Origin of the sequence: Arthrobacter sp. UNC362MFTsu5.1 (genome assembly GCF_000685965.1) — a bacterium.
In the GTDB taxonomy this organism is placed as follows: Bacteria; Actinomycetota; Actinomycetes; order Actinomycetales; family Micrococcaceae; genus Arthrobacter.
Genome location: NZ_JMLE01000011.1, coordinates 57,672 through 162,643, shown reverse-complemented (window position 1 = coordinate 162,643; position 104,972 = coordinate 57,672). Strand labels below are relative to the sequence as shown.

Genomic DNA, 104,972 nt, shown 5'->3' with positions numbered 1-104,972 from the left:
GGCCGTTGTAGCCGATGGCGGTGAGGGCGCGGAAGGACGATTCCCAGGGCACGTCGCCGCGTCCGGCGGAGACGAAGTCCCAGCCGCGGCGCGGGTCGCCCCAGGGCAGGTGGGAGCCCATGACGGTGTTCCGGCCGGTGGGGCGGAGCTTGGTGTCCTTGCAGTCCACGTGGTAGATCCGGTCCTTGAAGTCCCAGATGAAGGAAACGGGGTCGATGCCCTGCCACATGAAGTGGGACGGGTCCCAGTTCAGCCCGAACGCCGGACGGTGGCCGATCGCTTCGAGGGTGCGGACGGTGGTCCAGTAGTCGTAGGCGATTTCGGACGGGTGGACTTCGTGGGCGAAGCGGACCCCGCATTCGTCGAAGACGTCCAGGATGGGGTTCCAGCGGTCCGCGAAGTCCTGGTAGCCGGCCTCGATGACTTTCTCCGGCACCGGCGGGAACATGGCGACGTACTGCCAGATGGAGGAGCCGGTGAACCCGACGACCGTGTCCACGCCGAGTGCTTTGGCGAGGCGGGCGGTGTGTTTCATTTCCTCGGCGGCGCGCTGGCGGACGCCCTCGGGGTCCCCGTCGCCCCAGACCTTGGACCCGACGATGGCTTCGTGGCGGAAGTCGATCGGGTCATCGCAGACGGCCTGGCCCTTGAGGTGGTTGGAGATGGCCCAGACCTTCAGGTTGTACTTCTCCAGGACTGCGAGTTTGGCTTCGACGTAGCCGGGTTCGTCCCAGCGCCAGGCGTCCAGGTGGTCCCCGGAGACGGCGATTTCGAGGCCGTCGTAGCCCCAGCCTGAGGCAAGGCGCGCGACTTCCTCGAAGGGGAGGTCGGCCCACTGGCCGGTGAACAGGGTGTACGGGCGGGGCATGTCAGGCTCCTTCAATGGCGGGGACGGGGGAAGCAGTGAGCTGGATGATGGAGGACTTGGCGTTTGCGGATTCTTCGATGGCGGCCAGCACCCGCTGCACGGCCAGGCCCTCATCGAACGACGGCGAGGGCGCCGTGCCGCCGTCGATTGCGGCAAGGAAGTCGCGGATTTCGTGCGTGAAGGTGTGCTCCCAGCCGATCACGTGCCCCTGCGGCCACCAGGCGGCCATGTACGGGTGCTCGGGTTCGTTGACCAGGATGCGGCGGAACCCCTGTTCGCGGACCGGGAGGGTGGCGTCCAGGAAACCGAGTTCGTTGATGGTTTCCAGGTCGAACAGGAGGGAGCCCTTGTCCCCGTAGATTTCCAGCTTCAGGGAGTTCTTCTGGCCCGTCGCCATGCGGGAGACCTCCACTGAGGCGATGGTCCCGGAGTCCAGGGTCAGCGTGGCCCAGGCGGCGTCGTCGACCGTTACCTCTTCGGGGCCGTCCGCCCCCGGGCGGCTGTTCACGAAGGTGTGCAGCCGGCCCGAAACCTCCGTGACGGTGCCGCCGAGCAGGAACATGACCTGGTCGATGGCGTGCGAGGCGATGTCGCCCAGCGCGCCGGACCCGGCGGTTTCCTTGTTCAGCCGCCACGTCATCGGGGAGTCCGGGTCCACCAGCCAGTCCTGCAGGTACGCGGCGCGGACGTGCCGGACGGTACCGAGCCGGCCTTCGGCGATGAGCTCTTTCGCGAGGGCCAGGGCCGGGACACGGCGGTAGTTGAAGCCGATCATGGACTGCACACCGCGTTCCCGGGCGGACCGGGCGGCATCCGCCATGGCTTCAGCCTCGGCCAGGGTGTTGGCCAGGGGCTTCTCGACCAGGACGTGCTTGCCGGCCTCCAGCGCCGCAACGGCGATCTCGGCGTGCATCCAGCCCGGGGCGCAGATGTCCACGATGTGAATGTCGTCCCGCTCCAGGACCGAGCGCCAGTCGGTCGCTGTTTCCGCCCAGCCGTATTTCTCGGCCGCGGCCGCGACCTGCCCGGCGTCCCGGCCCACGAGCACTTTCTGCTCGAAGGCCGGGACGTCGAAGTAGGACGCGACGTTCCGCCAGGCGTTCGAGTGGGCCTTGCCCATAAACGCGTAGCCGATCATCGCCACACCCAGCGGTGGGTTGTCGGGATTGGTGCCGTCCGTGCTTTCGGGGGAGTTCATTGCCTGGTTCCTAGAGGGTGGAAGCGGTGGGGTCCCAGTCCTCGGGGAGGGCAGGGGACGCGGGCGCGGAGCTTTCGACGTTGACAAAGGCGCCGGACTCAACGGATTCGGAAATCGAGACCATGGTGTCCAGCACGTGGTAGGCCAGGTTGCCCGTGGCGCGGTGCGGAACCCCGGCCCGGATGGAGCGGGCCATGTCCAGCACGCCCATGCCGCGGCCGTTGGACGGTCCCGTTGCGGGGACGACGGTCCACTCCTCGTCGCCCGCGCGCCAGAGCCGCACGTCGCCGTCGAAATAGTTCGGGTCCGGGAGGGAGATGGTGGCTTCCGTGCCGGTGATCTCCACGAAGCCCATCCGCTGGCGGGGTGACTCGAACGAAAAAACGCTGTGCGAGGACTGGCCGCCCTCGAACTGGGCCATCGCGGACACGTGGGTGGGGACCTCCACGGTGAACTCCTCGCCCAGCTTGGGTCCGGACCCGATGACGCGGACTTCCTTGGCTTTGGAACCGATGGCCGCCACGCGGCGCACGGACCCGAAGGTCTGGACCAGCGCGGTGAGGTAGTAGGGGCCCATGTCGAACAGGGGGCCGGCGCCGTACTGGAAGAGGAACGCCGGATTCGGGTGCCAGGATTCCGGTCCCGGGGTCTGGAACGTGGTCATCGCGGTCAGCGGGGTGCCGATGTCGCCGCGTTCAATCAGCCGCCGGGCGGTCTGCAGCCCCGCGCCGAGGAACGTGTCCGGGGCGCAGCCGAGCCGCAGCCCCGCAGCGTCGGCTGCTTTGAGCAGCCCCAGCCCCGATTCGCGGTCCAGCGAGAACGGCTTTTCGGTCCACACGTGCTTGCCTGCGTTGACGGCGGCCGTTGCCACCTCCACGTGCGCCGCCGGGATGGTCAGGTTGACGATGATTTCGACGTCGGGATGGTTCAGTGCCGCGTCCACCCCGCCGGATTCGGCGATCCCGTATTCCTTTGCCCGGGCGGCCGCGGCATCCTCGAACAGGTCGGCGATGACGTGGACCTTGAGGTCCGGGAAGGTGGTCAGGTTGTCCAGGTACTGCTTGCTGATGTTGCCGGCGCCGATGACGGCGACGCCCACCGGACCTCGCTTCGTGGAGGGGGTGCTCATGCCCGTGCTCCTTCACTTGCTTCGGTGTTTGCTTCGGTGTTCAGGAACGCCAGGGACTGGGCGATGCCGTCGAAGATGTCGCCGGAGTAGTCGTCGAACTCCACGACGCCCACTTCGAGGGACTTGGCGGCCCCGATGACGTCCCACACGGCGATCTTGCCCTGGCCGGCGGGCTGCTGGGCCTTGGTGTCGGTGGTGGCCGGGCCGTCCTTGATGTGGATGAACTTCACCCGGTCGCCGAGTTTGGCGAGGATGTCCACGGGATCCTGGCCGCCGACGGCAACCCAGTACGTGTCCACTTCCAGGACCAGTTCGGGGTCCAGGAGGTCAGCGAAGTATTCCAGTGCCGTACGGCCGTCGATGATGGACTCCAGCTCCCAGGCGTGGTTGTGGTATCCGACGCGGATGCCGTATTCGGCGCCTTTCTTGGCTGCAGCGTTGAGCTTTGCGGCGGTGGCCTGGATGTCCTCGGCCTTCTGCCAGTGCTCGGCCGGCAGGTACGGATCGATGACGGTGCTGATGCCCAGTTCCCTGGCAGCTGCAAAGATTTCGTCCTGGTCCTGGCTGAGCAGGGGTGCGTGGCCGGACGGTGCGGTGAGGCCGTTCTCCTTGAGCGCGGCACCGAGTTCGGCTGACGTGGCCACGAAGTTGTACGGCTCAACCTGGGTGAAGCCGATCTCAGCTACCTTCCTGATGGTGCCGGGCAGGTCTTCCTGGATGGCATTGCGCAGGGTGTACAGCTGAAGCGAGTAAGACATGATGGTTCCTTTGCGGGAGTTTTCTTTTCGGAAGTGCGGTTCTGGGGGAGGGCCTGGACCTAGCGGCCGGCGAGGGATCCGCCGATGCCGCCGACGCTGAAGTACTTGTTCAGGGTGGCGAAGACGATGATGGGCGGAAGCATCATGACCACGGCGAGTGCCATGACTGAGGTCCAGTCGGTGGCGTTCTGCTGGAAGAAGGACTGCACGCCCATGGGGAGGGTGAAGATCTCGTTGGAGCGCAGGAACACGATGGCTACGAGGTAGTCGTTCCAGGCCAGCAGGAAGGCGAAGATCGCGGTGGAGAGGATGCCGGGAAGCGAGTTGCGGAGTACCACCTTGGTGAACGATCCGAAGACGGAGCAGCCATCGATCCAGGAGGCTTCCTCCAGGCTGATGGGAATGGAGTCGAAGTAGGCAGCCATCATCCACGTCGCGACGGTCATGGTGGAGCCGACATAAATGATGGTGATGCCCAGCAGGTTGTCCACCAGTCCCATGGCTGCGAAGAGGATGAACAGCGGCACCACTGAGGTGATGATCGGCAGGGACTGCATGACGAACAGGAGCAGGGAGTAGCCGGAGACTGCTTTGGACCGGCCACGGGAAAGGACATAGCCGGCGGGTGCGGCCACGGCTACTGATACCAACACTGTGGACAGGGTGGTGATCAGGCTGTTCTGCAGCCAGGTGGCGGCAAGGGTCTTCGAGAAGACGTTGCTGAGGTTCTCGAAGGTCAGGCCGGTGGCGGTGCTGGTGGGCCCGGGGGTGAAGGCGAGCACCACCGTGACCATGATCGGCACGAGGACTATCGCAGTGATGATCAGGATGGCGGTGAACCGCCACCAGCGGCCGCGATCGCCCGCTTCGGAGAGGACGCGCTTGTTCTTGGCCGGTCCGGCGACGCCGAGGACGGGCCCGGACTGGGGATGGGCGTGGACTACTGCGCTCATTATTCGACGCTCGACTTTCGGATCTGGCGGTACAGAAGAACGGAGATGACAACCAGGGTCATGGTCATGAGGAAGGCGATGGCCACGCCGGGTCCGGTGGCGAAGTCCTGGAAGACCGTACGGTAGGCCAGGACCACCAACGAGGTGGTGGCGTTGACCGGGCCGCCGCCTGTCAGCAGGTAGATGGTGGGGAAGTCATTGACGCAGAAGATGGTCATCAAGATCCAGGAGATATACGTGGACCGGGCGATCAAGGGAAGCGTGATCTGGCTGAACTGCTGCCAGCGCGTGGCGCCGTCCATGCTGGCCGCTTCGTAGACGGTGCTGTCCACAGAGGCGAGGGCTGCCGAGATCATCATCATCATGAACGGGAAGCTGACCCAGACCTTGAACACCATGACGGTGATGGCCGCGAGGTTGGGATCGGCGAGGAACAGCGGAGTGCCAAGCCCCAGATTGCGGAACAGGGACGGAATCAGGCTGTCCGGGGTTGCCACCAGCCAGTTCCATGCGGTGGACGACACCACGATCGGCACCACCCAGGGCAGCAGGAGGAGGACCTTGAAGGTGCCGCCGGCGGGGATCTTCGTCCGCAGGAGGAGAGCGAGTCCAAGGCCGACCAGCCACGATCCGAAGACACCCACGATGGTGAACATCAGGGTGAATTGCGCCGCTTTCCAGAATGCCGGGGAGGACAGGACCTTGGCGAAGTTATCGCCTGCGACGAAGTCTCCAGTTTGCAGGAGGTCTCCGTCATGCGTGGCCTGGACTGCCGCGTAGATAAGGGGATAACCGTGGATCAGGACCAGCAGGACCACGGACGGGAGCAGGAGCCAGAAGAAGGTCCTGGTGGTTTGAGCGGACAGCTTGCTCTTGCGGTTGCCGCTCCCGGTCCCGCCGGGAGCGATTCCCTTGCGGGCCCGGCTAAGTCCGGACTGCGCTGTGGTGGTTGTCATGGACGGGCCGCTCTACTTTTTCAGGACCGATTCGAGGGCGGACTGGAAAGTTTGCAGCGCGGTCTTGGCATCAGACTTGCCAGTAATGATTGTCTGTGTGAACTGGTTCAGCGCCTGGCCGCCGTCGAGGGCTGCGAGGTTCGCGTTCAGCGTGTTGCCCTGGGAAGCGAAGGTCTTGGCGATGGGCTGCCAATCCTTGACGATCTTGACGTTGTTGGGGTCCGAGGCAAACTCGGGCAGCTCGGTGATGGACTTGAAGACCGGAAGGGCGGACATGAGCTTCTGGCGCCACAGTTCCTTGAGCTGGCCCAGGTAGTAGACCAGGAACGCCTCGGAGGCCTCCTGCGACGGGGTGTTCGTGTACATCATGATGTTGTTCGGGAAAACGATGGTTGCCTTGTCCCCGTGCGGGCCTGTGATGGGGTCCGCGACGAGCAGATCACCGGAGGTGTCGCCGACGCGCTGCGGGACATTGGCCTGGAACAGGCCGTATCCGGCCTTGCCGTCCTTCCACTGGGCGGACATGTTGTCGGTGGTGTAGCTGACGGCAGCGGGATCGACGATTCCGTTGGACACCAGTTCCAGGACGAATTCCATGGCTTCGACGTTGCGGTCGTTCATCAGGTCAAGTTCGCCGTCCTTGGTGAAGACACCGCCGCCGTTGTTGACCATCATCATGATCATGGAGTGGTTGGCGTAGTTGTTTCCTGACCCGGCACCGGTGGTGAAGCCGAACGCGCCGACCTTCTTGAGTGCCTTGCCGGCTTCGAGGAGGGACGGCCAGTCGGTCGGAAGGGCCACGTTGGCCTTCTCGAACAGCGACTTGCGGTACCAGAACACCCGCATGTCCAGCTGCCACGGAACGGCTACGTACCCCTTGTCTGACTTGAACGGGTCCAGCACACCCGGCAGGAAGTCGTCGAACTGGCCGTTCTTCTTCAGCGTCTCGATGACCTTGTCCGCGTAGGCAATCTGGCCCTGCTTCTCGAACTGGAAGGCCTGGAAGCCGCCGCCGGTGGACACCGCGGGGCCGGTCTTGGACGCGATCGCCGAGGAGAACGTCTGGTAGAAGTTGTTCCACTGGATGATCTGGTAGCTGGCCTTGCTGTTGGCTCCGGAGAAGCCCTCGGCGATCTTCTTGGCGGCGTCGTTGTAGGCGGGGGTGGCCCACGGCATGTCCCAGAACTTGATGGTTCCGCCGGCTCCGCCGCCTCCGCCCTGCGAAGCTGAACCGCCGCCACAGGCGGCGAGGAGGGGAACGGAGGCCGCGGCGGCAGCGAAGCCCAGGAACCCCCTCCGGGAGAAGGCGGAAGATGCGATGGAGGGTTTGGTAGACACGATTTTTTCCTTTCAGGGCCCGGAGTGACTGAATGCCCGGGCCCTTCTCGACAATGAGTGGATGCTGACTGGAAGAGCGGGAACTGCTGGTGGTTCGGTAAGGCTGTCTAGCTGGTGAGTTGGCTGACGAGGGACAAGACAGTGGAGAACTGGACCAGGTCGGTGGCCGGGATCCCGGACGAAAGATGCGAGTGGACCCTCGACCAGCTGGTCCGGTGGGACGATTCGTACAGGGTGGGAAGCGCCGTTGCTCCTTCTTTGGTGACTGCCCGGACCACGGCCGGCCACGCCGCTGCGGGGTCCGGCAGCACGACGTCGGCACGGCCGGTTGAGGTGAGGATCGAGACACTGGCGGTGGCCGGCAGCGCGGAGGTGAGGATGCCCTGCAAAGCGACCGGTGCGCCGCTGGCCAGGACTCCGGCAACCGTGTAGCCGTTTGCGTTGCGCTGTACCATCCGCACGTTCTGCACCGCTATCCCGCATTGGACCAGCACGGAGAACTGTTCCGTCAGCAGGTCCCGGGGGTCCGTTCCGGGTACCCCGATGGCAACCGAGTCGAGCAGGACGGCATCCTCGAGGGCAGCGGCGATGACGCCGTGCACGTTCTCGCGGGAGCCGGCCAGCGCCAGGTTGCCGGCCCACGGCTGGTCGAGCACCACCACGGAGCCGGCGGCTTCGGCGACACCGATCAGTGCGGCGGGATCTTCAGCCACCGGCCCGGACACCACAATGCCCTTGGCTCCCTTGCGGACCGCGGCGGCCGCCCGTTCGGTCCAGCCCGCATGGCCCGAGACCGCGGTGATGTCCGGCGCGGAAGCTGCCGGCACTGAAGCTGCCGGGGCGGCGGGGCCGGCGGGGGCAAAGGACAAGGGCAGGGAAGCGACGACGGCGGACACCGCACCTGCTGCTTCAGCCTGCGGATCCGCATACACGGACAGCTGCGTGGTCATGCGTTGACCTCCTGGTCTTCTGTTGTCCCGCTGGCGGCGCTGCCAGCATCAACCCGGCCTGTATCAACCCGGCCTGTATCTACCTGGCCTGCGGCCGCTTCGGCGATTGCCAGTGCAAACTCAAGGTCATGGATCAGGGTCTCGGCGGACGGGGGCTGGCCGGTGCCGCCGGCCAGTTCGGCCAGTTTTCGCCACTCGCCCTCGTAGCCGTTGTGGCCGAAGGGGCCAAGGACCGTGGTGCGCCCGGCCGTCCGGATCCGGGCGGTTGCCGAGCCGGCCTGGACGTAGGACGGGGTGAAGTCGATTTTCAGGGCCGCGTCGTCGCCGATGGCCTCAAACTCCCAGGCGGGCTCCCACGTGGCGTTCATGGCTGCACGGAGCTCGATGGTTACGTTTCCGGCCCGCAGGGAGATGACGTAGCCGAAAGGCCGGACGATTTCAGCATGCAGGACCTCCACGTCAGCGAAGTCCGGGGTGAAGCGGCGGACCAGCGGAAGGTCGTGGATGGCCAGGCCCATCACCCCGCCTGTGAGCATGGCCTTGATGACTTCCGGGTCGGTCGGGTCACTGGACGGCAGGGACACGCGGCCCACGATCTCCGTGGCAAAGTCTTCGAAGCGAGGGTTCGGCGGAAGGACGATGGAGGACCGGACGGTGTGCACCTGTTCCGGCAGGTCGCCCCAGGCACCTTCCGCCGCGAGCCAGCCGGGATCGAAGGTGTGCATGGCTCCGACGATGATGGGGACGCCGGTCTCGGCTGATACAGCGGAGATTGCGGCGGCCTCTTCGCCGTTCATGGCAAACGGCTTTTCGCACAGGACGGCCTTCTTGCCCGCCCGGCAGGCCGCGATGACCTGGGCTGCGTGGAACTGGTGCGGGCTGCAGATGGCCACGATGTCCACGGCGGTGTCTGCGAGGAGTTCCTCCATGCTGGTGCTGAAGCGTGCTCCTACCCTGCCTGCCACCGATGCTGCCACTGCGGGGTCGACGTCCATGATGTGGCGGACTTCCAGGATGTTCCCCAACCGTGCAAGCGACGGCAGGTGGATGGCCTGGGTAACTGGTCCGGCGCCCAGAATGCCGACGCCCAGGAGGGCCGGTGATGCCTGTGCTTGGCTCGACAAGTTGCTTACCTCTTTGTAGTAGCTGGAGCGTGGTGGCCGGCGTCCGCTTTCAGTGACACCGCTCACAGATCAAGCTAGAACTACTTTTGTCGATCGTCAAGCAAAAGTTGAAAAGTTCCCGACAATCTTTCGGCGGCGTGACATGCATAAGAGCTTCGTGCTATCACTGACTCATGAATCCCACGCCTGGAAAAGAGTCCGGCACCGAAGCAGGACCGGACGCCGCCCCCGATGGTGCGGGCAGTCTTTCCCGGGCCGGCGACCTCTTCCAGCTGCTCCGCGACGGCAAAGCCCGCACCCGGGCCGAACTGGCCCTGACCACCGGGCTGGCGCGGTCCACCGTGGCCGCCCGCATCGACGCCCTGATCTCCTCCGGGCTGGTGGGCCCCGCCGGTGAGGCGAGCTCCAGCGGCGGCAGGCCGCCGTCGCGCTTTGCCTTCAATCCCGCCGCCCGCGCCGTCCTGGCGGTCGACGTCGGGGCCACGCACGTGATCGTTGCCGTCACCGACCTTGGCGGCAATGTGCTGTCCGAACGCCGCCTGGCCCAGGACGTCGCCGACGGCCCGGAAGCAGTCCTGGGCCGGGTGGTCGAGGAGGGCAAGGCACTCCTCGGTGAAGCCGGCAGGACCACCGCGGACCTCGCCGGCATCGGGATCGGGCTGCCGGGCCCAGTGGAGCATGCCACCGGGATGCCGGTGAAGCCGCCCATCATGCCCGGCTGGGACGGGTTCGACGTGGTCCGCTACGTCCAGCGCTCGCTGCCGGTTCCGGTGCTGGTGGACAACGACGTCAACATCATGGCCCTTGGCGAACGCACCGCCTATTGGCCAGATCACGACAACTTCCTCTTCATCAAAGTGGCCACGGGCATCGGCGCGGGCATCATCAGCAGCGGGGAACTCCAGCGCGGCGCCAACGGAACAGCAGGAGACCTGGGGCACGTGCGCGTTCCGCGCGGCGACGATGTCCTGTGCCGCTGCGGCAACTACGGCTGCCTCGAAGCGCTGGCATCCGGCCCCGCCGTCGCCCGGGAACTGGCACGCCAGGGCCTTCCGGCTGAAAAGGGCGGCGATGTCCTGCGGCTCGTCGGCGAGGGCAACCTCCAGGCGATCCAGGCGCTCCGCCAGGCCGGCAGGGACGTGGGGGATGTGCTGGCCATGGTGGTCAACCTGCTGAATCCGTCGGTGATCGTGATCGGCGGCAGCCTCGGCCAGGCCGGCGACCACCTGATGGCCGGAGTCCGCGAGGTGGTTTACCGGCGGTCCCTGCCGCTGGCCACGTCACACCTGCGGATAGCGCTCGCGATGGCCGGCGACCAGGCGGCGATCCTCGGTGCCAGCCAAATGGTCACCCAACATGTGTTGTCTCCTGCCGTGATCGAGGCCACCCTGCAGGCAACGGGATAACGCCCGTCATCTTGCCGCGGGCATGATAGCAATGAATGGATGAAACCGATTTCCAGCTTCCGCACCCAGCCGCAGCCCGCCTTATGACGGCGAATTTCCTGGCCAGGGTTCCGCGCGGCTGGATCCTGCTGGCGAGCATCGGACTCATCGCACTGAACATGCGGGGCCCGTTCGTGGCGGTTGCCCCCGTGGTGGGCCCGATGCAGCAGGACCTTGGGTTCTCGCCGGTGGAACTGGGGCTGCTGACCGGCATTCCGGTGCTGTGCTTTTCCCTCGCGGCGCCCCTCGCGTCTTTCGCGGGCAGGAAATTCGGGGCTGAGTTCGCCATCATGCTCACCCTCCTGGGTGTGCTGGCCGGCGTCATCGTCCGCTCCGCCGGCAACGGCGTCCTGGTGCTGTTCGGCACCGCGATCATCGGCCTGGCCATCACCATCGGCAACATCGCCGTGCCCCTGATCATCCGGCGCGACTTCTCGCCGCGGCGCCAGGGGACTGCCATGGGCATCTACACCGCGGCACTGAACATCGGATCGTTCCTGACCTCGGTGGTCACCGCGCCGCTGGCCGAGCTGGCCGGGTGGCGGCTCTCGCTGGCGGCCAGCGGGCTGTTCGCCGTCGCCGCCATCGTTTTCTGGGTGCTGGCCGCCGGCCGGCAGGCTTTCGTGCCTGCCGCCGTCGAGGACTCCGACCCCCGTCCGGCCGGCGGCAGGCCGGCGTCGCGCTGGATCACTGTGGGGCTCACGGCCGGTTTTGCCGGGCAGGCGTTCTCCTACTACGGCGTCACGGCCTGGCTGCCCACCTTCCTGATCGACGAACTGGGCATGGCGCCCTCCGCCGCCGGTGCAGGGTCCTCGCTCTTCCAGATCCTCGCCATTGTGGGCGGCCTCGGCGTGCCGATGGTGGCCAGGTTTGCCAGTACGACGGCGGTGGCGGTCACCTTGGGCGTTATGTGGCTGACCGTTCCCCTTGGCCTCCTGCTGGCGCCGGAACTGTGGTGGCTCTGGTCCTCCCTGGGCGGCGCGGCGCAGGGCGGCGGCATCACCGTCATTTTCATTGCCATCATCAGACTGGCCCGCGACCAGGCGTCCGCGGGCCGGATGTCCGCGGTGGTCCAGGGCGTGGGCTACTCCGTTGGCGCCACTGCGCCGACGCTCCTCGGCTACGTCCACGGGCTGTCCGGATCATGGACCAACCCGCTGCTGCTGATCCTCGGCTCGGTGGCGGCGTTCTTCCTGGGCACCACCCTCTCCGTGCGGAAGGTGCCGAAGACCCGCTAACGGGTCGCGCCGTCGTCGTACTCCCTGTTATGCGTCCCCACGCGCGAACGTACACTTAAGCCCCACGCAAAAGCGCGAACGGACAGTTGTGGCCCCTTGAACAAGGGCCGCAACTGTCCGTTCGCGCTTAATGGTGCTTCCGTTGCCGGGCCGCCGCCCCGGATTTCGGGGGTGCCTGTTGCGAAGGGCGTGGTTGCCCGGCGAACGGAAATCTCGGCTGGACTACCGCGGGGTTAGGCGGCCACCAGCGCCGCGTCCTCGACGGGGTCCTCTGACCGGTCCCGAGCCTCGTGCAGGAAGCGGGCGTAGGCAGGCAGGGTCAGGAACGTGGGGAACGCGTCGGCCAGGGTGACTTCCTCGAAGATGTCACGCGCGTCGGCGAAGCGGTCGCCTTCGAAGCGTTCCAGCCGGGTGAACTCCTCGTCCAGCAGGTCCTCCACCCACTCGCGGGTGATGATTTCGCCGTGGTCGGTGATGGCGTGGGAGTAGATCCACTGCCACAGCTGCGAGCGGGAGATCTCCGCCGTGGCGGCGTCCTCCATGAGGTTGTGGATGGCCACAGCCCCGTTGCCGCGCAGCCAGGACTCGATGTAGCGGATGCCCACCTCGATGTTGTTCCGGATGCCCTGCTCGGTGATGGTGCCCGTGGTGGAGGCAATGTCCAGCAGCGCGCGGTCGTCAGGGGTGACGTCCTCGCGGAGGCGGTCCAGCTGGTTCGGGCGGTCGCCGAGGACGCCGTCGAACACTTCGCGGCACACCGGAACCAGGTCCGGGTGGGCCACCCAGGAGCCGTCAAAGCCGTCGCCTGCCTCGCGGGTCTTGTCCGCGCGGACCTTCTCAAAGGCGATCGCGTTGGCTTCCTCGTCCTTGCGGTTGGGGACAGCTGCGGCCATGCCGCCGATTGCCATGGCGCCGCGCTTGTGGCAGGCCCGGACCAGCTGCTCGGTGTAGGCGCGCATGAAGGGGGCCGTCATGGTCACCTGGACGCGGTCCGGCAGGACGAAGCGGGGGCCGCGGGTGCGGAAGTTCTTGATCATCGAGAAGATGTAGTCCCAGCGTCCGGCATTCAGGCCGGCCGCGTGGTCGCGGAGCTCGTAGAGGATCTCTTCCATCTCGAAGGAGGCCGTGATGGTCTCGATCAGCACGGTGGCGCGGATGGTGCCCTGCGGGATGCCCAGCAGGTCCTGCGCCAGGATGAAGATGTCGTTCCAGAGGCGTGCCTCGAGGTGGTTTTCGATCTTCGGCAGGTAGAAGTACGGGCCCTTGCCCTGGGCCAGCAGGCGGCGGGCATTGTGGAAGAAGTACAGGCCGAAGTCCACGATGCCGCCGGCGATCGGGGTCCCGTCGATCAGCATGTGCTTTTCCGGCAGGTGCCAGCCGCGGGGGCGGACCACGATGGTGGGCAGTTCGTCCGCCGGACGCAGCTTGTAGTCCTTGCCCTCCGGGGAGGTGAAATCGATCCGGCGTTCCAGGGCATCGGTGAGGTTCAGCTGGCCCTGGATGACGTTGCGCCACGACGGGGTGGAGGAGTCCTCCATGTCGGCCAGCCACACCTTGGCGCCCGAGTTCAGCGCGTTGATGGTCATCTTCTTGTCCACCGGGCCGGTGATCTCCACGCGGCGGTCCTCGAGGCCCGGGGCCGGGGGAGCGACGCGCCAGTTCGGATCGTTCCGGACGGACTCGGTCTCGCGGAGGAACCGCGGGTCCAGTCCCTTGGCGATGTCCGCACGGCGGGACCGCCGGGCCTGCAGCAGCTCCTGGCGCCGCGCCGCCGTCGCACGGTGCAGCTTGGCCACAAAAGCCAGGGCGTCCGGAGTAAGAACCTCGCCCTGCCGGCAAATAGGCTGCGCGGTCAGCGTGATCCCGTTGATAGTGAAGTTGTCAGTGAAGCTGTTCATGAGAGTTCTCCTGGTGCAAGGCCCAACTGAGTCGCAGTAGGTGTCGTTTTGAGCCTCCAAAACGACACCTACTGCTATCTAGTTGGGGAAGAATTAGTGGAACTGGCCCTCTTCGGTCGATCCGACCAGGGCGAGGGTGGATGCGTTCGGGTTGAGCGCAGTGGCGATGTCGTCGAAGTAGCCGGTGCCGACTTCGCGCTGGTGCTTGGTCGCGGTGTAGCCGCGGGACTCGGAGGCGAATTCCTTCTCCTGGAGCTCGACGTAGGCGCTCATGCCTTCACGGGCGTAGCCGTGGGCGAGGTCGAACATCGAGTAGTTCAGGGCGTGGAAGCCGGCCAGGGTGATGAACTGGAACGTGAAGCCCATGGCGCCGAGTTCACGCTGGAACTTGGCGATGGTGGCGTCGTCCAGGTGCTTGCGCCAGTTGAACGACGGCGAGCAGTTGTAGGAGAGCATCTGGTCCGGGAACTCGGCCTTGACGGCCTCGGCGAACTTCTTGGCAAGCTCGAGGTCCGGGGTGCCCGTTTCCATCCAGATGAGGTCGGAGTACGGGGCGTAGGCCTTGGCGCGGGCGATGCAGGGTTCGATGCCGTTGCGGACCTTGTAGAAGCCTTCGGCCGTACGCTCGCCGGTGATGAATTCCTGGTCGCGCTCGTCGACGTCGGAGGTGATCAGGGTTGCGGCTTCGGCGTCAGTGCGGGCGATGACCACTGACGGGGTGCCGGCGACGTCGGCGGCCAGGCGGGCCGCGTTCAGGGTGCGGACGTGCTGCTGGGTGGGGATGAGCACCTTGCCGCCGAGGTGGCCGCACTTCTTCTCCGATGCGAGCTGGTCCTCCCAGTGAACGCCTGAGGCGCCGGCCTGGATCATGGACTTCATCAGCTCGTAGGCGTTCAGCGGACCGCCGAAGCCGGCCTCGGCGTCGGCGACGATCGGCACCATCCAGTCCTCGACGGTCTGGATGCCTTCGGAGAACTCGATCTGGTCGGCGCGGAGGAGGGCGTTGTTGATGCGGCGGACCACGGTGGGAACGGAGTTGGCCGGGTAGAGCGACTGGTCCGGGTAGGTGTGGCCGGAGTTGTTGGCATCGGCGGCCACCTGCCAGCCGGAGAGGTAGATGGCGCGGAGGCCGGCCTTGACCTGCTGCACGGCCTGGTTGCCGGTGAGGGCGCCGAGGGCGTTGGTGTAGCCGCCGGTCTTGTGCTCTTCGGTGAGCTGCTTCCAGAGCTTCTCGGAACCGCGGCGGGCCAGCGTGTGCTCTTCGGAGACGCGGCCGCGGAGGCGGACGACGTCCGTTGCCTTGTAGTCACGGGTCACACCTTCCCAGCGCGGGTTGGCGGCCCACTCGAGCTCCAGTGCGGCGGCCTGCTCTTCGGGCGTCTGCTGGGTGGGCTCAAATGCTGCAGTCATCTTTGTCTCCTTGTTTGTGCTCCGGATGTCCTGGCCGGTCCCCTTCCCTGCGCCGTTGCAGTTGGGGGACCGGTTGGACCGGTGCGGTGTTTCTTTCCGTGAGATCTACTTTTCTGCACTTTCAAGAGGGTTGCTAGAGAAAAAGTCTGGAAAGAAATGCACTTCTTCGCGTATTCTCAATAAATGTCGCCTACGAGCTGGAATCGCACCGCCGCCACCCCGCCGTCGTCCCCTTCGGTCCCCGAACTTGACGTCATCAGCCTGGGCCGCCGCGTCCGCCACCTGCGTAAAGCGGCGGCCATGACCCTCGATGACCTGAGTGCCGCCGTCGGGACCGCGCCGAGCCAGCTGAGCCTGATCGAGAACGGGAAGCGGGAGCCCAAACTGGGGCTGCTCCAGCAGCTGGCGGCCGCCCTCAATGTCAGCATCGACCAGTTGCTCGGGGCGGAGCCGCCGAACCGTCGTGCGGCGCTGGAGATCGAGCTGGAACGTTACCAGCGGAGCCCCCTCTACGAGTCCCTGAACCTGCCGAAAATCCGCATCAGCTCGCGGCTTCCGATGGATGTGCTGGAGTCCATGGTGGGCCTGCAGCACGAGCTGGAGCGCCGGCTCAATGAGCAGGCGGCGACGCCGGAAGAGGCCCGCCGTGCCAACGGCGCGCTGCGTGCCATGATGCGCGAGCGGAACAACTATTTCCCGGAGTACGAGGCGGAGGCGCAGAAGGTCCTGGCGTCGGTGGGTCACACCAGCGGTCCGCTGTCCCACCACGTCATCGCGGACATCGCCGGGCACCTCGGTTTCAGCCTCCACCACGTGGGCGACCTGCCGCATTCCACCCGTTCGGTGACGGATCTTAAGAACCGCAGAATTTACCTCACGCAGAACCAGCGCACCGATCACGACCCCCGTTCGGTGCTGCTGCAGGCGCTGGGACACTACGTCCTGGGCCACCAGACGCCGTCCAACTACGGGGACTTCCTGATGCAGCGGGTGGCCACGAACTACTTCGCTGCGGCGCTGATGCTGCCGGAGCAGGCCACCGTGGAGTTCCTGCAGAAGGCCAAGCAGGCCAAGGAAATCGCCGTCGAGGACATCCGGGACGCCTTCGCCGTGTCCTACGAGACCGCCGCACACCGGTTCACGAACCTGGCCACGCAGCACCTGGACATCCGCACGCACTTCCAGAAGACGCACAAGAGCGGCATCATCTACAAGGCCTACGAGAACGACGGCGTGACGTTCCCGCAGGATCATACCGGCGCCATTGAGGGCCAGCCGTCGTGCAAGAACTGGACGTCGCGGGTGGTTTTCGACGTGCCGGACAAGTTCAGTGCCTACAGCCAGTACACGGACACGCCCTCGGGGACCTACTGGTGCACCGCGCGGACGGAGCGCTCCGCCACCGGCGAGTTTTCCCTCTCCGTTGGCGTCCCGTACGCCCAGGTGAAGTGGTTCCGCGGACGGGAAACCACGGAGCGGTCCAAGTCCACCTGCCCCGATGAGAACTGCTGCCGCCGGCCGCCGGCTTCGCTGACCTCCGAGTGGGCGGGCAATGCCTGGCCGTCGGCGCGGGCGCACTCGCACCTGCTGGCCGCCATGCCGCCGGGCGCTTTCCCCGGCGTGGACGAGACCGAGGTGTACAGCTTCCTGCAGGCGCACTCGGGGAGCTAACCTTACCGGGACGCTCTCTCACCTAATGCGGGTTTCTCCAGGACGCTCTCTCACTCTCTTGAGGAAAGTGAGAGAGGGTTGCCGCGTTTGTTGCATTAAGTGAGAGAGCGTTGCCTAGCCGTGCAGTTTCCGGTAAGCGGCGGCGGCGGCCGGGTGCAACGGCAGTCCGGCGGTGTTGATCAGCGATTCGGGGCTCAGGAACTGGACTCCCAGGCTGGAGCGAGGTATCAGTTCCTCGGCATGGCCCACCAGCAGTTCGACCGTCCTCTTCACGGTGCGCTCATCCAGGTCACTGCGGCACAGGAGCAGGTTGGCCACACCCACCGCCCAGACAGCCGGGATGCCCTCATAGGCGCCTTCCGGGATCAGCACCCTGTCGTAGAACGCGCCGTACTTGGTGCGGAGCTTCGGGAGCAGCGGGGAGAGGTCCAGGAATCCGAGCCCGACCTGGTTGTTGGTGGCGGCAATGGCGGCTGTGGGCACACCGCCGGACCAGAACAACGCATCCACTGACCCGTTCTGCAGGGCCGCAAGCCCCGCGTTGAGTCCGAGGTTCATCACGGTGACCGTTTTTTCGACGCCGGCGGCGGGGGAGGCGCCCACAGCCACAGACGCCAGCCCGGCAGCCTCAATCAGGCGCGGAGTGGTCAGCGAGGTCCCGGAACCAGGCTCACCGACAGCCACGGTCCTGCCGGCCAGTTCCGTGAGATCGCGGATGCCGCTGGCCTTCCGGACCACGCAGTGGACGTAGTTTTCGTACACTCGTCCGAGGGCCGTGATGCCACCCTTTGATGAGCTGTTCCCTTCACTGGTTTGAGCCGCGGCATCCGCCAGTGCGACAGCCAGCGTGGCCTGCCCGGTCAGAAGCTGCGCCAGGTTGTCCAGGCTGCCGCCGGTTGTCAGCGCTGTAGCGTGGCCGGCTACGCCGTGGCGCTGGAGGGACTCCGCCAGCAGCGTTGCGAATTCAAGATAGAAGCCGCCCGGTTCGCCTCCGGCAACCGTCACGGTGCCGGGCCTGTCCTCAGTGGTGCAGGCGTTGAGGGCCGGGATGAGCAGCCCGGCCAGCCCGGCGGCCAGCCCGGCTTTGAGGGCGGCCCTCCTCGGCGGAAGGGCTGCTGTCAGGTCAGCCCTGCCGGTCATGAAAGGGCCTCCGGCCCGTCGTCGTGATCCAGCCCGTCGTCATGATCCGGCCCGTGGCCATGGAAAACACGCGGAAACTCGAGGCCCGCCATCAGGCCGTGCGGCGAGGCTTCCGTCAGCAGCAGGCGGCCCCCGTTGGCTCCCGCCAGTTTGTCGACGATGGTCATGCCCAGGCCGTTGCCGCGGATCTCCCGGGCCTGCGGGGAGCGCCAGAACCGGCTGGTGGCAGCTGCCCGTTCCTCGGCTGAAAGCCCGGGGCCGTCGTCGGAGATTTCCACGGTGACCGTGTCCGGACGTTCGCGGACTGCCACGGAGATCCGGGCGCGGGGTGCGTATTTGATGGCGTTGTTGATCAGTTCCCCCACCATCTGGGCGAGTTCGGCGGCATTGCAGGCAATGTGCACCGCCGGGTCCGGCGGGTCCGCCAGCAGGATCGTCGAGCCGCTGCGCCTCGCGGCGGGTCCCGCCCGTTCGGTTTCCTCCTGCAGGACCGGGTATGGATCGATGACGCCGGGGCGCCCGCGGGAAGGGGTCCCCAGCGGCCCTCCGGCGGAGTCTTCGAAGGCCCGGTGCTCGGCGGTCGCGAGCCTCAAGACGCCGTCCAGGATTTCTTCCACCCGTTCCAGCTCCGCGAGAACGCCCGCCGCCGCTTTGTGTTCCCGGGCGGTCTGCAATTCAAGCTGCAGCAGGTCGATCCTCAGCCGCAGTGCGCCCACGGGATTCCGCAACTGATGCGACGTGTCGGCAATGAGCTGGCGCTGGGAGTCGATGCTGGCGCTGACTGTCCGGGCCATCCGGGTGAAGGAACGGCTCAGTTCCCTCAGTTCCGGCGGGCCGTCCTCCGGTAGCTGGCCGGTCCGGCCCGTCGCCTCAAGCTCCGTCACGGCGGCATTCAGGCGGTGGACGGGACGCAGCACCCAGCCTGTCACTCGGGCGGCACCGAGTAGGAGTACCGCAGTCAGCACGGCCGCAGCCAGTCCGACGAGGAGCCACCGTTCCCGCAGTTTCTGCCGGGCCGCGTCCAGGTTGACCTCCAGGACCGCTTCGCCAAGGACCTGGCTTGCACTGCCGAAGGAACGTGAAATCACCTCGGAACCGGTGCCGAACGGCTGGAGCGGGCTGAGGGTGGTGTCATTCAGGTTCAGCTTTGCCCGGGCAACTGCATCGCGGACGTCCGCCCTGTCCTCGCTCAGGCCGCCCGAGCGCAGGGTGCCCTGCTGGAGGCCGATCAGTACCCCCTCACCGTAGAGTTCCGAGTATCTGTCCATCTCCGCCTGCAGCTGCGTGGATTCCCCGTCGGTCGCGGCGTCGAACGCCACCTGCGCCAGCCTGTTGAGGGCGGCCGCCCTGTTGATCTGGAGTTCCTGGGTGAGCTCCCGGCTGGCGGAGGTCAGGATGGCGGTGGAAGCGAAGATGACGATGAGGACGGACAGCACACTCAGGATTCCGAGGACACGCAGCTTCACGCCGGATCCGCCTCGACCCGGTAGCCCACGCCGCGCACGTTGATGATGAAACCGGGAAGTTGGAGCTTGGCCCGGAGGCCGGTCAGATGCACGTCAAGGGACCGCGACGAGGCCACGAAGGCGTCTCCCCAGAGCGCGTCCAGGATCTGTTCCCGGGTGACCACCGACCCCGCGTGCTTGGCCAGAAGGGCGAGGAGGTCGAACTCGGTGGCCGTCAGGGGCAGGACCTTGGGGCCGACGGCGGCCACTCGCCGTTCGAGGTCCACCTCGAGTTCCCCCAGCACTATGCTCTGCTGACGGCTGTCCTTTGCACGGCCCGAACGCCGCGTCACAGCCTCGATGCGGGCCAGCAGCTCAACCAGTTTCACCGGTTTGACGAGGTAGTCATCGGCTCCGGACCGCAGGCCAAGGACCACGCTTCGCTCGTCGTCGCGGGCGGTGAGGATCAGGATCGGGACCGGGGTAACCTGGCGGAGCTTCCGCAGCACGTCGAGGCCGTCCATGTCCGGAAGCCCCAGGTCCAGCAGGATGACCTCGAACCGGCGGTGCTCCAGGAGCGCGTCAGCCCCGCGGGCAACCCGGGACGCCGTGTGTCCGGCGGAAACCACTGCTGCGTCGAGGGCGGACGCCATGGCGTCGTCGTCCTCGACGATGAGCACATCCATTGCCTGGTCCTGTTCGTTGACGGGGCATCTTCGATCTGCCCGCTGTGGAGATTATCCCTTGTCCCGGCGAAACCTAAGGAAGTGTTAGGAATTCCCCTTTCACGTAGGTAGTGGGGTGGATCACCCATAGCGTGGATGGGTCCTCGGCTTTCGGAGGACCGTCAATGTCGAGGAGGAACCATGAGCAATGTTGCCATGGACAGCACAGGAATATGCCCGGAACGGTTCCCGGGAGCACAGTCAAGCGAGGTTCAGCGATGAGCACCCAGCAAGCCGAAATCCAGAGTGAGTCAGCCCAGACCCGCCGCGCCGTGAGCAACATCCTCAAAGGCTCTGCCGGCAACCTGGTGGAGTGGTACGACCTCTACGTCTACACAGTTTTTGCCGCCTACTTCCAGTCCCACTTCTTCAACTCCAAGGACGAGCTGCAGGCCGGCCTGGAAGCGATGGCCGTCTTCTCGACGTCGTTCCTGATGCGCCCCATCGGCGCCTGGTTCTTCGGCCGCTACGCGGACCGCAAGGGCCGCAAGGCCGCGCTGACGCTCAGCGTCACTCTGATGTCCGCGGGCTCCTTCGCCATTGCGCTCCTGCCCACAACGCAGCAGGTCGGCGTCTGGGCCCTGGTGCTGCTGATCCTCATCCGCCTGATCCAGGGGTTCTCCGTGGGCGGCGAATACGGCACCAGCGCCACCTACATGTCCGAGGCCGCCACGTCCAAGCGCCGCGGCTTCTTCTCGAGCTTCCAGTACGTCACCCTGATCGGCGGCCAGATGCTGGCCCTGCTGGTCCTGGTCATCCTGCAGAACGTCATGCCCAAGGGCGACCTGACCGAGTGGGGCTGGCGCATTCCGTTCGCGATCGGCGGCGTGGCTGCGCTCGTGGTCCTGTGGCTGCGGCGCTCGATGGAAGAAACCGTATCGGCCGAGCAGGTCCAGGCTGCCAAGGCACCGGTCACGGCCGGCGAAGCACAGCCTGGCACCATGAAGCTGCTGTTCACGCAGTACTGGAAGCCGCTGCTGATCTGCATCGGCGTCACACTCGGCGGCACCGTGGCGTTCTACACGTACACCAACTTCATCCTGAAGTTCATGAACGATACGTCCGGCATCGCCAAGACCGACACCTCGGTGATCAACTTCTGGGCCCTCTTCATCTTCATGCTGCTCCAGCCCGTCTACGGCCTGATCTCGGACAAGGTGGGCCGCAAGCCGCTGCTGCTGTGGTTCGGCATCACCGGTGTCCTCTTCACCTGGCCGCTGCTGTCCACGCTCTCCAACACCAAGGACCCGTTCACGGCGTTCCTGCTCATGATGGGCGGCCTGCTCATCGTTGGCGGGTACACCTCCATCAACGCCCTGGTGAAGGCCGAGCTGTTCCCCGCGTCCATCCGGGCACTCGGCGTCGGGCTGGGCTACGCGATCGCCAACTCGCTTTTCGGCGGCACGGTCCCGCTGATCGGCGCCGCGTTCCAGAAGGCCGAGCGGGTGGACCTGTTCTTCACCTACGTCACGGTGGCCATTGCCATCTCGCTGGTGGTCTACATCTTCGCGCTGAAGAATAAGAAATCCACGCATCTTGATCACGAACAGGGCCACGCCTGGTCGCAGACCCGCAAGGACGACGACAAGGACAAGGACCTCCTGAACGTCTGATCCCGGTTCAGTCCGGTAAGAGTACGACGGCGGCTGGCCGGCCCGGCGGTGACCTTCCGGTCCCCGGGGCGGCGGCCGCCGTCGTCGTTCCCGTCCAAAACCTGGGAACGGCGCCAAGGTGGGCGGACTATATTGGCCCTGTCAGCTCATCGGACCCGATCGCGGGAGTGTGCACTCATGGCCAAGGAACTCGCCACCCAGCTCGTTGAACAACTCCAGGCTGCCGGAGTGCAGCGCATCTACGGGATCGTGGGCGACAGCCTCAACCCGATAGTCGATGCGGTCCGAAAAACCGGCGGCTCACAGCAGGGCGGCATCGACTGGATCCACGTCCGCCACGAAGAGGCAGCTGCCTTCGCCGCCGCCGCCGAAGCCCAGCTGACCGGAAAGCTGGCCGTCTGCGCGGGATCCTGCGGCCCCGGCAACCTGCACCTGATCAACGGCCTGTACGACGCGAACCGCTCAGGGGCACCCGTCCTGGCGATCGCCTCGCACATTCCGAGCAAGCAGATCGGCAGCGGATTCTTCCAGGAAACCCATCCGGACCGGCTCTTCAACGAGTGCTCGGTGTACTCGGAGCTGATCAGCACGGCAGAACAGGCGCCCCGGGTCATGCACAGCGCCATCCAGCACGCCGTCGGGCTCGGGGGAGTCGCCGTCGTTACGCTTCCCGGCGACATCGCCGGACTGGAAGCCACCGGCGAAACGCCGCTGCCGGCAACGTTCCGGCGCGCCACGCTGACTCCGGACGCTGCGAGCGTCCGGGAGCTGGCTGACGCGATCAACGCTGCCAACAAGGTCGCCATTTTCGCCGGTGCGGGAACGCAGGGTGCCCACGACGAGGTGGTGGCGCTCGCCGAAGTGATCGGCGCCCCGATCGGCCACTCGCTGCGGGGCAAGGACTTCATGCAGTACGACAACCCGTACGACATCGGCATGACCGGGCTGCTCGGCTACGGCGCCGCGGCCGAGGGCATCGAGGACGCCGACCTGCTGATCCTGCTCGGCACGGATTTCCCGTACGATCAGTTCCTTCCCGGCACGCGCACAGCCCAGGTGGACCGCGCCGCGCACAAGCTGGGGAGGCGGACCGACGTCGACATCGCCGTCCATGGCGACGTGCTGCCCACGCTCGCCGCGTTGAAGCCGCTGGTCGCAGCGAAGAAGAGCCGCCGGTTCCTTGACCAGATGCTCAAGAAGCATGACCGGCTTATGAACAAGGCAGTGGGCGCCTACACCCGCAAGGTGGAAAAGAAGCAGCCGATCCACCCGGAGTACGCCGCATCGGTGCTGGACCAGGTAGCCGCGGAGGATGCCGTTTTCACCGCGGATACGGGCATGTGCAACGTCTGGACTGCCCGGTACATCAATCCGCTGGGCACGCGCAGGCTGATCGGGTCGTACCTGCACGGCTCCATGGCCAACGCCCTGCCGCACGCGATCGGCGCCCAGCTGGCCTTTCCCGGCCGCCAGGTCATTTCGGTGTCCGGAGACGGCGGGCTGTCCATGCTTCTTGGCGAACTGATCACCGTTGCCGCGCACCGGCTCCCGGTGAACGTGGTGGTCTTCAATAACTCAACACTGGGCATGGTCAAACTGGAGATGCTGGTGGACGGGCTGCCTGATTTTGGCGTGGACGTGCCCGACGCCGATTACGCGGCCGTCGCCCGCGCGCTCGGCTTCCACTCGGTCCGGGTCACGGATCCTGCCCGGATCGAGGGCGCTTACCGGGAGGCTTTCGCCCACCCGGGGCCGTCGCTGGTGGAGCTCATCACGGATCCGAAGGCACTGTCGATCCCGCCGAAAATCACGGGTTCGCAGGTCCTCGGCTTCGCGACCGCCATGTCGAAGGTGGTCCTGAACCGGGGCGCCGGCGAGGCCGTGAGCATGGCCAGGAGCAACCTGCGCAACATCCCGCGGCGGTAGTTTTCTGACGACAACGACGACAACGACGACGACGACGGCGGCGGGCGGCCGCCGTCGTCCGCTCGCTATGTGGGTGGGGAACCGCGGCGCTCAGCCGCAAGCAGCGCCGCGGTTTTTTCGATGAGTTCGTAAGGAACCGGCTTGCCCAGCGGGAATTTCAACGTTCCCTTGGCCGAGCGGTACGGGTCGATGTCAGCCTGGAAAGCGGGATCGCCTGACGGCACCGGATACACGGAAATGTGGTGCGCCCAGCCGGCAAAATACACCACGTACTTTCCGTTCAGTGTGACCGTGGGAATGCCGTAGCTCATCATCTCGCCGGAGTCCGGCACGGCGGCCCTGCACCGGCGCCGGACCTCCCGGAGGATGACCTGCACCTCGGCGGGGAAGGACGTGATGTACTCCTCGACGCTTGTAAACCTCTGTACCATCCGTGCTCCTTCGACGTGTCTTGAGGATACGCCGCGGCCGTCCGTGCGTGAGCGTTTCCCGAAACGTTGCAGCAATAGAGAGAGGGTTCCCCAGGCGAGACCAAAACGACGGCAAACCGTGACCCTACGGGCATCGTGCTGCAGCGGGCAGGCTGGTTGACTGAAGGGGAAAGGCGGATTCCCGCCGAGTGCCAGCATGGCATTTCCAAGGGGGAAACATGAAAACGTTCCGCGTGGCCCGGCTCGCGACGGCAGGTGCGCTGGTGGCGCTCACCGCGTGCTCGGCGTCGTCGTCTCCGGAGATCCTGAAGGCCGACGGTGTGCAGCGGGTTTCGGTGGACGGTGCGGCGTACGCCGCTGAACTGCGCTCCTTCCGCACCTCCGCTTTCGGGCTCGGCGAAGCCCTGCTGGCCGACGGCGGCGACGGCGCCCAAGGGAACGTGGTGTCCTCGCCCGGGAGCCTGCTGATAGCCCTGGCCATGCTTCGAGCCGGTGCTACCGGCGCTACGGCCGCGGAGATGGATGCTGTCCTGAAACTCCCCACCGAGAACCGCGACGAGGCGATGAACGCGCTGCTCGCATCACTGGAGAAGTTCGACGGCGATCCGGGCGCGGTGGACGAGGAGAACCCGCCGCGAAAGCCCGTGATGCACGCCGCCAACGGCCTGTTTGTGGACAAGGGCGTCCCCACTGGTAAGCCGTTCCTGGACACACTGGCCCGGCACTACGGAACCGGGGTGTACCCCGTGGACTTCAAGGACGAGGGCGCAACGAAGCCCGCCATCGATGCCTGGGTCAACAGGAACACCGGCGGCCGGATTAAGCAAGCCCCGGCAAAATACGACCGGGACAACACGTTCAGCCTGCTCAACTCCCTGTACTTCGCGTCCGCCTGGAGCGCGCCGTTCGACCCGAATGACACGTCGGATCTGCCCTTCACCACGGCCGCCGGCGAGGAAATCGAGGCACCGGCAATGCACAACGAGCTGAAAATGAAGTATGCGGAAGGGACCGCGTGGCAGGGCGTGGACCTTCCGTATGCCGACGGCTTTGTCATGCGTCTGGTTCTGCCGGAGGCCGGCGCGGACGCCGCATTGGGTGCTGCAGCACTCACGGACATCGCGGACGCGCTGGACAGCGCCCCGCTGGAGACCGTGCAGATCCAGCTGCCGCGCTGGGACCACAAGTGCAGCTTCGACCTGCGCAAGGTGTTTGAATCGCTCGGCCTCCGGAAAACCCTCGCCACCACCGAGGACTTCAACAACATCCAGCCCAGGATGATGATCACCCAGGCCGCGCAGGCAGCCAACATCACTGTTGCCGAAAAGGGCACCGTCGCCGCGGCGGTGACGCAGATCAACGGAGCTGTCACCAGTGCGCCGCCGGAGCCTGAACGGACCATCACCTTCGACCGGCCGTTCCACTACCAGATCGTGCACGTGGAAACCGGGCTGCCGCTCTTCATGGGACGGGTGGCCGACCCCCGCTCCTAACACCACGGCTTGGCGGGGGTTAGCGCGGCCCGCCCTGCCAGAGGGCGTCGAACGGTGCGCCGGAGGCCACGCGGTTGCGGATTCCGGCGGTGACGAAGGCCTTGGCCGTGCGCGCAGCCTCGAGCGGGGTCGCGCCCTTGGCCAGTTCGGCCGTCACTGCGGCAGCGAGGGAACACCCGGCACCGGACACGGCCACTTCGCCCACCTTGGGGGCGGAGAGGATTTCCAGGGTGTCGCCGTCGTAGTAGACGTCGACGGCGTCGGGCCCGGCCAGGCGCACGCCGCCCTTGGCCAGCACCGCCGCGCCGCTCAGCTCATGGATACGGACGGCCGCGGCCTTGAGGGACTCGACGTCGGTGATCTCCAGCCCGGACAGCGACTCCGCCTCGAAATGGTTGGGCGTGACGAAAGTGGCCAGCGGCAGGATTTGGGCCTTGAGTGCCTGGTCCGTGTCCAGTGCGTGGCCCGGCTCCTGCCCCTTGCAGATCAGCACGGGATCAAGCACCACGTTGGTGAACCCGCCGTCGGCCAGGGCGGAGGCCACGGTCGAAATGGTGGCAGGGCTGCCCAGCATGCCGATCTTCACGGTGTCCAGCACGGACGGTGCGCCGGAAGCGGCACCGTAGGCCGCCGTCGTCGCTTCCAACTGATCCGCGATGACCTGCTGGTCTACCGGGACGAAACGGTGGTTCCAGTTGTCGTTCGGGTTGAAGGAGACGATGCAGGTCAGGTTGGCGATGCCGAAGACGCCAAGTTCCTGGAAGGTCTTCAGATCGGCCTGTGCGCCTGCGCCGCCCGTCGCCTCGGAACCGGCAATGGTCAGGGCAACGGCGGGGAACGTGTCAACAGCTGCAGAAGTCATCCACCCATACTGCCACCGCCGCCGAACGGGCCGCATTGTGCGGATGACCAATGTGAACGCATGCTTCGGGCAGGGCCCGCCTGCCCGAAGCATGCGTTCCGCCAGCGGGGTTGTATTGGTGCGAGAATGGGAGACGGTTCCGGCGGAAGCACTTCGCGGGGGCCGTCTCCCAGTGCTAATACAGCCGGCCGCCGCCGCGGTTCATCACCGCGACTGACCGTGCAGCCGAGCGAACCACTCCGAATGGATCACCCATGACCTCCGCCAAGACTTTCCCGGCCTCCGCGGCGCCGAAATTCGCTTCGATCGGTTCCCCCTATTTCGGCATCATGCTGGCCTGCATGGCCGTGGTGCTGATCCTGTCCAATATTGGGGCATCCAAAGGCGTGGCGATCGGTCCGATCATCACCGACGGCGGATTCTTCCTCTTCCCGCTGGCCTACATCCTGGGCGACGTCATCAGCGAGGTCTACGGGTTCAAGGTGGCACGCAAGGCCATCATCACCACGTTTGCCCTGTCCGTGTTCGCCTCCCTCTGCTACTGGGTGATCATCGCGCTGCCCGGGTTCGACGACGAGTTCGGTGCCTCCAAGCAGGCCGCCCTCGAAGGGGCGCTGGGGCCGGTTCCGCAGATTGTGCTGGCCTCGCTGCTCGCATTCTTCGCCGGGCAGACCATCAACTCCTGGATCCTGGTCCGGATGAAGGCGCGCACCGGCGAGAAGTCGCTGTGGGCGCGCATCATGGGCTCGTCGGTGGCCGGTGAGTTCGTGGACACGCTCATCTTCTGCAGCATCGCGGCGTCCGTCATCGGCATCACGGACTTTGGCACGTTCGTGAACTACGTGCTGGTGGGCTTCCTCTACAAGACCCTGGTGGAGTTCCTCTTTGTGCCCGTGACCGCCCTGGCCATCGGCTGGATCAAGAAGCGCGAACCGAGCTACGGTGCCCCGACGGCAGCGGTGACGAACGTCGCGTAGCTGCCGCCCGGCGTCGTACCTTATAGCAGCAACCGATGGGGCTGCCCGCGGAACGTCAGCCCTTGAGCGTCCCGTCGAGGAGGTTGCGAAGCTCGCGGAAGTGCCGCTCCGTGGCTTCCGGGTGGAACGCCGAAGTATCCGCCATCGAATAGCCGTGCGGTGCGCCCGCGTAGATCTCGTTGGCAGCCTCGAGCCCGGCGGCGCCAAGAGCATGGCCCAGGCGGGCAACGGCGTCGGGATCCATGCTCCGATCGTGATCCGCGTGGCCGAACACGAACCGGGCCCGGGCGTTGCCGAGTCCGAGATGAGGGCTGTCGGGAGCCTCGCTCGCCAGGCCGCCGCCGTGGAAGCCACCGCAGGCTGCCACCGCTTCACCGTGGGAGGTTGCCGTGCGCACGGCAAGGCGTGCGCCCATGCAGTAGCCGACCGTGCCGATCGGCCCGGGCGCTACGCCGTCCAGCTTCCTCAGCGCATCCACCCAGGCATCGATGTCCGGCAGCACTTTGTCCGTAGTAAGCCGGCCCACCCGCGGGAACGCGGCCGCGCCGGCGGCTTCGCGGCCGGCCGGAGTGGTCATGTCCGTTTCCGGCGCCAGCTCCTCTGCCGTTCCTTCGCGGTAGAAGACGTTCGGGGCCAGGACAATGTAGCCCCAGTCGGCGATTCGCTGCGCCATGTCGTGGATCCGGGGGCGCAGGCCGAAGGCGTCCATGTAGAGCAGGACGCCCGGGAACGGACCCGCGCCGGTGGACGGGCGGGCGACGACGGCTTCGGCAACGCCTTCTGCGGCCGGGATCTCGATGAGCATCCGGTCAGGATATCGGAGGACGACGGCGGGAGGCGCCTTTTCGACGACGGCGCCCCCGGCCGGTGCCCCGACGGCGCCCGGCGGCGCGGCTCAGGCGTAGTAGCGCCCCAGGGTCTCGGCCTTGAACTCGAAGAAGTTGCCGGCCTCGATGGCGAGCCGGGCGTCGTCGACCATCTTCACCACAAAGCGCTCGTTGTGGATGGAGATCAGCGTGGCCGAGACCATCTCCTTGGCCTTGAACAGGTGGTGGATGTAGGCGCGCGAGTAGTTCAGGCAGGCGTAGCAGTCGCAGCCTTCCTGCAGCGGGCCGAAGTCGCGCTTGTATTTGGCCCCGGACAGGTTGAACCGGCCGTCGGGGTGGTAGAAGGCCGAGTTGCGGGCCACCCGGGTGGGGGAGACGCAGTCGAAAGTGTCCGCGCCGTTCTCGATGGCGGTGAAGATGTCGTCCGGCTCGGAGATGCCCAGCAGGTGCCGCGGCTTGTCCTCCGGCAGTTCCTCATTGCACCAGCGCACGATCGTGCCGAGGTTCTCCTTCTCCAGTGCACCGCCGATGCCGAAGCCGTCGAAGTTCATGGCGCCGAGGTCCCGGCAGGCCTTGCGGCGCAGGTCCTCGTACTGGGCGCCCTGGATCACGCCGAACAGCGCCTGGTACGGCTTGCCGGTGCGCTCGGACGTCAGCCGGAAGTGCTCGGTGATGCAGCGTTCGGCCCAGCGGCGGGTGCGTTCCAGCGACTCCTCCTGGTAGCCGCGGGAGTTCTGCAGCGTGGTCAGCTCGTCGAAGGCGAACATGATGTCCGCACCGATCTGGTGCTGCACACGCATCGAAATCTCCGGCGAAAAGCGGTGCCGGTCCCCGTTCAGGTGCGATTTGAACCAGACGCCGTCCTCGTCCACGTGGGCCAGCCGCTCCTTGCCGGGTGCCACGGCGTCGTCCGGGCCGGAGGAGTCAACAGACTTCATGTCGATGACCTTCTTGAACCCGGAGCCAAGGCTCATTACCTGGAACCCGCCGGAATCGGTGAAGGTGGGCCCGCGCCAGTTCATGAAGGCGCCCAGCCCGCCGGCTTCGTCCAGGATGTCCGCCCCCGGCTGGAGGTACAGATGGTACGCGTTGGCCAGGACCGCCTGCGCACCAAGCTCGGCGACGGACTCGGGCAGCACGGATTTCACCGTGGCCTTGGTGCCGACGGCGATGAAGGCGGGAGTCTGGATCTCGCCGTGCGGGGTGCTGATGGTGCCGGTCCTGCCCAGGAAGCTACCGCCGTTGGCGGCTACCTGCTCCGGCGTCGGAGAGCAGGTTTCACTCAGCCGCTTGCCCACGGTGAAGGAAAACTCGGACTGCAGGGCTGCGGCACCGGGCTCGAGAGGCGAGAGTGAAGGTTCAGTATTGGCTGGCACGGTTCAAGTGTGCCAGCTTGGCTCCCGGAAACTTAGCCGGCGGTCAGTGCACGGGGTCCGATGTGGGATAGTTCTCAGCCCGCCAGTTGTCCCAGCCGGTGCGGATTTCCTCCAGCCGGTGCGCCCCCAGGTCGTAGGTTGAGATGATCACCATCGACCCGCCGTCGGGCCTTACCTCGGCAATGGGCGGCTGGTCGGCCACAATCAGCAGGCCGTCGCCGTGCTCGGCGTAGCTGTGGACCGTGAGCCCCACCTGGTGGTTGGTCCGGTACCAGACCTTGCCGGAGATCTCCTCGCCGGTTGGAAGCGTCAGCGAGTACGGCTCACCCCGTTTGGGAAGATCCGCCAGGCCGAGCTTGTCGATCGCGGAGCCGTCCCCGCCCGGAACGGAAAAGAAGGCAGTGCGGCGTTTACCGTGCGGGTGGTGTTCCAATGCGAACCGGAGCTGCTGGAGGAAAGTCAGCCAGCTTTGGGTGATGTCCTCGTCCCAGGCGGCCCACTCCGAATTGTGGTCCAGGGCGGCCCGTGTCACGCTGACTTCGGTGCCGCTGGGAACGGGTTTCAGGTTGAACTCGTCCCCGCCGTCCACGGTCAGGCTGGTGTGGTCCGGACCTTCGACCACGGTGTCCTTGAAGTAGATTTCGTTGATTTCGGCGGCAAGGTCGTCGGCCTCCCAGCCGTGCCACTGGGCCACCTTGGCCGGTTCACGCAGCATTGTCCAAACCTGCTGCGCATCGGAATTAATCACAACGCTCAGATTGTTCGTCATGGGGTGAATCTACAACTCCCGGAGCCCGCGGGGTAGGGCCTAACGGGTGGCGCACAGCCCTCAAGCCCGCACGGACTCCAGTTCGTTGCCGATCCGGCGGTCCAGTTCCTTGAGCCCGATCGTTTCGGAGCCGCCGTGCGCCCGCAGGAACATCAGGGCCTCAAGCCGCAGCAGCCGCCATTCGCGTTCGGCGTCCGGGTTGGAATTGTCGATGGCCCGGAAGATTTCCTTGTCATACAGGTTGGGCTCATTCAGCGAGCGCTGGCGGACCTTGGCGTTCATCCGGGCTTTGAAGGGGTCTGTTTCCATCGCTTCGGGGGCCCGGAGGAGCTTTTCGTACACGTCGGCACGGTCCTCCTGCCCGGTCTGCCGGCAGATGTAGCTGGACAGGGAAAGCGCCGCTTCGACCGACGTCCACCGGCCCGGATTGCCATCGAAGGGCAGGACGTTGAGGAGGTCCGCAACGGCCAGGGCGTTCTCGGCGTCCTTGAGGACGACGAACAGTTCGTGGGCGAGGTCGTTGAGGTCCTTGAGGCAGCTGCCGGACTTGGTGTTGATGCCCTTGGCCAGCCGGTCGCTGAGTAGCATCACGCCGAGCGCGTCCGGATGGGCGGCCGCGGCTGCCTCCACCACCGACTCGGGCGTTCCCGACGGCGCCGGGATCAGCGCCAGCTCTTCCTCGCTCGGGCCGGCCGGGACGGCCGCTGCGGCCGGGGTGGTGGCCGGGAGGGGAGGAACGACGACGGCGGGAGTCGCCGGGGCGGCGCCCTCCCCGGCAGACTCTGCCCCGGCGGCGGGGGACTCAACCAGCTGAAGGGAGGCGGCGCCGTCGGACTCTTCGGAAACTGCTGTTTGTTCGGGACCGCCGCTGACAACGGCAGTGTCGGGGGAGGCCGCCTCCACGCCCTCACCGGGGCCTGCCACGAGGACCGTGGACCCGGCCGCGATGCGCAGGATCCCGCCGCCGGTGAGCGTTGCCAGGACCACAGCCGGAGTGCCGAAATCGTCCTCCTCAACGAGGACGCTCTGGATTTCGGCGGACCGTTCGCCGTCGGGGAGCAGCAGCAGGTGGCCGGTCTGCAGAGAGCCAGCCTTGAGCTCGCTGTAGTGCTGGGCGGCTGGGCGGTGGGTCATCGGGAGTCCTTAAGTTCTCTTGCGGTCCGCCCTACAGTCTACAAAGGAGCCTGCCGAAAATCGGGGACGCCCGGGTTCCTTCGAGCGTCCCCGGCGAAGCCCGGGGAACTTAGCTGCCGACGCCCGCGAACGCGAGAGCCTGCCGGACCAGCGCGCCGCGGCCGCCGCTGAATTCCAGCTGCACATCCGGGCTCAGGACCTCTTCCGGCGTCATCCACGTGAGCTCCAGGGCGTCCTGGCGGGGTTCGCATTCGCCCGTGACCGGGATGATGTAGGCCAGCGAAACAGCATGCTGGCGGTCGTCCGTGAAGCCCGTGTGGGACGGCGCCGGGAAGTACTCGGCCACGGTGAACGGCACCGGGCTGATGGGCAGCTGCGGGAACGCCAGCGGGCCGAGGTCCTTCTCCATGTGGCGGAGCAGGGCGGCCCGGATGGTCTCGCGGTAGAGGACGCGGCCGGACACGAGGGAGCGGACCATGGTGCCGTCCTCGTCGGCCTGCAGCAGCGTGCCCACTTCGTTCACGAACCCGAGGGGATCAAGGCGGACGGGTACGGCTTCCACATAAACCATGGGAAGCCGGCCCCGGGCTTCGAAGAGGTCCTCATCGGACAGCCAGCCGGGATTCGGGTCAGGAGTGCGCACGTTCATGCTTAAGTTCTACCCCATCCCTGCCCGAACCCCGCGCCGGACCTTCACGCGTCCCGAATGCTGGCCCCGCAACCACGCCCCCGTCAGTGCCGCGAAGAAACCCAAAGCGCAGGAACGTCCCCGCCTGCGGCGTCGGGGTTGGCCACATGCAGGGTCCGGCCGAAGGCCTCTTCCGTCATGGTCACTTTGGTGCCCGCTGCGTCCAGCCGGTCCCGCAGCACCGAAAGCTCGCCCGTGTACTCGAATCCCAGCCCGGTCCGCGGAGCGCCGCTGGCGGGGCGCACCATCAGCACGCCGCCGTTCTTGGCGGTGAAATCCGCCGTTTCGTCGTCATCCGGCACCGGCCGGAGCCGCGCGCCCATGTTCCGCAGGGTCTGCGCCGCGGCCGTTGCGTCCGGCGTGAACCAGACTTCGACGACGGCGAGTCCCGGATCGGCGTCCGCGCACTGGGCGCCGTGGGCGGCTTTGTCCGCGAAGAAGCTGAAACCGTCCTCGCCGGTGATCCGGCAGGAGCCCCCGTGGTCCGCGTCGACCAGCTCGGCCGGCATGTTCCCGTCCTCCACGGAGGCCGCGTTGGTCCGCCGGGCGAATTCGGCGAGGTCGCCCACTTCGACGCCGAACGCCGTCGTGCCGTCCTCGGCGGAACCGGCTTCGGCGGCGTGCAGCGCCAGGCGGCCCGAACCGGCGTCGTACTCTTTCCAGGGACCGTCATCGACGGTCTTCACCATTCCCAGCAGCGTGAGGAGCTGCTCCCACTGGTCCGGACGGGACGTGAAATGGACGGGACGGACACGCAGCATGGGACACTCCTGGGTTGGCTTTGCGATGGCGTTGACGGCGACACTGCCATGATGCCACGCCTTGATTAAGGAATCCCGGGTAGCAGAATGGTGCCATGGCCATCGAACTTGAAGAACTGCTGGTGAAGGACGCCGCCGAGTGGCGCAGCTGGCTGGAACAGCACCACGCCACCAGTCCGGGGGTCTGGCTGGTGCTGCACAAGAAGGGCGGCAACACCACAGAGCTGGACTACGAGGCAGCGCTGCAGGAGGCGCTGTGCTTCGGATGGATCGACGGCCAGGGCAAAAGGCGCGACGACGACAGCTCCTTCCAGCGGATGACGCGCCGGGGCCCCAAGAGCGTATGGTCGGCGCGGAACGTGGACCGGATCGAAAAACTCGAAGCAGCAGGCAGGATGACCGCGGCCGGCCGGGCCGTCGTCGAGGCCGCCAAAGCGGACGGACGCTGGGAGTCGGCCTATTCCGGAGCGGCTTCCGCCGAAGTCCCAGCGGACCTGGCAGCTGCCATCGCCGCCGAACCGCGGGCGCAGGCCATGTTCGATGTGCTGACGTCGGTGAACCGCTTCGCCCTGATCTACCGCACCAACTCGGTCAAGCAGGCTGCCACCCGGGAACGCAAGATCGCCGGATTCGTGGAGATGCTGGCCCGCGGCGAAACCCCGTACCCGCAGAAGAAGCGCCCCGCGGAGTAGCAGGCCTCAGGCGGTGGCGTCCTCGTCCATCGGGAAGGCCACGGCTTCGCCCACCACGCGCAGGCAGAGCTCCATGCCCGGCCGCGCGATGGAGGCGTTCCAGTGCCGGATGGTGATCACTTCGCCGCCGCCCGGGAAACGGTGGTCCGGGATGGCGCCGGCGGCCAGTTCCGGCGGCACGGCCAGTTTCAGGCGGACCGTGGTTTCCGGGCCGAAGTAGTCCGTGTCAACCACCACGCCGCGGATGGGGCCGTCCTCCGCGATGCGGATCTGCTCGGGCCGCAGCATGAGCTGCACGCGGCCCTGCGCCGGGGGCCTGCGGACCGGGATGCCGCCCAGCGAACACGTGGCCAGGGAACCTTCCATCCAGGCGTCCAGGATGACGGCGTCGCCCAGGAACTCCGCCGTTGCCCGGTCCGCGGGGCGGGTGTAGACCACGAAGGGGTTGCCGATCTGGGCCAGCCTGCCGCCGCGCATCACGGCTACCTGGTCCGCGAAGGAGAGCGCCTCGGCCTGGTCGTGCGTGACAAGGATGGTGGTCACCCCGGCTTCGCTGAGGACCTTGGCCACGGCGCGGCGGGTGGCCACGCGGAGGCCGGCGTCCAGTGCGGAGAAGGGCTCGTCCAGGAGCATCAGCTCCGGCTCGCGGGCCAGGGCACGGGCCAGGGCAACGCGCTGCTGCTGACCGCCGGAAAGCTGGTGCGGCCGGCGCTTGGCCATGGACGGATCGAGGGAGACCATCTCCAGGAGCTCGCCCACCCGGGCCGCGATCTCGCGGCGCCCGCCGGACAGGTGGCTGGCGCTGAGGCCGAAGGAGACGTTCTGGCCAACGGTGAGGTGCGGGAACAGGGCGCCGTCCTGGGCGACGTAGCCGACGTGGCGTTTGTGCGCCGGCACCCAGAAGCCCTCGCCGGCCACCTTGGTGCCGTTGAGCGAAATGCTGCCGGTATCCGGATGCTCGAAGCCTGCGATCAGCCGCAGCAGGGTGGTCTTGCCGGAGCCGGAAGGACCGACGATCGCGGTGGTTCCGCCCTTGGCCACGGACAGGTTGACGCCCTTGAGGACCGCCTGGGAACCGAAGTTCTTGGTGACGGCCTCGATCTCCAGGTGGCTGTTGGTGCTGGGCGCCACGGACGCGGCGATCCGCGGTTCCGGAAGCCTGGAGGGGGCATCGCGGGAAGTGTAGGAATCGGTCACTGTCCGGCCACTTTCTTGGACTGCTGGAAAAGGAGGTAGGTCATGGGGGCGGAGATGAGGATCATCAACAGCGCATACGGCGCCGCGCCGGCGTAGTCGATCTCGCTGCTCTTGCTCCAGAATTCGGTGGCAAGGGTGCGTGTGCCGTTGGGCGAAAGCAGCAGGGTGGCGGTGAGTTCGTTGACGATGGCCAGGAACACAAGCGCCGCGCCGCCCGCCGCTGCGGGCGCAGTGAGCCGCAGCGTGACGCGGATGAAGGACACCAGCGGCGGCTTGCCCAGCGCCTGGGCGGCTTCGTCGAGTTCCTTGGGCGCCTGGGCCAGCCCGGCCCGGATGTTCACCAGTGCCCGCGGCAGGAACAGCAGTACATAGGCCGCAATCAGCAGCACCGTGGTCTGGTAGAAGCCGGGCGCGACCCTGATGCTGACGGTCACGAAGGCCAGGCCCACCACGATGCCCGGCATGGAACTGGTGATGTAGTTGGACAGTTCCAGCGCCTTGCTGAACCAGCTGGGGTGCCGCACGGCCAGGTAGGCCATGGGGAAGGCCACCACGGTGGTTGCCAGGGCACCGGTCAGGCCGTATCCCATGGTCTGCAGCAGGGCGGGAAGGAATTCGTCTGCCACCCAGATGTCTGCCCCGCCGGCGAAGATCCAGCGCAGCACGAACATCAGCGGAAGGCCGAACGCCAGGGCGGTGAGGCCGGTCAGGAAGAGCTGCGCCGGAACCTGGTAGGCGTGCAGCGGCAGGCGCAGCGCCCTGGCCTGTGCGCCCGAACCCACCCGGGCGTAGCGTGCGGTGCCGCGGCTTCGCACCTCAACCAGGAGCAGGATCAGGCAGAAGAACACCAGGACGCTGGCCAGCATGTTCCCGGCGGTGCCGTTGAAGGTGGACTGGTACTGCACCATGATCGCGGTGGTGAAGGTGTCGAAGCGGATCATCGCGAATGCGCCGTATTCGGCCAGCAGGTGCAGCGACACCAGCAGCGCCCCGCCGGTCATGGCGATGCGGAGTTGGGGGAGGACCACCCGGAAGAAGGTGCGCCACGCGCCCAGGCCCAGCGACGCCGCGGACTGCTCGATCGCGGGGTCAAGCCGGCTCAGTGTGGCCGCGGCCGGGATATACACCAGCGGGAAGTAGGACAACGTGGCGATCAGGACGCCGGACCAGAGCCCGCCCAGGGACGGCACGGCGGAAACCCAGGCATAGCTGTTGACGAAGGCCGGGATGGCCAGCGGCGCGGCCAGCAGGACGGCCCACCATTTGTGGCCGCGCAGCGTGGTGCGTTCCACCAGCCAGGCTCCGCCCACGCCAAGGACCACGCAGAGCGGCACGGTGATGGCCATCAGCAGCACAGTGTTGAGGAGTAGCTCCCCGACGCGCTCCCGGAAGATGAGCGCGACGGCGGTGTCCCACCCCGTGGCGGCCGTCATCACGATGACGTACCCCAGCGGGATCAGTGAAAACAGGGCAATGAGGACGGCGATGACGGATACTGCGGAAACGCCGAAAGGCGGGCGGGGGCGCTTGCCCCTGCCCGCCGTCGTCGTGCTTCCGGAAGTGTCCGGTGCCGCTAGGTCAGTTGGCACTGATTTACAGGAGTCCTGCCTTGGTCATCAGCTCGGTAACCTTTTCGGAATTGAGCTTGGCCGGGTCAACGGTGGGCGCCTGCAGTTCCGTCAGCGGAACCAGCTTGTCGTTGGCCGGGACATCGGAGGCAATGGCGTACTCGAAGGAAGTGCCCTTCTGCAGGACCTCCTGGCCCTTCTTGCCCGTGATGAATTTCAGGAAGGACTGGGCCGCCGCCGCATTCTTGGAGGACTTCAGCACGCCGCCGCCGGACACGGAGACGAAAGCGCCCGGGTCCTGGTTCTTGAAGTAGTACGGCGTGACGTTCTTGGAGTTCTCGCCGGTCTTGGCCTGGTCGCCGTAGTAGTAGTAGTGGTAGATCAGGGCGGCGTCGACTTCGCCGGCGTTGACGGCCTTCATGGCCGTGCTGTTGCCCTTGTAGGCCTTGAAGTTTTCCTTCATTCCCTTGAGCCATTCCTCGGCTGCGGCTTCGCCCTTGAGCTCAAGCAGCGCGGAAACGATGGCCTGGAAGTCGGCGCCGGACGGTGAAGCGGCCCACTTGCCCTTCCACTCCGGCTTGGCCAGGTCCAGCATGGACTTGGGCAGCTTGTCTTCGCTCAGCTTGGCCTTGTCGTAGACCAGGACCGTGGAGCGCGCGGCAATGCCGGTCCATTTGCCGGTGGAGGGGCGGAAGTCGGCAGGCACCTGGTCGATGGTGGCCTTGTCCACGTCAGCGAACAGTCCGGCGTTCTCGACCTGCGCCATTGCGGGTGAGTTTTCCGTCAGGAACACGTCGGCCGGGGAGGCTGCGCCTTCCTGGATGATCTGGTTGGACATTTCCGTGTCCGAGCCCTGGCGCAGGGTGACCTTGACGCCGGTCTCCGCCGTGAAAGCGTCGATCCATTCCTTGGTGAGGCTTTCGTGCTGGGCGTTGTAGACGGTGATTTCGCCGGCAGCCTTGCCGTCCGCTGCCGCAGTGCTGGCGGCGGGGGTGGAGCTTCCGGAGCCGCAGGCGGCCAGGCCGAGGGCTGCGGTGGCGGCGAGTGCGATTCCCGCCAGCGCGTTGGTGCGGATCTTCATGGGGGCTTCTTTCTGGAAAAAAGTCTTGGTGGACCGGAGTCCGCGTGAGGGGGAAGTTAGGGCATGCTCACTGCCAAAAACTGTAGGTTAGCCAAACCTAAGAGACCAAGTCGAAGCGGCCTTAAGTGATCAGGATCACATCAATTACGGAACTTTTACGTGACTTAATTCTGGATGGCCCATACGGCGGCGGCGGCTTCCAGGATCATCCAGGCCTGCAGCTGGGTGGAAAGTTCGACGGCGGCACCGGCCGGATAGGAGCCGCTCGCCGGCGTCTCGGGAAACACCGGGAACACGAGGTGCGCACCGTGGCGCGCCAGTGGCTCCCCGGTTCCCACCGTGCGGCGCCCCTCCCAGAGTGCCTGCGCGGTTTCGATGACCAGGGCTGCCGCGGTGGCCCTCGTCCGGTCGGACAGCCGTCCGTCCACTGCCGCCAGCGCAAGGTATCGCGCCAGGATTCCGGTGAACAGGCCGCCGTCGCCCGTTCCGTCACAGCGGAGCACGGCGGCGGTCTTGCCGGAGGCCAGGAGGGCGGGGCGGGTCAGGTTGCGGGACACGGCGTCCACCAGGCTGGCCGCCCGGTCAAGGTTCGGCTGGCCGCCGAGCTCCAGCAGCGCCCCCAGCACGGGTCCCTGGTTGTACGTGTAGATGGCGGCTTCCAGCACCACCGCACCGCCGGGGCCGATCCGCAGGCCGTCCTGGTACATGCCCTGGGCGGGGTCGAACAGTTTGGCGTGAAGCCAGTCCACCAAGGCCTGCGCCTTGGCCGTGTTCCCCGTGCGGGCGTAGTAGAGCGCCACCGGCGCCGTGGCAGGGGTGTTCTTGAAGTCCCGCTTGGTGCTCCAGAAGGTGCCGCCGCCCAGGTCATCCGTGGACGCGGAATCGAACTGCAGCGTGAGGCTTTTCCGGATCCGGGCGTGGCGGCGGGCGCCGGGCTTGCGTGTCTGTTCGGCGAGCTTCGCCAGCCGGAGGGTGGATAGGGCGAGCCAGGCCATGTCGTCGTAGTAGTTGTTGACCACGGTCAGGAAGTTGCGCAGCCGGATGCCGGTGACCAGCCGGGAGGCCAGCCGTCCGGCGCTGGGCCGGCTCCCGCCGTCGAACCGTGCGCCTTTCGCCAGCTCCCGGCGTCCGGCATCCACCAGGCAGTCCACGTAGTGGGCCTGCCACCAGTAGTGCCAGGGACGCCTCAGGTTCTTCAGCCCGCCGGAGGGGCGTTCAATGGCCGCGATATGCGTTCCGGGCAGGAAGAACAGCCGTTGCCCGAACATCCTGGTCACGGACCGGGCGGCCTCGTCGGCGCGGGCAGACCAGTCCGCGGTGGTGGCGTCGTCCGGGGAGATCATGGTGCCAGCCTAGCCCGGAGTCCGATCGGGGCGCAGGCGGGATGACCGCGCGGGGCGCGTCCGGGGCGGCGGCCGGGTGTGCGGTTTGCTTTCATTCCAGTTAACATTCATTAACTAGCGTTACGCCGGGGTTCCGGTTCCACATCAAGGAGGATGCATGGACATCAAAGGTACTGTCGCGCTCATTACGGGCGGGGCCTCCGGGCTGGGCGCCGCAACGGCACGGCGCCTGTTCGACGCCGGAGCCTCGGTGGTGCTGGTGGACCTGCCGTCCTCGCGGGGCATGGAGTTTGCAGCCGAGCTGAACGGCCTCGGCGGGGCCGGAACGGCTGTTTTTGTTCCGGCCGACGTCACCAGCGAGGACCAGGTGCAGGCCGCCGTCGACGCCGCCGTTGCGCTGGGGCCGCTGCGCATTGTGGTGAACTGCGCGGGCATCGCCACACCGGGGAAGGTCCTGGGCCGTGACGGCGTGCTGCCGCTGGACACCTTCAGCCGCGTCATCCAGATCAACCTGGTGGGCACCTTCAACGTGATCCGCCTGGCGGCCGCTGCCATGGCCGCCACCGAGCCCGTCTCGACCGACCTTGGCGGACCGGAGCGCGGCGTCATCATCAACACCGCCTCCGTGGCCGCATTCGACGGCCAGATCGGCCAGCCCGCCTACGCCGCTTCGAAGGGGGCCGTGGCGGCGATGACCCTGCCGATCGCCCGCGAACTGGCCCGCTCCCTGATCCGCGTGGTCACCATCGCGCCGGGCATCTTCGAAACGCCCATGATGGCCGGACTGCCGCAGGACGCCCAGGATTCGCTGGGAAAGCAGGTCCCGCATCCGTCCCGGCTGGGCCGGCCGGCCGAATACGCCAGCCTGGCCGCGCACATCGTGGACAACGCCATGCTCAACGGCGAGACCATCCGCCTCGACGGCGCCATCCGGATGGGGCCGAAATGATGCCGGCAGCCATGCCGGGAGTGCCGGCTGCGAACGCGCTGGATTCACTGCCTACGGCCGACTTCTTCGGGTTCGAATCGCTGCTCAGCGAACGGGAACGGCTGAAACTGCAGGAGCTGCGGGAATTCCTGGCGGTCGAGATCGCGCCATTCGCCACAGAGTGGTGGAACAACGCCGAATTTCCAGCCCACCTCCTGCCCAAGCTGGCGGCCCTGGAACTGAGCGCACCGGCCCAGCGCGGCTACAGCCACCTGTTCGCGGGCCTGGTGATTGCCGAGATCACCCGGGTGGACACCTCCATTGCCACGTTCTTCCTGGTGCACCATGACCTCTTCGTGGAGTCGCTGTACGGATTCGGCTCCGACGAGCAGAAAGCCCGCCTGCTCGACGACGCCGCCAACCTCCGCACCACCGGCGCCTTCGCGCTGACCGAGCCGGACCACGGCTCCGACGTGGCTGGCGGAATGGAAACACGGGCCCGCCGCGTGTCCGGCTCGACGGGAGCTGCCGACGGCGGCGGGGACGTCTGGATCCTCAACGGAGCCAAACGCTGGATCGGCAACGGGACGTTCTGCGACTACATGCTCGTCTGGGCTAGGGACGAGGCCGACGGCGCCATCCGGGGATTCATCGTGGACGCGGCGCTGCCCGGGGTGAGCCGGAGCCGGATCGAGAACAAGATCGCCCTGCGCACGGTGCAGAACGCGGACATCGTTTTCCGGGATGTGCGGGTGGCGGAGGCAGACCGCTTCGCCGGCATCGGAAGCTTCGAGGACACCAATGAACTGCTCCGCGGCTCCCGGATCATGGTGGCATGGCAGGCGGTGGGCCAGCAGCTGGCGGCGTTCGACGTCGCCCGGCAGCACGCCGTCGAACGCCAGCAGTTCGGCCGCCCGCTGGCCAAATTCCAGCTGATCCAGCAGCAGCTGGTGACCATGCTGGGAAACGCCGTGGCCAGCATGGGCATGATGGTCCGGATCGCCCAGCTGCAGCAGGAAGGCAAGGCGGACATGGCTCAAGTGGCGCTGGCGAAGTCCTACACGAGCGCCCGGATGCGCGAAACCGTGGCCATGGGACGGTCCATCCTGGGCGGCAACGGGATTGTGTCCGATTTCCGGATGGCCAAGATCTTCGCCGACGCCGAGGCCATTTACACCTATGAGGGGTCGTTCGAGATCAACACGCTGATCGTGGGCCGCGCCGTCACCGGGGTCTCCGCGATCGTCTAGGTGCCTCCCGGTCAGTCGGCGATCATCGGGTCCTTCTCGCCGGCTTCGATCCGGTAGTCCAGGCTGTTGTTCTTCACCGGCATGGGGCAGGTCCCGAAGGGCGTGAAGGCGCTCGGGTAGTTGATGGCGCGGTTGAAGTCGAGGACCACGGAGCCGTCCGGGCGGGGTCTGGCAGTGGACACCTTGCGCCAGTCGTCCGTTGAGTCCCCGTTGGTTTCATCGTGGAACGTGACGGTCAGGGCGCCGAGCTTCTCTTCTTCGGCCTGCAGGTGGAACTCGTGGTCCTTGCCGGGCAGCCGGAACACCAGTTCGCCCACGGTCCGGTGCACGCCGTCCACCAGCGGATTCGCGGTGCCGATCGGGACGTCCACGGGCTCCGGATAGGCGCGGAAACGTGCTTCGACCACCAGGTCGGGGCGGTACTCAAAGGTGGGCACGCCGTCGAACTCGGTAAACACCGGCGACATCGAATCCCTGGTGCGGATGGCGTACTTGTCCGCCCGCATGGCCAGTTCCACCACCACCTGCTTGCCGTCGTCGCCGCCGAACTGCACCCACATCAGCGACTCCTCGTCCGCCAGCACGGCGGAAATAGTGCCGTCTACCGGCTGCCCGGAGTCCACCAGCGTCAGTCCGTCCGCCGCCGCGGCGGTGAGGAACGCCGTCGTGCCGTCCGTTGACCAGAGTCCCGGGACGAGGTCGACGGCGGCGGGCTGGCTTTCCAGCCACTGGAACGACGTGAGCGTCAACCAGCCGTAGTCGCCGGCCAGAGCCTTGTTGCGGTTGGCGCGGAACCGGTTCCAGCGTTCCACGAGGGCGTCAGGGGCAGTGGTCATTGTTCCTCCAAAGCGGGCGCGGGCGTCGCGGCAACCTTACTCCGCGGTGCCCAAGCTTGCAGCTATCAGGCGGGAGGCGGCATCCCGGGCCGTCTCGGCGGCCTCCGGGTCACCGTCCAGCACGCCGCTGGCCAGGCCGCCGTCGAGGATCAAGGAGAGGCTCCGTGCGAGCCGGTCCGGACGCGCGGCGCCCGCCTCGGCAGCCAGCCCCTGCATCCACGCCAGCACAGCCCTCTTGTGCGCAACCGTGCGTTCGTGAACAGGAGTCCCCGATGCCGACTCGGCCGCAGCGTTGATGAAGGCGCAGCCCCGGTAGCCGTCACGGCGGCAGGCTGAGGTGAGGGCATCGAACAGCCCGACGAGCTGCGCCGCCGGGTCCGGTCCTGCGGCCTCCGCGGCAGCGTGGAGCTGGCCGGTCCAGATGGCGTCGACCCTGTCCAGATAGGTGAGGATCAGTTCGTCCTTCGCCGGAAAGTACTTGTAGAACGTGGCCTTGGAGATCCCGGACTCGGCGATGATGGTGTCAATGCCGGCGGCGCGCAGGCCGTGCGCATAGAACAGCCTGAAGGCGGTGGCCAGGATCTTCTCCCTGGCGGGGCCGGCGGAAGTTCGGGCAGCCTGCGGTGCAGAGGCTGCTGGCGTCGTCATACGCCAATGGTACACAGACAAGTCTGTCTCACGCCGGGTGGCCCGGGTCAGGAGCGGATCAGACCGGGTCAGGGGCTGGTACCCAGGCCGTTCACCAGCAGCTTCCACACCGCCGTCAAATCGTCGTGGATCGCCGGATCCGCCCACTCCGCGGCGTGCAGCGGGTGGTGGAAGCGGGCGGTGGCGTACAGGACCGCGCGGCCGGCAGTGACCGCGTCCGTCCGGGCGAACTCGCCGGTTTCGATGCCGTCCGCGATGATTTGGGTCAGCTGCGCGGCGAGGTGATCCACGTGGGCGGCCACCACTTCCCTGGCTTCTGCGGTCAGCTGGCTGAAGGTCGCGAACAGTTCAGGATCTTCCAGGGCCATGCCCTGTTTGATGGCCGCGAGCCGCTGAAGCCAGCGAAGGAGGCGCTCGGCAGCCGGGCCGGCGGTGTCCAGCGACGGATCCAGGGGTTTGATGATCCGGTCAAGCCACCGCCTTGCCACCGCGTCCCGGAGGGCCACTTTCGTGGGGAAGTGCCGGTAGACGCTGCCGTGGCTCACGCGGAGGACCTTGGCAACGTCCACCACGGTGGCCTTGGCCAGGCCGAAGCGGCGGAGGACGTCCTCGGCGGCGTCCAGGATGCGTTCTTCCGTCAGTACGACGGCGGCAGGGCTCACTTCCGCTCGCTGTCGAGCATGGCCATCTGGCCTGCGTCGTAGCGGGTGCCGGCTGCGGCGTCCGCGGGAACGGCCGCTTCGATGTCGGCGAGATCCTGGCCGGAGAGGGTCAGCGCGGCGGCGCCGAGGGACTCGGCCAGCCGGTCGCGGCGGCGGGCGCCCACCAGGGGAACGATGTCCTCGCCGCGCGAGAGCACCCAGGCGATGGCCACCTGGGCCACGGTGGCATCCTTGCTGTCGGCAATAAGGCGCAGCCGCTCCACGAGCTCGAGGTTGCGCTGCAGGTTTTCGCCGGAGAACCGGGGGAGATGGGCGCGGAAGTCCCGGCGGTTGCCCTCGGCCTGGGCGGGCCAGTGACCGGAGACGAGGCCGCGGGACAGGACGCCGTAGGCGGTGATTCCGATTCCCAGTTCACGGGCTGCGGGCAGGATGTCTTTTTCGAGGCCGCGGGAAATCAGTGAGTATTCGATCTGCAGGTCTGAGACCGGGTGCACGGCGTGCGCGCGCCGCAGCGTTTCAGCCCCCACCTCGGATAGCCCGATGTGGCGGATGAGGCCCTGTTTCACGAGCTCGGCCAGCGCGCCCATCGTTTCTTCGACGGGGACGGCGGGATCGAGGCGGGCGGGCCGGTAGATGTCGATGTAGTCGGTACCGAGGCGGCGCAGCGAGTAGGCGAGGAAGTTCTTGATGGCTGCCGGCCGGGTGTCGACGCCGTTCCAGCCGCCGCGCGCGTCCCGCAGGACGCCGAACTTGACGCTGATCTGCACGTCTTCGCGGCTCCGGCCGCGGATGGCATCGCGGAGCAGGAGCTCGTTGTGCCCCATGCCATAGAAGTCGCCCGTATCCAGCAGGGTGACGCCTGCGTCGAGGGCGGCCTGAATCGTGGCGACGCTCTCGGCGTCGTCCGCGGGTCCGTAGAGGTCGGACATGCCCATGAGGCCCAGTCCGATGGGGGCGGTGGCGGGTCCTGCGGAGCCGAGGGTGCGGCGGGACGCCTGCATGGAAGTGGTCATAAAACGAGAATACAACAATCAGCTGACAGATTTCAATAATTGTCAGCCAATACCACTTTGCCTTCAGTCGATCCCTTGCGGTGCTCAGGTGGGCCTGATAGCGTCAGGCCCAGCGGTAGACGGACCTGTCTACCCCGAGATCCCAAATGCCCAGAGGATGAGGACGCCATGCAAATTGCTGTACTAGGAACCGGGACCGTTGGCCGGACCATGGCCGGAGCGCTGGCAGGCCTCGGCCACGAAATCGTCATCGGAACCCGCGATCCGAAGGCGACCCTGGCCCGCACGGAGCCGGACTCCATGGGTGCGGCTCCCTTCAGCACGTGGCTCCAGGAGCACCCCCACGTCCACCTGGCTGCCTACGCAGACGTGGCCGCCGGGGCGGAGCTGGTGGTCAACGCAACTGAAGGCGCAAGTTCCCTCGCTGCGCTTGCTGCCGCCGGTGCGGAGAATCTTGCCGGCAAGATTCTCGTGGACATCTCGAATCCCCTGGATTTCTCCCATGGCATGCCGCCGACGCTCAACCCGGTCAACACGGACAGCCTGGGCGAGCAGATCCAGCGGAAGTTCCCCGACGCCAAAGTGGTCAAGACCCTCAATACGATGAACGCGAGCCTGATGGTTGACCCCGGCCGCGCGGCGGGAGGGGACCATTCCGTGTTCGTCTCGGGCAACGATGCCGACGCCAAGCACGAAGTGGTCACGCTCCTCAAGAGCCTTGGGCATCAGGACGTGATTGACCTGGGCGACATCACCACGGCACGCGGCACCGAAATGCTCCTGCCGGTCTGGATCCGGCTCTGGGGGGCGCTGGGTACCGCAAACTTCAATTTCAAGATCGCACGCTGAGTCAGGGGCGGGGCATGGATGCACTACTCACCGTAGTGGCCTGCCTCGCGCTTGTTGCCGGGTTCACCCTGGCGGGGATGTCCGTCTTGAAGCGTCGCGGAAGCGCCAAGGGGGCACCGGGAACGCTGGGCAGCGTGCTGGGCATCCTTGATGCCACCGGAGCCCCCACCCGCACGGAATCTGCGGCCGCCAGGGAAGAGCTGAAACAGCGGCGGCACGAGTCCGCGCAGTCCGGTAAGGGTCCCGACCACAACGAGGCCTACACCGGAAAAATCACCATCAGGGCTGTCCGGCCGCCCGCGGCGGCACCTGATAGCCCCGCGGCGGTGCCTAATAAAACAGGGGCTGCCGCGGACGTCAAGGGCACGAACACTATCTGAGACAAATTCCCACGCCGCAACAGTGCCGGGTAACATCCCATAGGAACACGTAACCCGGCTCACAGTATCCAGCGCAGTGTACGAGCCAAGTCCGAACCCTCGAAAGATAGTTTCCATGGCTGACACTGCAGTAAATCCAGGCTCCCATCTCGCAGCAGGCGCTGACCCGGCAGGCTCCGATGCCAGCAGCGATCTTGCGTCCGAACTCCGGGCGGATGTCCGCCGCGTCTCCACCCTGCTGGGCGAATCGCTGGTCCGCCAGCACGGGCCCGAGCTCCTCGACCTTGTGGAGCAGGTCCGCCTCCTGACCAAGGAATCCAAGGAAGCCGCCCGCGGCGGAGCCGATGCCACCGGCCCCTGGAGCTCGCACGACGTCGTCGCCCAGGTCCGCGAGCTGCTCGGTTCCCTGCCGATTGACCAGGCCACCGACCTGGTCCGCGCCTTTGCGTTCTACTTCCACCTGGCCAACGCCGCCGAGCAGGTCCACCGGGTCCGCGGACTGCGGACCCGCCAGGAAAAGGACGGCTGGCTGGCCAAGGCCGTGGAGGAGATTTCCGGCCAGGCCGGACCGGCCGTGCTCCAGGAAGTGGTCAACGAGCTGGATGTCCGTCCCATCTTCACAGCCCACCCCACCGAAGCGTCCCGCCGCTCCGTCCTGGACAAGATCCGCCGGCTGTCCGACGTCCTGGCAGTTTCCACCGAGGAAGGCACCTCGGCCCGCCGCCGCCAGGACCGCCAGCTCGCCGAAGTGATCGACCAGATGTGGCAGACGGACGAGCTCCGCCAGGTCCGGCCCACCCCGGTGGATGAGGCCCGCAACGCCATCTACTACCTCAACAGCATCCTCACCGACGCCATGCCGGAGATGCTCTCCGACCTCTCCGAGCTGCTGGCCGACCACGGAGTCACGCTGCCGTCGCAGAAGGCCCCCATCCGCTTCGGCTCCTGGATCGGCGGCGACCGCGACGGCAACCCGAACGTCACCGCCGCCGTCACGCGCGAGATCCTCCAGATCCAGAACCAGCACGCCGTCCGGATCAGCATCGCCATGATCGACGAGCTCATCGCCATCCTGTCCAACTCCACGGCACTGGCCGGGGCGGACCAGGAACTGCTCGACTCGATCGACACTGACCTCAAGAACCTGCCGGGCCTGGACCGCCGGGTGCTGGAACTCAATGCCCAGGAGCCCTACCGGCTCAAGCTCACCTGCATCAAGGCCAAGTTGCTCAACACGGCCAAGCGCGTCGCGGCAGGCTCCGCGCACGAGCCGGGCCGGGATTACACCTCAACCGCGGGTGTCCTCGCGGAGCTTGGCCTGCTGGAGGAATCCCTCCGCAACCACCACGCCGGACTGGCTGCCGACGGTGCCCTGGCGAGGGTGCGCCGCGCCATCGCCTCCTTCGGGCTGCACCTGGCCACCCTGGACATCCGCGAGCACGCCGACCACCACCATGACGCCGTCGGGCAGTTGATGGACCGCCTGGGCGGCCCCGGCGTGCGGTACTCCGAACTCAGCCGCGCCGAACGCCTGGAAGTGCTGGGGGCGGAACTGGGCTCCCGCCGTCCGCTGTCCGGCCACCCGATCAAGCTCGACGGCGTCGCTGACGGCACGTACGACGTCTTCCGTGAGATCCGCCGCGCCCTGAAGACCTACGGCCCGGACGTCATCGAGACGTACATCATTTCGATGACCCGCGGTGCGGACGACGTCCTGGCCGCTGCGGTGCTGGCCCGCGAAGCAGGGCTGGTCAGCCTCTTCGGTGAGGCGCCGTACGCGAAGATCGGTTTTGCGCCGCTGCTGGAAACGGTGGAGGAGCTGCGGGCTTCGGCGGAGATCGTGGACCAGCTGCTGTCCGATCCGTCCTACCGGGAACTCGTCCGGCTGCGCGGCGACGTGCAGGAAATCATGCTTGGCTACTCGGACTCGAACAAGGAATCCGGCGTGATGACCAGCCAGTGGGAGATCCACAAGACCCAGCGGAAGCTGCGTGACGTCGCGGCCAAGCATGGCGTGCGGGTGCGCCTCTTCCACGGCCGCGGCGGATCCGTGGGCCGCGGCGGCGGGCCCACCTACGATGCGATCATGGCCCAGCCGAACGGTGTCCTCGAAGGTGAAATCAAGTTCACCGAGCAGGGCGAAGTCATCTCGGACAAGTACTCGCTGCCCGAGTTGTCACGCGAAAACCTGGAGCTTTCGCTCGCCGCCGTCATGCAGGGTTCTGCGCTGCACCGGACCCCGCGCACCTCCGAGGACCAGCGCGAGCGCTACGGCCACGTCATGGAGACCATTTCCGACGCCGCCTTCGCCCGGTACCGCTCGCTTATTGACGACCCGGACCTGCCGGCCTACTTCATGGCCTCCACCCCCGTGGAACAGCTCGGCTCGCTGAACATCGGCTCGCGTCCGTCCAAGCGGCCGGACTCGGGCGCCGGGCTGGGCGGGCTGCGCGCCATCCCGTGGGTCTTCGGCTGGACCCAGTCGCGGCAGATTGTGCCGGGCTGGTTCGGTGTAGGTTCCGGGCTGAAGGCCGCCCGCGAAGCAGGCAACACGGAACAGCTCGTGGAAATGATGGAGGGGTGGCACTTCTTCCGCTCGGTCCTGTCCAACGTGGAAATGACGCTGGCCAAGACGGACATGGACATTGCCGGCTACTACGTTTCCACGCTGGTCCCGGAAGAGCTGCACCACCTGTTCCGGGCCATTCGGGACGAATACGAACTCACCGTCACCGAGATCCAGAACCTCACCGGCGAGCACGTGCTCCTCGACGCGCAGCCCACCCTCAAGCGCTCCCTGGAGATCCGCGACCAGTACCTGGACCCCATCAGCTACCTGCAGGTGGAACTGATGCGCCGCATCCGGGCCGAAGGTTCCGAGGGCGAGGGCATCTCCGGTGCAGAGATTGACGAGCGCCTGCAGCGGGCCATGCTCATCACCGTCAACGGTGTAGCGGCCGGCCTCCGCAACACCGGATAACGCCCAACGCTCTTTCACTTCCTGCGGGGTTTCCCCCTACGCTCTCTCCACGGTGAGAGAGCGTTGGGGGAAAAGCCCCGAAAAGTGAGAGAGCGTCGTGGGGTGAGGTTAGGGTTGCATTCATGCCTTCGTTCCAGACCAGACTGAAGATCACCGGGCTGAAGCCTGGCAACGCTCCCGAGGCCGTGATGGCTGCCGCCGTCGAAGCCCTCGCAACAAGGCACCACGTGGAATCCAACCAGCTGCAGATCGCCGGCGGAGTGCCGGAACTGAACCTCCGCTTCCTGGTGGAGGCGACCGGGTGCACCGGGGAGAACAACCAGGCGCGGGAATCGGCAGCGATGATGCGCGACGCCGTCGAACGCGTTGCGGTGGCCGGTGCGCTTCTGGTGCTCCGCCGCAGCCGCGGCCGCTGGGCTCCCATCTGACCCGGGCTCCCGTCTGACCTGGGCTCCCGTCTAGCCCGAAGGCGCCGTGTCCGGGCTGGGGTCCTCCGCCGGCTCGTCCACCGGGGACCGGCTGCCGCGGCGGCGGGTGACAATCATGCCCACCACCGCTCCGATCACCAGTCCGAGGGCGACGCCGATCAGCGAGCTTGCCCAGAACGGCAGCTTGGTGGCGGAGCCGGTGAAGTAGCCGAGCCCCGTGAGCCAGGTGCCCCAGAGAACTCCGCCCACGGCCGCGCAGAAGCTGAACGCGCGGGTGGTGACGTCGGCGATGCCGGCAGCGGCCGACGTCGCCAGCCGGCCGCCCGGAATGAACCGGACGCCGATGATGGCCCCGTAGGTGGTGGAACGGCCTGCCTTGGCGATGGCCGCGTGGATGCCGCGGTGGAATTTGCGGCCCCACCGCCACCGGTCCAGGACATGGCCCAGGCGGCGCTTGAACAGCTGGAACACCACTACATCGCCGATCCACGACGCCAGCGCGGCAAGGAAGCCCACCAGCAGGAAATTGGCCCGGCCTTCGGCGGACAGAGCTCCGCCCGTGATCACCACCATTTCGGAGGGGACGGGCGGGAAAATGGCGTCGCCAAGGACGATGGGGATGATCCAGAAATAGATCGCGGCGCCCCAGGTGTCAGCGTTGGCGAGGTCCATGGGCACAAGGTACCTCATTTTTGCGCCTCGGGCGGGCCGGGGAGGTCTTACTACGCCAGTCTTGGGCCGGGCCTACGCAGGAGCTTCGCTCAGCCGGAGCCGGCTGCGGTATTCCACCGGCTGCTTGGTGATGGGGTCCACGAAACGGATCCCGCGGGCCAGCAGCTGGAGCGGCCTGGTGTAGTCGTCCGGAGCCTTGTCCAGCAGGTCCGGGTAGAACGCATCGTTGACGATCCCCAGCCCCAGCGACGCCATGTGCACCCTGAGCTGGTGGGTCTTTCCGGAGTGCGGTTCAAGCCGGTACAGTGCGCGCCGTTCCGGGGCACGTACTGAACCCGCGGCACCTGCTGAAGTGCCGGCGTCGAACGTTTTCATCACGTCAATGCGGGTTTCCGCGTTGGGTTCGCCGTCGATGACTTCGGCGAGCAGGTAGCTGCGGGACTTGGTCATGCGGTTCCGCACCACCACCGGGAAGTCGACGGCGGGATGTCCCGCTGCCGGTTCGGCGGCGGACACGCACTCGTACTCCTTCTGGACCTGGCGCTTTTCGAACAGCACCTGGTACCTGCCGCGGGTGTCCGGGTTGGTGGAGAGCAGCAGGATGCCGGCCGTCATCCGGTCCAGGCGGTGCATGGGGATCAGGTCCGGGAGGTCCAACTGGTTCCGGAGCCGGACCAGGGCCGACTCCTGGATGTAGGTGCCGCCCGGGGTGGTGGGCAGGAAGTGTGGCTTGTCCACCACCAGGATGTGGTCGTCCTGGTGCAGGATGCTGAGCTCAACCGGCAGCCGCGTCTCCGGCGGCAGCGTGCGGTAGTACCAGATGAAGGTGTGGTCCTCGAGCCTGGTCCGCCTGTCCAGGGGGACGCCGCCCTCGCCCACAATCTCGCCGGCGTCGAACCGGTCCTCGATGCGCTGCGGGTCGATGTGGCCCCAGCGGTGCATCATGTAGTCCATCGCGGTGTCCCACGGCCCCTCGTCCGGGAGGCGCAGGCGGGTCGCGTTCACGCCGTCGCGCACGGGGAGGGGGGATTGCATCACCGGTCCATTCTACTTGGCTGCCTTCCCGGCGCCGACGGTAAAAAAGTTCTTGACAAATAAAATTGTCGGTGACGATACTTAAACCATGTTGGACATCGAAGTGATCGAGGACCCGGCGGCGGCGGAAGCCTCGCTGGACCCCATCCGGACCCGCATCCTCCAGGAGCTTGCGGAGCCCGGCTCGGCCACCCAGCTCGCCGCGAAAGTGGGGCTGCCGCGGCAGAAGGTGAACTACCACCTCAAGGCGCTGGAGCGGCACGGCCTGGTGGAGCTGGTGGAGGAGCGCCGTAAGGGCAACGTCACCGAACGGGTGCTCCAGGCCACGGCCGCTTCCTACCTGATTTCGCCGGTGGCGCTGGCCTCCGTGGCCCCGGATCCGCACCGTTTCGCGGACCGGTTCTCCGCCTTCTGGCTGCTGGCGCTCGCCGGGCGCATGGTCCAGGAAGTGGGGAAGCTCATCGCCGGGGCCGCGGCCGCACGGCAGAAACTCGCCACGTTCGCGATCGACGGCGAAATCACCTTCCGCACCGCCGCGGACCGGGCAGCGTTCGCCGAAGAGCTCGGCGTCGCCGTCACCCGGCTCGTGGACAAGTACCACGACGGCGGCGGGACGGGCGGGCGGAAGCACCGGCTCGTCGTCGCGCTTCACCCGGCACTCAAAGAACCAAAACAAACCACCCCGTCCGGGGATAAGGAACAGGAGCAGGACAATGACTGACAACCGGAAATTCGAGATTGTTTACGACACCGAGCTGCCCGGCACCCCCGAGCGCGTCTGGGAAGCCGTTACCAACGGGACGCCCGGCTGGATGTTCCCCACGGACCAGTGGCCGGCCGTGAAAACCGTGGAGGAGTATCCGCAGCACCTGGTCTCGCGCATGGACGGGCCGGACGGCTGGTTCAACCAGCTGGAGCACGTCCTGGAACCGCTCGACGGCGGCCGGGCCAGGCTGCATTACGTGCACAGCGGCATCTTCGCCGACAACTGGGACGGGCAGTACGACGGCGCCAGCAAGCACACCGAGTTCTACCTCCACACCCTGGGCCAGTACCTGGAATACTTCGACGGCCGGCCCGTGGTGTTCACGGACATCCAGGGCCCTGAGGCCTCACAGGTCCCGGACGGCTTCGTGCAGCTGAAGAAGGCGCTGGGCGTCGACGCCGCATCGCAAGGGGACACCTTTGATGTGGAGCTCGACGGCGTCGGGCGGCTGACGGGGCAGGTTGACTTCGCCAACGAGAACTTCCTGGGCCTGCGCACCGCCGACACCATGTACCGCTTCTTCGGCCGCAACGCCTTTGGCGCACCGGTGGGCATGACCGTCCACGATTTCAGCGGCCGCGGGGATTCCGAAGCCACAGCGAAGGCCTGGGGAGACTACCTCGGGAAGGTCTACGCGTAGGCGGCACGTCGACGCGCAGGACGCGACGCGCAAACTGGCTGACGCTACGCAAAGTGCCTGACGCTACCGGAATACGGGCCGCGTCAGGCATTTTGCGCGTCGTCAATGGATGCCCGCTCAGGCGATGGCTACGGCGGGTGTCTGCCGGAGGGTGCGCCGGAGCTGCGGTGCGGCGTCGAGCTTTTCCTGGGCCGAGCGGAGGGCCCGCACCGCCGTCTCCAATTGCCCGGGCGGAAGCGTGAAGGGAATGCGCAGGTAGTGCTCGAAAGCACCGCCCACGCCGAACCGGGGTCCGGCCGCGAGGCGCACCCCGAAATCCGGGCCGATGACCGTCAGGGCGGTGCTGATCGGCGCCGGGAGCCGGCACCACACGCTCAGCCCGCCGTCGGGCCGTTCCGGCTGCCAGTCGGGGAGGATGCCGCCGATCAGGTCCAGCAGCGCGGCCCGGTTTTCGCGAAGGTCTGCCAGCCGGGCCGGGAGCGGCTCGTCGAGGGACCGGACCAGGTGGGCCGCGGCCAGTTGTTCCACCACGGGTCCGCCCAGGTCCATGGTGGTGCGGGCAGCGGCGAAGCGCCGGATCAGCGAACTGCCTGCCCGGATCCAGCCGGTCCGCAGCCCCGCCCAATGCGACTTGCTCAGGGAGCCGATGGTGACCACTTCCGGGCTGAAGGCCGCCAGCGGGGCGGTACCCACGGCGTCGAGGTTAAGTTCGCGAAGTGTCTCGTCCACCACCAGCACCGTCCCCGCCGCGGCCGCGGCCCGGACCAGGCGCCGGCGCTGCGGATCGGACATCAGCCGGCCCGTCGGGTTGTGGAAGTCCGGCACCACGTAGGCCATCTTGGGGCGCTGCTGCATCATGGCGGCTTCCATGCCGGACACGTCCCAGCCGCGGCCGTGGGGGAGGGCGACCGGCACGGGCCTGCAGCCGCTGGCCCGGATGGCATCGAGGGCGTGCGGGTACGTGGGGTGGTCCACCAGTACTTTGTCCTGCCGGCCTGCCAGGGTGCGGAGCACGATGTTCAGGGCATGCTGCGCGCCCGACGTCACCAGGATCTGGTCCGCCGTGGTGGGGACGCCGGCTTCCATGTATCGGGCAGCGATCGCCTCGCGAAGGGGTGCGATGCCGATGGCGTCATAACCGAACCCCGGCAGCAGGGCCGGTAGTTCCGTGAGTGCGGCGGCGAAGGCGCGGTGCACCACCTCGCCGCTGGCCGGCAGGGAAGCGTAGGCGAGATCGAGCAGGCCCGGCGGCGCCGCCAGTCCCGGCGCACCGGCCAGGGCGGTGGGGCTGATCAGCTCGGTGGCTCCCGGCCCGCCCGCGCCCGCGGGAATCTGCCGGGGGATGCAGGTCCGGCCGCGGCTGCCTTGGCGGCTGCTCAGGAACCCCTGCTCACGGAGGCTCGCATAGGCGGCCGTCACCGTGGTCCGGCTGACTCCCAGTGTTTCGGCCAGGGCGCGCTCGCTGGGCAGCGCCATATCCAGGGGGACGCGTCCGTCCAGAACCAGGAGGCGTACGACGTCGGCCAGTTCCCGGTACGCCGGGGCGGCGCCCCGGTTCCATCCGCCCAAGAGACGCATCAAGGCGGTGGGGTTCAGGGAGCCGGACATGTAGCCAGTATCTCAAACTGGATATGGATTGCAAGGCCAGTTCTGGCGGAGGATGGATTTCATGATGACTCGCAGACTCCTCCAACTGTTCACCGGCCTGGCCATGTACGGCATCTCGCTGGCTATGTTCATCCGCGCCGGCCTGGGCCTCGATCCCTGGGATGTCTTCCACCAGGGTCTGGCAGGAAAGACGGGCCTCTCCATTGGAGCGGTGGTGGTCATCGTGAGCTTCCTTGTCCTGCTCCTATGGATTCCGCTCCGCCAGTGGCCCGGGTTCGGCACCTTGTGCAACGCCGTGCTGGTGGGTGTCTTCGCTGATGTGGGGCTTGCGCTGATTCCGGAGTTCTCACATCTGGGCGGCCAGATCGGCATGCTGGCGGGGGCCGTGCTGCTCAACGGGATCGCGTCGGCCTGCTACATCGGCGCACGCTTCGGCCCGGGCGCCCGCGACGGCCTCATGACCGGCCTGGCGCGGCGGACCGGGTGGTCAGTGCGGACGTCCCGGACGGGCATCGAAATCGTTGTCCTGGCGACAGGCTGGCTGCTGGGCGGATCCGTCGGTGTGGGCACGGTGGTCTACGCCTTGGCCATCGGCCCCCTGGTGCAGCTGCTGCTGCCGCGGTTCACGGTGCCGGAGGCTTCCCGCCCGCTGCCGCCCGGGTCAGGCCCGGATCAGCCGGTTCACGCAGGTGGCGGCTGGCAGCTCGGGCACCAGTAGATGTCCCGTTCCTCGGTGCCGGCCTGGGTGGCCAGTACGCCGTGGCGGATGGGTGTGCGGCATTTCAGGCACGGCTGGTGCTCACGACCGTATACCCAGTATCCAGGCCGGCCGGACATCCGGCCCACCGGCGTTCCGCGCGGGCTGAGGACGGTGGTGCGGCGGCCCGGTCCGAGGTTGGCCTCCAGCAACTGTTTGGCGGTGGCCATCATGGCGGGCAGGTCGGTCACGTGGGAGACCGGCGCGGCGGGGTGGATGCCGGACAGGAAACAGGCCTCGCAGCGGTAGATGTTGCCGATGCCGGCGAGGTTGCGCTGGTCCAGCAGGGCTACGCCGATGGCAACGTCCGGCGCCGCGCGCAGCCGCCGTTCGGCCTCCTCCATGTCCCAGTCCGGGCCCAGGAGATCCGGCCCGAGATGGCCGACGACGGAATCCTCGTCAGCGGTCCGGACCACCTCCAGGATGCCGAGGGAAAAGCCGACGGCGTCCGCGGTGGCAGTGCGGAGCACGCACCGGGCAGTGAACCCCGGTTTACGCCACCGTCCGCCGGGCGGGTAGACCTGCCACGCACCCTCCATCTTCAGGTGCGAATGGATGGTCAGCCGTTCGTCAGCGGGGCTTCGAAGGCGCATGAGGAGGTGCTTGCCGCGGGGCACCACCTCGTCCACGGTCCAGCCTGCCAGCTTCAGGGTGGCGAACCGGGGCACGCGGAAATCGGAGGCTGTGAGCTGTTGCCCGGCCAGGGCGGCGTGAAGCTGCGCGGCCGCCCGCCAGACGGAGTCGCCTTCAGGCACGGATTCTCAGTCCTTTCGGAGTGGAATAAGCGCCGGCGTGCGTCAGTGCGGCGGCAACGGGCGTGTCCAGGATGCCGTGGCCGTTGACCTTCTCCATGATGAGCTTGTCCACGGCACCGCGCTGGACTACGCCGACCAGCGCGGCCGCGGCGGCGGCCAGTACCTCCGGTACGTCGTCGAAGGCGAGCAGCGTCTTGCCGCCGCGTTCCACGTAAAGTGCCAACGCGCCGTCGACCATCACCACCAGGGCACCGGCCTTCCTGCCAGGGCGGTGGCCGCTGCCGGCTTCGACATTGAGGGCTGGCCACGGCAGGGCCGCGCCGTAGGGGTTGGCGGGGTCCGTCGCCGCCAGCGCCAGCGCCACGGGCTCCGGCTTCGCCAGCTGGGAGTCATCCGAGTACGACCGCAGCCGGTCCACCGTGGCCGGAACAGCAAACTGGGCGGCGCCGAGGTGTTCAATGAAATAGCCCCGGCGGCAGCGCCCGGCCTCTTCCAGCCTGGCGAGGACTTTGTACATCAGGCCGAATCCACCCAGGATGTTTTCCGCCATGACGGAACCGCGCGTCACGACGCCGTACCGGTCCAGCAGCAGTTCGGCCGTGGCACGGGCATGGATGGTGGGGTCCAGTTCCGGAGACGGGAGGGCCGACCACCTTCCGGCTGCCAGCGGCGGGGTGGGAGCGGCGCCGGTCACGGACCCGTAGCGTCCGCCGGTCAGCCCGGCGGATCCCATCAGGCCCGTGCCGTGGGCGCGTCCCAGCCTGCTCAGGCGTGGTGCGCGGGCCCGCGGCGTCCGGGCTACCTGCCGGTGCGCCGTGTGGCCGCCGGCGATCATGGCACGGACCGGAGCGAAGGTATCGCCGGTGATGCGGCCCGCCCAGGCGAGGTCCCAGAGGGCGGCCACCACATCCTGGTCGCTCAGCACCGAGTCCATGCCGCCGGCAATGTCCTTCAGCTGGCGGAAGAAATAGCCGCCGCCGTTGTCCTGCAGGTGCTCCAGCAGCCGCTTCTGAGCGTCCCCGGGCTCGTAGTCCGGTGCAGGGTTGAGGGTGAGTTCGGCGGAGTCCGCGAGGTGCAGGCTCACCCAGCCGTCATTGCCGGGCAGTGCGCCGGCGCCGGACCAGAGGACTTCTCCGGCGGCCATCAGTTCATCCAGCATGGCGGGCTGGTAGTCACTGACGCGGCTGGCGAGGATCAGCGGTTCCCACGCGGAGGCCGGAACCGGTACACCGGAGAGCTGGTCGACGGCAGTAATGATGCCGTCCAGACCCCGCAGGGCGGACTGGCCCCGGCCGCGTCCGGGGATCCGGACGTTTTGCCAGGCCGGGAGGAACCGTCCGTAGGCGGCGCCGTCCACCGGCTCCACTTCGGCCCGCAGCGCGGCCAGCGAGCGGCGGCGCAGTTTTCGCAGCACCTCGGCGTCGCACCATTCACTGGTGCCGGCCAGCGTGGTGACGGAGGCTGGCGGCGCGGCAGGGACCGCAGCCTCGCCTGGTACTTCGGTTTCGACGGCGGGGGCGGTGGCCTGTCCGGACTGTTGTTCCGGCAGCTGTTCCGGCAGCGGGGCATGCGGGCGGAACTCGCCTTCCACCGCGCGGCCGTCCGCGGCCAGCCGCTTGAGCGCGGTGCCGACGACGGCGACGCCGAGTCCCAGCCGGGCCGCGGCTTCCGCCGCGGTGAACGGCCCGTGGGTGCGGGCGTAGCGGGAGACGAGGTCCCCCAGGGGGTCAGCCACAGGCTCGATGAACGCGAGCGGCACGCCCATGGGCAGCGGCACTCCGATGGCGTCCCGCAGGCGGGCGGCGTCCTCCACGGCCGCAAAGCGTTCGACGCCGCCGATGTTCACCTTGAGTGCGCGGTTGGCCCGTTGCAGCGCGGTGAGGTGGGCGACGGCGTCCGCCACCGGGGCGGGCGCAACACCAGGGGTCTCGGCAGGCTCGACCACCGCGGCAGGCTCGACCACCGGGACAGGCTCAACCGCCGGCTCCAGCCGGGCAGCAACCTCCTCCGGCGTCAGCGGTCCGAGCAGGCGCAGCAGGTCCGCGACGCCTTCCATTCCGCGCACACGGCGGTCCGGGGCCAGCCGCTGCAGTTCACGCTCGGTGGCTTCGATGACCTTGGCGTCCAGCAGTTCGCGCAGCTCCACCCGGCCCAGGAGTTCGTTGAGCAGGGTCGAATCCAGGGCCAGCGCCGCAGCCCGGCGCTCCGCGAGCGGCGAGTCGCCCTCGTACAGGAACTGGGCCACGTAGCCGAACAGCAGGGACTTCGCGAACGGGGAAGGCTGCTGGGTGGTGGTCTCCAGGATCCGCAGTTCGCGCCGCTCAATGGACGCCGCGATGTCCTTCAGCGCCGGGAGGTCGTAGACGTCCTGCAGGCACTCGCGCACTGTTTCCAGCACGATGGGGAACGTTGGATATTTCCGTGCCACGTCCAGCAACTGTGCGGACCGTTGGCGCTGCTGCCACAGGGGCTGCCGCTTCCCGGGGTTCTGCCGCGGCAGCAGCAGCGCCCGGGCGGCGCACTCGCGGAAGCGCGAGGCGAAGAGCGCACTGCCGCCCACCTCCGCCGTCACGATCTGCTCCAGCTCGTCGGGTTCGAAGAGGAACAGCTCGGCGCCCGGCGGCTCGTCCTCCATCATGGGCACCCGCAGCACAATGCCGTCGTCCGCGGCCATGGCGGAGCCGTCCATCCCGTAGCGTTGGTGCAGCCGCTGGCCCACGGCGAGCGCCCAGGGTGCGTGCACCGGCATGCCGAAGGGGCTGTGCAGCACCACCCGCCAGTCGCCCAGTTCGTCATGGAACCGCTCCACCACCAGGGTGGTGTCGCTGGGGACCACTTCGGTGGCGAGCTTCTGTTCGGCGAGGTACTGGATCAGGTTGTTGGCGGCGAAGTCGTCCAGGCCGCTGGCCTTGCAGCGCTCGGTGGCGGGGCCGACGTCGGACGCGGACAGTTCGCGGACGAACGCGCCGAGGGCCCGGCCCAGGTCAACCGGCCGGCCCAGCGAATCACCCTTCCAGAAGGGGAGCTTGCCCGGCTGCCCGAAGGCCGGGGAAACGAGGACGCGGTCGTGCGTGATGTCCTCGATCTTCCAGCTGGTGGCGCCCAGGGCAAAGATGTCGCCCACCCGGGACTCGTAGACCATTTCCTCGTCGAGTTCGCCCACGCGCCGCCCGCCCTTGGCGGCCGAAGCACCCGGGCTGGCGGCTTTGCCCTCGGTGGAGCGCGACGCGGAGCCTTCCACCTCGGTACCGATGATGTAGACGCCGAACAGCCCGCGGTCCGGAATGGTGCCGCCGGAGGTCACGGCGAGCCGCTGCGCCCCCGGCCGGCCTTCGATGGTGCCGGCATTGCGGTCCCAGATGATCCGCGGCCGCAGCTCGGCGAATTCGTCGGACGGGTAGCGGCCGGCCAGCAGGTCCAGAGTGGCCTCGAATGCGGAGCGGGGGAGGGACGCGAACGGTGCCGAGCGGCGGACGGTGGAGAACCATTCCTCCACGTCGATGGAGCCCAGCGCAGTGGCGGCCACGGTCTGCTGTGCCAGGATGTCCAGCGGGTTGGCGGGAACGCTGAGCCGTTCGATCTTGCCGCCCAGCATGCGTTCCACGGTGATGGCGGTGTGCACGAGGTCGGCGCGGTGCTTGGGGAACAGGACGCCCTGCGAGACTTCACCTACTTGGTGACCGGCGCGGCCCACCCGCTGCAGCCCGCTGGCCACGGACGGGGGCGACTCCACCTGGACTACCAGGTCCACAGCGCCCATGTCGATGCCAAGCTCCAGGGAGGACGTGGCAACAACGCACCGCAGCCGGCCCGACTTGAGGTCGTCCTCGATCAGCGCACGCTGGTCCTTCGAGACGGAGCCGTGGTGTGCCCGCGCCAGGACGGGGTCGGCGCCCGCGGTGCTGCCTGCCTGTGCCATCATGTGCGCGGGCGTTGCCGTGGACGTCGGCATGCCGGCCCCCGCCGATGGCCGTCCGGCCGGCACCGCTTCGAAATCCGGGGCCCCGGCGCCGAATTCACTCCAGCCGCCCGCCGCCACCAGCTGGCGTTCGGCGTGGATCTCGTTGAGGCGGGCGGTCAGCCGTTCAGCCAGGCGCCGCGAGTTGGCGAACACGATGGTGGACTGGTTGGCCATCACCAGGTCCACTATCTTTTCTTCGACATGCGGCCAGATGGAGGCCTGCGGCTGCAGCCCGGAGGCAGGACCGGAATCGAAGGCGCCGGCGGCCCCCTGCAGATCGGACATGTCCTCCACCGGCACGGAGACCGTCAGGTCCCAGTTCTTTTTCGACGGCGGTGCCACGATTTCCACCGGGGCCGAACCTGCCAGGAACTGGGCCACGAGTTCGCGGGGTTCCACTGTGGCCGAGAGGCCGATCCGCTGCGCCGGCTTGGGCAGCAGCGCATCCAGGCGTTCCAGCGAGACAGCCAGGTGCGCGCCGCGCTTGGTGCCGGCGACGGCGTGGACTTCGTCCACGATGATGGTGTCCACCTCGGCCAGTGTTTCCCGGGCCCTGGACGTGAGCATCAGGAACAGGGATTCCGGGGTGGTGATGAGGATGTCCGGCGGGTGGCTGAGCAGCGCGCGGCGGTCCGCCGTCGTCGTATCTCCTGAACGTACGCCTACGGTGATGAGCGGGGCTGGCAGGCCCAGCCTTTTGGCGGTCTGGGTGATCCCGATAAGCGGCGCACGGAGGTTGCGTTCGACGTCGACGCCAAGCGCCTTGAGCGGCGAAATGTACAGGACGCGTGTTTTCCGCTTGGGGGCCTTCGGTTTCCTGCCTTTTGCTGCCGGGTCGAGGCCCGGCAGGGCGTCCGGTTCGGCGGGAGCGGATGACTGGAGGCGGTCGAGCGCCCAGAGGAATGCAGCGAGGGTTTTGCCGGAGCCCGTCGGGGCGACCACCAGAGCGTGGGAACCGGAGGAGATGGCCTGCCAGGCGCCGATTTGCGCGGGAGTGGGCGCGGAAAAGGCGCCGAGGAACCATTCCCGGGTGGACTGGCTGAACCTGTCCATGGTCCGCGCGGATGAAGGCGCGCCGGCCGGCGTTCCTGATGGTGTGCCGCCTGATGGCGTTGCCCCCGGTGTCTCACCGGATGCGTCCCCGGCGGGCTCCTTCCCCTGCATTCCTCCATCATGCCTTACACCACTGACACTCTTGGCGGCACCCCCAGCGGGCTCGGGTGCCGCTCCCGCCGGGTCAGTCAATCTGGCGGAGGTTCCGGGTGGCTGGTCCTTCCAGCACCGTCCCGTCGCTGCTGAAGCGGGAGCCGTGCAAGGGGCAGTCCCAGGACTTCTCGCTGTCGTTCCAGCGCACGATGCCGCCCAGATGGGTGCAGACGGCGGACAGTGTGCAGCGGGCGCCGTCCACGGTGGATACGGCCACGGGCTTCCGGCCGCGGCGGGTCACCAGGCCTGCCCCTTCGGACGGCTGCTCGAGGGACTCATCCAGGCGCTTGAGTCCCACCTGACCCCAGTCTTTTGCCACGGTGGCCGCAACGGCAGCATTAAGGGAGACGGCGGAGGCTGCCCCGGCCGGGGACGTGACCCGGTGGTGGATGATGCTGGCCCAGGGGAGCCGCGAGCCGAGGATGTCGGCGGTGATGTCCAGAGCCGCGCCGACGGCGTTGGCCATGCCCCATTTGTTGTAACCGGTGGCGAAATAGACCCGGCCCTGCCCGCGCGGCAGCTTGCCGAAGAACGGCATCAGGTTGGTTGCCTGGTAGTCCTGCGCGGACCACGAGTGGGTGAGGCTGGCACCCGGGAACTGGGCCGTCGTCCATTCGACCAGGGTGTCGAGGTAGGCCTGTGCTGACCTGGCGCGGCCCACAGGGTGCCCGTTGCCACCGACCAGGAGGAGCCGGCGGCCGTCGCCGGGGTAGTCGCGCAGGGAACGGACCGGCTGCTCAACCGAAAGGAACATGCCGTCCGGGACGGCGGTTGTGCCCGGCAGTTCGAATGCCGCCGCATAGGACCGCAGGGCTTTGAGCTTGGCGAAATAGAGCCCGCGGTCCAGGACAGGTGTGCCGGTGGCGAGCACCACCTCCCGGGCGCGAACGGGGCCGTGGTCGGTCTGGACCACCGCCGGACCGGGCCCCGTCAGTCCACGGAGCCCGTTCAACCGCACGCCGGAGACGATCTGTCCGCCGTGCGAGCGTACGTCGTCCACGAGGGCATCGATGACCTCCAGGGGATGAATCTGGGCCTGTCCGGGAAGGCGGATGGCACCTTTGACCGGGAAAGGCAGTCCGGGATCGGTAACGTACTCGGCCTCCAGTCCGGCGGCCCGGGCAGCGGCCAATTCGAGGCGGAGGGTTTCGGTTCCGTCCGTTGAGGTGGCATAGGTGTAGGCGTCGCGATGCTGGAACGGCACACCCCGCTCCGCCAGGTACCGCAGCAGCCACGCCTGGCCTTCGCGGTTCATCTCGACGTAGGCGCCCACGACCTTCTCTGAATACTGCTGGCGCAATGCCGAGAGCACCGTTCCCTGCAGCAGGGAAACCTTCGCTGTGGTGTTGCCGGTGGTGACGGCGCCCGGACTCCGGGCTTCGACAACCAGCACTTTCTTGCCGGACCGGGCCAACAGCAACGCGGTCACCAGTCCGGTCAGCCCGGCCCCTGCCACCACCGTGTCAACCGTGCTGCGGGGGTGGAACTGGTCGCTGCGGAAGGCGTGGTCACGGTCCAACCAAAGCGAGATCACAGTCCTGCCTGCCTTTCCCGGTCCCGCGAAGGCCCGTGCCGTTGCGCTGCCGGCGGGACTCCGAAGGGGTTCGTAAGTAGACTTATCATGTCATGAGCAGCTTGACCGGGGAACAGGAGCGGCACCATGAAATCATCCGAAGCCGCCAGGGCCCGATTCGGCCTGCGGAAGAACGTCCAGAAGTCATCACTTCTCGCCGGAGCGGCGGTATTTGTGCTGGGCGTGCTGGGGTTCATTCCGGGCGTCACCGCAAACTACGGCACGCTGGCGTTTGCCGGACACGGCTCGGAGGCAATGCTCCTTGGGGTCTTCCAGGTGTCCGTGCTCCACAACCTCATCCACTTGCTGTCAGGAGTGGCAGGCGTGCTGATGTCACGGCGTCCGCTGCCGGCCCGGAATTTCCTCATCGGCGCCGGGGTCACCTACATGGTCCTTTGGAGTGTGGGGCAGTTCCTGGCACTGGACTCGCCGGTGAACATCCTTCCCGTGAACAGCGCCGACAACTGGCTGCACCTTTTTCTGGGCATGGCGCTGATCGGGTTCGGGGTTGCGTTCTCCCGCGATGCGCCCGCAAGATTACGGGAATCCCGGGCGTAAGGCCGGCAAGTCCCGGCAGGGCCTACGCGGCGTGGAATGCCCCGATGGTCAGCAGTTCGATCGCCTCGTTGCCGCACGCGGTCCGGGGTTCGGCGAGGAACAGCGACGCGGTCTCCTCCGGCGGATAGACCCGGTAACCTGCAGCCTGGGTGGGGCTGCAGTCGCTGTAGTTTCCTGCCTGCGTGTAGCGCATTTCGGCGGCTCCCGCCTGCCCCGGAGCGAGGAGGACGTCCGCAACGGGCGAGGACCCGTCCTGCCGGGCGGGGGCCCCTATCGGGGCGCCGTTGGCGTCCGCGGTGAGGGATACTCCCGGGAAGCCCCGCAGAAGGCAGGCCTCGGTGCCCGAGTTGGTAAGGATGAGCTTGGAGTACACGCTGCCGGCGGCGCCGCCGCCGGCGGAATCCGAGGACACCGTCAGGTTGGCTGCCTTGCACCGTGACGGTCCCGCGGACGACGGCGGCGTTGACGACGAAGACGACGCCGGGGTGCTGGCCGCCTCGCTGCCGGCCGGGGTGGACGTGGCGGGAGCGGCGCTGGACGTGGCGGCGCCCGCGGAGGTTCCCTGGGGCTGCGGCTGGCTGGGCCCGCAGGCGGTGAGCAGGAAGGCGGCGGCCGCAACCGCCGTCGTGATGGCAAGTCCGTTTTTGAATGGCTGAGACCTCATGGGTCACACTTTATGCCCGCCGTTGCCTGAGTCAACGATGCCACGACCGCTGCCGCGGATTGATGCCCGGATTGTGATTTCCGGGCATCAATCCGGTGCGCTATTTTCGGGGTTCCGAAGAGGTTTCTGCGACGGCGGCCTCGGCGGGTTTCCGGCTCCGGCTGCGCATCAGCGCCACCCCGCCCAGGGCGAGTCCGCCGACGCCTGCCACCAGGCCGGCCCAGCTGCGCGCCTGGGATCCGTCGTCCGAGCCCGTCACCGAGGAGGCCTGGGCGGTGCCTGCCGCTGTGTCCGTCTCCGCCGACGCATGGCTGCCGTGTCCGTCCGCGGCGGCGGCCGTGACGGTGAGCGAGGGCGCAGGCGCCTCGAGCGAGTGCGGGTCCTGGCCGTCCTTGGCGATCTCGGACCAGTCCGTCTGCCCCTGCTCACAGTTCTGCAAGGTGGGGAAATGGAGGGTCTTGCCGGCGGCGTCGGGAAGCTTGACCGAGAGCACCAGGGCGTCCCGCAGTTCGGGGTCCAGCGGAGCCTTGGCGGTGTAGACGATCTTGTTGGTCCGCTTGGTGATGGTGGCGCCGTCGGCCAGCTTTTTCGGTTCGGACAGCTGCTCCACCACTTTCTCCACGGTCCAGTTCGGATTCACCGTGGGCTGGGCGTCGTTGAGCTCTTCGGGCAGCGTGATGGTCACCTTGGTGGTGCCCGATTCATCGCAGCCGTGCGGAATCCCGAAGGTGAGCAGTGCGTAGGAGTTGGCGTCGGTCTTGTCCGGCGTGACGCCGACGTGTGCGGAGGCGGCCGCGACTCCCGCCAGCATGAGGGCTGCGGTGCCGCCGGCCGCAGCCGTAACGGAGAGGGCACGGCGGAAGGGCATGCGTGATGACTTTTTCAATGGGGGGCCTTTCAGGGGTGCACGTCGCGCAAACGGCGGTGCACAAAACGATTGATGGGGCGTCCGGGCGCCGGGCCGATACCGCCCGTAACGTGCGGATCAGCAGGCAGGCCGGAGCCGGGAAAGAGTGTCAGGAATGTGAAAGCACGACGACGGCGGGCGGGCCCCGCGGGCAGTCAGCCCTGAGGTTTCGCCAGGGGAGGGGAGCCGAATCGGACGGCCGGCCGGCGGCGGCAGGTGCCGCGACGACGTCGGGCATGGCCGCTTCGGGAAGTTGAATGAGTGGCCGGAGCCAGGCTGCGAGCGACCACAGGGCAGCTTCGCCTTTGGCCAGCAGGAGGGCGCACGCGAGGGTGGCAAGGGCGTGTCCGCCGAGCATGAGGCCGGCGGCCCAGGCGGAATCGAACTGGTGCAGGTGGCCGGCGGTGCCGCCGGCGGCGTCCAGCCGGATGCCCGGCGGCCAGGCCGCGGAGTGGTGCCCCGGTGCGCCTGATAGTCCGGTGCCGGCGGGAGAGCTGAAGGCGCTGAACGCCTCGTGGAGGACAAGTTGCCCGGTCCCCAGCAGCGACGCCATCGCGGGGAAGTTCAGTTTGAGCCGGGTAGCCGCAGTGGCCGCCATGACGGTGAGGGCCAGCACGGCTGCCATGATGACCGGGGCGGGCAGTTCGCCACCGCCAAAAACGTGGGCCGAAGCTGCGAGGGTCACCATCGTCACGGCGACCATGGCCGCGCGGACGGAATGGAAAGGAGTCCGGGCGTTGTGAGTGCGCACGGAGTCCTCCCTCGGTTCGGTTCGTTGCCTGTAATTCTAGCGGGGAGAAGTGCTGGCCCGGTTAGTCCGTTTCGGGGCCCGAACAATAGTGGCAGTCGTCCTCGCAGTGCGTGGTGCCGGAGGCGGGCTGCCGCGGGGCGTCCAAGGCTGGAGTGCTGCTCACCAAATTGTCCTGCAAAGTCACGATGGTCCCCGATGCCGTTTCTGAAGCCTGGTTGAATTCCGGTGCCGTCGACTGGTGGTCAGCGCCGACCTGATCCATCTAAGCGGCCGGCCGCGGACGCGCTCAATGGATGAAGTGCTGAGGCGGACGGGAGCGGATTGTGCACGCGCCCAGCAGCACTATCCCGCGCCGGGAGCCCGGCCTAGACTGCTGGCATACGCAGCCAACCTCCAGGAGGCAACCATGGACTATGCAGGTACGGGCAACGAGAAAGCCGTTGCGGCGGGAGAGCTTAACCGGACACACATCGGGCACACGGTCAGTTTCCAGCCGGACGAGTTCACGCTGGTGTTCGGCCGGATCGGGGCCATTGCGCGCAAAGAGGGCGGAGTAACCATCGCGCTGGACGGCGTTGAGGGTGCGGGAGGCCTGCAGTCCCATTACAGCCTGCCCCCCACGCAGACTGTCTACGTCCAGCCGGACATGCTCACGAATACGGAGTCCACCATCAAGGATCTGTTCGGCAAGGTCCAGGACAACCTGCGCGGACACAAGGGGGACCAGCGCCCGGACGCTCCGTAGCCGCCGGACGCCCCGTAACGGCCGGCGCCGCTCAGTCCGGGGTAGCGGGGCCCGCATCGGCGACGGCGGCGGGGAACGAGGTGCGGAGCGCCGCCAGCAACTGGCTGAAAACCTCGTCTTCGGTGCCCGTGCCGTCCACGCTCAGGAGGATTCCGCGTTCTGAGTACATCTCGGCCACCGGTTCGGTCTCCCGGTAGTACAGCTTCAGGCGGTGCCGGATGACTTCCTCGGTATCGTCACTGCGTCCGGTAACGGTGGCGCGTTGGAGGACCCGGCGGACCAGCTCGGCGTCGTCGGCCGTCAATTGCAGTGCGACGTCCAATGACTGCCCGGCGGCGGTAAGCATCGTGTCCAGTTCAGCCAACTGGGCCGTATTGCGGGGATATCCGTCCAGCAGGAAGCCGTCCCGCACGTCGTCCTGGTCAAGGCGGTCCCGCACCATGCGGTTTGTCAGGCTGTCGGGGACCAGATCGCCGCCGTCCAGGTGCTCCTTGACTTCTTGACCAAGCGGCGTCAGGTTTTTCACATGTTCCCGGAAGACATCACCGGTGGACACTCCGGGAATCCCGAGGTGCCGGGACAAGCGGTCCGCCTGCGTACCTTTTCCGCAGCCCGGAGGACCAATTATCAGCATTCGCAACATTGAGCCCGCTCCCTGGTGCCGTCGAAAGGTGTCCCACTATGGTGTCCGCACGGTGGCGGCAGCACAAGGGTCGTACGCGGCAGCACGCGGCAGCATTAAGGTCCGCGGCGGGGCGCGACGCCTGTTCCGTGTCCCAATTGTGAGCAAATCTTTCGGCGATCCTGCGCCGGGCGGACGTTTGCATGGGTAGCTTCGGTACACCACTAGATGGAAGGTGTACCGAAATGACGATCACTGACTACTTCTCAGGCGTAGCCATCATGCTTGGATCCCTGCTAGCCGCTGCGGGGCTATCGGCCGGGATCATCCGCGCCAGGTCCCACCACTAGGCGAGTCTCCCTGTCCGTCGCCATCGGGCGGGAAGAGCATCTGCCGAGGGGCAATCCAGGCAAAGCAAAGGCCCCGGGTTTTCATCGAAGAAAACCCGGGGCCTTGCTACTTGGCGGTGACGGTGGGATTTGAACCCACGTTGGCTTTGACACCAAACAACATTTCGAGTGTTGCACCTTCGGCCGCTCGGACACGTCACCAACCTGAATAGGTTACCGGAGCAAGGCGCCCTTCCCCAAAACGAGGGCGCGCCGGGCAGCCAACGTCTTCCCCGCGCCCGCGCCGGGGACTAGATTCGTAAGCAAGATGATCAACTCCCAGCAGCACTCACAAGCCGGTTCCCAGGCCCGCGCCTATTGGACCGTCGGCCACGAAAAAGGCGAGCTCCGCACTGAGGACCTGCCCGCGCCGGGCCCCGGTGAAGCCCTTGTCCGTGCCCTGTATTCGGGAATCAGCAAAGGCACCGAAACAGTGGTCCACTGCGGCCACGTGCCGCCACGGGTCGCCGAAAACATGCGGGCGCCGCTTCAGGAGGGCTCCTTCCCCTCGCCGGTGAAGTTCGGCTACCTCTCCGTGGGAATCGTGGAAGCCGGCCCCGACGAATGGGTGGGCCGCATGGTGTTCTGCCTGCACCCGCACCAGGACCGCTACGTTGTTCCTGTCGAGTCCCTGACCGTGGTCCCGGAGAATGTTCCGGCCCGCCGCGCCGTCCTCACCGGAACTGTGGAAACCGCCGTCAACGCCCTCTGGGAAGCCGGACCTCGCCTGGGCGACCGTGTCGCCGTCGTTGGTGCCGGCCTGGTGGGCGGCATGGTGGCCACACTGCTGCGGACGTTCCCGCTGCAACGGCTCCAGCTCATCGACGTCGATCCCGGGAAGCGCGCTTTCGCCGACGCCCTCGGCGTGGAATTCAGCCACCCCGACGACGCCCTGGCGGACTGCGACATCGTCATCCACTGTTCAGCATCCCAGGAAGGGCTCGAACGGAGCCTGCAGCTGGTGGGCGACGAAGGGGACGTCATCGAGATGTCCTGGTACGCCGACCGCAAAGTCACCATCCCGCTGGGGGAGGACTTCCACGCCCGCCGGCTTTCCATCCGCGCCAGCCAGGTGGGCGTGGTGGCCCGCGCCCGCCGCCACCGACGTACCAGCGCGGACCGCCTCGCGCTCGCCGTGTCCCTGCTCAGCGATCCCGTCTACGACACGTTCCTGACGGGGACGTCCCCCTTTGCGGAACTTCCCGCCGTCGTCCACGAACTGGCCGACGGGCGCCTGGACGCGCTCTGCCACGTCATCGAATACCCGGCCGAAAACCCTGCCGAACATCCCGACAAAGACACGAGGTAGCCCTTGTTCAGCCTGACCGTCCGCCGCCACTTCATGATTGCCCACAGCCTTCCCCGCGCGGTCTTCGGACCCGCCCAGGGCCTGCACGGTGCCACCTTCGTGGCGGAGGTGACCTTCCGCCGTCGGGCGCTGAACGACGACTCAATCGTCCTGGACATCGGCGCGGCCGGCGGGCTCATTGAAGAAGTGCTGGCCGGCCTCAACTACAAGAACCTGGACGAGCACACTGACTTTGCCGGGAAGCTGAGCACCACCGAGGCGCTGGCGCAGTACATTGCCGAAGCCGTCGCAGCCAAAGTCCGTGGCGGCGCGGACGGGCGGGAACTGGCCGGCCTGGCCGTCACCCTGCGCGAGAACCCGGATGCCTGGGCGTCGTTCTCCCTCGACTTCGACGCCTGACCGTGCGCCGCGTCCGGCTGCTTGTTCCCGGCAATATCCGCCACAGCTCCGGCGGCAACGTCTACAACGCGCACCTGGTTGACGGCCTGAAGGCACTCGGGGAGGACGTGGAGGTCACCGCGGTTGAAGGCGCGTGGCCCGATGCCAGTGCGCATGAACGACGCCGTCTGGGGAGCCTGCTCGGGGCATGGGAACCGGGGGACCGTCCCGGGCCAGTCGTAGTGGACGGACTAATAGCCGTAGGTGCCGCCGACGAACTGGAGTTCGCGGCAAAGGCCGGGCGGCAGACCTGGATCCTGGTGCACATGCCGTTGCCGGATACCTCATTGGCCGCTTCGCTAAGGAGGGAGGCACGAGCCCTTCGCTCCGCAACCGGGGTGATCTGCACGAGTTCCACGGCGGCAACCACGCTCGCGGCGCGCGGCCTGGAGGGCGTCCTGGTAGCGCTGCCCGGCACGTCCGCGGCTGCGCTTGCCTCCGGATCTGACCCGCTTCACCTGGTAGCCGTTGCAGCCCTGCTCCCGAACAAGGACCAGCTCCTGCTCCTGGAGGCGCTCGCCGGGATCAGGGACCTGCCCTGGACCGCGTCCCTGGTGGGATCCGATTCGGCCGATCCCACCTATGCGGAGGCTGTCAGGGGCGCCATCATCAGGCTGGGGCTCACGGACCGGGTCTCGGTCCGTGGGGAGCTCAGCGGGCAGACTCTCGACGCGGAGTGGGACCGGGCGGATCTCAGCCTGCTCATGTCACAGGCGGAAGCGTACGGGATGGTGGTCACCGAATCCCTGGCCCGCGGGATCCCGGCAGTGGTCCGGGACGGCACCGGCGCTGTCGAAGCGCTCGCGGCGGGGTCGCCCGCCGGATCGGAAGCTCCCGACGCCGGCGGCCCGCCCGCCCTGCCGGGCGCCGCCGTCGTGCTCGGCACGGACCCCGCCCCGCTGGAATCTGCCCTGCGCACCTGGCTGACGGATCCCGGGCTTCGCGCCCGTTGGCATGACGCGGCGCTGGCTGCGCGGACACGGCTGCCGGGCTGGGACGTCACGGCCAGGACCGTGCTGGACGCCATTGCCTTAAAGGCACCCGGAAATTGAATGGTCCCTCCTCATTCCGTTGACGCACCGGCTGATGGACAATGGCCGCTATGACCAGCGAGCCGCTCACTGTCGAGACTCCGCCTGCACGGACGCTCACCGCGGAACGCCTCCGCGCCTGGACCTGGCACCGGCAAGGACTCGACGGCAGCCTCGCCGGCGAGAGCCCTGCAGGGGTGCTGGCCAGGGCCGGCTGGGCACGTTCCCTGGGCGGCGCCAACCCCTACCTCACGATGTTCGCCCGTGCCGGAATCCGCCGCGAACAGGTTGATGCCGACGTCCTGGCGCTGCGGATCTCCGAACTCCCCAGCGCACGCGGGTGCACTTACATCCTGGGCGCCGAGGACTTCGCCTGGGCGTTGCAGCTGGGCAAGGTGTCCGCCGAGGTGTTCAAAGTGCTTGGCAGGCTGGGGGTGGACCGCGCTGAACTCATGCTGCTCGAGGAGCAGGTGCTGCATGCCCTGGCCGAGGCTGGCCGTCCGCTGGATCCCAAGCAGCTCAAGGACGAACTGGGTGATTCCGTCCGGAGCCTGGGCGAGGAAGGGAAGAGGCAGGGTCTATCCACCACCCTCCCCACCGCCCTTGGCCTGCTCCAGCGCGACGGCCGGATCCGCCGCGTCCCCGCCAACGGACGCCTCGACCAGCAGCGCTACGCCTACACTCTCTGGGACCTGCCGCCCAGCCCGTTGGACATCGATTCCGCCCGCACTGAGCTGATCCGCAAGTACCTGGGCTGGACCGGCGGCGCCACGCTCAAGCAGTCGCAGTGGTTCTCCGGGTTCACGGTCGCCCAGAGCAAAGCGGCGCTGGCCGCCGTCGGCGCAGTGGAACTGCCCGCCGTTCACCCTGCCGCCAGGGGCGAAGCGCTGTGGATGCTGCCCGACGACGTCGAGCGCCTCGCCGCTTTCGAGGTCCCGGCGGAGGAACAGATCCAGCTCCTCGCCGGGACGGACTCGCTCGTCATGCAGCGGCGGAACGCCGGGGAATTGTTCGCGGGCGGCGACGGGGATGCGGAACTGCTCGGCGCAACCCTGGCGCAGCAGGCAGACCTGCCGGACCACCCGATCCTGGACCGCGGCCGGATCATCGGGCTCTGGCAGTACGATCCCGCGGGGCAGCGGATCGCCCACTGGCTGTTCGCCGGCCCCACGCCCGGCGTGCTGCAGCGGATCGAGGACGTGGAGTCCTGGATCCGCGCGGACCTGGGTGATTTCCGGGCCTTCAGCCTCGACTCGCCGGCGTCGCGGCAGGAGCGGATTGACGCCCTGGACGCGGCAAATGCCGGCTAGCTGACCTACCGGTGTCCGGCGAAGAAATCCCGGAGCAGGGTGGCGCACTCCTGCTCGCGGACTCCGGCGTAGACCTCAACCCAGTGATTGAGGCGGCGTTCGCGAAGGATGTCGAACACCGATCCCGCAGCCCCCGCCTTCTCGTCCCATGCCCCGAACACCACCCGTGGAATCCGGGCCAGTACGATCGCGCCGGCGCACATGGCGCAGGGCTCCAGGGTCACTACGAGGGTGCAGTCCGCCAGCCGCCAGCCGTCGCCTCCGCCGCCGGTTGCCTGTCCCCGTACCTGGAGCTTGGCGGCTGCCTCGCGGATAGCCACCATCTCGGCGTGCGCGGTGGGATCACCGTGAGCCTCCCGTTCGTTCCTCCCTGTACCCAGGACTTCGCCGTCAGGACCGATCACGACGGCGCCGATGGGCACGTCTTCGGTGCCCAGAGCGCGCCGTGCCTCGGCGAGGGCAAGGCCCATCCATTGGGCATGGCGCGGCTCCGGGGAAGTCATGGCTCAATGATAGTTTCGAAGATACGGCAGGCGCAGACGACGGATGAGCTCGGGAGACGCAGTGAAAACCTTGACTGACCGCATTACCGACCGGTGGGGGCGGTGGGTTGTGCCGTACGCAGCCCTCTGGATCACCATGCTGATTGGCGGCGTGATCGTGGTGGCGCTCGCAGTGATGGGCGCCGAAGTTTACGACAACGTGGTGGACGACGCAGGCCTGGCCAACCTGGACAAGCCTGCGCTGGCGCTCTCTGAGGACCTCCGGACCCCTTGGCTCAATTCCGCCGTCACGGCCTTCACCAATATCGGCGGCGGGATCGGGATGCCGATCGTCGGCAGCATCCTGACTGCGTGGCTGACGTGGGCGGGGCGCACCTGGCGGCCCCTCATCCTGGTGGGCGGCGCCGCGGCTGTTTCGGTCTCCGCGACCACCTTTGGCAAGAAACTCTTTGGCCGCACCCGGCCGGACCATGCAGACGCTGTTCCGCCCTATGAATCCTCGCCCTCGTTCCCCAGCGGGCACACACTCAACACCACTGTCGTGATCGGACTGGTGGTCTATCTGGCCTGCCTGCAGATCCAGCGGACCGTGGCGCGGGTGTCCATCATTACGGCTGGTTCGATCTTCATCATTGCCATGGGTCTGAGCCGGGTATTCCTCGGGCATCACTGGCTGACCGACGTCATCGCCGGGTGGCTCCTGGGCCTCGCCTGGGTGGGAATCGTGATCCTGGCCCACAGGCTCTTCCACGTGATGCGGCACCGCGAGCATGCCGGGCCCGCCCCGACGTTCGACCACCCGGTGCTTCGGGAGGAACTTGGCGCCCACCTTGGCGCCCACCGGGGCGAGGGCCATCCGGAGGAGCCCCGTGGATCGCGGGGCCGGGACACCACCTCCGGGTGATAGTTTTGACGCATGCGCACACTCGTCGTGGACCACCCGCTGGTCGCTCACAAGCTCACCGTTCTGCGGGACAAGAACACCCCTTCTCCGGTCTTCCGGCAGCTCACCGAGGAACTCGTCACCCTTCTCGCCTATGAGGCAACCCGGGACGTCCGCACCGAGCCCGTGACCATCGAAACGCCCGTCAGCACCACCGTCGGCACCGCGTTCACCAAGCCCACGCCCCTGGTGGTCCCCATCCTCCGCGCCGGCCTCGGCATGCTCGAGGGCATGACCAAGCTTGTGCCCACGGCCGAGGTCGGTTTCCTGGGCATGGCCCGTGACGAGGAAACCCTGGACATCATCACGTATGCGGAGCGCCTGCCGGAGAACCTGACGGACCGGCAGATCTTTGTCCTGGACCCCATGCTCGCCACTGGCGGTACATTGCGCGAAGCCATCAAGTTCCTCTTCAAGCGCGGCGCCTCGGACGTCACGTGCATCTGCCTGCTGGCAGCGCCGGAGGGCCTGGCCAAGCTGGAGGAAGAACTCGCGGACGCGAACGTGACCATCGTCCTGGCATCCATTGACGAGAAACTCAACGAGAAGTCCTACATCGTGCCCGGACTCGGGGACGCAGGCGACCGCCTCTACGGCATCGCCGGCTAACGGCAGAGCTGGTTCTTCACTACGTGGGTGCGGGCCGGGGGCGGCGTCCCGAAACGCAGCCCCCGGCCCGCACCCACGTTCTCGCGAGGCGATTGCCCCCTTCCGGTTTTCGGCGGCCGCAGCTAGCCTGTGGCCCATGGACTGGAAACTTGAACTGGTGTTTGTCCCTTTGTCCGATGTGGACCGGGCCAAGGATTTTTATGTCAACAAGGTGGGCTTCAATGCTGACTACGACGAGCGGCCCACGGAAGGCATCCGCTTCGTCCAGCTGACCCCGCCGGGATCGGCCTGTTCCATCGCCATTGGCGAGGGCCTGAACGATGCCCCTCCCGGCAGCGCCCCGAGCTTGCAGGTCGTGGTCAGTGACATTCAGGCCGCGCACAAGCAGCTCAAGGACAATGGCGTCGACGTCAGCGACATCGACGTCCAGGACTGGGGTCACTTCGTGTACTTCGCGGACCCGGACGGCAACAAGTGGGCGGTGCAGTACCTCCCCCAAAGGCCGAACGGCTAAGTCACAAAATCCTTCGCCTCCCCGGCGTGGGGCAGGATGGAAGCATGAGCTTCCACCCAGACGCCGCCGTATCGCCCATCGCCGCGTCGTCGGTCTCCACTGTTTCCGCCAGAGCCGTACTTTTCGACATGGACGGCACCCTGGTTGATTCCACGGCGATTGTGGAGCAGGTATGGGGCGAGTTTGCGGCCCGTTACGGACTGGACATCGCCGAGATCCTCCGCACCTCGCACGGCGTGCAGGCAGGGGACACGGTGCGCCGGTTTGCTCCCGCCGGCACCGACGTGGTGGCCCTGACCGAGGAACTGGGCGCCATGGAGCGGGTCCGGACGGAAGGGATTGTCGCCTTGCCCGGGGCCGCTGAACTTCTGCGCAGCCTCCCGGCGGATGCCGTGGCGCTGGTGACTTCCGCCGACCGGATCCTTGCCGATATCCGGATGGGCGCAGCCGGGCTGGCCATGCCGGCCACCGCTGTCACGGCCGACCTTGTCACCCGGGGCAAGCCGCACCCGGAAGGCTACCTCCGGGCCGCCGAACTGCTCGGTGTGGATCCGGCCGACGCGCTGGTCTTTGAGGATGCCCCAGCTGGCATTGCGGCCGGGCTGGCCGCCGGGATCCGGACCGTTGCCATCGGGCCCAACACCGGCCCCCTGCCGGACGGCGTTCTGCACCTTGCGGACTACTCCGGCGTGTCCGTGACCACGGACGTGGACGATTCCGGTGCCAGGAGGATTTCCTTCCGGTTCTGACCCCAAACCGGTTTTCGGTCCAGTAGTCTCGGGAGGGACGTCTGAAACTATCTTGGGGGGATAGGATGACCGAAATCCCGATTGCCGGCAATAGAGGTATCGTTCAGCTGCGCACCGGAGTTTTGCATGTGCAATGGATTCCAGGCCTGGCTATTTGCGAGGAAGCTGCCCTGGCTGTCATGGCCGCTGTCAACGACCTGAGCGGCGGGCGGTCGTTTCCGATGCTGGTGGATATGGCCGCGACGGCGTCCATGAGCCGCGGGGCCCGGCGGGTCTTTGCCAGTCCCAGCACCGTGGCAAGGGTGGCGCTCCTCGGATCGTCCCCGGTGGACCGGGCCATGGCCAATTTCTTCCTCAGCATTAACGCTCCTGCCGCCCCAACGCGCTATTTCACCTGCCCCAAGGCAGCCATGGCGTGGCTCAGGGAAGCGTAGCCGTCGCAGTAACGGGAGCTAAACCCGGGCGAGATCGGCGCGAAGCTCCCGCACGGGAATGCGGCCCGTCGCAAGGTCGCGGGTCAGGCGGCCCATGCCGCGGAGGTCTGCGATGGCCGTTTGCATCAGATCCACGCCCGCGTCGGCACCGCTCGTCCAGTCAACCGGGACCTCGTGCACGCGGAGTCTGCATCGTTCCGCCATGATCAGCAGCTCGGTGTCGAAAAACCACTCATTGTCTGCGGTGTGCGGAAGAAGGCGGCGGGCCACGTCTGCGCGAATTGCTTTGAATCCGCACTGCGCATCGCTGAAATGTGCCCCCATCAGCGTGCGCAGCAGGAGATTGTAGCCGCGTGAAATGAACTCGCGCCAGGGGCTGCGGACCACCCGGGAACCGCGCGCCAGCCGGGTTCCGATGGCCAGATCGGAGTGCCCGGACATGAGAGGCGCTACCAACGGAGCCAGCGCAGCGAGGTCCGTGGAAAGACTCACGTCCATGTAGGCAAGAACGGGTGACGGCGACGCCAGCCAAACGCTGCGAAGGGCGTTGCCGCGCCCCTTCGCGGGCAGCCGGACCACGGTGACTTCGCGGAGCTCACGGGCTATGCGTTCAGCTGCTTTGAGCGTGCCGTCGGTGCTGGCGTTGTCGGCCACGGTAATCCGGAACGCGTGCGGGAAGGTGCCGAGCAGATAAGCGTGCAGGTGCCGCAGGGATCGCTCCAGGTCCCGCTCCTCGTTGTAGACCGGGATGACAACATCCAGGACGGGGATGGCAGTTCCTGCATCCCCCGGGGTTCTGGTGTCGATGGGTGCGCGGCGGGTGTGCCCCGTGGCGGGCAGCGAAACGCTGCCTGACGGAATGTCGACGGCGGACCGTGGCTGCGATTGCGGTTGGAGTATGGATCCCGCGGCCTGGTCTGTGAGCGTCATGGTTCCACTATGCGACCGGCGGATATGAAGGATTTAGGCCACAGCTGTGTAGCTCCTGTGGGATCTTGCCGTGGTCTGGAAACGGGCAAGGAGACGGCGGCGGTGCGCCCACCGTCATTGGTGGACGCACCGCCGCCGCGGATGGTGCGTCAGGGCCCCAACAGCGAGCAGATGTTCGTTGCCGTGCCGGCCCCGGAGAATCTCCGCAATTCGTTGCCGTCGGAGTCCACGGAGAAGTTGACATTCCCCCGCGTGAGGACGAGCCCGTCAGGGGAGGGGAGTTGGAGGAGGTTATTGCCGGTCGCTCTCACTTCGACCACATTCTCGCTGGGGAACGAAAAGAAGAGGACTCCGGTGATGACCAATTTCAGGGGCTTTCCGTTTGGCCCCGTCAGGGTGATCTTCAGCCCGGGAGAAGTGCTGATGATGTCCCCTGAGGGAGTCGTGATGTTTTTGGCCTTACCGGTGACTTCACCGGTGACGAGAAAACCACAGTTCATGAATGAAGCGGGTCCGTCCACAGTGATCGGCGGGCCGGAAGGGGCTGCAACGGCCGGACTGGCAGCCGCGAAGATTGAGGCCAGGACGGCCGTCGGAACTAACCATTTTTTCATTGTTGTGCTCCCTGCATCTTGACGACGGCCCGGGGGCCGGCCGCCGCTTGGAAGACGATGGAAAGCGGCGGCGACCCAGAGTCACTCCACAACCTTGTGAAAACCTTGTGGCCCCGGGAACGGGGGGATCCGGATCCCGATAAAAAGCCGAAGGCCCCGAATCACGTGGATTCGGGGCCTTCGGCTCATGCGGACCAAGTCCGGCGAGGGTGCGCCGGCTTAGTACCAGTTGTTTGCGTAGTGGAAGTTCAGGGCGCCACAGGGGGAACCGTACCGTTCCTTCACGTAGTTCAAGCCCCAATTGATCTGGGTACGGAAGTTGGTCAGGTAGTCGGATCCGGCGCTGGCCATCTTCTCGGCCGGCAGGGACTGGACAATGCCGTACGCGCCACTGCTGGCGTTCGTGGCTGTGGTCTTCCAGTCGGATTCCTTGGTCCACAGGGTGGTCAGGCACTGCATCTGGTCGGCCGCCCAGCCGTAGGTACCGAGCTGCGAGGCGGCATACGCCTGGGCAGCTGCGGGGTCGTCCACGGCTACTGGCGGTGCCGGGGCAGGAGCCGGTGCCGGGGCCGCAGCAGGTGCGGGTGCAGGTGCAGGCGCGGGTGCCGGTGCTTCCGGTGCGGACTTCTCCTCCGGTGCCGGCTGCACGTCGGACGACTGAGCTGCCAGGCTGACGGACGCCGGGGCGGGCATGGCGGATACCAGGATTTTTTCGAACGCGAGCTTCGACTCGGCGTTTGCGGTTGCGGCGCTGGCTTCGCCGGTTGCAGACGTAGCCGGGGCTGCAGGTTCTGAAGCCTGGCCGGCGGCGCCGACTCCGATCAGGACGGCGCAGGCCGTGGCTACTACAGCGGCGCGGCGGCCGGAACCCTGCAGTCCGGCAGCAAGCCGGGCCAATGGGGATGCGGTGGTGGCTGGCTCGGCGCGGTGGCGCGAACGTTCCGCAGGCGTCGTGGACTCGTCGGAAGCGCGCTCCGGACGTACTTCTAGCGTGGATTTAGTCATGGTTGCCTCTCGATGCCGGCGGAGTTAGCTGTCGGGTTCGGATGAGGTCATCCGGCCGCACGGAACTTCACGTGTCGGCTTCACCCCGAGGGCGGCTGTGCAAGATGCCCGGAGACCTGGGTCCCCCGCCTCTGCCTAATCATGAGGAAATCCGGGTAGCGGCAGAGTTTGGCGTCCATCCGGATATGCGGCTAGAACGGTGGCCGCACTCTAAAAACGGTACAGGAGTATCGCGCTTAAGTCACATTTCGGTAACGAGGATCACGACGGCGGCGCGTTGACTTGCGCCGGAACGGCTGGCTCGCCGCTCCGGAACCGGAGTTAGGCTGCCGGCGGCTCGCAGGGCAGGCGGAGGGCGAACTCGGTGCGGCCCGGGCGGGAATTTACCTCGACGGTTCCGCCGTGCGCTTCCACGATGGACTGCACGATCGACAGGCCCAGTCCGCTGGTTCCTTCGGACGCGGCTGCGCCGCCGGCGGCCGCACCTGAAGCGGAGCGGGCCGGACTGGTGCGGGCGGCGTCCGCCCTGGCAAAGCGGGCAAAGACCCGGTCGACGAACTCCGGCGGTATCCCCGCACCGTTGTCCGTCACGGTCACCACGGCACTGCCGTCGGCGGACCGCATCACGCCGGTGACCACGGTGGTTCCGGGGTCCGTGTGCTTGCGGGCATTGGAGAGGAGATTGGCCAGCACCTGGTGCAGCTGCTTGGCGTCGCCGCGGATCACAACGGGCTCGTCCGGCAGTTCAAGCTGCCAGACGCGGTCCGGCGCCATGACCTTCTCGTCGCTGACGGTTTCCACCACCAGTTGCGTCAGGTCCACATCGCTGATCTTGAGCGGCTGGCCTTCGTCCAACCGGGCCAGCAGCAGGAGATCCTCCACCAGGGTGGTCATCCGTTCCGACTGGCTCTGTACCCTGGCGAGGGATTTCTTGCCGTCAGGCGTGAAGTCCTCGGTCATCCGCATCAGTTCTGTGTAGCCGCGGATGGCAGTGAGCGGCGTGCGCAGCTCGTGCGAAGCGTCCGCCACGAACTGGCGCACCTTCGTCTCACTCTGCTGCCGGGCCTCGAGTGCCTTGGACACGTTGTCCAGCATGAGGTTGAGGGCGTGGCCCACGCTGCCCACTTCAGTTCCGGGGTGCGCGTTCGACGGCGGTACCCGGACCGCCAGTGCCACTTCGCCGGCGTCGAGCGGCATGTTCGAAACCTGCGTGGCCACCTCAGACAGCTGCTCGAGCGGTTTCATGGTGCGGCGGATGAGGACCGTTCCGGCCAGGCCGATCAGGACCAGCCCTCCCATCGACACGATCACCATGGTCCACACCAGAGAGTTGAGCGTGTTTTGCTTTTCATCGAGGGGGAGCCCGGTGACGATCACGTCCCCGTACTGCGCTTCCACGGCAACCAGGCGGTAGGAGCCGGTGGACAGTGTCCGGTCAACCGGGCTTGCGTCGTGCCGGAGGGCCAATAGGACCTGGTCGTCCTCGGCCGAGAGCGATGCGGTCGTGGCGTCGTTGGCCAGGAACCCGGCGGTGCTGACATTTCCGTTGTCGATCCGGGCAATGAGGGTTCCGATTCCTTGGCCCTTGCCCTCCAGCGGGTCGGGCCTGCCGGCCGGGTTGCCGAGCCGTGGCCTGCCCGCTTCGTTGGAGAGCCTTGAGGCCTGGCTTAAGCGATCGTCGAGCTGCTTGGTCAGGAAGGAATCCATGGACGCGTAGCTGAACAGGCCAATGGCGCCGCAGATGGCCACCAGCAACGCCATGGCCACGAGCACCAGCCGGGTGCGGAGGTGCCACGTGGACGGATCGAGCCAGCGGCGGCGGTCCTTGCGGATCTCGCCGGAAAGCGTGGGCACTTCAGTCCGCCGGTTTGATGACGTAGCCTGCGCCGCGGACGGTGTGGATCATGGGCGGGTGCGTGGCATCCACCTTCTTGCGCAGGTAGGAAATATAGAGCTCCACGATATTGGCCTGGCCGCCAAAGTCGTAGTCCCACACACGGTCCAGGATCTGGGCCTTGCTGACCACGCGCTTGGGGTTTTCCATGAGGTAACGGAGGAGTTCAAACTGCGTGGCCGTCAGCTGCAGTTCCTCGCCGGCGCGGGTCACTTCACGAGTGTCGATGTTGAGGACGAGGTCGCCCACCACCAGTTCGGCGGTGTCCATGGCGGCCACCCCGGAGCGCTGGACCAGCCGGTGCAGGCGAAGGAGCACCTCCTCCATGCTGAAGGGCTTGGTGACGTAATCGTCGCCGCCGGCGGCCAGGCCGAGGATGCGGTCCTGGACGGCATCCTTCGCCGTCAGGAAGAGCGCAGGCACCTCAGGCGCGAAGGCTCGGATCCTGGTGAGCAGCTCGACGCCGTCGAACCCCGGGAGCATCACGTCCAGCACCAGGACATCCGGGCGGAACTCCTTGGCCAGCTTCACGGCTTCGGGACCGTCTCCCGCGACGGCTACGGACCAGCCTGCCATCCGCAGGCCCATGCTCATAAGCTCGGAGAGGCTGGGTTCGTCGTCCACCACCAAAGCCCGGATGGGGGAGCCGTCCGGGTGGGTGAGCTGGGGAAGGTTGTTAGTCATGGAGTGCGAAGTGGCCATGGGACAACTCTCCGATCTGCGGTTGAGCCGGCGCTATGGGGATCCTGTGCGCCAGCTGTGAATCCCAGCCTAGCGAGCTGAACGCGCGGACGGGTCCTTGTTTGGCCGACCGGTGCGGATCGGCCGCCTTCGCGAGGCGGAAAGGGGCCTTGGAAAGGTCACAGCTTGACCTCTTGTCCCGCACAGGCCCCGCACAGGAACCCTTCGGAGTCTGGAGTGGACCAAGCCCCCTGCACCAGGAGAACGCCATGAACAACAACCACCCCACGCTTGTACCGGAGAGCGATGCCGACGGGACAACGGAAGGCAAGCCGCTTCAGGATGCCGGCGCTGTGCGCGGCCTTGCCAGCAGCCCCGCGGGTGGCGGGCAGGGCGGTGGGTGGGGAACGCCGTCGTCGGCCGCTGGCTCCGGTTTCCCGCCGGCGGCCGGATGGGGCTCGCCCAGACAGCCCGGCGGCTGGGCTGCCCCGGACGGCACTTCGAAACCGTGGACCATGAAGCGCGGGGTGGTGGTGGCCGGAGCGGCGGCTGTCCTTGCGGGCGGGGCCGGCGTCGGAATCTATGCCTTGACGACCAGTTCCGCGTCGGCCGACGCCGCCGACGGCACGGCCGACGCCGGCGCATTGCAGGAAACGCTGCCGGGCGCCCGTGGCGGGGCGCAGGGCGGGTTTGCCGACGGCGGGATGCCGGCCCAGGGCGGCGGCCCCGGAAACTTCGCCCCGGAAGGCCTCGGTGGAATGGGCAGCGGAGTATCTGCCGCCGTCCACTCCGAGTACGTCATCCTCCAGGACGGCGCCTACGTCACCAAAGTTGAACAGCAGGGGACGGTCACGGAGATCAGTTCCGGCGCCGTGACTGTCAAGAGCACCGACGGGTTCAGCCGCACCTATTCACTGGATTCGGACGTGGCTGTGAGCAATCAGCAACAACGGCGTCAACAGGCTGGCGGGACGTCCGCCAGCACACTGACCGTGGCCGATATCGTGTCCGGCGCCATGGTAAGGATAGTTGCCGCAAAGGATGGTGACAGCTTCCCGGCGGAGTCCGTCCAGCTGGTGGCCGCGACGCTCGCCGGGCAGTCAAACTGACCTGGCATGCTGCGCGGGCAGGAATTTTTCTGCTGGGCCCGGCCAGGGGCTGGACATGTGCCACAAGGGAGCGTTGGTATTTCAGCAATACGGTACGGGCTGAATTTTTGTGCCGAAAAGGTTCGTTTTGAAGAAGAAAATTCGGAATTTCGGGAATTCTGATCGATCGTTCTGAAAAACATCTGTTATTTTATTGGCATTTCAGAATCGTGATTTGGGCCACAATGTGGGCTTTTGTCTCACGATGCGGACGATTCCGTCCATTGTTACTTGCAAGTTTTCATTGTTACGTTGCACACTTCAATTGTGAACAAGAACTCAACAGCACCTGCAGCCGCAGAATCCTGGACCAGCCCACCCGCTGGCGAAGACATGCGCTGTTGTCGAATGCACGCCTAACTTTCCCACCCCGAGAAGTTTTTAGGCATTCGCCCCTAGCCCAGCGTCGGGCGCCCCTCCCCAGATCTCATTGCGGGGAAAGCCAGCATTCGAGCCGCGATGACGGCCATTCACATTGAGGTAAGCATTCCATGTCAGTTGCATCTGGATACGTCCACATCTCCGTCCGAAACGCCAACAAGGGCGGCCAGCCTTCCGGCCTCCGCCAGGGCTTCGGTGCCCGTCCGGCGTTCGCCCCGGCAGCCCCCGGCAACAGCTTCCCGGCCCCCGGCTATGCGCCGCAGGGCTACAACCCGAACTCGTACGGCCAGCTCCGCGCTGTTCCCGCCGCCGAGTCCGCTCCCCAGACGGCGCCCACCCCGGTGATCGCCCCGGCCAACGGCAGCGCCGTCCGCCCCGTCGCCAACGAAAATGTTGCCCGTGGATTTGTGCTCTACATGGGAATCGATGAGGAAACCGCCGCAGCAGCCGGCACCTCAATTGCCAAGCTTGCCCAGGAAATCCGCGCCTACGCCCAGTCCCTCGTCTCCGGCGCGGAGAGCTACGCCGCGGTGGCGGTTGCCCCTGCCAGCGCCCCGGGTTCCGCGCTCGACGTCGTTCGGTCCACCTTCGGTGACCCCACCGTCAACTCCCGCCAGCGCACCGAGACCACCCGGCTGCCGCAGCCGCAGGATCCCCGTCCGTCCGGCGTCCTCATCGACCTGGCCCGCCGCGAGGTCCACCTCGACGGCGAATCCCTGAACCTCACGTTCAAGGAGTTCGAGCTCCTCAACTACCTCGTGGAGAACGGCACCCGCACCGTGGGCCGCGACGAACTCCTCGAGGGCCTGTGGCGCAACGCCGAAGAGGTTCCCAACGAGCGGACCATCGACGTCCACATCCGCCGCCTCCGCTCCAAGCTGGGCCGCCTCGCCAACACCGTGCGCACCGTCCGCGGCCAGGGCTACCGGTTCTACGAGCACCCTGAAGTTGTTGTCTGGGCCGCTCCGGAATACTCCATCTAGTCTTCAATCCTGCGCAAAGCGTCCGTTCCCTTGACTGGGGACGGGCGCTTTCGCTTTCGCGGCACGATCCCTCGGCGCCTGCGCTCGTTCCTCACGCAACAACGGCGCTTTCGGGATGTGCCGCTACGCCGCAGCGCCCTCACTTGGCTGGACGGCTCTTTGCGCGTTCGGACCTCTGTGTATGTGCCTCCGCGGCTTAGTTCATATGGCCCAATGGCCCTGTTGGCCTGGGGTCCGGCGGCGTAGGCTCTGATCGTTTATCCGACTATCAGGAGGAACTATGTCTGTAGCACGCATTACCACCCTGAGCGCAAATTCCAAGACGTCGTTTGATGCCGCCATCAAGGAGGGCATCGAACGCGCCAACAAGACACTTCGGGGTGTCACGGGGGCGTGGGTCAAGGAGCAGAAAGTCGAAATCGCTGACGGCGCCGTCGTCGCCTGGCACGTCGTGCTGGAAGTGACCTTCGTCCTGGACGACTAGACCCTGTGCAGGGCGGCCGTGCCCTGCGGGGCAGGGCCGCCGCACTAGGATTGATGCATGAGCGAGCATCACATCAGGCGTTTGATCCTCATGCGGCACTCCAAGGCAGACTGGCCCGGAGGCGTGCCGGACCACGAGCGTCCGCTCGAAGAGCGCGGACACCGTGAAGCTCCGCTGGCCGGCAAATGGCTGCGCAAGCACGGAGTGATTCCCGATTTCATCCTCTGCTCCAGCGCGCTCCGGACCCGGCAGACGTGCACGTGGGTGTGCGCTGAACTGGGGGACCAAGCCCCGACGCCGAAACTCGAGGACGGCCTCTATGGCGCCTCCGCGTTGCGCATGCTGAAGGTCATCAACCATGTCCCGGACACCGTGACCACGCTGATGGTGATCTCCCACATGCCCGGCGTCCAGGACCTTGCCATGCACCTGGCGTCCCGCGATTCCAACCACGACGCTTACATGGACGCCGCCACCCGGTTTCCCACCAGCGGACTGACCGTGCTGGAAACGGAAAAAACCTGGGCTGAACTGGACGGCCAGGACGCCCGGCTTACGCGGTTCAAGGTGCCCCGGGCGCATTAGGAAAACCCTGCCCGCTGGCGTGCGGTTCATGGCCAGTGCGGGGTTTGTGATGTTTACTGGAGATATTCATCAGTGCCCCGGTTAAGAGGAGAACAACGTGGACTCAGGACAGCTTGTGGGGATCATTATCGGTGTCGTGGTGGTGGCTGCGATCATTGCCGCGGTGCTGTTCTTCAACCGGAAGCGCAAGCTGGAGGCGGACCGGAACCGGGCCGCGGAGATCCGTGAAAAAGCCATGGCCTACGAGCTTGGAGCGCGGGAACGCGAGGCCAAAGCAGCACGTGCCGAAGCCGACGCCAAGCAGGCCGAAGTCGAGGCAGAGCGCCTGCGCCGCGACGCCCGCGAGAAGCAAGCAGAAGCCGAACGCGTGCGGGCCTCGTCGCAGGAGCAGCTGCGTAAAGCCGACGAGGTTGATCCGGACGTAGTCACCGCTGAGCGGCCCGATGCCGACCGGCACGACTCGGACCGGCACGACGCCGACCGTCACGACACGGACCGCCATGACACCGATCGCCATGACGCGGACCGGCACGACGCGGACCGGCACGACGCCGACCGGCACGACGCCGACCGGCACGTTGAGACCACACCTGCCGAGCCGCAGACGCGCGCCGAAGCCGGAACCCGCGGGCGGGGGGACGCCGTCCCCGCCGCCCCGGGCACCACTGAACCGCGCACCACCGAGCCGGGCACACCTGAGACGGGCACCCCTGAGTCGGGAACACCTCGCCAGGGTGAGGCTGCCGACCGTGATGCGACGGAGCGCGATGTTGCCGACCGCGACGCGGCCCGTGACGACGTGCCTGACCGCCGTGGGGACGGGACTCCCGGAGAGCGGCCCCGGAATCTCTGAGAACGAGCCCGGTGACACGGACTTCCTGAACCCGCAGCCCGCAGAGTGAACTTTCGACATTCCGCACTGGCGGTCCTTGTGGCCGTCCTGTGGGGCGCCAATTTCGTTGCGATCGACCTTGGCCTGCACGCAGACGGCATGGAAGTGCCGCCCCTGCTTTTTGTAGCCATGCGCTTCATCCTGGTTGTCTTCCCCTGGATCTTCTTCATCCGCAGGCCCGCTGTCAGTTGGCGGGCCATCCTCGGCGTCGGCCTCTTCATGAGTGCCGGACAATTCGGGCTCCTCTACCTGGCCATGGCGCTGGGCATGCCTGCAGGGCTGGCCTCCCTGGTACTGCAGGCACAGGTGTTGCTTACCGTTCTGCTGGCTGCCGGAATCCTGGGGGAACGTCCCAGCGGCAGGCAGTTCACCGGCGTCGTCCTCGGGGTGGCCGGCCTCGCGGTGGTGGCAGTGGGCCGCAGCATGGTGGCCCCTGTCCTTCCCCTGATCATTGTCCTGGCGGCGGCGCTGTCCTGGGCGGCCGGCAACATCATTGCCCGGCAGGCCAGGGCATCCTCCGGCCTGGGGCTCGTTGTATGGTCCGGAACGGTGGTTCCGCTGCCCCTGATCGGCCTCTCACTGCTGATCGACGGCCCGGCCGCCGTGGGCGGGACCCTGGCCGGCCTGCAAGTGGTCACCATCCTGAGCGCCATCTACACGGCAGTCCTGGGGTCCCTGGTGGGTTACGGAATCTGGAACTGGCTCCTGGGCATGTATCCGTCGTCGGCGGTGGTTCCCTTCACCCTGCTTGTCCCGGTGGTGGGAATGACGACGGCGTGGCTGGTCCTGGGCGAGGTCCCTTCACCGGCCGAGGTGGCTGGCGGACTCCTCCTGCTGGCCGGGGTTGCTATCGCCGTACTCCGGCCGGGCCGGAACGGGGCCACCCCGGGCCAGCGACGATGGCATGCTCAACGCCGTGATGCGGCCTTTGCCGGGGATTTAGGCGACTTGGCCGCCGCCGACGGGGCCCGCTTGGCCGCCGGAGCGCGGGCGGCACCTGAACGGGACGCGGGGACGCGCCCGTAAGTGGTGCCCGCGGCCGGACGGGGCGTCTGCCGGGCCGCTGGCCGCCGGGCAGCGGTTGCGGGCTTGCGCCGGACCGGCTGCGTGCGCCTGGACTGATCGCGGCCGGACCGGAGCCGCTTGCCGGCCGGCCACACAGCGCCGGCGAAGAGCACCAGGAGCGTTCCGACGCCGGAAACAGCGGCGAGGTAGAAGTAGATGTCGGAGTCCTGGGTGGTGACAGCCGCTCCCAGCGAGTCCGGCTCGGCCGTGAACGCCAGTCCCCACATGCGGAGGAAGGCGATGGCGAACCCGATGAACAGGCTGGTCCCGACGCCTCCCGCCAGGAGGGCCAGGTTGCGTCCCCGGGCCACCACCTGGATGACCGAGGCAAGGTATCCCACCGCCACGGCCCCGAGGAACGTGTACAGCACGGCCTCTTCAAGCGTGATCGCGGAGAGCACCAGGAGGACCGCAGCGGCGAAAGCCGCAACGATGGCTGTCCTTCCGCTGTTACCCATGTGGCGCATGTGACTAATCTTCCCCGATCCGGGCTACTTCCGGACGTAGCCACGCATGATTGCCATAATGGCCGCAACACTTTGTTCGCGGGTGCGTTCGGGGTTGTAGGTCTGGCGGTCCAGGCCCACCACGAAGCAGGCGCCGAAGATGGCCGTTTCCAGGCTGCCCCGAGAGATGGATTCATCCACGGGGTACTGCGCCGCGACGCGCTCGATGGCCGCGCCGATCACTTCGAGGAGGCGGCCGCGGAGCTCGGCAAAGGTGTCCTGCCATTCGCTGGGAATCCGCCAGTTCTCACTGACCCAAAGCCGGGCAAAGGACGGGTACTCGGCCATGAAGTCCATGGCCTGGCCGATCATTCCGTCCATGGCCGCCAACGGATCGGCAGAGGAGTCTTGCACGCTCAGCAGCCGGGCATGCAGGATGTCCACGCCGTGGCGCAGCAGCTGGGCGATCAGATCGGACTTGCTGCCGAAGTTGTAGTACACGGTGCCTTTGGAGACGCCTGCTGCCGCCGCGATCTCGTCCACGGTGACCCCGGCCGCGCCACGCTCTCCGATCAGCTCCATGGAGGCATCGAACAACTTCTGCTTGGTGGCATTCGTACGGGCCGGCCGGAGCTTCTTTTCGCCGGCTTCCTGCATGCTCATACGGCGATCTCCGGTTTCAGGGACTTCAAGGTCCAGAACTTGTGCTTGTGGACGGCCAGCGTTGACAGCGCGGCCCCCAGCACAGTGTAGCCAAACAGGCCCGCCACGGTTGGCAGGATCATGGACAGGTCCGCGCCGTAGATCAGGTGCCGCATGCCGGTCACCACGTAGCCCATGGGGAGGATCTCATGCACCACGTGCAGGGGCGGGGGAGTGGTCTGCCAGGGGAAGGTGCCGCCGGATGACACCAGCTGGAGCACCAGCAGGATCAGCACCACCAGCTTCCCCGGGGACCCAAGCAGTGCGACGACGCCCTGGATGATGGCACTGAACGCCATCGCGGCCGCCAGCATGAACAGCCACATCAGCACCGGGTGGGCGGGGTTGAGGCCCAGCGCCACGTCCACCACCAGGGTAAGCAGGCTCGCCTGGACGACCGAGACGGCGAGGAACGGCAGCCAGCCGCCCAGGGCGATCTTCCATGACGGCGCGTTGGACGCCAGCGCCCGCTGCGTAATGGGCCGCATGGCCTGGATGAGCATGAAGATGCCGATCCAGAGGGCAAGGGTAAGGAAGAAGGGCGCCAGGCCTGCCCCGTAGGACCCGGCTTTCGCCTGCGAGATATTGCTGACGGCCACGGGATCGGCCATCACCTTGGACAGGCTGCTCTTCTGCGCGTCATCGGGGTTGGGCACCTGGCCGGCCCCCTTGGCCAGTTCCGAGGCCAGGGTGCCTGCCCCGCTGGCGGCCGTGGCGGCGCCGTCCTCAAGCTGTGCCGCACCGCCGTCGAGCGCGCCGGCACCTTCGGCGAGCTTCGCGGTGCCGTCAACGGCACTTTGTTCGCCGGCCGCCAAGGCGGAAGTCCCGGTATGGAGCTGGTCCGCGCCGGCGGACGCCTGGGCGATGGCGCCGGTCAGGGCGGGCGTGGCCGCTGCCAGTTTGGCGGCACCGGCACTGACGGCGGCGGAGCCGTCCGCGAGCTGCTGGATCTGCGCGGCGTCGGACTGGATCTTCGCCTTGGCGTCAGCCACCGGCCCGGAGGCTGCTGCTGCGTCGAAGTCCGCGAGGATGCTGTCCGCCTGCGTCTGGGTGATGATTCCGGCGGCCAGCAGCCGGCCGTTTGACTCCACTACACGGTTCCGCAGCCCCTGGTCCGCGGCGTTCAATTGACCGACGACGTCCTGCACCTTGGTGTTCAACGTGGCGTTTCCGGCGGCGACCTGCGCGGCACCGTCGGCAAGCTTTTGTGAATCTGCGGGGAGCGAGGCTGTCTTATCTTTCAGTTGCCCGAGTCCGTCGCTGAGCCGGGCCGCGCCGGCGTCCAGCTGGGTGGCGCCGTCGCGGAGCTTAACCTGTCCGGCATAGAGCTCACCGACGCCGGCGCTCAGCTGCGAGGTGCCGTCATGCAGGGTGACCGTGCCGTCGTGGAGCCTGGTCACGCCGTCAGAAAGCTGGCCGGCGCCGTCGGCGGCTTTGACCATCTGCGTGTGGATGGTGCCGAAGCCGGTGAGCAGCTGGTTGGCGCTTTCCTCGCCCACTTCCTTGGCCACGCTTGAGTGGACGGCCGTGGTCAGCTTGTCCACGATGGTGCTCAGGAGGTAGTTGTTGGCGTCGTTGGTGGTCACGTTGAGCATGGCCTGGTTGGCGGCGTCAAAGCTGCCGGGGGAAACGAGGTTGGCGGAGAAATCCTTTGGAATCTTGAGGGCGAAGGCATACTTGCCGCTGCTGACGCCCTGGTCAGCCTGCTCGGCGGAATCCACGGACTGCCAGTTGAACACGTGCCCGTCCACCAGGCTGTCCGCCACGGTCCGGCCAGCCTGCAGCTGCGTCCCGTCGCTGGAGGTGGCGCCGGTGTCTTCCACCACCAGGGCCGCATCGATTTGGTCCAGGTTGCTGTACGGATCCCAGTTGGCATACAGATACACCGCGCCGTACAGGAGCGGAACCATGGTCAGGGCAAGGATGGTCAGCTTGGGCAGCAGCCCGCCGGTCATGCGCTTGAGTTCGGAGCGGGCCAGCCGCAGCACAGTCACTTTGCGTCCTCTGTTTCGTTTTCGGGGCTGGAGTCTTTGTCCGGCACAGCGTTGCCGATCACCGCGCCGGGGCCTGTCCAGGTCTCCGGGAGGGCAGCCACGGTGGCGACGACGGCGAGCGGCCGGCCGCCGTCGTAGGCCAGCTCCCGGAGCCGCGGCAGCCAGTCCGCGGGATCCGCGCTATGGCGGTCGGGGGAGTCCACCACCAGAAGGTCCGTGTGCGGGTTGGCGAGCGCGAGGGCGGTGAGCAGTTCGATGCGCTTGGCCGGGGCCAGCTGTTCCGTCCAGAGCCCGGCGATGTCCTCGAACCGGTTGACCTTGAGCCACGGTTTGCTGAGGAGTGCGCCGCGATAGCGCCGCGGGATCAGCGCAAGGTCTTCCGTGACGAGATCCCGCACGCTCAAGTGCTGTTCCGGTTCGTTGACGCCGGGCGCGTCCACGAGCGAGCTGGCCGCCCGGAGGTGCTTCGTCTTCGCCCGGCCGTCCCACAGGAGCTCGCCGGAGGAGAGTTTCATCCGCCCGCTCAGGGTGAGTGCCAGTGCGGTCCTCTGGTCCTGGCGCGTGCCGGAAACCAGGAGCAGTTCGCCGCGCCGAGCCTGGAGCGACGTGGGAGGGAGCAGATCGTCCAGCCGGCCGTTCACGTGAAGCTGTCGAACCGAGAGCATGGAAGCCTTTCGCAGTGGGTGTCTGCTACAAGGCTAACTAAACTGACTGGTCAGTTCAAATAGATAGGCCGAGGTGTGACCAAACAGTCAGAGTCCGTACTCCTCCAGCAGGCGCAGCCACACTTCGCTGACCGTGGGATAGGACGGCACGGCGTGCCACAGCCGGTCCAGCGGCACCTCGCCCACCACCGCGATGGTGGCGGCGTGCAGGAGTTCCGCCACGTCCGGGCCGGCGAAGGTGGCGCCGAGGAGCACCTTCCGGTCCTCGTCCACCACCAGCTGGGCCCAGCCCTCGTAGTGTTCCGAATGCAGCGAAGACCCCGCGACGCTGATGGGAAGCTCCACTGAGGAGACCCGGTAGCCGTCCTTCTGTGCCTGCTCCGCGGACCGGCCCACGCTGGCCAGCTCAGGGTCGGTGAACACGACGTTGGGCACGGCATGCTCGTTGGCGGTCTGCGCGAAGCGGCTCCACGGCTCCGGCGCCCCCTTCAGCTCGCCTTTGGCCCGCGCCGCGATGGCATCTCCCGTGGCCCGCGCAGAATATTTGCCCTGGTGCGTCAGCATCACCCGGCCGGCCGCGTCCCCCACGGCGTAGAGCCAGCCGCCGTCGCTGTTGCCGTCGCCGTCGGTGCCGGCGCCTTCGTCGATCCCCGCCACCAGGCCCGTGGTGTCCGTACGGAGCGGCGGCACTTTGCCGTCGGTGGAACCAAGCCCCACTGTTTCCAGCCCCAGCCCGTCCAGCGCAGGGTGGCGGCCGGTGGCAACGAGGAGGCGTTCAGCCGTGACGCTGTCGCCGTCGGCCAGGTCAACGGTGAAGGAGCCGCCTCCGCCCTTGCTGACCCGCTCCGTGCCGGTGTTGAGGCGGACGTCCACGCCGTCGGCCCGCAATCCGGCCAGCACCAGGTCTGCGGCGTCCTTGGGATACATGCCGAGCAGCCCGCCGCGCGCCACGAGCGTCACGGCGCAGCCCAGCCGGGCGAAAGCCTGCGCCAGCTCGGCCCCGGCCACCCCGCCGCCGAGGACCACCAGGCTGCGCGGAATGCTGCGTGCGGACGTGGCCTCGCGGGTGGTCCAATATCCCAGCCCTGCCAGGCCGGCCACCGGCGGCGCCGTGGGGGCAGAACCGGTGCAGAGCACGACGGCGTGCCTCGCCGCGAGCTGGTAGCTGACACCGTCGCGCCCGGCCACTTCGACGGCTCGCGGACCGGTAAGGCGGCCGCGGCCCCTGATCAGTTCGATCCCGGTGTCCTCAAGCCATTTGACCTGGCCGTCATCCTGCCAGTTCGACGTGAAATAGTCGCGGCGCTTGAGGACGGCGGAGGCGTCCAGGGTGCGCGTGACGGCCTCCCCGGCACCGGGCACCGTCTGTGCGCCATGGAGGGCCGTCCCCGGGCGCAGCAGCGCCTTGGACGGCATGCAGGCCCAGTAGGAGCATTCGCCGCCCACCAGCTCCGCCTCGATGATGACCGCGGTCAGGCCGCCCTGGACCACGCGGTCCGCGACGTTTTCCCCCACGGCTCCGGCGCCGATCACAATGACATCGAATTCTCGTTCAACTCTGGCCGTCATGGCACCAGACTACGCCCGGCGAAGGCCCCGATCCGCGGGATGAATCGCAGGGGATGGGCGCGGGGAACCGGGACAGTGTTTAGCGCGGGAACTTAACAGAAGGTGGGACATCCAATATTGTTTGCTGTGACCCACTCAGCACAGTGGTTCAGGACACTCGGTTAGGGGAACCATGACTACATCAGGCGTCGCTTCGAAGGCGCGCTTCAGCGCCCAGGCCCGGCTCCGCGCTCTGCAGGCGGACATCATGGACCTCATCCTGGAGCGCGAGCTTGAGGCGGGTGACCCGCTTCCCACCGAAAACGAACTGGCCCTCGCGCTGGGCGTGGGCCGCAATACCCTTCGTGAATCCCTCAAGGTCCTGCAGGCGCTCGGCGTCGTCGAGATCCGCCACGGATTCGGCATGTTTGTGGCACCCAGCAACTTTGATGCGCTGGCGGACGGCATGACATTCCGTGGCAGGCTGTCGCTGCGGCATAAGGGCGATGAGGCGCTGGAGCTGGTGGATGTCCGTCAGGCGCTGGAATCAGGCCTGATCGGCAGCGCGATGGACAAGATGACCGCCGGCCAGCTCGCAGCGGTTGAGGAGTCCGTGACCCGGATGGAGGAACTCGCCGCCGCCGGGGAGCCGTTTGTGGAGGCTGACGCGGAATTTCACCGGCGCTTGTTCGAGCCGCTCAACAACGCCCTGCTGATCAGCCTGCTGGCCGTCTTCTGGAAGGTGTACCGGCAGATCCATCTGGAGGTCGGCACCGGTGCCGAGGACCTCAGCGAGATGGCGGCAGTGCACCGCCGCATCTACGAGGCCGTGGCAGGCGGGGACAAGGCGCTGGCCGCTGAACGGCTTGCCCACCATTTCGACGGCATCCGCCACCGCATCTACGAGGTCATAGAGAAGTAGGCAGCCGGAGGGCGCACCGCCCGCCCTTCGCGCGCAGCGCCCGGCGCATTCCTCCGGGCGCATCACCCGGGGGCCGGCCGCACCGGTCCGCAGCTGAAACAAACGGAAACAAAAAAAAGATCCGCACCGGCGAACCGGTGCGGATCTTTCTTCATTCTGTGCGCCCAAAGGGATTCGAACCCCTGACCTTCTGTTCCGTAGACAGACGCTCTATCCAGCTGAGCTATGGGCGCATTCTCGGCTCCGGGAGTTTTTCGTTCACCCCCGAACCTCGAATTACTTTACGCGAGTTCCGGTGGAGTTCCAAATCGAAACGCGTGTAATCTGCACGACTAGACCGGTCTATGTGACCTTACTCACAAAAAGGGGTGAATTGCTAGATCTGTTTCCTTGATTTTCCGCGGTTTTTGCTTTTTTGCCGCCCGGACATCCCATGTCTGACTCAAAATATGCAGTGGTCTAGAGCCCTAGCATTTAGGACACACCACTGAACCCGAGGAAGGGAACCGCAATGGGCGATCTCGCACGACTGCCGCTGCTTGAGAAAGCACCCACCACACATGCTGGCCTGCTGGCATGGGTCGAAGAGGTTGCAGAACTTACCCAGCCCGACCGGATCCACTGGGTTGACGGAACGGAAGGAGAGAACACCCGGCTGACGGATGAACTCGTGGCGGCGGGAACGCTGACCAGGCTGAACCAGGAGCTGTTCCCGAACTCCTTCGCTGCGTTCTCCGATCCTGCGGACGTGGCACGCGTTGAAGAGCAGACGTTCATCTGCTCCGAGAACAAGCGTGACGCCGGCTTCACCAATAACTGGATGGCACCGGCCGAAATGAAGCAGAAGCTTCGCGGCCTGTTCGCAGGCTGCATGCGCGGCCGCACCATGTACGTCATCCCCTTCGTTATGGGCCACCTGGATGCCGAAGATCCCAAGTTCGGCGTGGAGATCACGGACAGCGCCTACGTTGTCGCCTCCATGCGCATCATGGCCAACATCGGCACTGAGGTGCTGGACAAGATCACGGCGACGAACGCGTTCTTCGTTCCCGCCCTGCACTCCCTGGGCGCCCCGCTGGCCCCCGGCCAGGCCGACGTCGCGTGGCCCTGCAACCCGGACAAGTGGATCGTGCACTTCCCTGAGGAGCGTTCCATCTGGTCCTTCGGCTCCGGCTACGGCGGCAACGCCCTGCTGGGCAAGAAGTGCTACGCCCTGCGCATCGCCTCCGTGATGGCCCGGGACGAGGGCTGGCTCGCGGAGCACATGCTCATCCTCAAGCTCACCTCGCCGGAGAAGAAGTCGTACTACATGTCCGCGGCCTTCCCCTCGGCCTGCGGCAAAACCAACCTCGCCCTGCTCGATCCGACCATCGAGGGCTGGGAAGTCGAAACCCTTGGCGACGACATCACCTGGATGCGGATCGGCAAGGAAGGCGAACTGCGCGCCACCAACCCGGAGGCGGGCCTGTTCGGCGTAGCCCCGGGCACCGGCTGGGGCACCAACCCCAACGCCATGCGCGCCATCGCCAAGGGCCACAGCATCTTCACCAACGTTGCCCTCACGGACGACGGCGGTGTGTGGTGGGAGGGTATGACCGACGACGTTCCGGCGCACCTGACCGACTGGCAGGGCAACTCCTGGACTCCGGATTCGGACAAGCCGGCCGCCCACCCGAACTCCCGCTTCTGCACGCCGATCTCGCAGATCGACATGCTGGCCGAGGAGTACTTCAGCCCCGAGGGTGTTGAGCTCTCCGCCATCCTCTTCGGCGGCCGCCGCAAGACCACTGTGCCCCTGGTGACCCAGGCTCGCAGCTGGACCAACGGCATCTTCATGGGTTCCACCCTCTCCTCGGAGACCACGGCCGCCGCTGCCGGACAGGTCGGAGTGCTCCGCCGCGACCCCATGGCCATGCTGCCGTTCATCGGCTACGACGCAGGCGATTACCTGAAGCACTGGATCAGCGTCTCAGGCAAGGCCAACCCGGAGCGCCTGCCGCACATCTTCCTGGTCAACTGGTTCCGCCGCACCGCCGATGGCGGATTCGCCTGGCCCGGATTCGGCGACAATGCCCGTGTCCTCAAGTGGGCCATCGAGCGTCTGGAAGGCAAGGCGGACGCCATTGAGACCCCGATCGGCTTTGTGCCGACCGGCGACTCGCTGGACCTCACCGGCCTGGACCTGACCCACGCCCACGTTGAAGACGCCGTCCGCGTCGACCGCGAGGAGTGGGACGCCGAGCTGGCCTCCATCGAAGAGTGGTACGCGAAGTTCGGCGACTCCCTGCCCGAGGCCCTGCGCTCCGAGCTGGAAGGCCTGAAGGAACGCATGGCGGACCACAGCTAATCAGCTGGGGACAAACAGAGACAACGACGGCGGCGCCGCACCTTTTCCGAAAAGGTGCGGCGCCGCCGTCGTTCCCGCCTCTGACTCTAGGAAGCGAGCCAGATGTCCGGGCCGAAGACTTCGTAGTGGATCTTCGTCGCGGGGATGCCGGCGTTGATGGCCTCGTTGCGGATGTGCTTCATGAACGGGAGGGGGCCGCAGAGGTACAGCGAGGCATTGGCGGGCAGGTCCACTTCGCGCAGCGACATAAAGCCGGCGTTCGCACCCGCCTGCGGCTCTTCCAGCCAGAGCTGGAGGTCGGCACCCTCGAGGCGCTCGACGTCGTCCGTCATCTGCCCGCGCAGGGCCCAGCTTTCCAGCGTGCTTTCCGCGTGGAGCACCAGCACCCGGCGGTCGGAACCGGCCTCAGCCAGCGACCGCAGGATGGACGCCGTGGGCGTGCAGCCGATGCCGGCCGAAGCCAGGACCACGGGCCCGTCGCCCTCCTTGAGCGTGATCTCGCCGTAGGGGTTGGAGATCTCCAGGATGTCGCCGACCTCGACGCCGTTGTGCAGCACGGGGGAGACCTCGCCGCCGTCGTCGAGCTTGGTGGTGAAGGTGCGGCTGGTGCCGGCGTCGTCGGAGAGGGAGTACTGGCGGACCTGGCGCAGGCCGTCCGGGAGCTGGACCTTGACGCTGACGTACTGGCCGGGAAGGGCGGGCGTGATCGGGGTGTCGTCGGCCGGTTCCAGGGTGAAGGTCATGGCGCCGGTGCCGGCGGGCGTCTTCGCGGCAACGCGCCACGGGGTCCACATCTTGTCGTTGGCCTGGATGGCGTAGAGGCCCTTTTCGATCTTGATGAGGGCGTCGGCCATGAGCCAGTAGACCTCGGTCCAGGCCTCGGCGATTTCCGGGGTGATTACCTCGGCGAGGTCCTCCGCGATGGCGGCGAAGAGGTGCTCGTATACAACCTGGTACTGGGGTTCGGTGATGCCCAGGGAGGCGTGCTTGTGGGCGATCCGGGAAAGCACGGTTTCCGGGAGGGTTCCGGGGTTGTTCACCAGGTGCGTGGCGAAAGCGGCGATGCTTCCGGCCAGGGCCTGCTGCTGGTTGCCCGACCGCTGGTTGGAACGGCTGAACAGTCCGTCCAGCAGTTCCGGGTGCGCGCCGAAGAGCCGTGCGTAGAACTTGGGGGTGATGTCGCCGATCCGGGATCCGACCAGCGGCAGGGTGGCCTCAATGACAGGGCGGGATTTGTCCGAGAGCATGTGTACTCCTGAGGTAAGGGCCCGGGTCTTTGTCCGGACCGCGATCAATACATGTATTTGAAATACGAGTATTTATACCTAAGTTCTACACGTCGTAGAAAAGAATTCAAAATCGGCGGGGAATCAGAGCCCGGGGCGGAGCCCGATCGCCTGGAAAACCGGCGCCATCTGGCGCGTACCGGGCAGGGCGGACACCACGATGTCGTCGAGTTCGCGGTAGAAAGCCTCGCGTGCCCGTGCCAGGGCGCCGCGAAGCTTGCATTCGTTGATCAGCGGGCAGTCGCCATTCACGGAATGGCAGTCGGCCGGATCGGCCCGGGTATTCAACTGCCGCAGGAGCTGCCCGACGGTGGCCCGCCGTCCGGCGTCATTCAGCCGCGACCCGCCGTTACGTCCCCGTTCGACGTCGATCACGCCAAGTTCGCGGAGCTTCGCCATGGCCTTGCTGACATGGTTGTAGGGCGTTCCTACGGCATCGGCGATGCTCTGCGTGGTCAGCAAGGTGCCCTGCGGGGCCGCCGAGAGCACCATCATGGCGCGCAGGCTTACGTCCGCGAACGCATTGATCTTCATGTCAGCAACCCACTGGAGGTCTAGTCCACCCAGATCGCGGGTTCGCTGGAATCAGCTGCAAGCTGTCCGAACTCCCATTCGTGTGACTCGGCGTTGGGCTCGTAGGGCAGCACCGCGGCGAAAACAGATCCGTCACGGTGCTCGGCCGCCACGTGGATGGCGTCCGTGGCTTCTTCCAGCAGGGTGATGTCACAGACCACCGCCGCGGCCCGGAAGTCGTCCCGGTTCTGCCGGAGCAGTTCCGTGAGGTCGCTGATCATCGTATCGGCGTCGAAGTCGCCCTCGGCACCGTCCTCAGCGTCAGCCGGAGTGACGGCGACCAGGCGGACCTCGCCGTCGTTCTCCACCACCAGGGCGAACGGCAGGAAACCGCCGTTGCGCCCCAGCTGCTCCTGGGCAGCGCCGACGCCGGTGCCCAGCAGGTTTTCCAGGTCGGTGGCCGTAGCTTCTGGCACCGAGTCCCGCCAGGACGTTCCGGAACGTTCAGTCATGCGGGCGGCCTAGCCGTTGACCAGGGCAAGCACGCGGTCGCGGATGCGTTCCATGGTGGGCCGGTCCGTGGCCTCGGCGTTAAGGCGGAGGAACGGTTCGGTGTTGGAAGGGCGCAGGTTGAACCACCAGCTGCCGTCGCGGGCCGTGAAGGTGCTGCCGTCCAGCATGTCGACGTCGACGTCTTCGCCGGCAAAATCGGCGCGGACCCGCTCGACGGCGCCGGCTTTGTCCTCGATTTCGGAGTTGATTTCGCCGGAGGAAATGTAGGGCTCGTACTCGTGGCCGAGTTCGGACAGCGGGCGGTCCTGCTCACCGAGGGCGGCCAGGACGTGCATCGCGGCGAGCATGCCGGTGTCCGCGTTCCAGAAATCGCGGAAGTAGAAGTGCGCGGAGTGCTCGCCGCCGAAGACGGCGCCTTCCTCTGCCATGACTGCCTTGATGAACGAGTGGCCCACGCGAGTGCGGACGGCGCGGCCGCCGTCGTGCGCCACGAGTTCCGGCACCGCCTTGGAGGTCAGCAGGTTGTGGATGATGGTGGGCGTTTCCTCGCCCTGGGCCTTGGCGCGGGCGATCTCGCGGCGGGCCACCATGCCGGTGATGGCCGACGGCGACACGGGGTTGCCCTTCTCGTCGATGACGAAGCAGCGGTCGGCGTCGCCGTCGAAGGCCAGCCCGATGTCCGCACCGTGTTCGACGACGGCGGCCTGCAGGTCCAGCAGGTTTTCCGGCTCGAGCGGGTTGGCCGGGTGGTTCGGGAAGGACCCGTCCAGCTCGAAGTAGAGGGGAATGATGTCGAACGGCAGCTTGGGCAGCAGGGCGTCGCCGAGGACCGCCGGGGTGGTCAGGCCGGCCATGCCGTTACCGGCGTCGACTACCACCTTCAGCGGGCGGGATCCCTTGAGGTCCACCAGCTTGCGGAGGTATTCGGAGTAATCCTTCAGGACATCGTGAACCCCGATGAGGCCGCGCTTGCCTGCGGCCGGGATGGAGCCGGCGTGGAGGTAGTCCTCCGCGCGGGCCTGGATTTCCTTCAGGCCGGATTCCGACGAAATGGGCTGGGCGCCGGCCTTGGACATCTTGATGCCGTTGTATTCGGCGGGGTTGTGGCTGGCGGTGAACGTTGCCCCTGCGGCATTGAGCGCACCGCAGGCGTAGTAGAGCTCGTCGGTGGAGATGAGGTCCAGCAGCTGGACGTTGGCTCCGCGGGTGGCCGCACCGTTGGCGAATGCCTTGCTGAACTCGGGGGAGGAGGGGCGCATGTCGCCGCCCACCAGGACCGTCTGGCCCTCGAGCTTCAGGACATCCACGAATGCGGCGCCTACGGCTTCGACGATTTCGGCGGTGATTGACTCGCCCACAATGCCGCGCACGTCGTAGGCCTTGAACGATGCCGAAAGGTCAAAAGTCTTTGTCTGGTCGCTAGTCACGCGTTCCATCTTACGGTGAAGCGCAAAATGGCTGTGGAGGAGTAGTTGCATTACGCGGGCGCGCCGTCCACATGGCCCGGTACCCGGCTTCGCGGCTGTCGGAGGGGGCTGGGATACTGAATCAATGGCCAATAACCAGAATGCTGCTGTCCTTTCCGCTTCCGTCGATCTCCCCGCGGGTGGACAGGGGACCCATGCCCAGGCCCTGGAAGTTCTTCGCGGCCTCGTAGGACATCCCGAGGCCAGCTTCCATGACGGCCAGTTCGAGGCGATTGAAGCACTGGTTGACGGCGGGCGCCGCGCCCTTGTGGTGCAGCGCACCGGCTGGGGAAAATCGGCCGTCTATTTTGTGGCATCGCTGCTGCTCCGGCGCCGCGGGGCCGGTCCCACGCTGATCGTTTCGCCGCTGCTGGCCCTGATGCGGGACCAGGTGGCGGCAGCTGCCCGGGCAGGAGTCCGTGCAGTTGCCATCAACTCCGCCAACCAGCTCGAATGGGATACCGTCCGCGAGCAGCTGGCCGCGGACCAAGTGGACGTGCTGCTCGTATCCCCGGAGCGGCTCACCAACCCGTCGTTCCGGGAGAACCAGCTGCCCGAACTGATCCGCCGCACCGGGCTCCTGGTGATTGACGAAGCACACTGCATCTCCGACTGGGGCCATGACTTCCGTCCCGACTACCGGCGCATCGCGGACCTCATCACGCAGTTGCCGGACACCGTCCCCGTGCTGGCCACCACAGCCACCGCCAACTCCCGGGTGGTCCATGACATCGAAGAGCAGCTGGGCGACGGCGTGCTGACCATCCGCGGCGCCCTGGGCCGTGAATCGCTCCGGCTCGGCGTGCTGCAGCTGGCGGATTCCCGCGACCGGCTGGGCTGGCTGCTGACCCATCTGGCGGACCTGCCCGGCAGCGGCATCATTTATACCCTGACGGTCTCCGCGGCGGAGGACACCGCCCGGCTGCTCGCCGAAGCCGGCCATGAGGTCCTCGCCTACACCGGCCGCACCGATCCCGCGGACCGCGAACGGGCGGAACAGCTCCTCAAGGACAACCAGGTCAAGGCGCTGGTGGCCACGTCGGCCCTGGGCATGGGATTCGACAAACCGGACCTGGGCTTCGTGGTGCACCTTGGCGCCCCGTCGTCTCCGGTGGCCTACTACCAGCAGGTAGGCCGCGCGGGGCGTGGCGCGGCCAACGCCGACGTCCTGCTGCTGCCCGGCTCCGAGGACCGTGACATCTGGCAGTACTTCGCCACCGCATCCATGCCGTCGGAGGAAAAGGCCGCGGCCGTCCTGACCGCGCTGGCCGAGGCCGGTTCGGCTGTGTCCACAGTGGCCCTCGAAGCGCGCGTGGACCTGCGGCGCACACCGCTGGAACTGCTGCTCAAGGTCCTGTCCGTGGACGGGGCCGTGGAGCGGGTGGGCGGCGGCTGGCGTTCCACCGGCCAGCCCTGGAGCTACGACGCCGACCGGTACACCCGCATCGCCGAGGCCCGTGTGGACGAGCAGGACTCCATGGTGATCTACCAGGACACCGCCGGCTGCCGGATGGAATACATCACCTCCGTCCTGGACGATGAAACAGCCCGTGCGTGCGGCCGCTGTGACAACTGCGCCGGACGCTGGTTCCCGTCCGACATCGCGTCCGCGGCCACAGAAGCGGCCGGCCAGACGCTCAGCCGTGCCGGCATGGCACTGGAACCGCGGCTGCAGTGGCCCAGCGGCATGGACCGGCTCGGGGTCACCGTCAAGGGCAAGATCAAACCGGAGGAGAGCCTCGCCGAGGGCCGCGTGCTGGCCCGCCTGACCGACCTCGGCTGGGGCGGCGCCCTGCGGGAGATCTTTGCCTCCGGCGCGGGGGACCGCGAGGTGGACCCCGCCATGCTGCAGGCCTGCGTGCAGGTGCTCCGCGAATGGGGCGCCGGGAACGGACGCAGCCCCGGCTGGAGCGGCGTCGGACGCCCGGCAGCCATCGTCAGCATTCCGTCGCGCAGCAAGCCGGCCCTGGTCGATTCGCTGGCGCGCGGAATTTCCGGTATCGGCCGCATACCCTACCTGGGCCAGCTGCAGCTGGAACACGGCGGGCCCACCGGCGGACGCGGGGGCAACAGCGCCTACCGGCTGGCCGGAGTCTGGGACCGGCTGGTTGTGGGACCGGAGCTGGAGGCCGCCATGGCCGGCATCCAGGGTCAGAGCATCATGTTGGTGGATGACCTTACGGACAGCCGCTGGACGGTCACGGTTGCAGGCCGGGCACTGCGCCGCGCCGGTGCCGGTGCCGTCCTTCCCCTCGTGCTGGGACAGGCCGGGTAGGCCCCCTCCGGCGGTCCGCGTAAGGGGCGGACTTATTCTGGCACCGTGCCTGGCACGCCTATAGGATCGGCGAATGAGTCCAGGCCAGGAGCCATGAGCGAATCCCAGAGCAGCGCCGCGTCGGCTGTCCGCCAGGAGTGGCAGCCGCGGCTGGCCCTGCTGGTTGCAGCCACGTTCTTCATGGAGTTCCTGGACGGCACGGTGCTGACCACGGCCATCCCCAGCATCGCGGCAGACTTCGCCGTGGCTCCGGCCGACGTCAACATCACCATGACGGCCTACCTGATGACCGTGGCCATGGGCATTCCGGTCAGCGGCTGGCTGGCCGAGCGCGTGGGTGCCCGCCGTGTTTTCTGTGCCGCCATTGCGGTGTTCACCGTCGCCTCGTTCCTGTGCGCGGTGAGCCAGGACCTCACCATGCTCACCGTCAGCCGTGTCCTGCAGGGTGCAGGCGGGGCCATGATGGTGCCGGTGGGCACGCTCGTGGTGCTGCGCAGGACACCCAAGGAGGACCTTCTCCGGGCCACCGCCTACCTTGTGTGGCCCGGGCTGCTGGCGCCGGTCCTGGCGCCGCTGGTGGGCGGGGCGCTAACCACCTTCCTGTCCTGGCACTGGATCTTCCTGATTAACATCCCGCTGGGCCTTGCCGCGTTTATTGCGGCCCTTCGCCTGGTTCCGCAGGGAGCCGGGGACCAGTCCCGCCGCCTTGACTGGGTGGGGCTGCTGCTGACGACGGCCGGTGTCGGGGCCCTGGTGGTGGGGCTCGAACTGGCCACGGCGCACCCCTCCGGACCGTTCGGGGCGATCAGCGTGGCCGCGGGCCTGGTGTTTATCGCCGGGGCAGTCCTGTGGTTGCGGCGCACCACCAATCCGCTGTTCCAGCTGAATGTTTTCGGCACCCGGACGTTCCGCGCAACGTCCACCGGCGGGTTCATTTACCGCCTGACCATCAGCGCGGTTCCGTTCCTGCTGCCGCTGATGTTCCAGGACGGCTTCGGCTGGGATCCGCTGCACGCCGGCGTTATGGTGGCGGCGGTGTTCATCGGCAACATCGGCATCAAACCCGCAACCACGCCGCTGATCCGCAGGTTCGGTTTCAAGCCCGTCCTCGTCTTCGCATCTCTTGCCTCGGCCCTCACTTTTGGCCTGTGCGCGCTGCTGGACGCCGGGACCCCGGAGCCGCTGATCTTCGCCCTGCTGGTCTGCAGCGGCGCGTTCCGTTCCATCGGATTCTCGGCCTACGCCTCCATCCAGTACGCCGACATCGTTCCCGGACAGTTGCCGTCGGCCAACGCCATTTCGGCCACGCTGGTCCAACTGGCGGCCGGTGCGGGCATCGCCGTCGGAGCCTTGTTCCTCCGGCTCTTCGCCGCCCCCGGCGCCTTCGGAGCGGACCCCGTTGCGCCGTACCGCGGCGCGTTCCTGGCCATCGCGGTGCTGATGCTGCTGAGCACCGCGGACAGCCTGGCCCTCCACCGCCAGGCCGGAGCGGACGTCAGCCGCGGGCGTTCAGGCGCACCCAAGCCAGCGAATCCCTAGGACGTCAAACCCTCGGACGCCAAACCCTCGGACGCCAGCGCCAGGGATTCCAGCACGGCCATGGCTGCATTGTGGCCGCCGATGGCGCTCACCGCCCCGCCGCGCCGGGCTCCGGAGCCGCACAGCAGGATGCGGGGATCGTCGGTGGACACGCCCCAGCGCCGGGCGGGAGTGTCCCGCGGGGCGTCGTCCTCCATGAACGGCCAGTCGAGTCCGCCGTGGAAGATGTTGCCGCGCGGCATGCCCACGGCGCGCTGGATATCCAGCGTGGTCCTGGTTTCGATGCACGGCGTTCCGTCGGCGCCGGTCAGCAGCAGATCCTCGATCGGTTCCGCCAGCACAGAGTTGAGGGAATTTACGACGGCGGCCTGCAGCGCCGTCCGCATCGCCTCGTTGTTCTCCGCAGTGACCAGCCTGTCCGGCACGTGGAGTCCGAAGACCGTCAGGGTGTGGGCGCCGGAGGCCTGCAGCTCCGTGGAGAGGATGCTGGGATCGGTCAACGAATGGCAGTAGATTTCGCAGGGCAGCGGGTCCGGGATCGTTCCCTGTTCGGCGGCCCGGTAGGCGTCGTCCAGTTGGGTCCAGGTTTCGTTGATGTGGAAGGTGCCGCCGAAGGCCGCCTCCGGGCCGATGCTGCGGTCCAGCAGCTGAGGCAGGCGCTTCAGCAGGAGGTTTACCTTGACTTGTGAACCCTCGCGGAGGTGGTTGGGGTTCACAGGTGCAACCGCGGCGGCACCGGCACCCGCACCCGCACCGGCACCGGGGCCCGGCATCGGCTCTGGCGAGCGCAGCCGGTCCAGCACCACGGGAGCCACGTTGGAGAGCACCCAATCGGCGGTGGCAGAGCGTTCCTGGCCGTCGTGGCGGTAATGAACTGTGCCGCCGGGCCGGACGCGGGTGACCTCGGCGGCGGTCAGGATGGTGGCGCCGGCCTCGCGGGCGGCCCGCTCCAGTTCGCTGGAGACAGTCCCCATGCCGCCTATGGGCACATCCCAGTCTCCGGTCCCGCCGCCCAGGAGGTGGTACAGGAAGCAGATGTTCTGCTGCAGGTCCGGGCTGTCTGCCCTGGCAAACGTACCGATCAGCGCATCCGTCAGCACCACGCCGCGCACCAGGTCACTTTGCAGGCCGCGGGTGATGGCATCGCCGATGGGCCGCTCGATGACCGACTCCCACACATCATCGGCACCGGCGGCTTCAGCGAGTTGCCGGGCCTCGGAGCGGGTGGGCAGGGGCGACGTCATGGTGGGCCACAGCGCCCCGGTGAGCTTCCGGCACTCCGCATAGAAGCGATCAAAGGCCGCGGCTTCGGCAGCCGGGGCACCCACTGATGCGAAGGACGCCGCCGTGGCCGCCGCATCCCCGTTGTCGATCAGGAGGCCGCGGCCGGGGCTGCCCGGGTCCGGCGTGTAGGACGAGTAGCGGCGCCGCGCCAGCCTGATGCGCAGTCCCAGGTCGTCAATGATTTCTTGCGGCAGCAGGCTCACCAGGTACGAATACCGCGAAAGGCGGGCGTCGACGCCGTCGAACGCCCGGGCGGAGACGGCCGCTCCGCCGGCGTGGTCCAGTTTCTCCAGCAGCAGGACGTCTTGTCCGGCCTTGGCCAGATAGGCGGCAGCCGCCAGGCCGTTGTGTCCGCCACCGATAATGACCACGTCGTGATTGCTGTTCTCCGCCATGGGCCCATCCTGCCACCCCGGCCGGCGCGCATCCGGACACGCAACCCGCCGTAGAAACGCAAAAGGCCCCGGTCCAGGGACCGGGGCCAAACGCGGAGACGGGGGGATTTGAACCCCCGGTGGAGTTGTGCCCCACACTTCATTAGCAGTGAAGCCCATTCGGCCGCTCTGGCACGTCTCCAATTGCTATTCCTAGCCCACCAAGGATACGCAGAACGGGGCAGTCAGTGCAAAACGGTGCTAGTTGTCGGAACGGCCCGCCAGCGAACGCCAGAGGAAATGCTGGCTGCGGCTCTGCAACGCGGCCGCCTGCCGGTTGTCGGAGGCACCGGCGTGCCCGCCCTCCAGCGCCTCGTGGAACCAAACGTTGGGGATGCCCATGGCCTGCATACGGGCCGCCATCTTGCGGGCCTGCACGGGACCCACCCGGTCATCGGACGTTGCGGTCCAGATGAACGTCTCCGGGTAATCCACACCGTCGCGAAGGAGGTGGTACGGCGAGAACGTCCGGATGAACTCCCAGTCCTCGGGCACGTCAGGGTCCCCGTATTCGGCGATCCACGAGTAGCCGGCGGACAGTTTGGTGTAACGGCGCATGTCCAGCAGCGGCACACCGCAGGATACTGCGCCGAACAGTTCGGGGTACCGGGTCAGCATGTTGCCCACCAGCAGCCCGCCGTTGGAGCCGCCTACACAGCCCAGCCGCTCCTTGGAGGTGACTCCCCTGGAGATCAGGTCCCTGGCCACTGCAGCGAAGTCCTCGAACGCGCGGTGGCGCTTTTCCTGCAGCGCGGCGCGGTGCCACGAGGGTCCGTATTCGCCGCCGCCGCGGATGTTCGCCACCACGTAGACGCCGCCGCGGGTGTGCGTGGCGCTGCCTTCACCTTCACCGGCCGCGCCTTCACCGGCCGCGCCCTCACCGGCGCCGCCGCGTTCGCCGCCGGCGTCGGTCCGGCGTTCCAGCCAGGCCCGGCCGATCGCGCCGCTGTAGGCAGGCGTCCGGGAAACCTCGAACCCGCCATAGCCGGACAGTTGCGTGGGGTTCTGGCCGTCAAGCACCAGGTCCTTGGACGCCACCTGGAAGTACGGCACCCGGGTGCCGTCGTCGGACACGGCGAAGTGCTGCTGGACCTCGTAGGCCGAGTCGTCAAAGTAGGACGGCGAGGTGCGGATTACCTCGTGCTCGCTGACCACCTGCCCGACGCTGCCGCGGCGCAGCGTTCCCCGGGTGAGCGTGCTGGGCGTGGTGAAGCCGGTGGCCACGAGCCAGAAGTCGTTCCCCGCGCCGGGGGCTTCCCCTTCCGGCACCGGCACATTGCCGCCGGTACCGTCGTCGTCCATCCCGTCGTCGTCCATGCCCGCTGCCTCGTCCTCGTCGTCAACGGCGAAGGCGTTGACGTCGTGCAGCGGCGGGCAGGCGTCCAGCAGCGTCGAAGCCCATGCGGCCTCTGTTCCGGGCCGTTCCGGATCCAGGACGCGGATCTCCGAGGACACATCCCGCAGGAGGTTGAGCAGCAGGAAGTTGCGGGTCCAGCTCCACGACTGCAGCGACGTGTGCGCGTCCGGGGTGAACAGGACCGCCAGTTCGCGGCTCCCGGCAAGGTAATCCTCGAACCTGGCGGCGAGCAGCGAACCGGCGGCGTACGTGGTTCCGTCGACGTCCCAGTCGCCCTGCGGGCGGAACAGCAGCCACTCCCGGTGCACGCTCAGGTTCACGTCGGTCGGGGCGTCGATGACCACCCAGGATCCGTCCCGCAGGACCGACGTGCTCTTGTTGAAGAAGCTGATCCAGTCCATGGCGAAGGTCCGCTCGAACCCGGGCGTGGAGTCATGCGCCACCAGCGCCATCATGTGGTCTTCGGGGATTTCAAAGAGCCGTTCGGCTGCCGCGAGCGATCCGCCGCGGGCAAGCCGGACGGCGGTGCGCGCGTAGGACGAGGTGGTGCTGGGCAGGCCTTCTGCGGTGGTCGACACCAGCAGCGTGTCCCGGTCCAGCCAGGAAGCGTTG

The 104,972-nt window shown here is 67.1% G+C and carries 95 protein-coding genes, 3 tRNA genes and 1 riboswitch (1 of these 99 only partly in view); of the genes, 38 read left to right on the top strand and 60 right to left on the bottom strand.

The genetic code is table 11. From position 1 onward, the window contains the following. From BS38_RS0112660 to BS38_RS25075, 9 genes are all read right to left on the bottom strand, one after another. A partial coding sequence (locus BS38_RS0112660; protein WP_028271142.1) for a sugar phosphate isomerase/epimerase family protein occupies positions 1-868 on the bottom strand: 868 nt, incomplete at its 3' end. 1 nt (position 869) lies between these two features. Next, positions 870-2,066 carry a Gfo/Idh/MocA family protein gene (locus tag BS38_RS0112655; protein ID WP_028271141.1) on the bottom strand — a complete coding sequence of 399 codons (1,197 nt, stop codon included), beginning with the start codon at positions 2,064-2,066 and terminating at the stop codon, positions 870-872. Between the two features lie 10 nt (positions 2,067-2,076). After that, positions 2,077-3,195 carry a Gfo/Idh/MocA family protein gene (locus BS38_RS0112650; protein ID WP_028271140.1) on the bottom strand — a complete coding sequence of 373 codons (1,119 nt, stop codon included), beginning with the start codon at positions 3,193-3,195 and terminating at the stop codon, positions 2,077-2,079. Further along, positions 3,192-3,953: a sugar phosphate isomerase/epimerase family protein gene (locus tag BS38_RS0112645; protein WP_028271139.1), complete on the bottom strand. Its 762-nt coding sequence runs from the start codon at positions 3,951-3,953 to the stop codon at positions 3,192-3,194. The genes BS38_RS0112650 and BS38_RS0112645 overlap by 4 nt, the downstream gene beginning before the upstream one ends. Before the next feature lie 59 nt (positions 3,954-4,012). After that, positions 4,013-4,906, bottom strand: coding sequence for a carbohydrate ABC transporter permease (locus tag BS38_RS0112640; protein ID WP_028271138.1), 894 nt, complete (start codon positions 4,904-4,906; stop codon positions 4,013-4,015). Continuing rightward, the gene (locus BS38_RS0112635; protein WP_028271137.1) at positions 4,906-5,862 is read right to left on the bottom strand and encodes a carbohydrate ABC transporter permease; all 957 of its coding nucleotides are present in this window, start codon (positions 5,860-5,862) and stop codon (positions 4,906-4,908) included. Before BS38_RS0112635 ends, BS38_RS0112640 begins: the two co-directional genes overlap by 1 nt. A gap of 12 nt (positions 5,863-5,874) precedes the next feature. Further along, complete coding sequence (locus BS38_RS0112630; RefSeq protein ID WP_028271136.1) at positions 5,875-7,200, bottom strand: ABC transporter substrate-binding protein; 1,326 nt, start codon at positions 7,198-7,200, stop codon at positions 5,875-5,877. Between the two features lie 107 nt (positions 7,201-7,307). Next, positions 7,308-8,150, bottom strand: coding sequence for a hypothetical protein (locus tag BS38_RS0112625; RefSeq protein ID WP_028271135.1), 843 nt, complete (start codon positions 8,148-8,150; stop codon positions 7,308-7,310). Beyond that, a complete protein-coding gene (locus tag BS38_RS25075) occupies positions 8,147-9,274 on the bottom strand; it encodes a Gfo/Idh/MocA family protein (protein WP_043438505.1) in 1,128 nt (375 codons plus the stop codon). Before BS38_RS25075 ends, BS38_RS0112625 begins: the two co-directional genes overlap by 4 nt. Positions 9,275-9,447: 173 nt before the next feature. Between BS38_RS25075 and BS38_RS0112615 the strand changes: the two genes are divergently transcribed. Beyond that, entirely contained in the window at positions 9,448-10,680 is a 1,233-nt protein-coding gene (locus BS38_RS0112615; RefSeq protein WP_028271134.1) for an ROK family transcriptional regulator, read from the top strand. An 83-nt stretch (positions 10,681-10,763) separates the two neighbouring features. After that, a complete protein-coding gene (locus BS38_RS0112610; protein WP_028271133.1) occupies positions 10,764-11,957 on the top strand; it encodes an MFS transporter in 1,194 nt (397 codons plus the stop codon). A gap of 233 nt (positions 11,958-12,190) precedes the next feature. Here the strand turns inward: BS38_RS0112610 and aceB are convergent, their stop codons facing one another. After that, positions 12,191-13,855, bottom strand: a complete 1,665-nt coding sequence (gene aceB, locus BS38_RS0112605) for a malate synthase A (protein WP_028271132.1) — start codon at positions 13,853-13,855, stop codon at positions 12,191-12,193. Positions 13,856-13,948: 93 nt separating this feature from the next. Beyond that, positions 13,949-15,265: an isocitrate lyase gene (aceA, locus tag BS38_RS0112600; protein ID WP_028271131.1), complete on the bottom strand. Its 1,317-nt coding sequence runs from the start codon at positions 15,263-15,265 to the stop codon at positions 13,949-13,951. Positions 15,266-15,448: 183 nt separating this feature from the next. Here aceA and BS38_RS0112595 point away from each other — a divergent pair, with 183 nt between their 5' ends. Beyond that, positions 15,449-16,936 (top strand): helix-turn-helix transcriptional regulator, encoded by a 1,488-nt coding sequence (locus BS38_RS0112595; protein ID WP_028271130.1) that lies wholly within the window; start codon positions 15,449-15,451, stop codon positions 16,934-16,936. A 114-nt stretch (positions 16,937-17,050) separates the two neighbouring features. Here BS38_RS0112595 and BS38_RS0112590 read toward each other — a convergent pair whose 3' ends face one another. From BS38_RS0112590 to BS38_RS0112580, 3 genes are read right to left on the bottom strand one after another with little or no spacing between them, the layout of a single operon-like run. After that, positions 17,051-18,076, bottom strand: a complete 1,026-nt coding sequence (locus tag BS38_RS0112590) for a TAXI family TRAP transporter solute-binding subunit (protein ID WP_043438503.1) — start codon at positions 18,074-18,076, stop codon at positions 17,051-17,053. After that, entirely contained in the window at positions 18,073-19,542 is a 1,470-nt protein-coding gene (locus BS38_RS25070; RefSeq protein ID WP_231511234.1) for a sensor histidine kinase, read from the bottom strand. Before BS38_RS25070 ends, BS38_RS0112590 begins: the two co-directional genes overlap by 4 nt. After that, positions 19,539-20,207 carry a response regulator transcription factor gene (locus BS38_RS0112580; RefSeq protein WP_028271128.1) on the bottom strand — a complete coding sequence of 223 codons (669 nt, stop codon included), beginning with the start codon at positions 20,205-20,207 and terminating at the stop codon, positions 19,539-19,541. The genes BS38_RS25070 and BS38_RS0112580 overlap by 4 nt, the downstream gene beginning before the upstream one ends. Positions 20,208-20,464: 257 nt before the next feature. Here BS38_RS0112580 and BS38_RS0112575 point away from each other — a divergent pair, with 257 nt between their 5' ends. Together BS38_RS0112575 and BS38_RS0112570 are read left to right on the top strand one after the other, a co-directional pair. Beyond that, complete coding sequence (locus BS38_RS0112575) at positions 20,465-21,859, top strand: MFS transporter (protein ID WP_028271127.1); 1,395 nt, start codon at positions 20,465-20,467, stop codon at positions 21,857-21,859. 177 nt (positions 21,860-22,036) lie between these two features. Continuing rightward, entirely contained in the window at positions 22,037-23,785 is a 1,749-nt protein-coding gene (locus BS38_RS0112570; protein ID WP_028271126.1) for a pyruvate dehydrogenase, read from the top strand. 65 nt (positions 23,786-23,850) lie between these two features. On the opposite strand, the gene BS38_RS0112565 is transcribed toward BS38_RS0112570, so the two are convergent. Next, the gene (locus tag BS38_RS0112565) at positions 23,851-24,216 is read right to left on the bottom strand and encodes an iron chaperone (protein WP_028271125.1); all 366 of its coding nucleotides are present in this window, start codon (positions 24,214-24,216) and stop codon (positions 23,851-23,853) included. Positions 24,217-24,434: 218 nt separating this feature from the next. Between BS38_RS0112565 and BS38_RS0112560 the strand changes: the two genes are divergently transcribed. Further along, complete coding sequence (locus BS38_RS0112560; protein ID WP_028271124.1) at positions 24,435-25,709, top strand: serpin family protein; 1,275 nt, start codon at positions 24,435-24,437, stop codon at positions 25,707-25,709. A gap of 19 nt (positions 25,710-25,728) precedes the next feature. Here BS38_RS0112560 and BS38_RS0112555 read toward each other — a convergent pair whose 3' ends face one another. Next, complete coding sequence (locus BS38_RS0112555) at positions 25,729-26,571, bottom strand: hydroxymethylpyrimidine/phosphomethylpyrimidine kinase (protein WP_028271123.1); 843 nt, start codon at positions 26,569-26,571, stop codon at positions 25,729-25,731. Positions 26,572-26,825: 254 nt separating this feature from the next. On the opposite strand from BS38_RS0112555, the gene BS38_RS0112550 reads away from it, so the two are divergent. Further along, a complete protein-coding gene (locus tag BS38_RS0112550; protein ID WP_028271122.1) occupies positions 26,826-27,548 on the top strand; it encodes a queuosine precursor transporter in 723 nt (240 codons plus the stop codon). A gap of 55 nt (positions 27,549-27,603) precedes the next feature. On the opposite strand, the gene BS38_RS0112545 is transcribed toward BS38_RS0112550, so the two are convergent. From BS38_RS0112545 to BS38_RS0112520, 6 genes are all read right to left on the bottom strand, one after another. After that, positions 27,604-28,353: a dienelactone hydrolase family protein gene (locus BS38_RS0112545; protein ID WP_028271121.1), complete on the bottom strand. Its 750-nt coding sequence runs from the start codon at positions 28,351-28,353 to the stop codon at positions 27,604-27,606. Positions 28,354-28,443: 90 nt separating this feature from the next. Beyond that, positions 28,444-29,751, bottom strand: coding sequence for a tRNA guanosine(34) transglycosylase Tgt (tgt, locus tag BS38_RS0112540; protein WP_028271120.1), 1,308 nt, complete (start codon positions 29,749-29,751; stop codon positions 28,444-28,446). Positions 29,752-29,794: 43 nt separating this feature from the next. Continuing rightward, positions 29,795-30,520: a hypothetical protein gene (locus BS38_RS0112535; protein WP_028271119.1), complete on the bottom strand. Its 726-nt coding sequence runs from the start codon at positions 30,518-30,520 to the stop codon at positions 29,795-29,797. Between the two features lie 60 nt (positions 30,521-30,580). Then, positions 30,581-31,654, bottom strand: coding sequence for a DUF6707 family protein (locus BS38_RS0112530; RefSeq protein WP_028271118.1), 1,074 nt, complete (start codon positions 31,652-31,654; stop codon positions 30,581-30,583). Between the two features lie 109 nt (positions 31,655-31,763). Then, a complete protein-coding gene (locus BS38_RS0112525) occupies positions 31,764-32,303 on the bottom strand; it encodes an NUDIX hydrolase family protein (protein WP_028271117.1) in 540 nt (179 codons plus the stop codon). A gap of 83 nt (positions 32,304-32,386) precedes the next feature. Next, positions 32,387-33,103: a hypothetical protein gene (locus BS38_RS0112520; protein ID WP_028271116.1), complete on the bottom strand. Its 717-nt coding sequence runs from the start codon at positions 33,101-33,103 to the stop codon at positions 32,387-32,389. 95 nt (positions 33,104-33,198) lie between these two features. Here BS38_RS0112520 and BS38_RS0112515 point away from each other — a divergent pair, with 95 nt between their 5' ends. Then, on the top strand, positions 33,199-33,795 hold the full coding sequence (locus tag BS38_RS0112515) for a YdeI/OmpD-associated family protein (RefSeq protein WP_028271115.1): 597 nt from the start codon (positions 33,199-33,201) through the stop codon (positions 33,793-33,795). Positions 33,796-33,801: 6 nt separating this feature from the next. Here BS38_RS0112515 and BS38_RS0112510 read toward each other — a convergent pair whose 3' ends face one another. The 4 genes from BS38_RS0112510 to BS38_RS0112495 all read right to left on the bottom strand — a co-directional run bounded on the left by BS38_RS0112510 (position 33,802) and on the right by BS38_RS0112495 (position 38,984). Beyond that, positions 33,802-34,992, bottom strand: coding sequence for an ABC transporter ATP-binding protein (locus BS38_RS0112510; protein ID WP_028271114.1), 1,191 nt, complete (start codon positions 34,990-34,992; stop codon positions 33,802-33,804). After that, positions 34,989-36,581: an ABC transporter permease gene (locus BS38_RS0112505; protein WP_028271113.1), complete on the bottom strand. Its 1,593-nt coding sequence runs from the start codon at positions 36,579-36,581 to the stop codon at positions 34,989-34,991. Before BS38_RS0112505 ends, BS38_RS0112510 begins: the two co-directional genes overlap by 4 nt. 4 nt (positions 36,582-36,585) lie before the next feature. Next, the gene (locus BS38_RS0112500; RefSeq protein ID WP_028271112.1) at positions 36,586-37,641 is read right to left on the bottom strand and encodes an iron ABC transporter substrate-binding protein; all 1,056 of its coding nucleotides are present in this window, start codon (positions 37,639-37,641) and stop codon (positions 36,586-36,588) included. Between the two features lie 164 nt (positions 37,642-37,805). After that, positions 37,806-38,984: a glycoside hydrolase family 76 protein gene (locus BS38_RS0112495; protein ID WP_028271111.1), complete on the bottom strand. Its 1,179-nt coding sequence runs from the start codon at positions 38,982-38,984 to the stop codon at positions 37,806-37,808. A gap of 157 nt (positions 38,985-39,141) precedes the next feature. On the opposite strand from BS38_RS0112495, the gene BS38_RS0112490 reads away from it, so the two are divergent. Together BS38_RS0112490 and BS38_RS0112485 are read left to right on the top strand one after the other, a co-directional pair. Continuing rightward, the gene (locus BS38_RS0112490) at positions 39,142-39,933 is read left to right on the top strand and encodes an SDR family NAD(P)-dependent oxidoreductase (protein ID WP_028271110.1); all 792 of its coding nucleotides are present in this window, start codon (positions 39,142-39,144) and stop codon (positions 39,931-39,933) included. Further along, entirely contained in the window at positions 39,930-41,162 is a 1,233-nt protein-coding gene (locus BS38_RS0112485) for an acyl-CoA dehydrogenase family protein (protein ID WP_051628879.1), read from the top strand. Before BS38_RS0112490 ends, BS38_RS0112485 begins: the two co-directional genes overlap by 4 nt. An 11-nt stretch (positions 41,163-41,173) precedes the next feature. Here the strand turns inward: BS38_RS0112485 and BS38_RS0112480 are convergent, their stop codons facing one another. From BS38_RS0112480 to BS38_RS0112460, 4 genes are all read right to left on the bottom strand, one after another. Further along, positions 41,174-41,998, bottom strand: coding sequence for a DUF1684 domain-containing protein (locus tag BS38_RS0112480; protein WP_028271108.1), 825 nt, complete (start codon positions 41,996-41,998; stop codon positions 41,174-41,176). 36 nt (positions 41,999-42,034) lie between these two features. Further along, positions 42,035-42,646, bottom strand: a complete 612-nt coding sequence (locus BS38_RS25065) for a TetR/AcrR family transcriptional regulator (RefSeq protein WP_043438500.1) — start codon at positions 42,644-42,646, stop codon at positions 42,035-42,037. Positions 42,647-42,714: 68 nt separating this feature from the next. Then, on the bottom strand, positions 42,715-43,308 hold the full coding sequence (locus BS38_RS0112465; protein WP_028271106.1) for a TetR family transcriptional regulator: 594 nt from the start codon (positions 43,306-43,308) through the stop codon (positions 42,715-42,717). After that, on the bottom strand, positions 43,305-44,321 hold the full coding sequence (locus BS38_RS0112460) for an aldo/keto reductase (protein ID WP_028271105.1): 1,017 nt from the start codon (positions 44,319-44,321) through the stop codon (positions 43,305-43,307). Before BS38_RS0112460 ends, BS38_RS0112465 begins: the two co-directional genes overlap by 4 nt. Positions 44,322-44,489: 168 nt before the next feature. Between BS38_RS0112460 and BS38_RS0112455 the strand changes: the two genes are divergently transcribed. The 4 genes from BS38_RS0112455 to BS38_RS0112440 all read left to right on the top strand — a co-directional run bounded on the left by BS38_RS0112455 (position 44,490) and on the right by BS38_RS0112440 (position 48,958). After that, entirely contained in the window at positions 44,490-45,170 is a 681-nt protein-coding gene (locus tag BS38_RS0112455) for an NADPH-dependent F420 reductase (protein ID WP_028271104.1), read from the top strand. Positions 45,171-45,184: 14 nt separating this feature from the next. Continuing rightward, on the top strand, positions 45,185-45,550 hold the full coding sequence (locus BS38_RS0112450) for a hypothetical protein (RefSeq protein WP_156037120.1): 366 nt from the start codon (positions 45,185-45,187) through the stop codon (positions 45,548-45,550). A gap of 115 nt (positions 45,551-45,665) precedes the next feature. Beyond that, positions 45,666-48,530, top strand: coding sequence for a phosphoenolpyruvate carboxylase (gene ppc, locus BS38_RS0112445; RefSeq protein WP_028271102.1), 2,865 nt, complete (start codon positions 45,666-45,668; stop codon positions 48,528-48,530). A 122-nt stretch (positions 48,531-48,652) separates the two neighbouring features. Continuing rightward, complete coding sequence (locus BS38_RS0112440; protein WP_028271101.1) at positions 48,653-48,958, top strand: hypothetical protein; 306 nt, start codon at positions 48,653-48,655, stop codon at positions 48,956-48,958. Between the two features lie 30 nt (positions 48,959-48,988). Here BS38_RS0112440 and BS38_RS0112435 read toward each other — a convergent pair whose 3' ends face one another. Next, entirely contained in the window at positions 48,989-49,648 is a 660-nt protein-coding gene (locus BS38_RS0112435) for a DedA family protein (protein WP_028271100.1), read from the bottom strand. A gap of 54 nt (positions 49,649-49,702) precedes the next feature. Beyond that, positions 49,703-50,665, bottom strand: coding sequence for an RluA family pseudouridine synthase (locus BS38_RS0112430; RefSeq protein ID WP_028271099.1), 963 nt, complete (start codon positions 50,663-50,665; stop codon positions 49,703-49,705). A gap of 88 nt (positions 50,666-50,753) precedes the next feature. Here BS38_RS0112430 and BS38_RS0112425 point away from each other — a divergent pair, with 88 nt between their 5' ends. Both BS38_RS0112425 and BS38_RS0112420 read left to right on the top strand, forming a co-directional pair. Then, on the top strand, positions 50,754-51,386 hold the full coding sequence (locus tag BS38_RS0112425) for a winged helix-turn-helix domain-containing protein (protein ID WP_028271098.1): 633 nt from the start codon (positions 50,754-50,756) through the stop codon (positions 51,384-51,386). Beyond that, positions 51,379-52,071, top strand: a complete 693-nt coding sequence (locus BS38_RS0112420; RefSeq protein ID WP_028271097.1) for an SRPBCC family protein — start codon at positions 51,379-51,381, stop codon at positions 52,069-52,071. Before BS38_RS0112425 ends, BS38_RS0112420 begins: the two co-directional genes overlap by 8 nt. 117 nt (positions 52,072-52,188) lie before the next feature. Here BS38_RS0112420 and yczR read toward each other — a convergent pair whose 3' ends face one another. Continuing rightward, positions 52,189-53,679 carry a MocR-like transcription factor YczR gene (yczR, locus tag BS38_RS0112415; protein ID WP_028271096.1) on the bottom strand — a complete coding sequence of 497 codons (1,491 nt, stop codon included), beginning with the start codon at positions 53,677-53,679 and terminating at the stop codon, positions 52,189-52,191. Between the two features lie 61 nt (positions 53,680-53,740). On the opposite strand from yczR, the gene yczE reads away from it, so the two are divergent. Continuing rightward, complete coding sequence (gene yczE / locus BS38_RS0112410) at positions 53,741-54,397, top strand: membrane protein YczE (RefSeq protein WP_028271095.1); 657 nt, start codon at positions 53,741-53,743, stop codon at positions 54,395-54,397. Here the strand turns inward: yczE and BS38_RS0112405 are convergent. The 3 genes from BS38_RS0112405 to BS38_RS0112395 form a co-directional block, all read right to left on the bottom strand. Continuing rightward, on the bottom strand, positions 54,361-55,191 hold the full coding sequence (locus tag BS38_RS0112405; RefSeq protein ID WP_028271094.1) for a DNA-formamidopyrimidine glycosylase family protein: 831 nt from the start codon (positions 55,189-55,191) through the stop codon (positions 54,361-54,363). The two genes, yczE and BS38_RS0112405, sit on opposite strands and share 37 nt — an antisense overlap. Then, positions 55,184-60,205: an ATP-dependent helicase gene (locus tag BS38_RS0112400; protein ID WP_051628877.1), complete on the bottom strand. Its 5,022-nt coding sequence runs from the start codon at positions 60,203-60,205 to the stop codon at positions 55,184-55,186. The genes BS38_RS0112405 and BS38_RS0112400 overlap by 8 nt, the downstream gene beginning before the upstream one ends. 184 nt (positions 60,206-60,389) lie before the next feature. Further along, the gene (locus tag BS38_RS0112395; RefSeq protein WP_028271092.1) at positions 60,390-61,892 is read right to left on the bottom strand and encodes an FAD-dependent oxidoreductase; all 1,503 of its coding nucleotides are present in this window, start codon (positions 61,890-61,892) and stop codon (positions 60,390-60,392) included. Between the two features lie 126 nt (positions 61,893-62,018). Between BS38_RS0112395 and BS38_RS0112390 the strand changes: the two genes are divergently transcribed. After that, entirely contained in the window at positions 62,019-62,489 is a 471-nt protein-coding gene (locus BS38_RS0112390) for a DUF4383 domain-containing protein (protein ID WP_028271091.1), read from the top strand. A 22-nt stretch (positions 62,490-62,511) separates the two neighbouring features. Here BS38_RS0112390 and BS38_RS27400 read toward each other — a convergent pair whose 3' ends face one another. The 3 genes from BS38_RS27400 to BS38_RS0112375 all read right to left on the bottom strand — a co-directional run bounded on the left by BS38_RS27400 (position 62,512) and on the right by BS38_RS0112375 (position 64,811). Further along, positions 62,512-63,153: a DUF4232 domain-containing protein gene (locus tag BS38_RS27400; protein WP_028271090.1), complete on the bottom strand. Its 642-nt coding sequence runs from the start codon at positions 63,151-63,153 to the stop codon at positions 62,512-62,514. 100 nt (positions 63,154-63,253) lie between these two features. Further along, positions 63,254-64,021, bottom strand: coding sequence for a YcnI family copper-binding membrane protein (locus BS38_RS0112380; protein WP_043438497.1), 768 nt, complete (start codon positions 64,019-64,021; stop codon positions 63,254-63,256). 148 nt (positions 64,022-64,169) lie between these two features. After that, complete coding sequence (locus tag BS38_RS0112375) at positions 64,170-64,811, bottom strand: hypothetical protein (protein ID WP_028271088.1); 642 nt, start codon at positions 64,809-64,811, stop codon at positions 64,170-64,172. A 406-nt stretch (positions 64,812-65,217) separates the two neighbouring features. On the opposite strand from BS38_RS0112375, the gene BS38_RS0112365 reads away from it, so the two are divergent. After that, complete coding sequence (locus tag BS38_RS0112365) at positions 65,218-65,556, top strand: hypothetical protein (protein ID WP_028271086.1); 339 nt, start codon at positions 65,218-65,220, stop codon at positions 65,554-65,556. A gap of 31 nt (positions 65,557-65,587) precedes the next feature. On the opposite strand, the gene BS38_RS25050 is transcribed toward BS38_RS0112365, so the two are convergent. Then, positions 65,588-66,199 (bottom strand): adenylate kinase, encoded by a 612-nt coding sequence (locus tag BS38_RS25050; RefSeq protein ID WP_043438494.1) that lies wholly within the window; start codon positions 66,197-66,199, stop codon positions 65,588-65,590. Between the two features lie 440 nt (positions 66,200-66,639). Next, positions 66,640-66,729 (bottom strand) — tRNA-Ser (locus BS38_RS0112350). 106 nt (positions 66,730-66,835) lie between these two features. Here BS38_RS0112350 and BS38_RS0112345 point away from each other — a divergent pair. The 4 genes from BS38_RS0112345 to BS38_RS0112330 are packed head-to-tail and all read left to right on the top strand — an operon-like array spanning position 66,836 to position 70,655. Beyond that, positions 66,836-67,876 carry a zinc-dependent alcohol dehydrogenase gene (locus BS38_RS0112345; protein ID WP_028271085.1) on the top strand — a complete coding sequence of 347 codons (1,041 nt, stop codon included), beginning with the start codon at positions 66,836-66,838 and terminating at the stop codon, positions 67,874-67,876. Between the two features lie 3 nt (positions 67,877-67,879). Beyond that, on the top strand, positions 67,880-68,275 hold the full coding sequence (locus BS38_RS0112340; protein WP_028271084.1) for a 6-pyruvoyl trahydropterin synthase family protein: 396 nt from the start codon (positions 67,880-67,882) through the stop codon (positions 68,273-68,275). Between the two features lie 2 nt (positions 68,276-68,277). Continuing rightward, positions 68,278-69,366, top strand: coding sequence for a glycosyltransferase family 4 protein (locus BS38_RS25045; RefSeq protein WP_028271083.1), 1,089 nt, complete (start codon positions 68,278-68,280; stop codon positions 69,364-69,366). A 50-nt stretch (positions 69,367-69,416) separates the two neighbouring features. Further along, complete coding sequence (locus BS38_RS0112330; RefSeq protein WP_028271082.1) at positions 69,417-70,655, top strand: DNA glycosylase AlkZ-like family protein; 1,239 nt, start codon at positions 69,417-69,419, stop codon at positions 70,653-70,655. 5 nt (positions 70,656-70,660) lie between these two features. On the opposite strand, the gene tadA is transcribed toward BS38_RS0112330, so the two are convergent. Beyond that, on the bottom strand, positions 70,661-71,158 hold the full coding sequence (gene tadA, locus BS38_RS0112325; RefSeq protein ID WP_028271081.1) for a tRNA adenosine(34) deaminase TadA: 498 nt from the start codon (positions 71,156-71,158) through the stop codon (positions 70,661-70,663). A 136-nt stretch (positions 71,159-71,294) separates the two neighbouring features. Between tadA and BS38_RS0112320 the strand changes: the two genes are divergently transcribed. The 5 genes from BS38_RS0112320 to BS38_RS0112300 all read left to right on the top strand — a co-directional run bounded on the left by BS38_RS0112320 (position 71,295) and on the right by BS38_RS0112300 (position 74,407). Further along, positions 71,295-72,062 carry a phosphatase PAP2 family protein gene (locus BS38_RS0112320; RefSeq protein ID WP_081818887.1) on the top strand — a complete coding sequence of 256 codons (768 nt, stop codon included), beginning with the start codon at positions 71,295-71,297 and terminating at the stop codon, positions 72,060-72,062. A gap of 12 nt (positions 72,063-72,074) precedes the next feature. Continuing rightward, entirely contained in the window at positions 72,075-72,710 is a 636-nt protein-coding gene (gene upp, locus BS38_RS0112315) for a uracil phosphoribosyltransferase (protein WP_028271079.1), read from the top strand. A 136-nt stretch (positions 72,711-72,846) separates the two neighbouring features. Then, entirely contained in the window at positions 72,847-73,224 is a 378-nt protein-coding gene (locus BS38_RS0112310; protein WP_028271078.1) for a glyoxalase superfamily protein, read from the top strand. 44 nt (positions 73,225-73,268) lie between these two features. Further along, complete coding sequence (locus BS38_RS0112305) at positions 73,269-73,973, top strand: HAD-IA family hydrolase (RefSeq protein WP_028271077.1); 705 nt, start codon at positions 73,269-73,271, stop codon at positions 73,971-73,973. A gap of 128 nt (positions 73,974-74,101) precedes the next feature. Then, positions 74,102-74,407, top strand: a complete 306-nt coding sequence (locus BS38_RS0112300) for a DUF7793 family protein (protein WP_231511233.1) — start codon at positions 74,102-74,104, stop codon at positions 74,405-74,407. 18 nt (positions 74,408-74,425) lie between these two features. Here BS38_RS0112300 and BS38_RS25040 read toward each other — a convergent pair whose 3' ends face one another. From BS38_RS25040 to BS38_RS0112275, 5 genes are all read right to left on the bottom strand, one after another. Beyond that, positions 74,426-75,337 carry a dolichyl-phosphate beta-glucosyltransferase gene (locus BS38_RS25040; RefSeq protein ID WP_043438531.1) on the bottom strand — a complete coding sequence of 304 codons (912 nt, stop codon included), beginning with the start codon at positions 75,335-75,337 and terminating at the stop codon, positions 74,426-74,428. Positions 75,338-75,486: 149 nt separating this feature from the next. Beyond that, positions 75,487-75,837 carry a hypothetical protein gene (locus BS38_RS0112290; protein WP_156037119.1) on the bottom strand — a complete coding sequence of 117 codons (351 nt, stop codon included), beginning with the start codon at positions 75,835-75,837 and terminating at the stop codon, positions 75,487-75,489. A gap of 333 nt (positions 75,838-76,170) precedes the next feature. Then, positions 76,171-76,956, bottom strand: coding sequence for a hypothetical protein (locus BS38_RS0112285; protein ID WP_028271074.1), 786 nt, complete (start codon positions 76,954-76,956; stop codon positions 76,171-76,173). Then, positions 76,956-77,130: riboswitch (cyclic di-AMP (ydaO/yuaA leader) on the bottom strand. Its footprint overlaps the gene before it by 1 nt. Before the next feature lie 147 nt (positions 77,131-77,277). After that, on the bottom strand, positions 77,278-78,810 hold the full coding sequence (locus BS38_RS0112280; RefSeq protein ID WP_043438490.1) for a HAMP domain-containing sensor histidine kinase: 1,533 nt from the start codon (positions 78,808-78,810) through the stop codon (positions 77,278-77,280). A gap of 1 nt (position 78,811) precedes the next feature. Continuing rightward, on the bottom strand, positions 78,812-79,552 hold the full coding sequence (locus BS38_RS0112275) for a response regulator transcription factor (protein ID WP_028271072.1): 741 nt from the start codon (positions 79,550-79,552) through the stop codon (positions 78,812-78,814). 248 nt (positions 79,553-79,800) lie between these two features. Between BS38_RS0112275 and BS38_RS26450 the strand changes: the two genes are divergently transcribed. The 6 genes from BS38_RS26450 to BS38_RS0112245 all read left to right on the top strand — a co-directional run bounded on the left by BS38_RS26450 (position 79,801) and on the right by BS38_RS0112245 (position 85,030). Further along, the gene (locus tag BS38_RS26450; RefSeq protein WP_197024939.1) at positions 79,801-80,640 is read left to right on the top strand and encodes a hypothetical protein; all 840 of its coding nucleotides are present in this window, start codon (positions 79,801-79,803) and stop codon (positions 80,638-80,640) included. A 530-nt stretch (positions 80,641-81,170) separates the two neighbouring features. Then, positions 81,171-82,043, top strand: coding sequence for a winged helix-turn-helix domain-containing protein (locus BS38_RS0112265; protein ID WP_028271071.1), 873 nt, complete (start codon positions 81,171-81,173; stop codon positions 82,041-82,043). Between the two features lie 280 nt (positions 82,044-82,323). Beyond that, the gene (locus BS38_RS0112260) at positions 82,324-82,527 is read left to right on the top strand and encodes a dodecin family protein (RefSeq protein ID WP_028271070.1); all 204 of its coding nucleotides are present in this window, start codon (positions 82,324-82,326) and stop codon (positions 82,525-82,527) included. Between the two features lie 57 nt (positions 82,528-82,584). Beyond that, the gene (locus BS38_RS0112255) at positions 82,585-83,112 is read left to right on the top strand and encodes a SixA phosphatase family protein (RefSeq protein WP_028271069.1); all 528 of its coding nucleotides are present in this window, start codon (positions 82,585-82,587) and stop codon (positions 83,110-83,112) included. A gap of 97 nt (positions 83,113-83,209) precedes the next feature. Then, entirely contained in the window at positions 83,210-83,965 is a 756-nt protein-coding gene (locus tag BS38_RS27095; protein ID WP_051628875.1) for a hypothetical protein, read from the top strand. Positions 83,966-84,010: 45 nt separating this feature from the next. Beyond that, positions 84,011-85,030, top strand: coding sequence for an EamA family transporter (locus BS38_RS0112245; RefSeq protein WP_028271068.1), 1,020 nt, complete (start codon positions 84,011-84,013; stop codon positions 85,028-85,030). On the opposite strand, the gene BS38_RS27090 is transcribed toward BS38_RS0112245, so the two are convergent. The 5 genes from BS38_RS27090 to BS38_RS0112220 form a co-directional block, all read right to left on the bottom strand. Further along, positions 84,913-85,536 (bottom strand): hypothetical protein, encoded by a 624-nt coding sequence (locus BS38_RS27090; RefSeq protein WP_156037118.1) that lies wholly within the window; start codon positions 85,534-85,536, stop codon positions 84,913-84,915. The two genes, BS38_RS0112245 and BS38_RS27090, sit on opposite strands and share 118 nt — an antisense overlap. A gap of 24 nt (positions 85,537-85,560) precedes the next feature. Beyond that, on the bottom strand, positions 85,561-86,178 hold the full coding sequence (locus BS38_RS0112235) for a TetR/AcrR family transcriptional regulator (RefSeq protein WP_028271067.1): 618 nt from the start codon (positions 86,176-86,178) through the stop codon (positions 85,561-85,563). Then, positions 86,175-88,211 carry a YhgE/Pip family protein gene (locus tag BS38_RS0112230; RefSeq protein ID WP_028271066.1) on the bottom strand — a complete coding sequence of 679 codons (2,037 nt, stop codon included), beginning with the start codon at positions 88,209-88,211 and terminating at the stop codon, positions 86,175-86,177. The genes BS38_RS0112235 and BS38_RS0112230 overlap by 4 nt, the downstream gene beginning before the upstream one ends. Beyond that, positions 88,208-88,876: an ABC transporter ATP-binding protein gene (locus BS38_RS0112225; RefSeq protein ID WP_028271065.1), complete on the bottom strand. Its 669-nt coding sequence runs from the start codon at positions 88,874-88,876 to the stop codon at positions 88,208-88,210. The genes BS38_RS0112230 and BS38_RS0112225 overlap by 4 nt, the downstream gene beginning before the upstream one ends. 87 nt (positions 88,877-88,963) lie before the next feature. After that, entirely contained in the window at positions 88,964-90,445 is a 1,482-nt protein-coding gene (locus BS38_RS0112220) for a dihydrolipoyl dehydrogenase family protein (RefSeq protein WP_028271064.1), read from the bottom strand. Positions 90,446-90,617: 172 nt separating this feature from the next. Here BS38_RS0112220 and BS38_RS0112215 point away from each other — a divergent pair, with 172 nt between their 5' ends. Continuing rightward, a complete protein-coding gene (locus tag BS38_RS0112215) occupies positions 90,618-91,346 on the top strand; it encodes a FadR/GntR family transcriptional regulator (RefSeq protein WP_028271063.1) in 729 nt (242 codons plus the stop codon). A 159-nt stretch (positions 91,347-91,505) separates the two neighbouring features. Here the strand turns inward: BS38_RS0112215 and BS38_RS0112210 are convergent. Beyond that, positions 91,506-91,579 (bottom strand) — tRNA-Arg (locus tag BS38_RS0112210). Positions 91,580-91,857: 278 nt separating this feature from the next. On the opposite strand from BS38_RS0112210, the gene BS38_RS0112205 reads away from it, so the two are divergent. Next, positions 91,858-93,693 carry a phosphoenolpyruvate carboxykinase (GTP) gene (locus tag BS38_RS0112205; RefSeq protein WP_028271062.1) on the top strand — a complete coding sequence of 612 codons (1,836 nt, stop codon included), beginning with the start codon at positions 91,858-91,860 and terminating at the stop codon, positions 93,691-93,693. Between the two features lie 86 nt (positions 93,694-93,779). Here BS38_RS0112205 and BS38_RS0112200 read toward each other — a convergent pair whose 3' ends face one another. The 4 genes from BS38_RS0112200 to BS38_RS0112185 form a co-directional block, all read right to left on the bottom strand. After that, complete coding sequence (locus BS38_RS0112200; protein ID WP_028271061.1) at positions 93,780-94,940, bottom strand: globin domain-containing protein; 1,161 nt, start codon at positions 94,938-94,940, stop codon at positions 93,780-93,782. A 123-nt stretch (positions 94,941-95,063) separates the two neighbouring features. Then, on the bottom strand, positions 95,064-95,513 hold the full coding sequence (locus tag BS38_RS0112195; protein ID WP_028271060.1) for an RrF2 family transcriptional regulator: 450 nt from the start codon (positions 95,511-95,513) through the stop codon (positions 95,064-95,066). Positions 95,514-95,533: 20 nt separating this feature from the next. Further along, positions 95,534-96,004 (bottom strand): hypothetical protein, encoded by a 471-nt coding sequence (locus BS38_RS0112190; RefSeq protein ID WP_028271059.1) that lies wholly within the window; start codon positions 96,002-96,004, stop codon positions 95,534-95,536. A 9-nt stretch (positions 96,005-96,013) separates the two neighbouring features. Continuing rightward, positions 96,014-97,432: a phosphomannomutase/phosphoglucomutase gene (locus BS38_RS0112185; RefSeq protein WP_028271058.1), complete on the bottom strand. Its 1,419-nt coding sequence runs from the start codon at positions 97,430-97,432 to the stop codon at positions 96,014-96,016. Between the two features lie 124 nt (positions 97,433-97,556). Between BS38_RS0112185 and BS38_RS0112180 the strand changes: the two genes are divergently transcribed. Further along, a complete protein-coding gene (locus BS38_RS0112180; protein ID WP_028271057.1) occupies positions 97,557-99,746 on the top strand; it encodes a RecQ family ATP-dependent DNA helicase in 2,190 nt (729 codons plus the stop codon). 93 nt (positions 99,747-99,839) lie between these two features. Continuing rightward, positions 99,840-101,285, top strand: a complete 1,446-nt coding sequence (locus tag BS38_RS0112175; protein WP_028271056.1) for an MFS transporter — start codon at positions 99,840-99,842, stop codon at positions 101,283-101,285. On the opposite strand, the gene BS38_RS25020 is transcribed toward BS38_RS0112175, so the two are convergent. From BS38_RS25020 to BS38_RS0112160, 3 genes are all read right to left on the bottom strand, one after another. Beyond that, on the bottom strand, positions 101,282-102,964 hold the full coding sequence (locus BS38_RS25020) for a phytoene desaturase family protein (RefSeq protein WP_051628874.1): 1,683 nt from the start codon (positions 102,962-102,964) through the stop codon (positions 101,282-101,284). The two genes, BS38_RS0112175 and BS38_RS25020, sit on opposite strands and share 4 nt — an antisense overlap. 93 nt (positions 102,965-103,057) lie before the next feature. Then, positions 103,058-103,145, bottom strand: a tRNA-Ser gene (locus BS38_RS0112165). Between the two features lie 59 nt (positions 103,146-103,204). Further along, positions 103,205-104,972: the 3' portion of a prolyl oligopeptidase family serine peptidase gene (locus tag BS38_RS0112160; protein WP_028271055.1), read on the bottom strand. It continues 569 nt past the right edge of the window; only the last 1,768 of its 2,337 coding nucleotides appear in the window; the start codon falls outside the window, past its right edge; it ends in the stop codon at positions 103,205-103,207.

Coding starts and splice junctions, on each gene's coding strand:
- BS38_RS0112275 (WP_028271072.1), bottom strand. CDS start 79,552: ATGGCCACTTCGCACTCCATGACTAACAACCTTCCCCAGCTCACCCAC.
- BS38_RS0112430 (WP_028271099.1), bottom strand. CDS start 50,665: ATGCAATCCCCCCTCCCCGTGCGCGACGGCGTGAACGCGACCCGCCTG.
- BS38_RS0112220 (WP_028271064.1), bottom strand. CDS start 90,445: ATGACGGCCAGAGTTGAACGAGAATTCGATGTCATTGTGATCGGCGCC.
- BS38_RS0112345 (WP_028271085.1), top strand. CDS start 66,836: ATGATCAACTCCCAGCAGCACTCACAAGCCGGTTCCCAGGCCCGCGCC.
- BS38_RS0112310 (WP_028271078.1), top strand. CDS start 72,847: ATGGACTGGAAACTTGAACTGGTGTTTGTCCCTTTGTCCGATGTGGAC.
- BS38_RS0112595 (WP_028271130.1), top strand. CDS start 15,449: ATGTCGCCTACGAGCTGGAATCGCACCGCCGCCACCCCGCCGTCGTCC.
- BS38_RS0112195 (WP_028271060.1), bottom strand. CDS start 95,513: ATGAAGATCAATGCGTTCGCGGACGTAAGCCTGCGCGCCATGATGGTG.
- BS38_RS0112450 (WP_156037120.1), top strand. CDS start 45,185: ATGGATGCACTACTCACCGTAGTGGCCTGCCTCGCGCTTGTTGCCGGG.
- BS38_RS0112655 (WP_028271141.1), bottom strand. CDS start 2,066: ATGAACTCCCCCGAAAGCACGGACGGCACCAATCCCGACAACCCACCG.
- BS38_RS0112235 (WP_028271067.1), bottom strand. CDS start 86,178: ATGAGCATGCAGGAAGCCGGCGAAAAGAAGCTCCGGCCGGCCCGTACG.
- BS38_RS0112530 (WP_028271118.1), bottom strand. CDS start 31,654: ATGACCCACCGCCCAGCCGCCCAGCACTACAGCGAGCTCAAGGCTGGC.
- BS38_RS0112180 (WP_028271057.1), top strand. CDS start 97,557: ATGGCCAATAACCAGAATGCTGCTGTCCTTTCCGCTTCCGTCGATCTC.
- ppc (WP_028271102.1), top strand. CDS start 45,666: ATGGCTGACACTGCAGTAAATCCAGGCTCCCATCTCGCAGCAGGCGCT.
- BS38_RS0112265 (WP_028271071.1), top strand. CDS start 81,171: ATGTCAGTTGCATCTGGATACGTCCACATCTCCGTCCGAAACGCCAAC.
- BS38_RS0112400 (WP_051628877.1), bottom strand. CDS start 60,205: ATGGACAGGTTCAGCCAGTCCACCCGGGAATGGTTCCTCGGCGCCTTT.
- BS38_RS0112225 (WP_028271065.1), bottom strand. CDS start 88,876: ATGCTCTCGGTTCGACAGCTTCACGTGAACGGCCGGCTGGACGATCTG.
- BS38_RS0112650 (WP_028271140.1), bottom strand. CDS start 3,195: ATGAGCACCCCCTCCACGAAGCGAGGTCCGGTGGGCGTCGCCGTCATC.
- BS38_RS0112460 (WP_028271105.1), bottom strand. CDS start 44,321: ATGACCACTTCCATGCAGGCGTCCCGCCGCACCCTCGGCTCCGCAGGA.
- BS38_RS0112525 (WP_028271117.1), bottom strand. CDS start 32,303: ATGAACGTGCGCACTCCTGACCCGAATCCCGGCTGGCTGTCCGATGAG.
- aceB (WP_028271132.1), bottom strand. CDS start 13,855: ATGAACAGCTTCACTGACAACTTCACTATCAACGGGATCACGCTGACC.
- BS38_RS0112610 (WP_028271133.1), top strand. CDS start 10,764: ATGACGGCGAATTTCCTGGCCAGGGTTCCGCGCGGCTGGATCCTGCTG.
- BS38_RS0112330 (WP_028271082.1), top strand. CDS start 69,417: ATGACCAGCGAGCCGCTCACTGTCGAGACTCCGCCTGCACGGACGCTC.
- BS38_RS0112490 (WP_028271110.1), top strand. CDS start 39,142: ATGGACATCAAAGGTACTGTCGCGCTCATTACGGGCGGGGCCTCCGGG.
- BS38_RS25065 (WP_043438500.1), bottom strand. CDS start 42,646: ATGACGACGCCAGCAGCCTCTGCACCGCAGGCTGCCCGAACTTCCGCC.
- BS38_RS0112255 (WP_028271069.1), top strand. CDS start 82,585: ATGAGCGAGCATCACATCAGGCGTTTGATCCTCATGCGGCACTCCAAG.
- BS38_RS0112580 (WP_028271128.1), bottom strand. CDS start 20,207: ATGGATGTGCTCATCGTCGAGGACGACGACGCCATGGCGTCCGCCCTC.
- BS38_RS25040 (WP_043438531.1), bottom strand. CDS start 75,337: ATGACGCTCACAGACCAGGCCGCGGGATCCATACTCCAACCGCAATCG.
- BS38_RS0112590 (WP_043438503.1), bottom strand. CDS start 18,076: ATGACCGGCAGGGCTGACCTGACAGCAGCCCTTCCGCCGAGGAGGGCC.
- BS38_RS0112635 (WP_028271137.1), bottom strand. CDS start 5,862: ATGACAACCACCACAGCGCAGTCCGGACTTAGCCGGGCCCGCAAGGGA.
- BS38_RS0112260 (WP_028271070.1), top strand. CDS start 82,324: ATGTCTGTAGCACGCATTACCACCCTGAGCGCAAATTCCAAGACGTCG.
- BS38_RS0112545 (WP_028271121.1), bottom strand. CDS start 28,353: ATGCTCATCGAGATCCCGGCCGCAGAAGGCGTTGCCGAAGCCGTCGTC.
- BS38_RS25020 (WP_051628874.1), bottom strand. CDS start 102,964: ATGGCGGAGAACAGCAATCACGACGTGGTCATTATCGGTGGCGGACAC.
- tadA (WP_028271081.1), bottom strand. CDS start 71,158: ATGACTTCCCCGGAGCCGCGCCATGCCCAATGGATGGGCCTTGCCCTC.
- BS38_RS0112440 (WP_028271101.1), top strand. CDS start 48,653: ATGCCTTCGTTCCAGACCAGACTGAAGATCACCGGGCTGAAGCCTGGC.
- BS38_RS0112560 (WP_028271124.1), top strand. CDS start 24,435: ATGAAAACGTTCCGCGTGGCCCGGCTCGCGACGGCAGGTGCGCTGGTG.
- BS38_RS0112570 (WP_028271126.1), top strand. CDS start 22,037: ATGGCCAAGGAACTCGCCACCCAGCTCGTTGAACAACTCCAGGCTGCC.
- BS38_RS0112305 (WP_028271077.1), top strand. CDS start 73,269: ATGAGCTTCCACCCAGACGCCGCCGTATCGCCCATCGCCGCGTCGTCG.
- BS38_RS0112480 (WP_028271108.1), bottom strand. CDS start 41,998: ATGACCACTGCCCCTGACGCCCTCGTGGAACGCTGGAACCGGTTCCGC.
- BS38_RS0112380 (WP_043438497.1), bottom strand. CDS start 64,021: ATGCCCTTCCGCCGTGCCCTCTCCGTTACGGCTGCGGCCGGCGGCACC.
- BS38_RS0112520 (WP_028271116.1), bottom strand. CDS start 33,103: ATGCTGCGTGTCCGTCCCGTCCATTTCACGTCCCGTCCGGACCAGTGG.
- BS38_RS25050 (WP_043438494.1), bottom strand. CDS start 66,199: ATGTTGCGAATGCTGATAATTGGTCCTCCGGGCTGCGGAAAAGGTACG.
- BS38_RS0112615 (WP_028271134.1), top strand. CDS start 9,448: ATGAATCCCACGCCTGGAAAAGAGTCCGGCACCGAAGCAGGACCGGAC.
- BS38_RS0112550 (WP_028271122.1), top strand. CDS start 26,826: ATGACCTCCGCCAAGACTTTCCCGGCCTCCGCGGCGCCGAAATTCGCT.
- BS38_RS0112625 (WP_028271135.1), bottom strand. CDS start 8,150: ATGACCACGCAGCTGTCCGTGTATGCGGATCCGCAGGCTGAAGCAGCA.
- BS38_RS0112365 (WP_028271086.1), top strand. CDS start 65,218: ATGGACTATGCAGGTACGGGCAACGAGAAAGCCGTTGCGGCGGGAGAG.
- BS38_RS0112435 (WP_028271100.1), bottom strand. CDS start 49,648: ATGAGGTACCTTGTGCCCATGGACCTCGCCAACGCTGACACCTGGGGC.
- BS38_RS0112565 (WP_028271125.1), bottom strand. CDS start 24,216: ATGGTACAGAGGTTTACAAGCGTCGAGGAGTACATCACGTCCTTCCCC.
- aceA (WP_028271131.1), bottom strand. CDS start 15,265: ATGACTGCAGCATTTGAGCCCACCCAGCAGACGCCCGAAGAGCAGGCC.
- BS38_RS0112290 (WP_156037119.1), bottom strand. CDS start 75,837: ATGAACTGTGGTTTTCTCGTCACCGGTGAAGTCACCGGTAAGGCCAAA.
- BS38_RS0112425 (WP_028271098.1), top strand. CDS start 50,754: ATGTTGGACATCGAAGTGATCGAGGACCCGGCGGCGGCGGAAGCCTCG.
- BS38_RS0112500 (WP_028271112.1), bottom strand. CDS start 37,641: ATGAAGATCCGCACCAACGCGCTGGCGGGAATCGCACTCGCCGCCACC.
- BS38_RS0112420 (WP_028271097.1), top strand. CDS start 51,379: ATGACTGACAACCGGAAATTCGAGATTGTTTACGACACCGAGCTGCCC.
- BS38_RS0112485 (WP_051628879.1), top strand. CDS start 39,930: ATGATGCCGGCAGCCATGCCGGGAGTGCCGGCTGCGAACGCGCTGGAT.
- yczE (WP_028271095.1), top strand. CDS start 53,741: ATGATGACTCGCAGACTCCTCCAACTGTTCACCGGCCTGGCCATGTAC.
- BS38_RS0112215 (WP_028271063.1), top strand. CDS start 90,618: ATGACTACATCAGGCGTCGCTTCGAAGGCGCGCTTCAGCGCCCAGGCC.
- BS38_RS0112205 (WP_028271062.1), top strand. CDS start 91,858: ATGGGCGATCTCGCACGACTGCCGCTGCTTGAGAAAGCACCCACCACA.
- BS38_RS0112515 (WP_028271115.1), top strand. CDS start 33,199: ATGGCCATCGAACTTGAAGAACTGCTGGTGAAGGACGCCGCCGAGTGG.
- BS38_RS0112190 (WP_028271059.1), bottom strand. CDS start 96,004: ATGACTGAACGTTCCGGAACGTCCTGGCGGGACTCGGTGCCAGAAGCT.
- BS38_RS0112535 (WP_028271119.1), bottom strand. CDS start 30,520: ATGACGAACAATCTGAGCGTTGTGATTAATTCCGATGCGCAGCAGGTT.
- BS38_RS27090 (WP_156037118.1), bottom strand. CDS start 85,536: ATGCGCCACATGGGTAACAGCGGAAGGACAGCCATCGTTGCGGCTTTC.
- BS38_RS0112390 (WP_028271091.1), top strand. CDS start 62,019: ATGAAATCATCCGAAGCCGCCAGGGCCCGATTCGGCCTGCGGAAGAAC.
- BS38_RS0112320 (WP_081818887.1), top strand. CDS start 71,295: ATGCTGATTGGCGGCGTGATCGTGGTGGCGCTCGCAGTGATGGGCGCC.
- BS38_RS0112495 (WP_028271111.1), bottom strand. CDS start 38,984: ATGATCTCCCCGGACGACGCCACCACCGCGGACTGGTCTGCCCGCGCC.
- BS38_RS0112645 (WP_028271139.1), bottom strand. CDS start 3,953: ATGTCTTACTCGCTTCAGCTGTACACCCTGCGCAATGCCATCCAGGAA.
- BS38_RS27400 (WP_028271090.1), bottom strand. CDS start 63,153: ATGAGGTCTCAGCCATTCAAAAACGGACTTGCCATCACGACGGCGGTT.
- BS38_RS0112575 (WP_028271127.1), top strand. CDS start 20,465: ATGAGCACCCAGCAAGCCGAAATCCAGAGTGAGTCAGCCCAGACCCGC.
- BS38_RS0112175 (WP_028271056.1), top strand. CDS start 99,840: ATGAGCGAATCCCAGAGCAGCGCCGCGTCGGCTGTCCGCCAGGAGTGG.
- BS38_RS0112455 (WP_028271104.1), top strand. CDS start 44,490: ATGCAAATTGCTGTACTAGGAACCGGGACCGTTGGCCGGACCATGGCC.
- BS38_RS0112285 (WP_028271074.1), bottom strand. CDS start 76,956: ATGACTAAATCCACGCTAGAAGTACGTCCGGAGCGCGCTTCCGACGAG.
- BS38_RS0112200 (WP_028271061.1), bottom strand. CDS start 94,940: ATGCTCTCGGACAAATCCCGCCCTGTCATTGAGGCCACCCTGCCGCTG.
- yczR (WP_028271096.1), bottom strand. CDS start 53,679: ATGTCCGGCTCCCTGAACCCCACCGCCTTGATGCGTCTCTTGGGCGGA.
- upp (WP_028271079.1), top strand. CDS start 72,075: ATGCGCACACTCGTCGTGGACCACCCGCTGGTCGCTCACAAGCTCACC.
- BS38_RS0112555 (WP_028271123.1), bottom strand. CDS start 26,571: ATGACTTCTGCAGCTGTTGACACGTTCCCCGCCGTTGCCCTGACCATT.
- BS38_RS26450 (WP_197024939.1), top strand. CDS start 79,801: ATGAACAACAACCACCCCACGCTTGTACCGGAGAGCGATGCCGACGGG.
- BS38_RS0112640 (WP_028271138.1), bottom strand. CDS start 4,906: ATGAGCGCAGTAGTCCACGCCCATCCCCAGTCCGGGCCCGTCCTCGGC.